The organism is Psychrobacter sp. W2-37-MNA-CIBAN-0211, assembly GCF_040309405.1.
GTDB classification, from domain to species: domain Bacteria; phylum Pseudomonadota; class Gammaproteobacteria; order Pseudomonadales; family Moraxellaceae; genus Psychrobacter; species Psychrobacter glaciei.
Genome location: NZ_JBEOOU010000001.1, coordinates 173,015 through 288,357 on the forward strand (window position 1 = coordinate 173,015; position 115,343 = coordinate 288,357).

The 115,343-nt window shown below is 44.5% G+C and carries 92 protein-coding genes, 1 tRNA gene and 1 pseudogene (2 of these 94 running past the window's edge); 63 read left to right on the forward strand and 31 right to left on the reverse strand.

What is annotated here, in order from left to right; genetic code table 11:
• The 44 genes from AAEY72_RS00790 to AAEY72_RS01005 form a co-directional block, all read left to right on the forward strand.
• Nucleotides 1–2,286: the 3' portion of a hypothetical protein gene (locus AAEY72_RS00790; RefSeq protein WP_352309070.1), read on the forward strand. The gene continues 186 nt to the left of window position 1, outside the view; 2,286 of the gene's 2,472 nt are visible here — the last part of the coding sequence; its start codon lies off the left edge, out of view; the stop codon is at nt 2,284–2,286.
• 1 nt (nt 2,287) lies between these two features.
• The gene (locus AAEY72_RS00795) at nt 2,288–3,040 is read left to right on the forward strand and encodes a hypothetical protein (RefSeq protein WP_352309071.1); all 753 of its coding nucleotides are present in this window, start codon (nt 2,288–2,290) and stop codon (nt 3,038–3,040) included.
• Nucleotides 3,037–3,333, forward strand: a complete 297-nt coding sequence (locus AAEY72_RS00800) for a hypothetical protein (protein ID WP_352309072.1) — start codon at nt 3,037–3,039, stop codon at nt 3,331–3,333. The genes AAEY72_RS00795 and AAEY72_RS00800 overlap by 4 nt, the downstream gene beginning before the upstream one ends.
• Nucleotides 3,326–4,516: a hypothetical protein gene (locus tag AAEY72_RS00805; RefSeq protein ID WP_352309073.1), complete on the forward strand. Its 1,191-nt coding sequence runs from the start codon at nt 3,326–3,328 to the stop codon at nt 4,514–4,516. Before AAEY72_RS00800 ends, AAEY72_RS00805 begins: the two co-directional genes overlap by 8 nt.
• Nucleotides 4,516–5,082, forward strand: a complete 567-nt coding sequence (locus AAEY72_RS00810; protein WP_352309074.1) for a hypothetical protein — start codon at nt 4,516–4,518, stop codon at nt 5,080–5,082. Before AAEY72_RS00805 ends, AAEY72_RS00810 begins: the two co-directional genes overlap by 1 nt.
• Before the next feature lie 157 nt (nt 5,083–5,239).
• On the forward strand, nt 5,240–7,054 hold the full coding sequence (locus tag AAEY72_RS00815; RefSeq protein WP_352309075.1) for a hypothetical protein: 1,815 nt from the start codon (nt 5,240–5,242) through the stop codon (nt 7,052–7,054).
• An 86-nt stretch (nt 7,055–7,140) separates the two neighbouring features.
• Complete coding sequence (locus AAEY72_RS00820; protein ID WP_352309076.1) at nt 7,141–7,662, forward strand: hypothetical protein; 522 nt, start codon at nt 7,141–7,143, stop codon at nt 7,660–7,662.
• Nucleotides 7,663–7,746: 84 nt separating this feature from the next.
• Nucleotides 7,747–8,109 (forward strand): hypothetical protein, encoded by a 363-nt coding sequence (locus AAEY72_RS00825; RefSeq protein WP_352309077.1) that lies wholly within the window; start codon nt 7,747–7,749, stop codon nt 8,107–8,109.
• Nucleotides 8,106–8,804 (forward strand): hypothetical protein, encoded by a 699-nt coding sequence (locus AAEY72_RS00830; protein ID WP_352309078.1) that lies wholly within the window; start codon nt 8,106–8,108, stop codon nt 8,802–8,804. The genes AAEY72_RS00825 and AAEY72_RS00830 overlap by 4 nt, the downstream gene beginning before the upstream one ends.
• A gap of 25 nt (nt 8,805–8,829) precedes the next feature.
• A complete protein-coding gene (locus AAEY72_RS00835) occupies nt 8,830–9,900 on the forward strand; it encodes a BspA family leucine-rich repeat surface protein (RefSeq protein ID WP_352309079.1) in 1,071 nt (356 codons plus the stop codon).
• Nucleotides 9,897–11,027: a hypothetical protein gene (locus AAEY72_RS00840; RefSeq protein ID WP_352309080.1), complete on the forward strand. Its 1,131-nt coding sequence runs from the start codon at nt 9,897–9,899 to the stop codon at nt 11,025–11,027. Before AAEY72_RS00835 ends, AAEY72_RS00840 begins: the two co-directional genes overlap by 4 nt.
• Nucleotides 11,028–11,091: 64 nt before the next feature.
• Entirely contained in the window at nt 11,092–14,412 is a 3,321-nt protein-coding gene (locus AAEY72_RS00845) for a BspA family leucine-rich repeat surface protein (protein WP_352309081.1), read from the forward strand.
• Nucleotides 14,413–14,550: 138 nt separating this feature from the next.
• Nucleotides 14,551–15,927: a hypothetical protein gene (locus AAEY72_RS00850; RefSeq protein ID WP_352309082.1), complete on the forward strand. Its 1,377-nt coding sequence runs from the start codon at nt 14,551–14,553 to the stop codon at nt 15,925–15,927.
• 81 nt (nt 15,928–16,008) lie between these two features.
• A complete protein-coding gene (locus AAEY72_RS00855; protein ID WP_352309083.1) occupies nt 16,009–16,920 on the forward strand; it encodes a hypothetical protein in 912 nt (303 codons plus the stop codon).
• A 25-nt stretch (nt 16,921–16,945) separates the two neighbouring features.
• Nucleotides 16,946–17,179, forward strand: coding sequence for a hypothetical protein (locus AAEY72_RS00860; RefSeq protein WP_352309084.1), 234 nt, complete (start codon nt 16,946–16,948; stop codon nt 17,177–17,179).
• 140 nt (nt 17,180–17,319) lie between these two features.
• Nucleotides 17,320–17,841 (forward strand): hypothetical protein, encoded by a 522-nt coding sequence (locus AAEY72_RS00865; RefSeq protein WP_352309085.1) that lies wholly within the window; start codon nt 17,320–17,322, stop codon nt 17,839–17,841.
• A gap of 9 nt (nt 17,842–17,850) precedes the next feature.
• On the forward strand, nt 17,851–18,234 hold the full coding sequence (locus AAEY72_RS00870) for a hypothetical protein (RefSeq protein ID WP_352309086.1): 384 nt from the start codon (nt 17,851–17,853) through the stop codon (nt 18,232–18,234).
• Complete coding sequence (locus tag AAEY72_RS00875; RefSeq protein ID WP_352309087.1) at nt 18,234–18,563, forward strand: hypothetical protein; 330 nt, start codon at nt 18,234–18,236, stop codon at nt 18,561–18,563. The genes AAEY72_RS00870 and AAEY72_RS00875 overlap by 1 nt, the downstream gene beginning before the upstream one ends.
• On the forward strand, nt 18,547–20,010 hold the full coding sequence (locus AAEY72_RS00880) for a hypothetical protein (RefSeq protein WP_352309088.1): 1,464 nt from the start codon (nt 18,547–18,549) through the stop codon (nt 20,008–20,010). Before AAEY72_RS00875 ends, AAEY72_RS00880 begins: the two co-directional genes overlap by 17 nt.
• Nucleotides 19,998–20,627 carry a hypothetical protein gene (locus AAEY72_RS00885; protein WP_352309089.1) on the forward strand — a complete coding sequence of 210 codons (630 nt, stop codon included), beginning with the start codon at nt 19,998–20,000 and terminating at the stop codon, nt 20,625–20,627. Before AAEY72_RS00880 ends, AAEY72_RS00885 begins: the two co-directional genes overlap by 13 nt.
• Before the next feature lie 106 nt (nt 20,628–20,733).
• A complete protein-coding gene (locus AAEY72_RS00890; RefSeq protein WP_352309090.1) occupies nt 20,734–20,916 on the forward strand; it encodes a type II toxin-antitoxin system HicA family toxin in 183 nt (60 codons plus the stop codon).
• Between the two features lie 55 nt (nt 20,917–20,971).
• Nucleotides 20,972–21,379: a type II toxin-antitoxin system HicB family antitoxin gene (locus AAEY72_RS00895; protein ID WP_352309091.1), complete on the forward strand. Its 408-nt coding sequence runs from the start codon at nt 20,972–20,974 to the stop codon at nt 21,377–21,379.
• A gap of 152 nt (nt 21,380–21,531) precedes the next feature.
• Nucleotides 21,532–22,155, forward strand: a complete 624-nt coding sequence (locus tag AAEY72_RS00900) for a hypothetical protein (RefSeq protein WP_352309092.1) — start codon at nt 21,532–21,534, stop codon at nt 22,153–22,155.
• A gap of 11 nt (nt 22,156–22,166) precedes the next feature.
• Nucleotides 22,167–22,658: a hypothetical protein gene (locus tag AAEY72_RS00905; RefSeq protein ID WP_352309093.1), complete on the forward strand. Its 492-nt coding sequence runs from the start codon at nt 22,167–22,169 to the stop codon at nt 22,656–22,658.
• Between the two features lie 21 nt (nt 22,659–22,679).
• Nucleotides 22,680–22,961 (forward strand): hypothetical protein, encoded by a 282-nt coding sequence (locus AAEY72_RS00910; protein WP_352309094.1) that lies wholly within the window; start codon nt 22,680–22,682, stop codon nt 22,959–22,961.
• A gap of 8 nt (nt 22,962–22,969) precedes the next feature.
• A complete protein-coding gene (locus AAEY72_RS00915) occupies nt 22,970–23,170 on the forward strand; it encodes a phage upper tail fiber protein (RefSeq protein ID WP_352309095.1) in 201 nt (66 codons plus the stop codon).
• Entirely contained in the window at nt 23,167–24,231 is a 1,065-nt protein-coding gene (locus AAEY72_RS00920; RefSeq protein ID WP_352309096.1) for a hypothetical protein, read from the forward strand. Before AAEY72_RS00915 ends, AAEY72_RS00920 begins: the two co-directional genes overlap by 4 nt.
• Before the next feature lies 1 nt (nt 24,232).
• Nucleotides 24,233–24,640, forward strand: coding sequence for a hypothetical protein (locus AAEY72_RS00925; RefSeq protein ID WP_352309097.1), 408 nt, complete (start codon nt 24,233–24,235; stop codon nt 24,638–24,640).
• Nucleotide 24,641: 1 nt separating this feature from the next.
• The gene (locus tag AAEY72_RS00930; RefSeq protein ID WP_352309098.1) at nt 24,642–25,532 is read left to right on the forward strand and encodes a hypothetical protein; all 891 of its coding nucleotides are present in this window, start codon (nt 24,642–24,644) and stop codon (nt 25,530–25,532) included.
• Entirely contained in the window at nt 25,529–26,182 is a 654-nt protein-coding gene (locus AAEY72_RS00935; RefSeq protein ID WP_352309099.1) for a hypothetical protein, read from the forward strand. The genes AAEY72_RS00930 and AAEY72_RS00935 overlap by 4 nt, the downstream gene beginning before the upstream one ends.
• 16 nt (nt 26,183–26,198) lie before the next feature.
• Nucleotides 26,199–27,797 carry a hypothetical protein gene (locus AAEY72_RS00940; protein WP_352309100.1) on the forward strand — a complete coding sequence of 533 codons (1,599 nt, stop codon included), beginning with the start codon at nt 26,199–26,201 and terminating at the stop codon, nt 27,795–27,797.
• Nucleotides 27,790–28,386, forward strand: a complete 597-nt coding sequence (locus tag AAEY72_RS00945; protein ID WP_352309101.1) for a hypothetical protein — start codon at nt 27,790–27,792, stop codon at nt 28,384–28,386. Before AAEY72_RS00940 ends, AAEY72_RS00945 begins: the two co-directional genes overlap by 8 nt.
• 81 nt (nt 28,387–28,467) lie before the next feature.
• Complete coding sequence (locus AAEY72_RS00950) at nt 28,468–29,115, forward strand: DUF2628 domain-containing protein (RefSeq protein ID WP_352309102.1); 648 nt, start codon at nt 28,468–28,470, stop codon at nt 29,113–29,115.
• Between the two features lie 141 nt (nt 29,116–29,256).
• Nucleotides 29,257–32,292, forward strand: coding sequence for a defense against restriction DarA-related protein (locus tag AAEY72_RS00955; protein WP_352309103.1), 3,036 nt, complete (start codon nt 29,257–29,259; stop codon nt 32,290–32,292).
• Nucleotides 32,292–33,170, forward strand: coding sequence for a hypothetical protein (locus AAEY72_RS00960; protein WP_352309104.1), 879 nt, complete (start codon nt 32,292–32,294; stop codon nt 33,168–33,170). Before AAEY72_RS00955 ends, AAEY72_RS00960 begins: the two co-directional genes overlap by 1 nt.
• Before the next feature lie 3 nt (nt 33,171–33,173).
• Nucleotides 33,174–33,914, forward strand: a complete 741-nt coding sequence (locus AAEY72_RS00965) for a hypothetical protein (RefSeq protein WP_352309105.1) — start codon at nt 33,174–33,176, stop codon at nt 33,912–33,914.
• A 208-nt stretch (nt 33,915–34,122) separates the two neighbouring features.
• Nucleotides 34,123–34,623 (forward strand): hypothetical protein, encoded by a 501-nt coding sequence (locus AAEY72_RS00970; protein WP_352309106.1) that lies wholly within the window; start codon nt 34,123–34,125, stop codon nt 34,621–34,623.
• Nucleotides 34,623–35,024 (forward strand): hypothetical protein, encoded by a 402-nt coding sequence (locus AAEY72_RS00975; protein WP_352309107.1) that lies wholly within the window; start codon nt 34,623–34,625, stop codon nt 35,022–35,024. Before AAEY72_RS00970 ends, AAEY72_RS00975 begins: the two co-directional genes overlap by 1 nt.
• Nucleotides 35,021–35,707: a lysozyme gene (locus AAEY72_RS00980; RefSeq protein ID WP_352309108.1), complete on the forward strand. Its 687-nt coding sequence runs from the start codon at nt 35,021–35,023 to the stop codon at nt 35,705–35,707. The genes AAEY72_RS00975 and AAEY72_RS00980 overlap by 4 nt, the downstream gene beginning before the upstream one ends.
• Before the next feature lie 29 nt (nt 35,708–35,736).
• Nucleotides 35,737–36,162, forward strand: a complete 426-nt coding sequence (locus tag AAEY72_RS00985) for a crAss001_48 related protein (RefSeq protein WP_352309109.1) — start codon at nt 35,737–35,739, stop codon at nt 36,160–36,162.
• Nucleotides 36,163–36,309: 147 nt separating this feature from the next.
• The gene (locus AAEY72_RS00990; protein WP_352309110.1) at nt 36,310–38,787 is read left to right on the forward strand and encodes an LPD1 domain-containing protein; all 2,478 of its coding nucleotides are present in this window, start codon (nt 36,310–36,312) and stop codon (nt 38,785–38,787) included.
• A 163-nt stretch (nt 38,788–38,950) separates the two neighbouring features.
• The gene (locus tag AAEY72_RS00995; RefSeq protein ID WP_352309111.1) at nt 38,951–45,976 is read left to right on the forward strand and encodes an SNF2-related protein; all 7,026 of its coding nucleotides are present in this window, start codon (nt 38,951–38,953) and stop codon (nt 45,974–45,976) included.
• A gap of 11 nt (nt 45,977–45,987) precedes the next feature.
• The gene (locus tag AAEY72_RS01000) at nt 45,988–46,413 is read left to right on the forward strand and encodes a hypothetical protein (protein WP_352309112.1); all 426 of its coding nucleotides are present in this window, start codon (nt 45,988–45,990) and stop codon (nt 46,411–46,413) included.
• Between the two features lie 237 nt (nt 46,414–46,650).
• The gene (locus tag AAEY72_RS01005; RefSeq protein ID WP_352309113.1) at nt 46,651–49,923 is read left to right on the forward strand and encodes a type ISP restriction/modification enzyme; all 3,273 of its coding nucleotides are present in this window, start codon (nt 46,651–46,653) and stop codon (nt 49,921–49,923) included.
• Between the two features lie 83 nt (nt 49,924–50,006).
• Here AAEY72_RS01005 and AAEY72_RS01010 read toward each other — a convergent pair whose 3' ends face one another.
• The 4 genes from AAEY72_RS01010 to AAEY72_RS01025 form a co-directional block, all read right to left on the reverse strand.
• Nucleotides 50,007–51,212: a tyrosine-type recombinase/integrase gene (locus AAEY72_RS01010; protein WP_352309114.1), complete on the reverse strand. Its 1,206-nt coding sequence runs from the start codon at nt 51,210–51,212 to the stop codon at nt 50,007–50,009.
• Between the two features lie 185 nt (nt 51,213–51,397).
• A tRNA-Arg gene (locus AAEY72_RS01015) sits at nt 51,398–51,473 on the reverse strand.
• Between the two features lie 84 nt (nt 51,474–51,557).
• A complete protein-coding gene (locus tag AAEY72_RS01020; RefSeq protein ID WP_352309115.1) occupies nt 51,558–52,376 on the reverse strand; it encodes a hypothetical protein in 819 nt (272 codons plus the stop codon).
• Between the two features lie 79 nt (nt 52,377–52,455).
• Complete coding sequence (locus tag AAEY72_RS01025; protein ID WP_352309116.1) at nt 52,456–53,004, reverse strand: hypothetical protein; 549 nt, start codon at nt 53,002–53,004, stop codon at nt 52,456–52,458.
• A 440-nt stretch (nt 53,005–53,444) separates the two neighbouring features.
• Here AAEY72_RS01025 and AAEY72_RS01030 point away from each other — a divergent pair, with 440 nt between their 5' ends.
• The 4 genes from AAEY72_RS01030 (at nt 53,445) to AAEY72_RS01045 (ending at nt 65,405) form a co-directional block, all read left to right on the forward strand.
• Nucleotides 53,445–57,950 (forward strand): exodeoxyribonuclease V subunit gamma, encoded by a 4,506-nt coding sequence (locus AAEY72_RS01030; RefSeq protein WP_352309117.1) that lies wholly within the window; start codon nt 53,445–53,447, stop codon nt 57,948–57,950.
• Nucleotides 57,951–58,026: 76 nt separating this feature from the next.
• Nucleotides 58,027–62,544, forward strand: coding sequence for a UvrD-helicase domain-containing protein (locus tag AAEY72_RS01035; RefSeq protein ID WP_352309118.1), 4,518 nt, complete (start codon nt 58,027–58,029; stop codon nt 62,542–62,544).
• 74 nt (nt 62,545–62,618) lie between these two features.
• On the forward strand, nt 62,619–64,829 hold the full coding sequence (gene recD, locus AAEY72_RS01040; RefSeq protein WP_352309119.1) for an exodeoxyribonuclease V subunit alpha: 2,211 nt from the start codon (nt 62,619–62,621) through the stop codon (nt 64,827–64,829).
• A 54-nt stretch (nt 64,830–64,883) separates the two neighbouring features.
• Nucleotides 64,884–65,405, forward strand: coding sequence for a MepB family protein (locus AAEY72_RS01045; protein ID WP_352309120.1), 522 nt, complete (start codon nt 64,884–64,886; stop codon nt 65,403–65,405).
• Between the two features lie 78 nt (nt 65,406–65,483).
• Here the strand turns inward: AAEY72_RS01045 and AAEY72_RS01050 are convergent, their stop codons facing one another.
• Together AAEY72_RS01050 and AAEY72_RS01055 are read right to left on the reverse strand one after the other, a co-directional pair.
• Nucleotides 65,484–66,047, reverse strand: coding sequence for a hypoxanthine-guanine phosphoribosyltransferase (locus AAEY72_RS01050; protein WP_189582132.1), 564 nt, complete (start codon nt 66,045–66,047; stop codon nt 65,484–65,486).
• A 90-nt stretch (nt 66,048–66,137) separates the two neighbouring features.
• Nucleotides 66,138–66,806, reverse strand: coding sequence for a hypothetical protein (locus tag AAEY72_RS01055; protein ID WP_189582129.1), 669 nt, complete (start codon nt 66,804–66,806; stop codon nt 66,138–66,140).
• Between the two features lie 313 nt (nt 66,807–67,119).
• On the opposite strand from AAEY72_RS01055, the gene AAEY72_RS01060 reads away from it, so the two are divergent.
• The 3 genes from AAEY72_RS01060 (at nt 67,120) to AAEY72_RS01070 (ending at nt 70,288) form a co-directional block, all read left to right on the forward strand.
• Nucleotides 67,120–68,802, forward strand: coding sequence for a carbon starvation CstA family protein (locus AAEY72_RS01060; RefSeq protein WP_210539282.1), 1,683 nt, complete (start codon nt 67,120–67,122; stop codon nt 68,800–68,802).
• 115 nt (nt 68,803–68,917) lie between these two features.
• Nucleotides 68,918–69,211, forward strand: a complete 294-nt coding sequence (locus tag AAEY72_RS01065; protein ID WP_189582123.1) for a cory-CC-star protein — start codon at nt 68,918–68,920, stop codon at nt 69,209–69,211.
• 51 nt (nt 69,212–69,262) lie between these two features.
• Nucleotides 69,263–70,288: an ArsA family ATPase gene (locus AAEY72_RS01070; RefSeq protein WP_352309121.1), complete on the forward strand. Its 1,026-nt coding sequence runs from the start codon at nt 69,263–69,265 to the stop codon at nt 70,286–70,288.
• Nucleotides 70,289–70,313: 25 nt separating this feature from the next.
• Here the strand turns inward: AAEY72_RS01070 and AAEY72_RS01075 are convergent, their stop codons facing one another.
• On the reverse strand, nt 70,314–71,975 hold the full coding sequence (locus AAEY72_RS01075; RefSeq protein WP_352309122.1) for a GTPase/DUF3482 domain-containing protein: 1,662 nt from the start codon (nt 71,973–71,975) through the stop codon (nt 70,314–70,316).
• Between the two features lie 66 nt (nt 71,976–72,041).
• Nucleotides 72,042–73,424, reverse strand: a complete 1,383-nt coding sequence (locus AAEY72_RS01080; RefSeq protein WP_352309123.1) for a DUF2868 domain-containing protein — start codon at nt 73,422–73,424, stop codon at nt 72,042–72,044.
• Between the two features lie 250 nt (nt 73,425–73,674).
• Between AAEY72_RS01080 and AAEY72_RS01085 the strand changes: the two genes are divergently transcribed.
• Complete coding sequence (locus AAEY72_RS01085) at nt 73,675–74,442, forward strand: SDR family oxidoreductase (protein WP_352309124.1); 768 nt, start codon at nt 73,675–73,677, stop codon at nt 74,440–74,442.
• Between the two features lie 137 nt (nt 74,443–74,579).
• On the opposite strand, the gene AAEY72_RS01090 is transcribed toward AAEY72_RS01085, so the two are convergent.
• From AAEY72_RS01090 to prpF, 5 genes are all read right to left on the reverse strand, one after another.
• On the reverse strand, nt 74,580–76,124 hold the full coding sequence (locus AAEY72_RS01090) for a bifunctional 2-methylcitrate dehydratase/aconitate hydratase (protein ID WP_352309125.1): 1,545 nt from the start codon (nt 76,122–76,124) through the stop codon (nt 74,580–74,582).
• Nucleotides 76,125–76,268: 144 nt separating this feature from the next.
• Nucleotides 76,269–76,895 carry a GNAT family N-acetyltransferase gene (locus AAEY72_RS01095; protein ID WP_010200440.1) on the reverse strand — a complete coding sequence of 209 codons (627 nt, stop codon included), beginning with the start codon at nt 76,893–76,895 and terminating at the stop codon, nt 76,269–76,271.
• A 72-nt stretch (nt 76,896–76,967) separates the two neighbouring features.
• Nucleotides 76,968–78,821, reverse strand: a complete 1,854-nt coding sequence (locus tag AAEY72_RS01100) for an ABC transporter ATP-binding protein (RefSeq protein WP_352309126.1) — start codon at nt 78,819–78,821, stop codon at nt 76,968–76,970.
• Nucleotides 78,822–78,850: 29 nt separating this feature from the next.
• Complete coding sequence (locus AAEY72_RS01105) at nt 78,851–79,597, reverse strand: DUF4145 domain-containing protein (protein WP_352309127.1); 747 nt, start codon at nt 79,595–79,597, stop codon at nt 78,851–78,853.
• Between the two features lie 22 nt (nt 79,598–79,619).
• Nucleotides 79,620–80,879, reverse strand: a complete 1,260-nt coding sequence (prpF, locus tag AAEY72_RS01110; protein WP_352309128.1) for a 2-methylaconitate cis-trans isomerase PrpF — start codon at nt 80,877–80,879, stop codon at nt 79,620–79,622.
• Between the two features lie 133 nt (nt 80,880–81,012).
• On the opposite strand from prpF, the gene AAEY72_RS01115 reads away from it, so the two are divergent.
• Entirely contained in the window at nt 81,013–81,234 is a 222-nt protein-coding gene (locus AAEY72_RS01115; protein ID WP_010200429.1) for a TA system antitoxin ParD family protein, read from the forward strand.
• 3 nt (nt 81,235–81,237) lie between these two features.
• Nucleotides 81,238–81,528: a type II toxin-antitoxin system RelE/ParE family toxin gene (locus AAEY72_RS01120; protein ID WP_010200428.1), complete on the forward strand. Its 291-nt coding sequence runs from the start codon at nt 81,238–81,240 to the stop codon at nt 81,526–81,528.
• 150 nt (nt 81,529–81,678) lie between these two features.
• Here AAEY72_RS01120 and AAEY72_RS01130 read toward each other — a convergent pair whose 3' ends face one another.
• The 10 genes and pseudogenes from AAEY72_RS01130 to AAEY72_RS01175 form a co-directional block, all read right to left on the reverse strand.
• Nucleotides 81,679–82,167 carry a hypothetical protein gene (locus AAEY72_RS01130; protein ID WP_352309129.1) on the reverse strand — a complete coding sequence of 163 codons (489 nt, stop codon included), beginning with the start codon at nt 82,165–82,167 and terminating at the stop codon, nt 81,679–81,681.
• 114 nt (nt 82,168–82,281) lie between these two features.
• Complete coding sequence (locus AAEY72_RS01135) at nt 82,282–82,542, reverse strand: Txe/YoeB family addiction module toxin (RefSeq protein WP_502945337.1); 261 nt, start codon at nt 82,540–82,542, stop codon at nt 82,282–82,284.
• A gap of 104 nt (nt 82,543–82,646) precedes the next feature.
• Nucleotides 82,647–82,904 (reverse strand): annotated as a pseudogene (locus AAEY72_RS01140) (type II toxin-antitoxin system Phd/YefM family antitoxin); the annotation flags it as partial.
• A gap of 90 nt (nt 82,905–82,994) precedes the next feature.
• Nucleotides 82,995–84,395, reverse strand: coding sequence for an NAD(P)/FAD-dependent oxidoreductase (locus AAEY72_RS01145; RefSeq protein WP_352309130.1), 1,401 nt, complete (start codon nt 84,393–84,395; stop codon nt 82,995–82,997).
• 257 nt (nt 84,396–84,652) lie between these two features.
• Nucleotides 84,653–87,286, reverse strand: a complete 2,634-nt coding sequence (gene acnD, locus AAEY72_RS01150; RefSeq protein ID WP_352309373.1) for a Fe/S-dependent 2-methylisocitrate dehydratase AcnD — start codon at nt 87,284–87,286, stop codon at nt 84,653–84,655.
• A 277-nt stretch (nt 87,287–87,563) separates the two neighbouring features.
• The gene (gene prpC, locus AAEY72_RS01155; protein WP_352309131.1) at nt 87,564–88,703 is read right to left on the reverse strand and encodes a bifunctional 2-methylcitrate synthase/citrate synthase; all 1,140 of its coding nucleotides are present in this window, start codon (nt 88,701–88,703) and stop codon (nt 87,564–87,566) included.
• A gap of 91 nt (nt 88,704–88,794) precedes the next feature.
• Nucleotides 88,795–89,445: a DUF2059 domain-containing protein gene (locus tag AAEY72_RS01160; protein WP_352309132.1), complete on the reverse strand. Its 651-nt coding sequence runs from the start codon at nt 89,443–89,445 to the stop codon at nt 88,795–88,797.
• A 101-nt stretch (nt 89,446–89,546) separates the two neighbouring features.
• A complete protein-coding gene (prpB, locus tag AAEY72_RS01165; RefSeq protein WP_352309133.1) occupies nt 89,547–90,440 on the reverse strand; it encodes a methylisocitrate lyase in 894 nt (297 codons plus the stop codon).
• Between the two features lie 358 nt (nt 90,441–90,798).
• Nucleotides 90,799–92,070, reverse strand: coding sequence for an NRAMP family divalent metal transporter (locus AAEY72_RS01170; protein ID WP_352309134.1), 1,272 nt, complete (start codon nt 92,068–92,070; stop codon nt 90,799–90,801).
• Nucleotides 92,071–92,528: 458 nt separating this feature from the next.
• On the reverse strand, nt 92,529–93,539 hold the full coding sequence (locus AAEY72_RS01175; protein ID WP_352309135.1) for a LysR family transcriptional regulator: 1,011 nt from the start codon (nt 93,537–93,539) through the stop codon (nt 92,529–92,531).
• A gap of 242 nt (nt 93,540–93,781) precedes the next feature.
• Here AAEY72_RS01175 and AAEY72_RS01180 point away from each other — a divergent pair, with 242 nt between their 5' ends.
• Nucleotides 93,782–94,804, forward strand: a complete 1,023-nt coding sequence (locus AAEY72_RS01180; protein ID WP_352309136.1) for a hypothetical protein — start codon at nt 93,782–93,784, stop codon at nt 94,802–94,804.
• A 333-nt stretch (nt 94,805–95,137) separates the two neighbouring features.
• Nucleotides 95,138–96,115: a DUF4062 domain-containing protein gene (locus AAEY72_RS01185; protein ID WP_352309137.1), complete on the forward strand. Its 978-nt coding sequence runs from the start codon at nt 95,138–95,140 to the stop codon at nt 96,113–96,115.
• 130 nt (nt 96,116–96,245) lie between these two features.
• Here the strand turns inward: AAEY72_RS01185 and AAEY72_RS01190 are convergent, their stop codons facing one another.
• The gene (locus AAEY72_RS01190) at nt 96,246–97,373 is read right to left on the reverse strand and encodes a zinc-binding dehydrogenase (RefSeq protein ID WP_352309138.1); all 1,128 of its coding nucleotides are present in this window, start codon (nt 97,371–97,373) and stop codon (nt 96,246–96,248) included.
• Between the two features lie 118 nt (nt 97,374–97,491).
• A complete protein-coding gene (locus AAEY72_RS01195; protein ID WP_352309139.1) occupies nt 97,492–98,169 on the reverse strand; it encodes a glutathione S-transferase family protein in 678 nt (225 codons plus the stop codon).
• Nucleotides 98,170–98,331: 162 nt separating this feature from the next.
• Between AAEY72_RS01195 and AAEY72_RS01200 the strand changes: the two genes are divergently transcribed.
• A complete protein-coding gene (locus AAEY72_RS01200) occupies nt 98,332–99,240 on the forward strand; it encodes a LysR family transcriptional regulator (protein WP_352309140.1) in 909 nt (302 codons plus the stop codon).
• 272 nt (nt 99,241–99,512) lie between these two features.
• Entirely contained in the window at nt 99,513–100,583 is a 1,071-nt protein-coding gene (locus tag AAEY72_RS01205) for a hypothetical protein (RefSeq protein WP_352309141.1), read from the forward strand.
• A gap of 295 nt (nt 100,584–100,878) precedes the next feature.
• Here the strand turns inward: AAEY72_RS01205 and cueR are convergent, their stop codons facing one another.
• The 3 genes from cueR to AAEY72_RS01220 all read right to left on the reverse strand — a co-directional run bounded on the left by cueR (nt 100,879) and on the right by AAEY72_RS01220 (nt 105,221).
• The gene (cueR, locus tag AAEY72_RS01210) at nt 100,879–101,271 is read right to left on the reverse strand and encodes a Cu(I)-responsive transcriptional regulator (RefSeq protein ID WP_352309142.1); all 393 of its coding nucleotides are present in this window, start codon (nt 101,269–101,271) and stop codon (nt 100,879–100,881) included.
• A gap of 109 nt (nt 101,272–101,380) precedes the next feature.
• A complete protein-coding gene (locus tag AAEY72_RS01215) occupies nt 101,381–103,843 on the reverse strand; it encodes a heavy metal translocating P-type ATPase (RefSeq protein WP_352309143.1) in 2,463 nt (820 codons plus the stop codon).
• A 493-nt stretch (nt 103,844–104,336) separates the two neighbouring features.
• Nucleotides 104,337–105,221: a LysR family transcriptional regulator gene (locus AAEY72_RS01220; protein ID WP_352309144.1), complete on the reverse strand. Its 885-nt coding sequence runs from the start codon at nt 105,219–105,221 to the stop codon at nt 104,337–104,339.
• 187 nt (nt 105,222–105,408) lie between these two features.
• On the opposite strand from AAEY72_RS01220, the gene AAEY72_RS01225 reads away from it, so the two are divergent.
• Complete coding sequence (locus AAEY72_RS01225) at nt 105,409–106,014, forward strand: short chain dehydrogenase (RefSeq protein WP_352309145.1); 606 nt, start codon at nt 105,409–105,411, stop codon at nt 106,012–106,014.
• A 357-nt stretch (nt 106,015–106,371) separates the two neighbouring features.
• Here the strand turns inward: AAEY72_RS01225 and AAEY72_RS01230 are convergent, their stop codons facing one another.
• From AAEY72_RS01230 to AAEY72_RS01240, 3 genes are all read right to left on the reverse strand, one after another.
• Nucleotides 106,372–106,491, reverse strand: coding sequence for a cell filamentation protein Fic (locus AAEY72_RS01230; RefSeq protein WP_352309146.1), 120 nt, complete (start codon nt 106,489–106,491; stop codon nt 106,372–106,374).
• Nucleotides 106,492–106,708: 217 nt separating this feature from the next.
• The gene (locus AAEY72_RS01235) at nt 106,709–107,980 is read right to left on the reverse strand and encodes a tyrosine-type recombinase/integrase (RefSeq protein WP_352309147.1); all 1,272 of its coding nucleotides are present in this window, start codon (nt 107,978–107,980) and stop codon (nt 106,709–106,711) included.
• A 663-nt stretch (nt 107,981–108,643) separates the two neighbouring features.
• The gene (locus tag AAEY72_RS01240; RefSeq protein ID WP_352309148.1) at nt 108,644–109,930 is read right to left on the reverse strand and encodes a siderophore-interacting protein; all 1,287 of its coding nucleotides are present in this window, start codon (nt 109,928–109,930) and stop codon (nt 108,644–108,646) included.
• A 192-nt stretch (nt 109,931–110,122) separates the two neighbouring features.
• On the opposite strand from AAEY72_RS01240, the gene AAEY72_RS01245 reads away from it, so the two are divergent.
• From AAEY72_RS01245 to AAEY72_RS01260, 4 genes are all read left to right on the forward strand, one after another.
• Nucleotides 110,123–110,887: an ABC transporter ATP-binding protein gene (locus tag AAEY72_RS01245; RefSeq protein WP_352309149.1), complete on the forward strand. Its 765-nt coding sequence runs from the start codon at nt 110,123–110,125 to the stop codon at nt 110,885–110,887.
• A gap of 125 nt (nt 110,888–111,012) precedes the next feature.
• Nucleotides 111,013–111,966, forward strand: coding sequence for an ABC transporter substrate-binding protein (locus tag AAEY72_RS01250; protein ID WP_352309150.1), 954 nt, complete (start codon nt 111,013–111,015; stop codon nt 111,964–111,966).
• Nucleotides 111,963–114,104 (forward strand): Fe(3+)-hydroxamate ABC transporter permease FhuB, encoded by a 2,142-nt coding sequence (gene fhuB, locus AAEY72_RS01255; RefSeq protein ID WP_352309151.1) that lies wholly within the window; start codon nt 111,963–111,965, stop codon nt 114,102–114,104. The genes AAEY72_RS01250 and fhuB overlap by 4 nt, the downstream gene beginning before the upstream one ends.
• Nucleotides 114,105–114,465: 361 nt before the next feature.
• Nucleotides 114,466–115,343 carry the 5' portion of a diaminobutyrate--2-oxoglutarate transaminase family protein gene (locus tag AAEY72_RS01260; RefSeq protein WP_352309152.1) on the forward strand. It continues 472 nt past the right edge of the window, so only the first 878 of its 1,350 coding nucleotides appear in the window; it begins with the start codon at nt 114,466–114,468; the stop codon falls past the right edge of the window.

The window sequence follows — 115,343 nt, forward strand, 5'->3', positions numbered from 1 at the left end:
CGATTATGGATAAAAGAGATGGCAGACCCTATTATTTTTAAAACCACCGAGGCTGGCAAGCAAGCTGCATTGCAAGCCCTCAATGATAGCACCAAGATACTGATCGATTTAACCCATGTGGCCGTAGGTAGGAGTAAATACACGCCAACAGGCAATGAGACCTCATTGAAAAATGAAGCGGTGCGTAGCGATATTGTGTCAGGGGAGGTGGTAGACAATACATTGCGTTTCTCTAGCACTATTTATGCTAGTGAGGTAACGCCAGTATATGAGATGGGAATATTAACCAGAACAGGCGTGTTGTTTGCTGTTGCTGCATCTAATACAACCCCGCTTGTTACGGTTTATCCTGACATCGCTTTTGTAGCCTCATTCGGCATCTCTATTAATGATATCAACGCAGGCAGTATTACTGTCAGCACAGATATCGATAGCAATATCGCACCGGTACTCATGCAAAACCATTTAGCCACGCCTAACCCGCATCCGCAATATGTGAGCGTTGAGCGCTTCCAATTCCTGCTAGACGTTATGTTCCCTATTGGCTATATACATTATTCTCATAGTGCCACCAACCCTAAGTCAGATTTTGATGAATTGCTGGGCACGAATACCAAGTGGCGGCGCTTAAACGGCAAAATTATTGTAGCGACTGATCCGAACGATAATTACATCAAAGACGTGGGCTTAACACTGGGGCAAAAGGGCATGACCACACTTGCCAGCAGCAATGAACGCCCACACGTCTATCCGCTGCATACCACCAACATATTTGAGCGTTACGACGCATCGACCGAGGTTGAGACCGTTTGGCAAGTGACCGCTAATAAAATAAATGTCAATGAGGGCGCTAGTGTGCGCTTTACTGTGTCGGCTAACAATTTACCGGATGGGCAAGGGCTGGCATGGACAATCAAAGAGGGCAGCTTGAACAGTGCCAGTAATGACATTAGCCAGCCGGACAATACCGAGACTGGTAGCGTGACGCTTAACAATGCGTCAGCAATCATCGATTATATGACCACAGCCGAGGACAACGATATTGAGTCACAAAAGCATGTCCGATTGACACTAGGCGCACCAGCTAACCTATCGATAAACGTGCCCATCAATGACGCTGGCAAGACCGAAACCGCTATTCATATTATCAGTAGCAGTAGCACGGGTATTGTGCTCGATGAGTATTACAAGCAACAAAGCGGCGCTTATCCGCAAGAGAATGACAAGATTCGCTTTATCGTTGATGCAGGCGTTGACATTATCGCCCCTAATACCAACACGCCAGCCATGATTGAGGGCGCAAACTGGGCGACCGGCGCAGAGATTATCGTTGAGAATAGAGGGCGTATTTTAGGGCATGGTGGTGATGGTGGTCGTTCTGCTTATCAGTACAAGTTTTGGAATGATGGGGGAGATATTATTAGTCCTAGTAGGTCTTTGATGAGAAATCCTAATGTCGGCGGTGATGGTGGTACGGCGATTAAGTCAACCACTAGATCGATACTGGTGGAAAACCACAACATTATTGCGGGCGGCGGCGGCGGTGGCGGTGGCTTAGGCGCTTACAGAACGGCAGGTAGTTATAACTTTGTTATTGGTGGTGGTGGTACAGGTGGTGGTGCGCCGCTTGGTAAGCGTTCACCAAACGAAGGCACTTATAGCATGTACTTAGAGGACACGACGGCCACAGGTAAAAAGCTATTCATACCTACCGATGATTATTTTAGGGTATTTTTTCAGAAGGTTGACGGTTCTCAGGCCAATGGTTCGGGCAGCGCCGGTGATTATACCTATGCAGCGGAATATAACGCGCCCAACCTCGAAGAAACTAGAGCTATTGACCTTGAAATATCGTCCACGTCAGACGTCAGGGCTAGCGCTGGTTTTAAGGATTATCGTATTGCAGCTATTGCTGGGTATATAGTTAATCGTGCGTTGATTTTAAAAATGTCTCAGCCTGCAACCATCGAAGCTAAAGGGAGTGGTGGTGCAAACATTGCCGCTTCTCCAACCGCTTATCCTAGTGCTAGTCAAGACCCATATCCTGAAGGCGATCAGCCTACACTTACCCGTGGTGGCGATGGCGGCTTACACGGACAAAACGGACAAAGCGGCACTTTTGATAAAATATATTCTTATAACGGCGAAGGTGAAGCCACAGAAACCACGTCAGACAATACCAGTTGGTATATCTCGCCAGCAGCGGGCGGGCTGGCAGGTTACGTTAAACAAGGTTCTGTGACCATTACCAACTTTAGCGGTGGTACAAGCAAGGGGCGCTCATAATATGTCCAATCAGCTGATATTCACCGTCACCAGTGCTGGCAGGCAAGCACTAGCCAGCAATCCTATTGCCTTATCCTATGTCGCTATCGGTACGGGCAATAATGCCATTACCGGTTATGAGAGCGCCTTACAATATGAGGTCGGACGCGCCGATATAATCTCAGGCGGTGTTGAGCCAATCAGTGAGGTGCTACGCTTTAGCGCGGTATTCGATACCAGTGGCAGCCAAGCCATTTATGAGCTAGGACTATTCACCAGTACCGGCGTACTATTTGCCCTTGCTAGAAACCGTGACCAGCCCGCCTTTAATAATAACGTGCATGCTAATGTTTACGGCTCGTTCGGAGTGTCACTTGCCGGTCTTACTGTCAGCCGCATCAGTATCGATAGTGACGACGCCCGCAGCCAACCGTTATCGATTATGGAATCGCATTTAGCCAATAGCACCAGCCATCCGCGCTATCTTGACAAGCCCCGTTTCAATCACTTGCTTAGTACGGTCATACCTATTGGTTATTTGTATCACAGCCACAGCACCAGCAACCCAAAACCCTTGTTTGATGAATTACTGGGCAAACCCACATCATGGCAGCGCCTCACCGGTCGCATTATCGTTGGCACGGATGACAACGACGCCTACGTGGACAGCCCTAGCATTGACTTAGGACAACGGGGTAACACTGTAACCGCCAATCAACAACGCCCTGACGTTTACCCGTTGCAAGCGACACATATATGGGAGCGCTTAACATGATCACTAATATTTACCTTAACGCCGTCCGTACTCACGTTGATTTATTAGTACGCCGTGGACGCATTGATAAGTTGATTGTGTGGGACGTTGGCACAGACGAAGTAAACGACCCTACCTTAATTTCACATCGTGCTTATGGCAACCGTGATGACGTCGCGGTGGTGATGCTGTGTGCTGGCACGAACCGCATTGGTGAGGCACTACCACGTAAAATAATCTATTTGCCCGTACAAGCCAGCCTAGCGGGTTTAAAGCGTGAGCATTTAACCAAGGAGTTGATGACCAATGGTTGATAAACCGACCGACTTTTTACAGTCAGAGACCCAAGATTCGACGAGCTGGCAAGACCGTCAAACCAACAACATGGACTTGAACGAGTTAAGGCAGTGGCGCAAACAGACGGGTAAGACAGTCAGCCAACAGCGCAAACATGCCAGCAGTCATAACCGCTACATTAAAGACACTTTAGAGGATATCGAGACCGGCAACCGGCTCAGTGACCAAAAACTAAAAGCATTGATCAGCGGCGCTAAGAATAAAGCGGGCATCAGTGTGAATGAGTTGCTTGAATTTACACTGGGCGATACCAAGCGCAATAACGAGCTTAAGAAAACTTTAAACGGCGCAGTCTTTGACGCCTATTTGGATAACGTCAAGAAGGCCTCGAATAAGTTTCTAGGCGGCATTACCCCAAACGAGGTTGTCAATCAATCGCGTTTTGAGGACGTTAACCGTGCCAACACTCAGATATTTTTAGCCAACGTCTTCAAGCGCCGTGGCAATATCTTATATTTTATGACCAATGCGGGCTTTAAAAGTAAAGACACTCATCATTATGTTGCCGTGCAGTTGCTTGACTATCCCAACCTGCTACTGGGACGCACCAAAGCGCCCAGTGTGGTCGATGTTAAGAAAGCGGTGAACACCGGTAAGATTAAGTTTGATTGCGACTGTGGGCGTCATCAATACTGGTATCGGTATGTCTCAACCGTGGGCAAGTACAATTTTGGACTCGATGAGAACCGTTACCCATCGACCCGTAACCCGCGTTTAGATGGGGTGGCATGCAAACACGTTTTGCGGGTCATGAAGCATTTAACCAGCGGCTTTATGATTGCCAAAGTTCAGGGCTATGCCAAAGACGATATTGCCAAAGCCAATAACAATATTAAGCCCCATCGTACCGCATCCAAACAGCTTAAACGTGAGGCTGGCAAGCAGACTGAGGCGATGAATAATTGGAAAGGCCGGTTGCATTGGAGCAAAAAGATTAAGAAAGCGGCCGCGACTGCCACCAAGCAGATTAAGGATGAGCAAAAGCGCCAACAAGCCCGCCAGCCAAACAATCCGACACAAGCGGAGAGTAGCAGTTACCAGTACGCCCAAAAGCAGGTTGGCAAGTCAGCCGTGCCCGCAAAGTTCAAAGAGATTTACCAAACTGAGATTAATAACTATCAACAACGCTGGGGCAAATAATGAGTTTAAAGATTGAGAACAAGCTGGTCGCAGATGGGCGGCGCTTAAGCAATCGCATGATTACTTTACGCAGTCAGTCAGTCATACCTACGTTTGCGTTTAGGCGCACCGTGTTAGCCGTTGATAATGAGGAGGACGAACGCAGCATGGTTGCATGGGCAGGACTTGGCACGGTGAGCAATAGCGAAGAACACGCCATCGATTATGAGCCACTAGGTCATGCGATGGCATTGATGATCGACAATCTTGCGGGCAAGGTGCATAACTCAGGTTCATTCGCCATGCCCGAAGAAATGACCTCACTTTGCTTGATTGAGCCTTATGATATTAAGCTGCAAGGTGATGAACGCGTGACCTTAAAACCTGACTGGATACCTGAGAAGGGCGACTTGTTTTGCTTTATGCTCAACAACCATAAGGAATACCATGAATGTACTGGCGTCATGGCGCAATCCATGCTGGCAAGTCAGGGTAGTAAGTACGCCTTAGCGCAGCGCTTTGACCTTGATTATCTTGATGCCTTCAATGAGGAAGACATACCGGACGTTGCCGTGCCTTACGAGTAGCACCGTACTAGCCCGCCCCAGTAAGAAAAAGCCGCCTAATAAGCGGCTTTTTTGCGTTTGGAACCTCCAAAAAGGGCGTAGCTAAAGGCGATTAAGATTAATCCTATCAGTTATCACTGTCAGTAACTTTATCTAACCGACCAACAGGATTAATCTCATGGATAAGCAACAAGCCAAAATCTTTCAAGACGCCGGACAAAAAGAAGCCGCAGCAACACGCCAGCTTTTAACCATTTTCGCTAACCCTGATAACGCCGGTCGTCATACTGCCGCGTTTGACTCTATGCAAGCGGAACATGCGGGCGGGCGTGAAGCCGCTTTTCAAGAATTGCCGTCCTCTTTGCAACGCATCCTTAGCAATGCAGATATTAAAAACCAGCCCCGCGCTGTCTTTGATGGCCTTGTCGATGGGATTACAGAGTACCAACGCCGTAACGGTGGCGATATGCCATCTGAATATACCGTCGCAGCCGCATTAACATCAGCCGCTATGCCATTTGGTGGTGCTGAGCGTTACGATAGCGCCGAACCAACGTTCGATAGTTTGAGCTTAGGTCATCATGAGGCAAACTCGATGGTTCCTGCTATCACCCAAGTCGTGATCGCTTACGGTATCTCAAACAGCTTGCCGCTTATCTCAATGTTGCCTAACCCTATGGGTAGTAACGAATTACCAATCGTTTACGGTACTGCCGTTGCTGGTATGAACATGGGCGTTATGCGCCGCAATGAAACAATGGACGGTGACAAGGCTGGCATGCCTTATCTAGAAAACCGCCATACTTTAGCAATGGACGCAGGCGTTGATGCTGGCACGTTTACTCTCACGTCACGCCTTGCTTATACGCATGAAGTCCGTGCTGACTCAACCTCTAAATTTGTCATTGATGATAGCTCACCACTCGCGCCGTTCTTAGGTGGTCGTGTGTCTGTTATGGTCAAAGGCATTGAAGTGGGTAGTGATAAGCATCGCACACATGCCTCGACTGAGGGCGTTAGTGTATTGCAGCCTACTGACTCTGCTGTCATTGGCATTGACACTTACACGCTAGCCAGCGGTACAGCCAACCTAGATACCCATGAAATCAAAATTGCTTTTGATGTGGTCAATGGTTCTGAGCCAGTCGCAGATGATGTGACGGTTGAGCTTGTTTTTGATTATGAGCGTAAAGATGACAACGGTGTGCAGATCATCCGTGAGCCATCAACCGACATGAGCTTTGAGCATCGTTCAATCTACGCGCATCCAAGCCGTTCACGTTCGGTTGCGTCTATTGACTCAATCACTCAGCTATCTAATGAGCTAGGGCTTAACTGGTATGCAGCCGCGCAAACAATCGCCATGCAACGTTACTACTTTGAGCAAACCGGTCGTTTATTGCGTAGTGCTATCAATATGTGCCTATCCAACCAAGACCCTGAACACGGTCGCGTTGCTACCTTTAACTTTACAAAAGATGGTGTCACACCCACCAATATTGCCGCTGCATTTGCCAACGTCAATATCACGCTAGGTCTCGCACGTTCACGCCTATCGACTGCTATTAACATGGCAATCAGTGGTTATGACTTGTTTGTATCAGACCGTGGCGCGGCGTTCTTCTCAGGCTTAGACGGTTCAAACTACGAGCCAACCGGCGAACCATTTGGCGACCAGTACAGCGTTTATCGCATTGGTAAAATGAAAACCAGCGGTGCAAACGTTTACTACGTGCCTAAATCTATGGGCGTTTTCAATGAAGATGCAGCCACCACAACCGCACATGCGCTAATGGTTCCACGCGCTAACACGCCAGCACAAGCGGCGTTTGTGGGTATGACCGCCGTACCGCCTATGGTACTGACGTCTAACGGTAACGCTTATGAAAAAGACGTTGCTATCTATAGCCGTCAAGCGGGCGAAACCAACCCACTACCACGCTATCGCAATCAGTTTATGCTGATTGAAATGATCAACTTGCCTTCTCTCTAATAGCTCGTTAATCGCATAGCCACTAGAACCTTGTTGTCATTCGTGGCAGCAAGGTTTTTTAAATATTTAACCCTTAAGGAATGATCATGACTGATATTAAAGAAGTACCAAACAACCTAGACGCGCTGGCAAGTACCGATGAGTATAAAAAAGTAGACGATACGTTCACGGTCAAGCAGCTTGAAAAATACTTAACGGACAATGAAATTGAATACTTAAGCGCTGACAATAAGCCTGAGTTGATTTGGCGTTATATGGACGCACAAGGCTTGCTTGATGCTGATGAGCCAGTAACCCCTACCGATGACATGCCAGCACCAGTTGAGCCACCAGTTGAGCCACCAGTTGAGCCAACATCACGCTTTCAACGCCGCTTTGATAAACGAAGCCAGCAAACCGCTCACAAGCCAGCGACCAAAGCCGTTTTAAACCGTGTAAGTGTCCATAACGTTGGTAGCTTTAACGTACTAGAGCCATCAACGACTACGCTTATGCTGGCAGGTAAAGTGACTAATATTGAGATTGTCGCTGGCAAGTCAAAAGCAAAGGTCATTGCCAATATTGAGCAATTCAATAAGACACGCGGCAAAATCCTAAAAATCATTTAATAGCTGTCACGCTCGTATATTGGGGTGGTTGAGGGCTACTTTAATCCCCCCATCATTTGAACACAGACTTGATAAGGCCTCATTATGATTGAGAGTAAAACACTGGGCGCATCGGCGGGTATTCAACGCCAAGACGTCATCGATAATTCAGAAACAACGGTACTGCCATCGCTGGCTAGCGGTGTCATCATTGGTCGCTTTAAACGAGGCAGAACCGATAAGCCGTTCACAGTCACACCCGCCAGCTATAAAGCATTATTAGGGCATGACCCATCTAACAAAAGCTACTTAGCCGTTGAGGACGCCTTTAAACGAGGCATTAGTGACGTCAGTATCTTACGCGTAGGCGGGCATGGCGTTGCCGCCAAAAAGTCCGTCAGTTACATCCATGTAGTGCCGGTCACTACTATCTTTCCTGATGAATACTTTGGAGTAATACTAGCATGACCGCTATCGCCGTTTGCTTGAAAACACAGATCAATAACCAGCTACCAGTCCTTCAAAGCTATCTAGCTTTTAACCCATCAAAACCGACAGGTATTCAATACGAGCAAGTCGCGGTCTATTCGCTCTTAGGGGAACTCTTTTCAGGTCAAACGGACTGGATGAATCATAGACAGGGCATGAGTATGATACCTAGTGGCACAGTAACCTTTGTGGGTACTATTTTTGATGGCAGCCCAGTCGGTGAAATGAACATCGTGGATAAAATAGCGCTGGCAGGTTTTAACGATTATAGCGTCAGGCATTTTATCAAAACTCTGTACGGATCTATGAATAAGCCTATTGGTTGGGATGCACGTGTGGATGCCGCTGGCCTTAGTGAACTTCAAGGCTTGATAGATGAAGGCCTTGCTAGTGAGGCCTTTATGGACGGCATGAGCATGACGTTGACCAAAACACCCGTAACCCTAACCTTTTCTCGTTGCAGCCAAGCCGAGATTGACAGCTTGTTTCAAGGCGACCACAACCCGCATGTCGATATGTTCGATAGCGTGAAAGAAATGCTGGTATCAAACGTCGCCTTAATGGATGCCAACGGTTTAAGCCAAGCGGTCTATGACGCCCCAACCGATACCATAATCTTTAAATCCGATTATACCGTTGGGATTACCTTTCCTGAACCCCCTATGATGACTTAGTAACGTTTAATAAAGGAGCGCAACCATGATTGAAAGTAAAACACTAGGTCATGCCGCCGGTATTCAATATCAAGGCGTCATCGACCAGTCAGAGAGCACGTCGCTACCGTCTTTAAACAACGGTGTCATCATGGGGCGCTTTAAACGTGGCCGCATGGATAAGCCGTTTACGGTCACGCCAGCCAGCTACAAGTCTTTACTGGGGCACGACCCCGCTAACAAGAGCTACTTAGCCGTTGAGGACGCCTTTAAACGTGGTGTGACAGGTATTAATGTCTTAAGGGTAGGTAGCACTGACGCCAACAAGCCAGCCATCAACACAGGCACGGTTATTTTTAGTGTTGAGAGCTACGATAACCCATCTAATGAGTATCAGTTATATGTTTATATTGATGAGCCAGTGGGTGACTGGTCGCTTAAAGAGTCAGGTGTGGTTATTGCTGACTCAACAGGTTTTATCGCAGAGAATGTGGAACTAGAATTTAATGAAGCCTTTGCTGATATTTATTTCAATGTCATTACACCTAATACTAAACATTTTGAGCTTGACGTTACCGCAGGCTATGTTGACTTGTCGTATTATGGGGATGATTCGGATTATGACGACAGCCCACTAGGTGAGGTTATTATTAGCCAATTCTCATCAAAAATACCCAGCTTTTCTACAGGATTAAATAATACGCTTTTAACCGTGCCCGAAACGCTACCGCCTGAATTGGTGGATATTAGTTATCTATTTTATGAAGCGTCACTGTTTAACCAAAATATTAGTATGTGGAATGTAAGCCATATCCTTAATATGAACGGTATGTTTTACGGCAACACGTTATACAACCAAGATTTATCGCCGTGGTGTGTGGCTAACCTACCGTTTGGCGCAGAGAGTTTTTCGGAAGGGGCTGTCTCATGGACACTACCTAAGCCCAACTGGGGAACCTGCCCGCGTGGTGAAGGCGGCGTGACAGACTATGCGCCAGACGCCGTGTTACCAAGCCAGCAACCAAGCGCATCGAATAGCTACATCCGCTTAACCCCAGTCACACCAATAGATGCCCTAAACGCAAACAACCCAATGATCATAGGAAGTGACGCATGAGCACTATCGCCGCTTGTTTAAAAACGAAAATCAGTAACCAGCCTATAAAAATGCAGAGTTTTGTTGATACAGACTTTACGCCCAATGAGTCAGTAAGCACTGAGCAGCTAACCGTACTGTCTCTACTATCATCTTTTTTCACAGGTCGGTCAAATTGGAGCTTTATCTCACCTGACCAGCCTGATTTTGGCGGCGGCTTAGGCGGCATGGGCGAGCCAGCAGACACCAGCGGCGTTAAAATAGGTTATATTTTTGATGACGAATACCCGCTATCACTTGCCACTTATGATGAAAGCAAGTTTAGGGAGGGGCTTAAACAGATAAGCAATATGATGATCCCTATTGAGTTTAGCGGGCTTGTTGATACCACCGACATTAGCGGCTTGCAACAGCTTATCGATGAAAAGATTAATAGCCAAAATTCAACCTATAGGGTAACGGTTCGTGTTGAGCCAATAACCCTAAGCATCCGCCGCAGCACCCAAAGCGATATAGACGCGCTACTGGTGGGCGGCATCCCGCCGCATGTTGATATGTTTGACACGTTGCTAGAAATGCTACCGCACCACTCAAAAACGTTGGATGGTAATGACTACGCGCCAGCTTGGTACGACCCACGCACTGATGAGATTTTATTTAAGTCTCATTATGGTATTTTCAAAGAGCGTATTGACTCGTTAAGCGAAGAAACCACCAGCGTTACGGTCAGTCAAGGCTTTATTAACGATACAAGCACAAACTATCTTTTTTCTTATCAGATTAACGATGATCCTATTGTTAATGCCAGTTTTGACGGTAGTAGCTTTGTGGCAACATCGCTTGCTGACTATATCGTTTGGCACATGCCTGACAAGGAGGTCTTTAAGTACGACTTTAACAGGCATCCTAGTGATAACGAGGCGCTTGTACCTTTTTGGATTGATAGCCGTAGTGATGGGAATGGTGATTATGTGTTTGCAGGCTTAGATGGCACAGAGATCATCCCTAACGTGTCACTATTTAAGCAATCGAATACGCTTAAATTCCTATTAACGCCTAGTGCAACCGATGCAACCGACATGGTGAAAATCTTGTTCGGTGGTGAGGTTGAGATTAAATCTGCTTATGCGTCCAGTGGAACCCCTTAAGAGTCAGTAAGATTATCAAGCCCATACTGTGAGGACAGTATGGGTTTTTTAATGGGATAAAATCATGATTGAAAGCAAAACGTTAGGGCATGCCGCCGGTATTCAGCGTCAAGACATTATCGACAATTCAGAGAGTACCGACCTGCCAGCCAGCCAAAACGGTGTCATCATGGGGCGCTTTAAACGTGGTCGCATGGACAAGCCGTTTGCTGTGACGGTTAATAATTACAAGGCGTTACTGGGTGACGACCCATTCAGCCCTAGCTTTACCGTAGTTGATGACGCATTCATTGCTGGTGCTGGCACGTTGATGATTATGCGTGTGGGTAGTCCATTAGCGTTTAGCCAATCAGCCACGCCGCCGCCGACAGAGCCGGAGAAAATCAATCGTCCAGCAACAATAGCCATTATCGGCACTGTCCAAGTAGGGCAAACCTTGTCGGCTGAAATAGCTGATGCGGATGGCTTGCCCAGTAATGTTAATTATCGATGGCTCTCTAATGGCGATGTTATTGGTGCATCTAAAGACTATCTGCTAACCCAAGAAAATAAGGGTGAGCAACTATCATTGCGCGTCACATTTACCGACCGCGCTGGATTTGACGAAGTTTTGACAAGCGAAACTGACGTAGTGCAACCATTCGACCATCCCGCCAGCGTCTTTATTACTGGCAATACTAAGGTGGGATCTGTATTGACAGCGGTTATTAGCGATGCAAACGGTGTGCCAAGCGATGTTAGCTATCAATGGATGGCTGACGATGTTCAAGTTGGTACAGCCAATACCCACCAGTTGACCGAAAGTGATAAATATCAACGTATATCATTGCGCGTCACGTTTACTGATAACGATGATTTTTACGAGAATGTTACCAGTGATGAGACTGACCCAGTACAACCAATTAACAGCCGCGCCAGCGTAAACATCAACGGCCTTACCAAAGTAGGCCAAACATTGACCAGCGAAATTATCGATGCAAACGGCGTACCCAGCAATGTTGCTCACCAGTGGAAAGCTGACGGCGTTCAGGTCGGCACTAATAGCAGCTACAAGCTAACCGAAAATGAGAAAAGCAAGCGCATAGCCTTACAAGTAACGTTTATTGATAACGATGGCTTTAGTGAGGACATTACTAGCGTGGCCACCAGTCCAGTAGTAGCTATTAACAGCCCCGCCAGCGTGTCTATCAATGGCCTTGCTAAAGTAGGCCAAACGCTTACTAGCACGGTTAGCGATGCAAACGGCGTACCCAGCAATATTGCTTACAAATGGATGGCTGACGGTGTTCAAATTAGCACCAATAGCGCCTATACGTTAAGAGAGAATGAGAAAGGCAAGCGCATATCCTTGCAAGTAACCTTTGCTGATAACGACAGCTTTAACGAGAGTGTTACTAGCAGCACAACACCCGCAGTACAGGCTTTGAATTATCCCGCCAGCGTGGTCATTAACGGTGATATTAAGGTAGGCCAAACGCTTAATAGTACGATACGAGATACAAATGGCGTACCCAGCAATATTACCTACAAATGGATGGCAGACGGCGTTCAGGTCGGCACTAATAGCAGCTACAAGCTAACGGAGAGCGATAAAGGCAAGCGTATGTCTTTACAGGTAGCGTTTACCGACAATGACGGCTTTAACGAGAGCGTTACTAGCAGTAATACCGCCACAGTGCAGCCGATAGATAAGTCGGCAAGCGTGATCATTAATGGCCTTGCTAAAGTAGGTCAGACACTTACGAGCACGGTTAGCGATGCAAACGGCGTACCCAGTAATGTTACCTATCGCTGGCTTGCTGATGGACTTCAACTTGGCAGTGCTACCAGTTACAAGCTAAATGAAAGCGATAAAGGCAAGTACATATATTTGCGGGTAATTTTTAACGATAATGATGGTTTCCGTGAGGATCTTACTAGCGAACCGACCGTCGCAGTACAGGCTTTGAATTACCCCGCCAGCGTGTCTATTGTTGGCCTTACCAAAGTAGGTCAGACGCTCACCGGTTCAATCAGCGATGACAACGGTGTGCCGAGCATCATTACCTACAAATGGATGGCAGACGGCGTTCAGGTTGGCGCTGATAGCAGCTACAAACTGACCGATAGTGACAACACCAAGCGCATGTCTTTACAAGTGACGTTTATTGATAACGACAATTTTTATGAGGACGCTACCAGCAGCACTACCGCCGCAGTACAAGCACTGAATAAGCCCGCCAGCGTAACTATTATCGGCGTTGCTAAAGTAGGGCAACGGCTCACCAGTACGATTGCCGATGAAAACGGCGTACCTAGTAATGTCGTTTACAAGTGGATGGCAGACGGCGTTCAGGTTAGTACCAACAGCACTTATACGTTAGTAGATAGCGATGCTGGCAAGCGCATGTCTTTACGAGTAACGTTTACTGATAACGATGGCTATGCCGAAGCTGTCACTAGCAGCACAACCGAGTTGGTTGATGCAGGCAGACCTATACAGCCGCCGCCAGTGGTACTACCCGCAAACACGCCGCTCAGGTTTAGAACGACTGATGATTATTATGAAAGAGAGCTTGCGGTAAACATTGTGTTATTGAGTCCAAGTCGAAACTGGGCGATTTACGATGAAAATACAGGTGAGTTGCTGGCTAAAGATGGCGCTGAGCCAGCCACCGGCGTTTCTTATACTGGCAATGTTGGATCTCAATATATAAGCATATATTTAGACAGAGCAGGAGCTATAAGTAAAAACAATAGTTATAGATTAGAGGGTGACGCAGGCGCTATTGAGGTCAATTACCAAAGAACAGGGCAAGCCAACATCCCTGACGGCGGCGTTTTTATCGATAGCTTTTCTTCAAGTATTGACACGTATTATTTCAATGTACGCAGTGCCAACCTCACGGTTCCTAGCGAGTTCCCTAGTCATATCACTAGCGCGGAAAGAATGTTCGCTGGCTCAGTGTTTTTTAACCAAAACATAAGCGGTTGGAATATAACCAATGTAACCGTTTTAGATAAAATGTTTTACCAGTGCAAATTCTTTAATCAGCCAATAGGGGATTGGGATACAAGTAGCGTTCGATTTATGAACAATACGTTCTCTAGCGCGTCGGCGTTTAATCAGCCGCTTAGCAACTGGGATGTGAGCAGTGTTATTGATATGACCGAAACTTTCCTATTTGCGACCTTGTTTAATCAGCCTTTAGGTATGTGGAATGTGAGCAAGGTTAAATACATGGACAGCATGTTCTTTAACGCGTGGGCATTTAACCAAGATTTATCACAATGGTGCGTTATAGATATCGTGTCGGCAGACAGTTTTACCAATGGCGATCCCGAAGAATGGACACTACCTAAGCCACCGTGGGGAACCTGCCCGCGTGGTGAGAACGTTGCCTAATTAAGCGATAAGAACCTGCCAGCGCTGGCAAGTCCGTTGCCAGTACCAGCCAATAGATAACCATTGGAACCCCCTAAAACGTTAAATCAAACCTTGCCTATACTTGTGACATACCAACACACGTATAGGCAATTTATTATGACCGCTCAAACGTTATACCTCAGTATTTTAGCCTCATCTATGACGCTAACCACAACCGCCAATCCCGCCGCTCTAGCCAGCATTGAGCTTGTAACGCAATATGCGTTTGATGCCAATGTCGTTGCTAAGGTCATGGTGGTTGACGATAAGACCCGCCCATCCCTTGATGATCCGCTCAACAACCTTGTTTTCAAGATTGCTTTTGAAGACAAAGTGAATGGCAGTTCACTGACCAATCTACAAGGTCGCCTATACACGGGCGGCGGTATTGAAGCGTTAGAGGAAAGCCATTCAGAACGGTTTTCATACATTACCGGTAAGCTGGATTTTCAAGCCTCGATGGAAACCATCTATGACTTTTTTGAAACGGTCGAAACCACGTATTCAGCCGGTCAAGCAGAGGCAATCAAAACCGCCTTGACGGACAACGGCGTTTTAAACCAACTGGGCGACTACCGTGTCAAAGAAGCCGTACTGACCGTGCCAGCCACCACCGTCACAGACTTAACCCCGCATGAGGTCAAAACTGCCTTGCTAGATATGCGCGACCGTCCACGCTATCTAGTCACTTGTGAGATTGACAGTCTGCCAAACATTGAGGCACTGGCTGAGGTCATGGCTAAGCGTAATTGCCACGTCTTAATTGACATGGGCAATATGACTGACTGGCAATCCGTCGTTGGCCTAGCCGAAGCAATCAGTATTGATGATCACCGGTTATGGTTGTTTTGGAACCCGAACCAGTCACGACCTAGCAACGCAACCACCGTATTAGCACGTAAGAAATGGCGACCATGCGTAGGCGATTACCTCGCTCAACTGCTTATTCGTAATGCCAATTCTAATGCCGCTGGTGTGCCACCAATTAACCGCCCAATCGCCGGTTATGACTTTCCCCTTGCGTTCCGTGATATGGAGAAAATGGCGGGCGTGTCATTACAAGAAGACGCACAAAACGCCCTAGCAGCAGCGGGCGTGAACGTGGTTATCAATGAGGAATTTGAGGGCGGCGCTCGTTGGATTTATGGCGATGCCTTAACCCAGTTCGATAGCGATACCAGTGCCTTACGCTTGATCAACGCCTCAGAAATCGAAACTTACACGGCAAACCTTGTGACCTCAATCGCAAAGAAGCATTTGCTTAAGGGCATGACCAGCTTTATCAAGGATGCTCAGGACGAATGCGTCCGTGCCTTAAACAAGTGCGCCTCAGCAGGGCTATTGACTGCCAGTGATGAGCTGAACGGCTTGTACTACGCGCTCAGTATTGCCCCACGCGCTGACAGTCCTTTTGAGAAAGTCGACATTAAGTTCAGCCGCCGCCCGCAAGGTTGTGCGCGTCAAGTGTTCTTAGAAACCACTATCACCAAATAACCTCAATGACTGAGCGCCGCTAAGCTGGGTAGCGTTCAGTCTTTACCCTTACGCACAACGACCCATTAAAAGGACACACCTATGATTACTCACGACCGTATGACCGCCCGCCGCCTTGAACGTCAGTATAACGAGCAACAAGCGCAATTTGATGCCATTGACCCTAAAGTCGCCGCTGATAAATTAGAGGTCAGCCGTATCAATGAGCGCATGGCTATCGCTGCGACCAGTCAGATGCGTTCGCAAGCCTTATCAGTCACTTTCATGCTTGCCAGCATGTTATCAGAGACCGATTATGACGATGACGCGATGCTGCCGAGTGAATTGCTTGATAGCTTGATGCTCGAAGCGTTCTCAGATGGCGACGATGAAGATGATGTTGATGAGATTGATGATAACGTTAAAACGGTATTCTCAGCCCACGTATCAGATGCGCTATCGACGTTAGGCGTTGACGATGACATTATCGAAGATTTGTTTGATACCGACGCTGAGGTTGCGGATGCCGCTGTGGTATCAGCCGCCGAGACTGTATTAGACAACATGCCTGACGATGGCAAAGACTTTGAAGACTTTATGACCGCATTTATTTATAGCGATGATGATGATGACGACGACGAAAGCTTTGACGGGCTGGATGATGAGAGCCAGCAATTTGATGCCGCTGGCAAGAAAAAACTAACGGTCGGTAAGAAATCAAGCCGTACTATCAATGGCAAAAAGCTACGTTATACCGCCGTTAAAGCCATGCGTAAAGGCAAGAAAGTGGTGATCAATAAACGTATCAGTGGCACAGCCAAACTGAGCGCCGGTCAAAAAGCGGGACTCAAAAAGGCACAGAAAAAAGCCCAAGCGCCACGCGTGATCAAAAAAGCCATGCGCTCGTTGAAAAAAGGCATTTCACAAAATATCTATAAGGGCAATCCAAAACGTTTAGCCGCCCTTGCTGGTGCTAACAAAGCCCGCGCCAAGCGCCCACCACGTATGAAGTAAAGCAACTAATGATATAAGGGTTACTATGATTACGATTATCCGCTTTTTAAGTAAGAACGGCATTGAGGTGAGTAGTGAGCTTGGCTTGGCTAAGTTCAATCTTATTATATTTCAGCTCATTGCTTTAACGCTAATGGTGATCAATTCTGAGTTTTTAGAACAAAGCGTGTCTTACCTTATGCTAAAAGTAGCCGTGGTATTGGCGTTAATACTGTCCATGATTGTGACCTATTATTCAGGAACCAATCGGCTAAAATAGCCAGTAGATAGCATATCTTTTTGTTAAAAGCCCGCCTCATCATGAGGCGGGCTTTTTGTTGGAACCCTGCCAGCCAGCAATAAACTAATCCGCCTACAATGGTTCTATCAGTTAATTACCCCATTGAACATAGGTGAACCATGAAACTATCAGAGCTTAAGAAAACCACGCCATTGATCAAAGACCTCATCAAGCAGCTTAAAAAATCCACCAAACAAGCCATCCCTATTGTTGATATCGAAAAAACCAAGCGTGTCGCTGGCGCAAGTGCTCGACCGGTACGCATGGTGTTTGAAAATGGGCAAACGATGGTTGTTTATATTCGCATTGCTGATGAAAACCCCGACCTATTCCGCATCGATATCAACGGCAAAAATCAGCCATTAGCGGGCGACTATGACCACAGCTACAAACCGTCTTTTGATGCGTCAGTGGCACAACTGGGCGCTATCATTAAAAATGGGCAAGCGGCTTTCGCCAAGAAGCTGGCAAAAAAGAAAGTCCGTAAAGCACCCACCGGCACAAAAACGACACCCAAAAATAAATCACAACAACGCAACGCCCTCATGACTGAGGCGACGGAGCTTGATGTGATCATTAAGAACAAAAGCACTGAGAAAAAAGGGCTTGAAGGCCAACTTGAAAAATTGAATAACCAGTAAGGACTAGACATGCAAAACAGCTATATCATTGACACCTTTTTGTCCGGTCTAGCATGGATGACTGTCATCTATCTTTATTTTGACACGCGGGCACGTATTGCCACGCTCAATAACCTTATTAGTGTTCACGCCCTCAAAGTGGCACTGCCCGCGATGCTTAAGCGCAGCACCTTTATAGCTGCCCCCTTGATGACTTTTTACTTGTTTCTACTGTGGCGCTTTTATGGGTTGATGGTTTATAGCACCTCATGGGGTGCTGGCGGGGCAGGGTTGTTGGCGGGCATGGCAATGACGGCTATCCCGCTGATGTGGCTAAACGTGATGCTTGTTTGCGTGAAAAATAGCCGTTATGCGACTCATATAAAGCCGGACGTGCCAGCAGGGAGCCAGTAATGATTGATGCTCAAAACGTTAAGTCGATGGTAGAGCACTGGCTCAAAACCCCACCGAACGGCTATTTCTCTAGCAGTTACGGTGCGGATGTTCGCAATCTGCTATTGCGTGATTTATCGACCGATAGCGCGAACGCTTTGCTTAAAAAGCTACGAGCAGACATACCGTTACTGAGCCAATTTAGCGACAGCCAGTTAAAGATTGTCACCGAAGAAAAAGGGCATGACTCATTATATGTCTACTTATTAATAGGCGCTATTCAGCTCACGCTTGGCGAGTCTAAAATTGAAACCTCAGATCAGGATTATTATGATGTCAGAGCGCAGTAAAATACTTGAAAGTATCAATAGTAATATCAACGACTATCCCGACATTGCTGAGCTTTGGCGGGTAGGCGACCCCACCGTTAGCGCCATGTTAATCTCTATCGTTGAGGCGGCTATTTACTTAAAACGTGATAACGATGTGAATAGCATTGAGCCGTTCATTAAATCAAAAAACCGTACCATTATTGCCGATGCCATCAATAAAGGCATTTTACCGGTCGCCACCCCATGCCAGCACCAGTTAACCGTTGAAAATGGTTCCCTATCAACGCTGACCCTATCGCAAGGGCGGCTCATTGAAGATGGCACAGGGCGTCAGTGGCGTTTACTGGCAGCCGTCACAGTTGGCGCAGGCGGGGTTAAAACGGTATTGACTGAGCAAAGTACCGTGAACCGCGTTGACATGACTGTACCCATCAATGAGCCGTTTTATAAGGTATCGCTATCGACCACGGACAATGCTTATTTTTCAGCCATCGCTATTACCAATACGACCACGGGCGAATCCTATCAGCATACGCCTAAATTCATGAACGCCGGACTGAACCAGCCAGCATACACGTTGCAAAGTGACAATCTTACCGATATCAATGTCATCTTTGGCGCAAATGACCGCGCTGGTAAGACTGTGCAGGCGGGCGAGACCTACCAGTTTATGATTACTCAGTCCTATGGTGAGGTTGACCCTGCCAGCTTGCGGCAAGCGGCGCTCAGTGAGATTGTGATCAACGATGAGTCTGCCTTAAACCTATACTTTAAAAAAGGCGACATGATACGTGCCGGTTCAAACCCCTTAACCATTGATCAGCTTAGATTGCTGGCAAGTTTTCCGGCCATGTATGACCGTAACGCGGTATTCATGGGCAACTTTACTTTCTTAGTCATGCAGCATTTTATGAGCCGATTTACTTATATGGCGATATGGAATGAGACCACCCATGAGCGCTACTATGGTGCAGATTTGGATAGCATCAATCACTTGAACCTTGCTGTGGTCACAAAGTCGAGTAATGCCAATGAAAACACCCAGTTAATCACCGACATATCGCAACTGGTGGCACGTGCCGATAGCTTACTCGAAGGGCGCATAAGAGTAAAAGCGGTCAGAGAGCGCCCGTACCGTATTGAGATTAAAGGCCGCTTGGCGGGTGTGCATGACTTGGACTCAGTGAAAACACAGATTAAAGAATTATTGCTGGCAGGTTATGGCAAAGGTTCATTAACCGCTATTCACCACAATGCTGATGGCTTTAATCTACAAGAGATTGCCACCCGATTAAGAGACAATATCACCGCTTTTCAAGACCGTATTAGTGACTTTACCGTGAGTGGTGAGGACGTGGCTAGCCAGCCAGTCAAGCCGCATGAGTGGGCATTTTTGAATGATGCCAGTATCACTATCAACCTAACCCGCACCGCCGACAGTGGTAACGCCATATGGACAATGTAATACTCGATGCCAGCGACTTCTTATCGCCACTTTTACACAGCCATGCTGCTAATGATTTGGAGCGGGCAATGGTGGGTGTGTTTACCGCGATTGTGCAGGACTTGCAAATTGACCAGCTTAATGACATTCATAACTATGGGACACCGTGGCAGGGAAGCCGCACGGTCGTTGAGCGCTTTACCAAACTAAACGGCTTGGCGGTATTGCGTCGTGACGATGGCGGCTTATCCGACAAGCTGATGAGCGTGATTTATGCCAACTGGGAATCTATCGCCAGTGAGCGCGGGTTAGGATTTTTGCAGTTTATCTTAGACATGCTTTATCCCACTCAAAACGAGGTCATCCGCTTGTGGCACTCAAAGAAGTTTGCCAGTAGTTACCCGCGCCATGTGAGCGAGGCACAAGGGCAAGGGCGATTTTTGACCAGCCGTGTGCGTATCAAGATTGATGCCGCTGTCAATATTTCTGAGCTGTCAGAGCTTGCGCCTACGCTATCAAGACTCGTGCCGTGGCAAGTCGTACCCGAAATTGCGGTAGACATTGACGCTGAGGACGTGGGCTTGTCTATTGCCACCGCTGGCACGTTACAGCTAGTCGGTAACTTTTCGCCGTATTGATAGGGCGTGTCCGAGTGTGTCCGAGCAGGTCTGAGCGTGTCCGATAGTTCTTGTGTTATTATAACCCTAGAGGTATAATATGCCATCATCAAAGAAAAGGGAGGTTATGACAAGTCGTGATTTAATGAGGATGTTAAAAGCTGATGGATGGTATCTAGTTGCTGTAAAAGGCAGTCACCACCAATTAAAACATGATACTAAAAAGGGGCGAGTAACCATACCCCATCCAAAGAAAGACCTAAATCAGCTCACCGTTAAAAGTATTTTAAAACAAGCTGGGTTGTCATAACCCAGCGGCTTTAAGGTACATGACTGCCATAACCAACCAACTAAGGAGTTTGGATATGTTATATCCTATTGCGATTACTAGAGCCGATAACAACACCGCACACGGTATATTTATTCCTGACGTGATCGGTTGTTTCTCAGCAGCAGATGATTATCAAGATGCGATTGCCAATGCAATAGAAGCCATCGAATTGCACCTTGAAGGCTTGGTCGAGGATGACGAGGATATCCCGTTACCGACTGATATTGATAACCATATGAGCAATCCTGAATACGAAGGGATGACGTGGGCATTGGTTGAGGTTGATGTGAACCGTTATCTAGGTAAAAGTGAGAAAATCAATGTCACGTTACCGAGCCGCTTAGTGCATATGATTGATGAGAAGGTTGCGACTAATAAAGACCGCTATAAAAATAGAAGTGCTTTTTTAGCGAAGTTGGCAGAAAGAGACCTTATTGCTTAACAAGCCTCATGCCAGCCCGCGCTTACCTACCAAACCCCGCTAATTCATTAGCGGGGTTTTTTGTTGCCCGTGGGCGATGGAACCCCCTAAATCGTGTCTCTCAAAACTTGTCAGAATAACCCTATCATTTACGATACTGACAAGGCGCTATTATGAAAACCAACACCCCAAGCCTAAAGGCTCTACGCAAACGGTATGAAACCATGAAGTCATTAGGCGCAGCGATGCTGGCGTGTAATGCGGTATTGGTTCCTGAAGGCTACGACAATTTATATCTGCTTATCCAAAACTTTCAACGCCCCATCACAAGCCATCATGATGCCGCAGACGTTGATGCCGCTGGTGGCTTGCAACTGCATGTCTCAGGCACTCGTAAGACCAACTTTGAGTCGCAATGGACGCTCATCGAGACCGAAGGTGGCGCGATTGCTGATTTTGCCGAAGACATGGTGAACATTCATAACGGTATTTTACCAATGGCACGTGTTTACGATGGCTATGTAGGCGATGGCGACCAAATCAAAGGCTTGCGCGAATACGAGCTACTAGATTGCGCGATTACCTTCACGGATGGCGGCGGTGAAATTGACGCCGCAAGTCGCTCGCAAATCCTACAAGTACAAGCCTCATGCCGTTATAACTATTTTGGTCAAGATGGCAATATCGGCTCGACTGGTAGTGACGATGTGTTTGCTAATACTTTGCTGGCAGCCATCGATAATCTAGGTGGCTTAACGCCGCAATCGAGCACCGGCAATACGAATATCTTTGGTTAATAGGTGACTTTATGAGCACGACTGATTGTGACAAAACCCGCGTCTATGGAACGACCTTAGACGTAGCAGCCGACTTGTATAGCGAGCTTTTGACAACCGGTTACTCGTTGTTAGAGTCAGACGTGATCAAGGTCTTAACCATCAATATTAAAAAGTATGCAGCATGGGCAGATGCGTTTAATGACGCGCCCGCCACCGATGACGAGTGTGTCAGGCCAAAACTGGTCATTGATGATACGACGGTCATTGGTGTGGATGACTGGGCGATTATCGAACCATTGGTACGCGCTCATTGCGACTTAGTGCAAGCCCGCCGGATGGAAGGTGCTCAAAATCTTGGTGTGCAAGGCGCGGGACTGTCATCAAGCGAGGCACGGCAAATTTATGCGGATGCTGAAACGGCAATGAAAAAAGAAGCGTTCCAATTCCAACCATTCAGCACTGAAACACCTAAGCCTAAATTTCTAGGCGATGATCCGTACTGGTTATGGGTTAGACGCTAACAATAATAGAGAGAGTAATTTATGGCAGACACGCCAGCCAGCACCACCAAAACAACCATTACCGACCAATGGTTAAACGTTTCTGATGGTGCTTGCACTTTGCAATCGGTCATTGATAGAGACAGTTATAGCAAAACGTTTTTTGACGTGGTTATTGGCGGCACTGAGCCAGCCGATGACACCGATGCGTTTATAAGAATAACGCTCAGTGTGCATGCAAACTTTCATCAAAACGTCCCAGTATGGTTGCGTCTAAACACTATCAGTGCGGGTAAAGACCAGCCGGTAATCGTAATTAAATAGGATTTGTTATGTCTCAGAATTTTGGTAGTCCTAATAGTGAGAATGGCATTGATGGCATTGATGGCATTGATGGCATTGATGGCATTGATGGTGCGTCTATCCTAAACAGTCGAACTAATAGCGGCGTTAAGTTATGGATAGGCACGTTGGCAGAGTATGACGCCGTGACCGTTAAAGACGTTGATACTATGTACATGGTGAAAGAATGATTAAGCATATTTTCTATGGTAGTCAAGAAATCGTAGCGGCTTATCTAAATAACGAGCTTATTTATAGCGCGACCCCTGCTAAATTCAACCCGCTTAGCTTGTTTGTAAATGGCGAGCTGGGTGCGTGGTATGAGGCAGTAGATGCCGCAACCTTGTTTCAAGATACCGCCCTTAGCACGCCAGCGACCAAGGCTGGTGACCCTATCGGCGCTACGCTTGATAAAAGCGGCAACGACTGGCATGCCACGCAGCCTATTAGCGCAAGGCGACCGACTTATGAGCAAGCGCCTGACAGGTTACAGCTAGACAAGGCAGATGATGAGCTTGTGATTAATATGCCTAGCAAGTTTGTAGGCACGATGGTGCTTGCTACTACGATTGGAACAGCGTCATACGGAGTCTCTATCCCTGCTGGTGACTTTAAGCTTGGCAGTAGATACTTTCCCAGTGATGATATTGTCGGCGTGTTGTTGAGGGATGGCGCGTTGACGGATAGCGAGCAAGAGAATACTGAGGGTTATTTTGTCGAAAATGGCGCGGTGGCTGATTTTAGCGCGGTTACTGACTTTGGCTCTTTTTGGTTTGTACAAGCCCATCTGACCAGTTTTCCATTGATTGATACGTCTAGCGCTACTAATTTTTATAATGCTTGGAATAGCTGCTCATCATTAACGAGCTTTCCGTTGATTGATACGTCTAGCGCTACTAATTTTTCTAGAGCTTGGAGCTACTGCTCATCATTAACGAGCTTTCCATTACTTGATATGTCTAGTGTTGAAAGTTTTTATAAAGCTTGGTTTGCATGCACATCATTAACCGACTTACCTGCACATGCTTTTGATAACGTAAAATCAGGTCGTTTTAACAGCACGTTTATGCAAACAAATCTAAACCAAGAAAGCATTGACGGTATCTTAGTATCGTTGGTCGCGTCAGGCATAGCGGATGGCGCACGTCAATTTGACCAATCAGGCGGTTCAGCACCATCAGCCACAGGTAATCAAGCCATCGATACGTTACGTGCGCGTGGCTGGGCTATCTCTGTCACAGGAGGTTATTAGAATGACTGAATACAATCATAGAATGAGCTTATGCGTACCACAATCAATGATAGCCAATGCCAATCAGTTGGCATTGATTGCGGGCGAAAATGCGGCTGACGTTTACACGTTTGGCACGGCTGACTGGCAGGATGCAGACGGTAACTTGTACACGGTATGTAGCACGGTTATTAAGGACAAAGTATTAGCGCTTTTTGATCAAGAACTAGACGGCGAAAAGCTATATGACCATGCCCTTGATGCAGACGTGGCGTCGGCGCAAAAAGCCCTTAATAGCTCAGTGATATATGAGGCTGGCATGGTAGCCAGTATCGATAAAATTATCATTGGTGTTGATATTGAGCCGTTGTTGTTTTTTCAAGCCATCGGCCTATCGGTTGTTATCGATACTGATTTAGAGCAAATATAGTATGAATATTCAGCTTGAAGATGGTAGTCAAATTGGTGGCGGTAATCTAATCAGCGCAATCTATCGAACCGATCTTGTACCCGTACCCGTCACGCTTGAAATGGTGGTGAAAGCCGATGACCGATTGCGCGAGCTATTGATCATCGGCAAGCCACTACTAACCCCTAAAGGCGTACCACTGGTCATCGTTAAGTCGCAGGTCGTCAATGAACAATCTATTAAGGCGGGCAAGCGTATCGCCGCCATTCATATTATTGCAGTCATGGCTGGCTGTGAGCCGCTGCTAGGCGTGACCACTAAGGCCGTCTATTTAGAAAATACCAGTTTTAATGAGGTGTACCGCGCACTGGGCGCTAAGGTGCGGATTAAGCGTGACATTAAGTTGGCATCATTCATTTGCCTCAAAGGGCAACTGCCCACCAAACCCATCGCCCTTGCCTTACAAAAAGAGGCGGCGGTGATGGTCAATACCGAGCAAGGCTTGTCGGTTATTCGTCTGAACGACTTGATGGCGGGTGAGCCGCTGATGTTCGATAAAAGCGCCGTTCAGTGGGTAGACAACCCCAATGCCATCCGGCACGGCAATATCAATTACTTATCCATCGATGACAACGGTTCAGACATTGTAGGCACAGTCAGATCTGAACGCTCCATTCAATATTACCCGCGAGCTGACAACCGTGAATTACAAAACTTACGACGCATTTTAATCACCAAAGCCAAAATAACCCGCCAGCTTGATGAGCGCTTGGATGCGGGCAAGTTGATTGACGTTGACGGCAAGCGCCTAGTCGTATTAACCGGCGCTCACAATTACGAGTCCGGTGCTTTAGGCGGTCGCTCAGTAATGGCAACAAAAGCATGGCTGGCACAAATTGAGGACGCCAAATGAGTTTTATATCCCCTTACATGCACCCCGCCAAGTTGATTAGCTACGATAACGCCAATCGAACGGCAAGAGTGTCGATTGCTGGCATGACGGATGGGGTAGCAGACGGTATTACTGCCATGCTTGCCTATCCCATCGGTGACGACGATTTAGACACTGAGCGCGAGCTGAACGCCAATGCTGACGTATGGGTATTCTTTGAGCAAGGCGATATCTCAATGCCCGTGATTGCTTTTTACCGCCGTCATGGTCAAGGACGCGCCACTATCGATGTAAGACGTATCAGACAAGAGAATATCGAGCTACTGGCACGTGCCAGCATAACGCTGTCTGCTAAAGACTTTGTGGATATTAAAGCCAAAAAGGTAAACATTGACGCTGAAACCGTGACCATCAATGCCACGGCTTTAAACGTCAATGCTGAGAGCAACTTTAAAGGCGACATTAATCACGTTGGCAATTACTTTATGACCGGCAATCAACTCATCAATGGTGGTCAAACCATTAACGGCAATAGTGTGTCGTATGGCAACCAAACCATCAACGGTAGCATAAACGCCACGAATGACATTAAGGCTGGCAACATATCGGTCAAATACCATCTACATGGCGGCGTTGATACCGGTGGCGGTACAACGAGCAGCCCAAAATAACTAATTAGGCGGTACTATGAAACTTTTAGACAGAATGGCGGGAATGCTGATCAACAATCGTGATAGCGGCGGGTTTAGTACCAATGCCACCATTAACGATGTTCACAGCCAGTATGAGACCTTAAACCAATTCGAGCTTGGCACGTATGCCAGCCGTGAGAAATTACCACGCACCCGCCAGCAAATTTATACCATGTGGGAATTGATGCAAAAAGACCCGCAAATCTCAGAGGCGCTTAACTTGCATGTGACCGCCGCACTGGGTGGGCATGAGTCTACCGGTGACATGATCTTTATGACCCCGCATGACCGCATACGGGGCAAAGGCAAACGCGCCGCCGAACTACGCAAAAAGGTAGAACGTGAGGCGCGTCATATTACCCCGATTATCAACAAACAGGCGTTTGCAATGGCACGTCAGGCTATCGGTTTTGGTGACAGTTTTGCCCGCATCTATTTAGACAAACGGCACGGCGTTGTGGGCTTAATGAATAACCGCCATACAGCAAGCCCGCTAATCATGCCGTTTGAACAGGCGGGCGAGACCGTGGGCTATCATGCGTTAGAAGAAGAAGACTTTGAGCGCTCAATCGCCAAGCTAACCCCGATGCAACTATTGCGGGTTAAGATGCCGCGTAGTGACATTGTGCCGCAAATGTCATTGCAGGTATGGCAAGAAGAAAAAACACTGATTTATGACAAACGCAGCGACAACCCTATCTTGCCCGCAGAGGTCGGCGGCTCGTTTCTATATCCCATCGAGGAAGCATGGCAGGATGTGACCATTAGCCGCGCCGGACTCAATAACCAAACCATTGCAGATAGTGTAAAGCAGGCATTTTTAACCATCAACATGGAAGGGATGCCGCCCGCTCAACAAAAGAAGTACCGCAAAAGTATCGTTGATATGCTCACCGGTTATCGTGACCAAGTAGAAGATGCGTTTAAAGGCGGCGAAGCACTACACGGAACCAAGTATCACGTCATGCCGCAATGGGGTGACAAGCAAATTCTAAACTCAGTCGGTGAAATGTCACAGCGTAACGCCCCATTGAGTGAAAACAATTTAATGATCAACTTGCGCCGTGTCGCTGGCGGGTTAGGTATTGACCTTGCCTTGGTTGGCTGGGCTGATATGCTGGCGGGTGGTTTAGGCGATGGCGCAGCGTTTCATACGTCAGCGCAAATCATGCGCCGGTCGTTGCTCATTCGTCAGGCAAACACCGATGCCTATAATCACCTTATGTCGATACATTGGGGCATTAAATATGGTGAGTATTTTGAGGAAAAAGACTATCCGTGGCAGTTTGATTTTTACAGCGACCAAAATGCGGCCGCAGCACAGGCACTCAATAATAAACAGGCACGTGCCAACACTTTAACCGTTCAGACACAGGCAATCATAGGCATCAAAGAGCTTGGCTTGGATAGACACACCGCCCAGTTAATGCTTGAAGATGAGCTGGGTTATGACGCTACCACCGCTGAGAGAATAGCCATCGCCATCACCGCACCCGCACAGGACGCAGAGGGTATGCCAATGGGCGGGCAACCACAATCAGCGCCAAATGATGATGACGAATTACCCGCTGGCTTAGGATTTGACGATGAATAAATACGCACAGCCGTTATTGAGAGCCACTAACGCGCCGGTAGTGACTGATAGCCCATCACAGGCGCTTAAGCTATTGTATGGGGAGGTTCGCGCACACAAGGCGCTATTGCAGTGTATGTATAGCGTGACCATTGAGGATGTTTTTAACATTGGTGCAGGCATACCGTGGTTTAACAACAAGTCGCTTGGCTATCTTGTGACGGATAGTGATTTATCGCTTGGCAGCTCAGAGTCAGAGAGCTTTTATGCGGGCGCGTTGCAGTCCAACTATCTAACGCAAAAAACCGCCGACGACATGGAATTGACGTTCATTGAGACCGCCAACGGGGATATTTTTAAATCATTCAGGGCGTGTTATGAGCTGGCATTTAATGATGATGGCACAGTGAACGAGCCTAAAAATTATGCCTTTAAATTAAGCATAGGGCTGATTGATCATGAAAACCCCAGTAAGCCGCCAGTCGTTAAACGGTCATGGCTTGTGGCGGCAAAAAGTGGGCGGGCTGATATTAGCGCCGCTGGTCGCAGCGAGATTGTCAAACACGGTATCACTATCCAAAAATTGCGCCCGTTGATGTTCGAGTATTAAGCCGGTATGAGCGCGTAAACGTGTTACTGTGATAAACGGTCACACGATGTTAATACTCATAACGCGCTATTAAGGAATAAAATGTTTTGTAGGCAATGCGGGCAAAAAGATTTAAACGGCGGTAACTTTTGTGCCAACTGTGGCGATGGCTTAAGCCTATCCACAGCGACCGGCGCTATTCAAGCACAAGCCATGCCAGCCCCTAGCCAAGCACAAACCGATAGTGCCGATCAAGCGCTGGCAAGTTTTGTTGGTGATAAATATCATGATTATTATCATGCCAAGTGGCTAAACGGCAAGCCTGAGAGCGACGGTTATAGAAAAGGGCTTGGTGTGTATAGCTTTAATATGGCAGGGTTTTTTCTAAGTGTCTTTTGGCTGTGCTACCGCAAAATGTATGGGGTGGCGTTCATGCTGGTCATTGCGCTACCGGCGCTTGATATCATCATGATGTATATGAAAGGTTTTGAAGGCTATAGCGCGTCTGATGGGCTGCTTTATAGTTTGCTATGGCTATTTGTTACCGGCTTTTTGGGCAATCATATTTACTATAAACATGCCAGCAAGAAAGTTAAAAAGATAAGCGGCTCAGGCGAGGATGCCAGCCTATTAAGAGAACGCTTGGCAAAAGCGGGCGGGACGTCTTTATCCGGCGCTATCGTTTTTGGCACACTGGCGATATTAACCATTCTTATGATGTACCTATTGTTTGCCCCTAGCTGGTACTAACCGTTTAATCCAAGCATATTGAAAAAGCCCGCTTACTGAGTGGGCTTTTTTGTGTCCGATGGTTATGGAACCCCCTAAATTGTGTGCCTTAAAACTTGTCAGAATAGCGTTATCTTATTCACTATTCATAGGCGCGTTGACATGGCTTACACCAGTTTAAATAAAGCACACACCCATCACAGTATCGAAAAAGGCGATGGCTCAAATTATAGCGCATACAGCCGCTATGAGACTGGCGTTATCACTGGCGGCTATCGTGACTTGCCAGCGGTCATTGCGGATGAGTCCGGTTTTGATGGCTTAGGTTTTGACAGCAGCGTTGGCAGTGAAGACGACCAGTGGCATATGGTCAATATCTTTAAACAAGGCGGGCGTTATATAGACAGCTTGGCTATTGGCGGCGCTTATGACGATGACCAAGCCATGCAAGTGGCCACCAGTCAGCTTGATTGTCTAGGTGGCGATTATTGCAACTTTGTGACCGAAAGCCAAAACGTGCAGTTTGATAACTTGCCCGCGCAAGCCGTTGATACATGGTCAATCGATGCCGTTAATAAATTGATGGACAATCCCTCACAAGATCAACATTACTTGCCAACCGTGACCGCGCAAGAATTGAAGACTGAGGCAACCCGCGTTACGTTTGACGACGTGCAGTGGGATAGCATGAATAAGCTGAGCAGTCATGGCGGCAAAGATAGCTTGCTCAGTCTTGATATGACCCGTGCCGATACCCGTCATGAATTGATCACGCCGTTTGTATTGACAGACACCTTGATTGAAATGGACGCGCAAGAGATTAGCTTTGATGCCTTGATGGACACAGCCAGTCGTTTGTCTCTATTAAAAGACCGTTTATACACTGCGATGTGGAAAGCTGGGGCAAGTGGCGATTTGACCGTTACCAACGTGACTCAGACCAAGGAATTTAAGCGCCAAGGCGTTATCAATACCGCCTTTATCTTTGACTTATCAGATGGTCAAACCTTGTCTATTTGGTTCCATAACCCTGATAGTACGCCCTCCAAGTTGCTGCCTAGCGACATTATGATCAGTTGGAAGTGGATGTTGAACAAGCGCGATGTGACCGCCGCCTTATCCCCTAAAAATGGCGATAACGTGCAGCTTACCACCCTTGCTAGCCGTATCTTACGTGTCGCTGGCAAGAACTCAAAACGTTTTCAAAGCGCCCAAGTGCGTAACGCTAAAGTCAGTGCTGAGCTTGATGAGGCACAAAAGGACGTTGACGATAAAAACGCCACGATTGAGCAGCTTGATACCGACATTGAGGGCTTACACGCCGCGATTGATGCCCGTATGAAAGCCGCTGATACCAAAGCTGCCACGCCATCACCGGATGAGGTTAATAACAATGCTGACTTGCCCGCGCCGAAAGAAGACACTGGCACACCCGAAAAAGTAAGCACCCCAAACGGTGATTTTGCAGTGGGCGACTCCGTGGTATGGCGTAACGGTGGCAGTGAGATTAAAGGCACTTTCAACGCTTACATGGAAGGCACAGGCACTATTTCTTTCTTTGATGAGGGCGGCGATAGAACCAACGCTAAAGACACTGAGGTCTTTGCCAATGCCAGTGCGACCGGTACGGATGACAAAGCCGCCGATACCACAGCCGACGCGCCAGCCGTTCCCGCTAAGAAAGAGAAAAAAGCTAAAACTTACCCACCCGTTGAGTATCAAGGCAAAGGCGTCTTTATCGCTTATAAGAACAGTAAGAAAAAAGATACATGGTCTGCCAGCCAGCTTGACGACGGCTCATGGCACGTCTTTGCTGACAACGCTCAAACCCGTGCGTACAACTCATCCAAGCCAAAGTCGTTTAAAGACGTGGCGGCAATGATTGCCCAGTACCCAGCTTTTGCGGGTATTGAGGCGCTTATTGCTCAGAATATCAGAACCGATACCGATACCACGGAATACAACACCGACTATACCAATGACTTTGACAATTACACCACCACGATGGTTAAGGGTGAAAATGCGGGCACGACCTACACCTATGCTGAGATCATTAAAGCCCCTGAGCTACTAAAGACTTTTTACAATAGCGTTGCACCGTTTCAAAGCAGCCGTATTGACAGTGTCAAAGAGTTATTGACTGATAACGACTGGGAATTGCGTTCAGAGTTTGAAGGCGATGATTATTTAGATGGCGTGATTAAAGAGGGCGTTGAGGTCATACCTACGCTTAATAGCAATACGTCACCTGAGCAAGATATCAATGATCGACTGGTCGTATGGACGATGGAAAGTACCAATTTTAAATTCCTTGATGACCTATCGCTGTCAGACAGTGAAGTGGTCGCCATGATTGAGAAAGCCTACGCCAGCGCTGATGCTGATGACGATAATGATGATGCCGATGAGTATGACGCCATCGATAGCAGCGAATACCCCAGTATTTTCTTAGAACGTAACGCCGATAACTTGCAGGTACTAGGTATCGATGATGACGCCATTCAAGTAAACGACCGTGGACAATACGCTATTGAGAAAGGCATGTTCAAAGACATGACATTGGTATTTGCCGATACCGTGTGCAAGTTGGTACAAGCCGCTGACGATAACGACTCACAAATTGCCGTTGCCGACTATAACGCCACCGCTTATCAAGGCTCAATGTTTGACGCCTTAACCAACAAGTCTAAGCCCGCTTATGGCATTACCGCGCAGATCACAAAAGATGGTCTTAATCTACGTGCCCGTGTCAATGAAGATGGCGAGTGTGACATTTTGCTAGGCACAAGTGGCGCGACCGTTCATTCCAATGTGAAGCCGGTATTCACTGACAACACCGTGGCTTATAAAGACGCCATTCAAGAGTCATTTTTTAAACAAGGCGAGATTGACATGGAAGCAGAAAACAAGGCAAAAGCAGCAGAGCCAGTAGCAGAACCCGCTTTACCCGTTGAGCCAGCCACCGATGACACGCCAGCCACCAGCCTTGCCGACCGCATTGCCGTAGTAATGGATAACGTCACGTCAAGAGACTTTGACCCCACTAGCATTGATACCGATGCGTTACTAGGGATGGTTGATGAGGCTGAGGGCGATGCGGCACTAACCGCCGAGATTGATACCTTAACCCAAATCTATCAACGCAAGCTCGTTGCTATCAGCATGAAAGCCCTTGCTGGCCTTGCTGGTGACGAATAATGAGCATGACCCCGCCCGCTACCAATAAAAGTAAGCCGGTCAATGGTCAGGTATTGGGCGGCCTATGGTCAGAGAAGGGCTTAAATAAAAACCTTGTTGTGAAGATCCGCACCGTTATTGAAGGCAATAACGAGGGCGGGCAGGGCAACCAAACCTATGACGTTGATACCAGCAAACCAAGCGTTGAGTCTATCTTTGAAGACGGCGAATTTACCATTGAGTCGCAGTACAGCACCCCCTTTGAGTCATCAAACCCCGAAGGGCGTATGCCTAACCTAATGGGCATGATTCAGTCAGGGCAAATATCAGCCGCTTACTTTAGTTTGTTTGCAGCGGTCAATGACTCCACGGGCTTGGCTACGGCTGGTGCTGAGGCTGGCGCGGCTGTGGCAAATGCCACCGGCATGAGTGACAGTGTGAGAGGCGTACTCAGTGACGCCGAAAGCAAGTTACAAGGCTTATCCGGTCGCTCAAACTTTACCAAGCTCAATAGTCGTCAGATTTTTACCTCATCCAACTCAGTACGGATTACTGGCAGCCTTATTTTTCAAGCATGGGAAGATGCCAAAGCCGAGGTTGAAGACCCATTGCAGCAGTTACAGCGTTGGGCGTCTGCCACTGAGCTATCGTCACAATCATTGATTGTTGGCGGCTTAAAAGATGGCTTTTCAGAGTCCATGTTTCCCTCGATTATTCCACCGCTGGTACAAGTTGAGTATGGCGGTAAGACCTATTCACCGATGGTCATTGAAAGCGTATCAGCCCCTATAACCGCCCCCATGAATAAAAACGGCGACCGTATAGCCGTAAAGGTGCAAGTCACCTTGCTATCGTTGACCGCATGGGATGCACAAAACATTATTAACATGAGGCGTTAACCCATGAATACCGCATTAAGTATTGAGCTGTTACAGAAAAAGCATATCAGCTTGCCGGATTTAGAAATCGGACAAGCCATCGATATCGCACAAATACCCACCGCCATGAATGAGCGCCGCTTAAGCGCCTTCATTACGCACATATCCAATGACCCGCTATTGGCTGGCAGGTTGACCGCACAAGAGCGCTACTACATTTTAATCAGTCATCAAGCCGTGGCACAAAACCGCTATAGCGCCGTGAGTGATATTGATGAGTACGTCACTGAAACCATCCAGCATGACGTGCCAGCGGAACATCAAGTGGGCGATGTTTCTATCAATCACTTGCTTGGCGCTCATGTGTGCGTACTTGAAGGCATTTGTCAGAACGTCTATGACTGGCTGGCGGGACAGGTCGCTTGCCAGCTTAGCGGCGATCTAAATTCTATTGTTGGTGGCTATGATGAGGCGTTGAACTGGGATGATTTACGCGCTGACATGACAGAGGCCGAGCTTAACGCCACTATTCAAGCCCGCGTTGCCACTCTCAACAAACTGAGCGTTGATAATTTTAATGAGATTATTCTCACCTACAATCTAGGCGTCAGTCACCTACAACATTTTGTGGTATTAGGCTGTGAAAACAACGGTTTAACGATTATCAAGCAAGGAGGTGATGGCATTGATGAGCCAGCACGATTTCTCGCCCTTAGTGGTTTACGCGGGACAGCCGAGCGACTTGCAGAATGCCTTGCTGGATGATGCTTTTATCATGATGGAACATGGAAGAATGAGCCTGCCGGATGCCCTTAAAATAGGTCTATCATTTTTGAAAATGTATCAAGTGTCACCCAGTTTCGATCATGCTTCTAAGCGATTAGAAAGTGACCGTATATATAAAATTAGTGTTATTGAAAATTTAAACTTCATAGCCAAAGCCAGTCATGCCAAGTGATAAGAGGACGCACCGATGAACAACCACATTGTAGCGGCAAAGATAACCACAGCAAACATTGTGGGTGGCGGTGCAAACCTTATTGCAGTGACTACGAGCGCCGCCGGTTTAAATGAACAACTCAGTCACACCTTGCCATTTTTGTACCTCGACCTACCGCTTTGGTTCTTTTTCTTTTTGACATTCGTTTTATCGGTCATCGGTTCTTTTGGTTCGTTGTTCGTCGATAGGATGAAAGACACCGGCTTAACCGCGTCTCAAAAAATCAGCAATATGACGGTTGGGATAGTGACCGGACTGGTGGGCGCTTTTATCATCTTGCCTAGCATTACCGGCGGCGAACCCGAAATGTCCGTCATGCTGCTAACCGGTTTAGCCATGTCATTTTTAGGAACCATACTCGTTAGAAATATTGGTGATCTAGCTCGCAGTGATGAGCTTACGAAAGCCGTTAAATCCGTTTTACTTAGCCGCGCCAAGTCGTTTCTAGCCTTGTTCTTTGGCGGGAGTAACTAATGATAGTCATCAACTTATTGGACTGGCAGTTTATCAATGCGCTTAGTCCGTTCATTGGCTTGCTGGCGTGTAGCTACGTGCTGTTCAGCCATAAAACCTCAACACACCGAAAGGCCATATCCAGCGCGGTATCAATCGCCGCCCTTATGTGGCTCATGCTGATATGGGCTGACTGGGGCAGCGTGGTCTTTCAAGCCTCGTATCAAACCATGATTTCAAGGCTCATGCTATTGGTAGCGTCATCCCTCATTATGTATGAATTAAGATTTTACACCCGTACCAACCGATTATTAAGCGTTAGCAATATGGAGCTTAGCGCCGAAAATTGCCGCCTAAACGCTCAGGTCGAGCTACTACAAATTCAATTAGTCAATCAACACAAAAGGGACAACCTGCCATGAGCAAAACGTTAACCGAACAAATCGTATTTATGAGTGACCTAGAATTTTTTAACTGGTTACGCAGCAAGCAAGACGACAAATTGTTATCACAAAACATCGTTGACGGCGCAAACAAGCTGCTATCAGAAATGAGCCAAAGCGAGGTTAAAGAGGCATTAACCTTGCTGAATGAATGGACAGACGTGCCAGCGCAAACACTGGCTATGCACGTATCGGTTAAAGGCTCAAACGTGATCAAACAGTTTGAAGGCTTTCGCAGCCACCCTTATCAAGACCAAGCTGATGTGTGGACAATCGGTTACGGCAATACTTTTTATGAGAACGGTCGGCGGGTACGTGGTACGGATAAACCAATCAGTAAGGTTAAAGCGTCCAAGCTTAAACGCACCATTACTAATCAGAAATTTGCACCCGCTGTTAATCTGATTTTTGCAAAAGAGATTAAGGCCAATAAAATCACACAAAATATGTTTGATGCGCTGGTCTCAGTCAGTTACAACATTGGCGCGGCGGGCTTGAAGGGATCCAGCATGACTAGCCATATTAAAGCGGGCAACCCATTGGCTGCCGCTGATGCTTTCATGGCGTGGAATAAGGTAAGAAATCCCGTCACTGGACGCCTTGAATTTAATCAAGGTTTATCTAACCGCCGCGCTAAAGAACGTGCCTTATTCTTGTCTTAAAGAAAAAACAACCATAATTGGAAAAAACTATGAAACAGTACACCGGAACAAAAGTAGTCAATGCAACCCCAATGACGCGAGAAGCATATAATCATTTACGTGGTTGGCAAGTGCCAAGTGATGAAAATCCATTAGATGAGGGTTATTTAGTTGAATACATGGACGGTGGGCAATCTAATACAGATAGTTATGACGGCTATGTATCTTGGTCGCCTAAAGATGTGTTTGAAAAATCATACTTGCCGTCGAGTCATCCATTAGATCGTATGGCTATTGAAAATATGCAATTAATTGAGCGATTAAAACCGCTTGATGAATTGCTAGCAAAACCACAGCCTAAGTTTATTAGTGATAAGCAATGGACTTTACTCCATGACCAGCGAAAACACATGACCGCTTATTTCAATACGCTTGATGAGCGTATTGAAGGTTTAGCTGCTGAGCTAGGAGCTTAATTGTCGTTAAGCGCTTTTTTAACCTGATACGATTAATTATTGTGTCAGGTTTTTTTATGCCTAATGCTAATGGAACGCCGCGCCGTGGTGGTGGCAATCGTTGTCATAATATGGGAATGATCATTACCACTACCTTGGATAATCGCTATGACCACTAAAAGCAAGATTGCCGAACTGACCGCCTTACAACAGGCACTCACTGAATTACAAGCCGCGACCAATCCCATCAAACGGGTGGTCGCTGGCAAGGCGCTGATGGACGCATTAGAAAGTATGGGGCTTTATAGCCAAAATGATAACGAGGCCACCTTAGCCGGTGCTGAGACAACAGAGGGTGCAGACAATGAGGACGATGAATACAGCGACAATCCGAACGATGATAATTATCGCTATGCTGATACTGGCTATATTGCTGGCAGTCAAAAAGAGAAAGCCAGCCAGCGTATCAAAAGCCTAGCCAAAGATGGCTTCACGGTTAAGGTCACTGACATTGAATGGGATGAGATTGAGTCCGATAGCTTATTGGCTGAGGACATGATTAAAAAAGCCAATATCATCGGTGATGTTGATTATCAGTCAATGAAGGATGGCGGCGGGGATGCCGGTACAGCCTTTTTAATTCAAAAGGTACTGGCGTCAGTTGCGCCAACCCCGCATTGGGATATCACCTACTTTATCAAAAATAGCAACGTGGGAAAACGCTTTGTCAGAGGCAACCGGTACAGTAGTTTTGTCAGAATTGATGACGCCTTACTTGATCATTCTATTGAGGATCAAAAACGCCTTGCCCGCCGTGCGTATGTCATTGGCATTAATTCCTTAAAAGCCCGCATTATCGACATTAACACCCCGCTGGCTTTAGTCGATGAGCTGAGAGCGATTGCCGATGAAATGGGTGGCTTTACCGTGTCGGCTGGCGCGTCCGAGGATTACCTTGCTAATATCAAAGATATCGAAGATTTAAAGTCGTATGTTGAAAGCAAGTCAAAAGACTATGAAAATGCGTATAAGGATGCGGCGGTGGCGGCTGAGCAAGGCTTTGATATGCCTGAACCTAACCCCAGTTTCGGCACACCCGTGGTCAAGTGGGAAAATGGCAAGTTTACTGTCTATCACGGCAGAGGCAGTATGAATGTCATCGAAAACTCACGCTATGAGTGGTTAAAAGACAATTATGCGGGAACCACGTTCAGCAGTAGCACCCGTGGCATTGCTCACGTTGTCGAAAAAGACGATGAGGAAAGCTATAGAAAACTGGCAGCCGTTGGACGCAATGAATGGCTTAAGGCTAGTATTGAGTCGCTGATGAAAGTCACGCCAAGCCTATCGTGGCTATCATTGGGCGAACGCTTTTGGGCGGTCATTGAGCTTACCTCAACCTCGTTTGTTAAGCATGCCAATAAAGCCAATCGCAAAGAATATGACGACTGGGATTTAACCGTCAAGCCCGCCGCAGACGACGACGGGGAAAGTGCCACACCCACCAAAAAGAAGACCACTTTTGAGCTGGTCGTGGCTGATAAAATTGAGCGCATCGGCGGCGATCCGATTACCGTCAAATCAACGCAAGATTTAAAAGAGCAGTTTGGCTTTCGTGAAATTCAATTAGGCAACTGGGTATTGAAGGACAAGGCCAGCGCCAAGTTTCATGTCGAGAACGCCGCCGCTGCTATGATGGACTTGTCCGATGTGGTCGGTATCGATATGAATGCTTTAGCGTTTGATGGTCGCCTTGCCTTGTCACTGGCAGCCCGTGGACGCAGTAAAGCGATGGCACACTATGAGCCATCCGAGCGCATTATCAATATCACCAAAATGAAGGGCGGCGGCTCACTAGGTCATGAATGGTTCCATGCCATCGATAATATTTTAGGGGAAGTTTTAAACATTGATGGCGCAACCGGCGCTAATGTCATGCTCACCGTTGACCCCTCTATCTTAGGGGACAGCCCATTAGGTAGCGCGTTTAGCAGCTTGCAAGATGCTATGATGCTGGGCGTGACCCGTTCGCCTGAGACCTTTAAAATTAAGGATAAGGACATTCGGCTGGCGGTATTGAATATCAGTGAGACCAGCCGCTTAACGACCGCTAAAAAGATTTATGACGCGGGCAGTGCTGATAAAGCAGTCATTGCCGTTGATGAGACCTTTGCGTCTAAATATCGATCCAAGCGCAGTAAAAATCACCGTGACTGGCGCAAGGTTGCCGTGGCTTACTACCATCAAGACAAAGCCGATGAGTCCGTGGTTTTGAGTACCGGTGAGTTGGTGTCTGAATTTTACGCCAATTCTAAAAAGCTGGACGAAGGACGTAGCAAGCCTTACTGGTCAAGCACCCATGAAATGGCGGCACGTTCGTTCCAAGCCTTCTTAGAAGACAGCCTAAAAGACAAAGAGCGCCGCAATGATTACCTCAGTTTTGGGGCAGACAATGACCTATACGGTGGCAACCACCAAGCCTATCCTGAAGGCGTCGAGCGCAAAGTGATTAACATTGCTTTTAAGAAACTGTTTGAGGTCATCAAATCTGAAAAAGTCTTTGAGAACGCCGCAAAAAACAAGCCCATGATGGACGCCATTTTTGGTGTTGAACGACTGTTTATCGATGCAGATGATTACGAGTGATAAATGATGGCGTTTGACGACGCTGGCATGCCCGCCCACTTAAAACCCCGTCATTATTGATGGGGTTTTTTGTTGCCGAGCACTGATGGAAGGCCGCCGAGCACTGGTCATAATCATTGTCATAATTAGTGAACGTTATTTACCACTACTTTGGATAATTACTATGAGCATTGCCGCAACCCTAAAAAAACTCAACGAGCTTAAGCAGGCGTTGAGCGAGCTACAAACCGCCAGTGATGCCAAGTCACGGATTAGCACCGCGCAAAATCTATCGGCGGTATTGATGCGCCTAAACTTACTGGGCAAACCTGCCACCAATGACGACGCGCCAACCGGCACACAAAGCGAATGGAGTGTCGCTATGATGGCAGCGCTTGAAGGCGCAGACGTGAACACCGTCATTTATAAGAGACTGATGAGCCAAGCGCAAAAGGCAACAGATCCCGCCACCACAAGAGAGAAAAACAAGCTATTGCGTTCGGCAAGCAATGCCCCGCTTAAGCCCACTGACGATGAGATTATCGAGCAGCGCAAAAAACTGTTTAAGTTAGTGGCGCAAATGTATAAGCAATTCCCTGACAGTGATTATGAACAGGCAAGCGACTACTTCAAATTATTGCGTAATGCCAAAGACGTCACTAACAGCAACTATGACCAGCTAAAAGTCTTCATGTTACCGGCTGAATTTAGAAGCGCTTTTGAGGCGTTAAAGCCGCAAGCTGTGACCCCCGCGCCCGTTGCCACCGACGTGCCAGCCCCGCAAGCGCCCGTTGCCACCGATAAGTCAGCCGCCGGTGCTATTTTTGATCGGTCGTCTATCAGTGTTGCCAAGACCGCAACCGGTCGTCAAAAAGCCAACAATGCCGCCGTTAAATTACTGACAGAGGTGAACGAGAAGGGCTTAACCCGCGATGACCTCACCACTGAGCAAATTGAGACCTTAGCCGCTTATACCGGTTCAGGCGGTGGCATGACCGCTGATGACGGTCGCAAGGGTTCCGCTTATGAGTATTACACGCCCGTTGTGCTGGCAAGCTCATTATGGGACTTAGCCGCTGAATATGGCTTTAGTGGCGGCAAGGTACTAGACCCGTCAGCCGGTACTGGTATTTTTGCCAGTACCAGCCCCGCCAGTGCCGTTGTTGATAGCGTGGAGCTTGACGGTATCTCAGGCGGTATTGCCAAAGTATTGAATGATGGGGATCGCAGTAAAACCATCGTGTCACCGTTTGAGGCACAAGCTGGACTCATTGAAGACGACAGCCTAGATATGGTCATTACTAACGTGCCGTTTGGTGACAATAACACCCGTGGTGCGAATAAAAATATCGATGACTGCTATAAAAAAGAGTCGCTTGAAAACTACTTTATCTTGCGCTCGTTACAGAAAATTAAGCACGGTGGCCTAGCCATTTTTATCACCCCAACGTCGGTTGTGAGTGGACTTGAAGCCGCGAAACTTAAGCTACGCAATAAAACCAGCTTGGTGGCTGAATTTATGGGCGCGTATCGTCTGCCGACCGTGGTATTTGACCAAACCGGTGCAGACGTTGTGACTGATGTGGTCGTTTATCGAAAACATAGCCGTGAGGCCACCGATCAAATCACTGAATTGTACCAAGCGGGCGACACCGATGCCTTGATTGAGCATGGCGTACTGTGGGATGACTACCTAAGCGGGCTTTATTTTAAAACAGCGGGCAAAAAGTTTGTACTGGGTGACACCATCGAGCAAAAAAACCGCTGGGGCAAAATGGCAGAAACCGTTGTTAGCACCAAAAAGACACCCGAAATTGCCAAAATGATGAGCAAGTTTGGTGACAGCCGTATCAAGTGGGACGCACTGGGCGCGGTCGAGGCCGAAATGGTCAGTTATCAAGAAGGTGACACCTTGTTTCAAGAGGGACAACAGCTAAAACTTACTGAGGGGCGCTGGCTGGCAGTAGAAAGTGAAGTTACCGACACCGACCGCGAAATTCAAGAGCTTTTGGTGGGCATGGGTAGCGCTATCGACATGATCAAAGCGGGCACAACCATCGAGCAGATGAAAAGCGTTTTGAGATATAGCCGCGATACCAGTCAAGCCGATATCATCCCGCCAGCCGCCCGCCGGTTGTTGAGCCGTAGTACCGATAAAGTTGCACCGGCAAAGCAAGCCGCCGCATGGCATTGTGTGTTAGCCGCCGAAGCCATCGAAGCCATGATTGCCAAGCATGACTATGGCTATGACTTTTACACCAATCAGCCTGAGCTAACCGCTCACATGAAGGTAGCCTTTTTAGATGGTAAAAATACCAAGCTGAGCCTAGACCCCAAGCAAGATCATAAGATGGTCGCCTTGTACTACAACAACGGGACTTATAATGACGCATGGCGCGGCGCTATCGATACTGAGGTTGTCGATAATGGCACAGCCGACACCTATCAAAGCGTGATTGCCCGTATTCAGTATGAAAACAAAGGATTGCGCTTAAGCCGTGAGCAGTTGGCACAGGTTGACCCTAACGCCGACCCAATGACCAGCGATGACTGGTTTATTGGACATGACGGAACCAGCATTATTGCCGCCGATGACTTCTTAATTGGCAGCCTAGCCGACCGCTTGGCCGACATTGACAAAGACATTGCACAGGCAACCGATGAGCAGATTATTGCTAAGTTGCACAAGCAAAAGGCCATTGCCCGCGATAGTGTGACCCGCATTAATTTACAAAAGCTAGAGATTGACTTGCGCTCACCACTGGTCAGCGCCGAGGACAAAGTACGCTTTTTAATTCAGTCAGTGCATAAAGACGCTTATGTGTCCTACGATGAGCAAGGCAAGGGCACACCTGACATTAACGTCACCAAGTCGGAGAGCCAAAAAGGGGATAAGGACAAACTGTATAACCGTATCGGTGACTGGATGGCAAAAGGAACCGTCACCATTGGTAATATCACCTTAACCCGCATGAGTGAGCGTGAGGCATTGGACTGGCTGGCTGAGCAAATTAATATTGCTAACATCAAGTTTGACGCATGGGTTAAATCCAATACGCAGTTGATGGCACGGTTAGAAACCAAAACCAACGACGATAAAAACCTATACTTTACTCAGAACGCCGATGAGACCCCGATTGACATTGCAGGCTTAAATCCCAGCCTTAATTTACATGGCTATCAAAATGCGTTTGTCCGTCGTCAAGGCCGCTTTTTTGGTGGCATTAACGGTATGGGCGTTGGACTGGGCAAAACCTTTTCAGCACTAGCCAGCACCCAGCACGTTCAAAACATTGGAGCCAAGAAAAAAACCATCTTTACCGTGCCCAATAGTGTTCTATCGAATTGGCGCAAAGAAGCTGAATTTGCCCTTGAAAGTACCGATGATTGTATCTTTATCGGCTTGCGTGAAAATGGCGATAAATTCAAAGTATCGTCTAATAAATATGACGAAGATCTGATTGAGGCCGTCAGTGGTAAGTATCGTAAAATCTTTATGACCTATGAGGCATTTAAACGCATTCGCATGAAAGATAAAACGGTCGAGGATTATGCAGGTTATATCAAAAACAATGACGCCGCTTATGCTGGCGAGACCTTGCACAAAGCCGATGAGAAGGCCAAAGGCATGGTATCGGACTTAATCAATCGCCTTAAGATGAAAAGTAATGCCCCCTTTTTAGAGGACATGGGCGTCGATAGTATCGTCATCGATGAGGCACACAGCTTTAAAAACTCTATTGGTGCGCCTAAGACCGACAATGACATTAAGTATTTGTCGCAGCCTGACCAATCAGGGCGAGGTGAGGACGCACAAGCGAAATTATGGTACATACGCAACCTAACCGGTAACAAAGACGGCGTACAGCTACTCACAGCCACACCCGTGACCAATAGCCCGCTTGAAATATATTCAATGCTATCGCTGGCAAGTGGACGTGACACCGTGAACAATATGTGTGGTGGTATCAGCGGCGCGGATGACTTCATTAAAGTCATGTGCCAAATTGAAGAAGAAACCATCCCAACGATTGACGGTGGCAGCCGCTCACAAAATATCTTTACCGGTATTCGTAACGCTTATGTTTTGCGTAACGTCATCAAGTCTAACTCAACCATTAAAAATGCCGATGACGTGGGTTTATCAGTGGTCATTCCTGACCGTGACGAGGTATCGACCAGCGTTGATTTAGGTGATAAGACAAACGCCGAGCTTAAGAACTTTCAGTCAGCCTATCAAGTGGCTAAAGCGATGGAGAAAGACAACCTTGATTTTGCCCTTAAAAATCCAAGCCATCCGGACAGCCCTTATAATCCAAACAGTCCTATTAGTCGCATCATGGCTAAATATGGGGAAACCACCGATCTTGTCGCCCATCCGTTTAACCTCATTCGTAAGATGGACGTGATGATTGCTGATAGTGAGTTTAGCGATTTATCGACCTTCTACGACTTTGACAAAGCACAAGCGGCAACGGCTCAAAAGGTCATTGACCAATTCAACAAAAAAGAATATGTCGACAATCGCAAGCGCCCAAGTCCTTACACTGACGACGATATGGTACAAGAGATCCGCAAGCAAGAAGACGGCGTGAGCGTATTGAAAGGCTATAAAGTGACCAGTCAAGCCAAAATCGTTTTGCATGATGGACGCCAGCGTATTGTTGTTGACACCTTGAAAAACAAGATACAAACGTCTTTTGAGGACATGGCAGCCAAAGAAAAATTGAGCCTTGATGTGACCATACCGCCCAAACTTGCCGCCATGCTTGACAATTTTAAGAGTGAGAAATCAAGCCCACGCGGTATCAATCCTGACAACACCAACAGTAAAACCGTTAAGCAAATTATCTTTTGTGATCATCTGTTTTTGCATAACAAAATCAAGCGTATTCTAGTCAAAAAAGGCGGTATTAAGGCGGGCAAGATTGCCATTATTACAGGTCAAGTGAACAACGAGCCTGACCAAATGCTAGACATTCAAGATGGTTTTAATGCCACTGAGGGCGATAACAAGTATCAAGTGATCATTGCTAACAAAAAAGCGGAGGTCGGTATCAACTTGCAACGCGGTACGCAAGCCATCCACCACCTAACGACTGGTTGGACGCCTGACAGCTTAGAACAGCGCAACGGTCGCGGGGCACGTCAAGGCAATAAGACTGAGAAAGTATCTATCTATCATTATGATGCGGATGGCACGTTTGATGAATTTAAACGCACCATGATTGATAAAAAGGATGAGTGGATTACCAATGTATTATCGACTGAGGGCAAAAACACCATTGAGGTATCGGGCAGCATATCCCGTGCTGAGCAGGACGCCTTGATTGCCACGATGGGTGATGCCAAAGCCATCGCTGAGTATCAAGCCAGCAAAGACGCCAAAGACGTTGAAGCCCGCCGTCAAGTAGCCGTTAAAAAGCAAAAGATTAACCTTGAAACCATCCAAGAGCAATCGGACATTGTCCTTAAGCTAAAGCCTAAAGATATTGTTGACCAAGCCATTATTGAGCTGATCAATCTGATTAGAGACAGTAAGCAGCTATATACCAAAGCCACCAACACTAAGACCAAGGAAGCCACCCGCTTAAAACATGAGGAACGATACAACGCCGTTAAGGATGAGGCGATTAAAAAGATTGGGGCAATCATTGCGGGCACAACGCTCGAAAGTACCGGTATCAATCCTAAAGTCGCTAAGTCAGCCGAGGCGATACACGATAGCGTCTTTTTAGACAGCACCGAGTACAAGCCCTCAGACATGGATTATTGGGTGGGTAAGTTTGAACGCGAGGAAATGGACGCCAGTTACGGCACGGTTAAAGTGGTTATCAATGAGGCGGGCAAGTATCAAGCCGCTTATGATGAGATTTTTTCAACCGGCGTTAACTTGATCAATCAGTCTATTAAAGCGGCAAATTATATTGCTGAGGAAAGCGGTATTGACTCAATCACGATCCCTGACAATGCCGGTTCTTTAATCGGTCAAGGACTGGCAGCGGTCGTTGATGGTATTTATGTTGAGGCGGGCGCGTTCATCATAAAAGATAACGCCGCCAGTGCCGCCCTACAAAACTTGTATATCGTCGATGACAAGCTAGAAGGTCACTATATCGAGGAATATAAACGATATGATGAGCCTGAAACCAAATATGTGGACAGAAGCAGCCCTTTGCGTCGTATCAGCTTGACCGGCAGCCGTGTCGTATTGAAAACCGACAGTCGTTATTTAGAGTATGTCAAACAAGCGGCGCGGCTTGAAGATAACGCCCACGCACAAGACAAACTAGAGATTGCCGTTTATAGTTTTTATTGCCCGCAAGTGGCTGAATATAGACAAGCAGACACAAAGCCATTTTGGGGTATTGCGACTGGTTTGCAAAGTACCAATGCAGGGCTTGGCAATGCCACTATCGGTATCATGTTGCCGCTAAGTATTTTGAGTACCGGCACACCCTTTGCTAAAAAGATGATTGCTGAGTATGCAAAAATAGGCATTGATATTGATGTTGAGCAAAAGACGTTTACCGTTAATGACTCAAACATTCGTGTTGAGCCGAACGCGTACAGTGGCATGAAAGCCAATCAGTTATTTACCCAGCATGTCGGTGACTTGGTTAAGCAGCATAAAGTCAAACTGGTGGCAGGTGATGAGGAATTATTAACGAGTGGCGCTATTATTTACACCTTGACCAAGCCCGTTGATGGCTCGTTCGTTGATATTGTTGAGTCGGTCGCTAAAGCCAATGACGATAAGCTGGATGGCGATAGCATCAGAGTGCTTATATCAGAATTGTATGATAAGCATCTATTCGATGATACTTACATGACAGACAAGCCTAGTGATAAAAACAAAGAGTATGTCACCGCTAGAGTGTATTCTAATAACGGTGATGGCAGCCGCAATTCATACAACTTAATAGAAATGATGCGTACCATTGGAGAGCAAAATATCAAGGCGAAAAAACGTGCTAAGATGCTTGAAGGCTTGAAGGATAGCGATGTTGTTAAGGTTGGCGGTCATTCAGCTTACCGTGAACGAGTCGTCATACAGAATTACGCAATCGGCTACGGCGTACCAGTATCAAATGACGAGAATTTTGTTTTCAATCGTGATGATAATACATGGTCTATCAGCTATGGCGCATATAAGAAAATGATAGAAGAACAGCCCCTATTAGCCACCAAATTAACCGTTAGCACGTAAGGCAGACCTTAATGAACTATTTATTTGATCCTGAATTTTTGACCACCAAAACGTTAGCCACTCAGAAGTCGTTAGCGAAAAATCAGCCTGACGTAGACTTTACTGAGTTTGCGGCCAGCGTCATTTATAAGCGCTTAAAAAGCAACATACAACGTTACCGCGTTTATGGCGTCTACTGGTGGGCAGTTAAGGACGTGCTGGCACGTTTAGACTATGACATGGGTGATGAGAAAGATGAGGAACTTGCCAGCGTCTACCGTGGTTCTAACGACGCTGAGACATTGGTTGCCGCTGATACTTTTTACTTAGATATGAGTAACAAGGTCACTATTGATAACGTTCGATGGACGCCGGACAATCGCAAGCCTGAATATGTTTTGTATGACGCGGACATGGAAGAACGAAACAGCATTACTGATAGCTCGTTTGTCGATTAGCAGCAATGCCATTTCTTAACGCGGGCGGGGTATGTCATAATTAACTTGTGTCACTGGTTATGGCATGGTTTACACTCCGTATTATGATAATCTCACTCAACAAAAAGCCCGCTCAAAGTAGCGGGCTTTTTATGGGCAGTTGTTTAATTATATGTAACGAAAATAATATATAATCCTTATGTTCAGAGGATGGTAAGATTATTTTGATAGTAAAAAATCAACAGTTAAGGAAGGTTTATGTCACAACATAACGGCACTAGCGTAACTAATAATCATGCGTACATTAGTGAATATGTGAATAAAATAGCATCAAGAGTGAAGTTGGGTAACACTTCAGAACATACTTTCCGTACAGATCTAGAGGTTTTAATAAATAATCTAGCGCCTGAAATGCTTGTAACCAATGAGCCGAGCCAAGTAACAGATTGTGGTAACCCTGACTTCTTGATTAGTAAAAACAATATTCCTATTGGATTTATTGAAGCTAAAGACGTTGGTAAAGACCTTAGCTCTAAACAGTACAAAGAGCAGTTCGATCGCTATAAAGCAGCCCTTGATAATTTGATAATCACCGATTATACGGTATTTGAATTTTATGAATATGGTGAGCTTAAAAAAACCGTTCGTTTGGCTTATATCTCAGATAACGATACAAATTATGAGACTTCTTTAGTAGGCAATGAATGCTGTGAAGAAAACTATGAAACCTTTATTGAGGCACTAGAAAACTTCTGTGGCTACGAAGGGCAAACTATCAAGTCTGCCCAGCGCCTTGCAGTGATGATGGCTGGTAAAGCGAGACTACTAGAGAATACTCTTTACCATGCCTTGACCAGTGATGAGAGGTCAGATGAAAATTCAGACCTACGTGAACAGTTTGAGACCTTTAAGGCTGTACTTATCCATGACTTAACCCCAGTAGACTTTGCTGATATTTATGCACAAACATTAGCTTACGGGATGTTTGCGGCACGTCTGCATGACGACACGCTAGACACCTTTAGTCGTCAAGAGGCCGCTGAGCTTATCCCTAAAACTAATCCATTCTTAAGAAAACTTTTCTCTCACGTAGCTGGTGTTGATATTGACGAACGTATAAAAAACACGGTAGATAACTTAGCGGAAGTTTTTAGAGCCACCGACGTAGCGGCTATCCTTCAAAACTTCGGTAAAACGACACAAACACAAGATCCGATCATTCACTTCTACGAGACTTTTCTAGCGGAATATAACCCAAAACTTCGCAAGCAAAGAGGCGTATGGTACACGCCTGAGCCAGTCGTTAAGTTTATTGTCCGTGCCGTGGATGATATCTTAAAGTCTGAGTTCGATTTAGCAGAGGGTATCGCTGATACCAGCAAGATTGAGATAGAAAAACAAACGCAAACATTAGATAGTCGTACCAAGTCAGGCTATAAGACCGTAAAAGAGCTAGTTCATAAAGTACAAATACTCGATCCTGCTACGGGCACAGGTACATTTTTAGCAGCCATTATCCAGCATATTTTTCACAGCCAGTTTGAGAATATGGGCGGTATGTGGAGTAGCTATGTTGAGCAAGACTTATTGCCACGCTTACATGGTTTTGAGCTATTGATGGCAAGTTATGCAATGGCGCATCTAAAATTAGATATGTTGCTTGCTGATACAGGGTATGAACCTATTAAGCCTAAGAGATTACAGGTTTATCTCACAAACTCATTAGAAGAGCATAATGCTGATACGGGCACGCTTTTTGCTGGTTGGCTATCGGCTGAGGCAAATGAGGCTAATGCTATCAAGCGCGATGCACCAGTAATGGTAGTGATTGGTAATCCGCCGTATGCAGTGAGTAGTACCAACAAAGGTGAGTGGATTCAAGATTTAATAGTGGATTATAAAAAAGATCTGAATGAACGTAAAATTAATTTAGATGACGATTACATCAAGTTCATCCGCTACGGTCAGCATTATATAGAGAAGAACGGCGAGGGTATCTTAGCTTTCATTACTAATAATAGTTTTGTCGATGGTATTACACATCGGCAAATGCGTAAGAGCTTAACGGAAACTTTTGATAAAATTCATATCATCGATTTACATGGCAACAGTAATCGAAAAGAAACTACACCTAATGGTGGTAAAGACGAAAATGTATTTGATATCCGCCAAGGGGTTTCTATCAATATATTCATTAAGAATGCGAAAAAAGCCGATTGCAAAGTATATGTAACAGACATATATGGTTTGAGAGAAGAAAAATATAATTATCTAGAGGAAAATTCTATAAACTCTATAGATTGGACGCTACTAGAGGTTGATGATGAATACTGTTTCTTCAGTGACAAGAGTTTAAATAATGATAAATATATGAACGAGATAAGTCTTAGTGACTTATTTAAGACTTTCGGTACAGGAATTGAGACTAAGTGCGATGACATCACGGTTGCATATACCTTCGAAGAAATGAGTAATGTAGTTCACGATTTTAAAGAGTTAAGTGCTGACGCATTACTATCTAAGTACAAACGTAAAAATTCAAAAGGTTGGTGTTATGAAGATGCTAAACAGGATGTTTTAAGTTTTGAAGGAGATAATATTGTAAGGAGTATTTCCTATCGTCCTTTCGATAAAAGATATACTGTTTATACAGGCAACTCAAGTGGCATAATGGGGCGACCACGTTTTGAAGTTATGAAAAACCTCTTTGATAATAATCTTTCATTGACTTCTACTAGAAGTCGAAGGAATGACGCCTCTTGCTACCTTATCTCAGATACTATTGTAGATAAAAGTGTAACTTCATCTTTAGATAATAATTATATATTCCCTCTTTATCTATATACAGACCCCGAAGATTATAGCCAGAACAAACTGTTAGACTCAGATGGGCAAGACAAGATCGCTCGGACACCTAACCTTGATCCTGAAATTGTGGCAGATATTGCTAAAGCAGTTGGATTAACTTTTACCAATGAAAAATCTGATGAGGCTGGCACGTTTGCACCGATAGATATTCTCGACTATATCTATGCCGTCTTGCACAGCCCGACATACCGTGAGACTTATAAAGAGTTCCTTAAAATTGACTTCCCACGCGTTCCATACCCCAGCGATGCCGATACTTTTTGGCAGTTGGTCGCGCTCGGTGGAGAATTACGCCAAATTCACTTATTAGAGTCACCGAAAATTACCGCACAGATTAAAGTATTAAGTATGGGTTATCCCGTGGCAGGAGATAATGCGGTTACGCGTAAAATGACCAAGACTAGCATTGGTTTTGAGTCTGATGAGACAAATAGTAGCATTGGCAAAGTCTGGATTAATGACACTCAATACTTTACCAATGTACCGCTCATCGCGTGGGAGTTTTATATCGGTGGTTACCAGCCAGCACAAAAATGGCTAAAAGACCGCCGTGATCGCACGTTAGACCATAATGATATCAAGCACTACATGAATATCATTGCAGCTCTCAGTTTGACTAATGAGATCATGCAGCAGATTGATTTGATAGATGTAATCAATTAAATAGGATGCATCAAGTAAGAAAGGACGGCTAAAAGCCGTCCTTTTCGTATGAGGATGTTTACCAAAATTTCAAATAGGTTATATCAACCGCGCTTTAGCTTATCAAGATAGTCAGCCCATCCCTGCATCATTTCACGTCGCTCATCTAGTAAGGTCACACGGTTATATGCCCGCCCGTGCATATCGCGCACCCGATGGCCTAATTGCATTTCTACTAATTGCTCAGGGTATTTTAGTTGCTCAACCAACATGGTACGCGCCGATGCTCGAAAGCCGTGTACCGTTTGTTTCGTTCCCTCATACCCTAAACGTTTAAGCGCTTGGTTCATTGTGTTCTCGCTCATAGGCTGCACCGTTGTATGAATAGCGGGAAACATATAGTCAGAACGGGCATGATCCGCAAGCTCACGGAATAGCTCGACAGCTTGCGTAGGCAGTGGTACAATTAGTTTCAATTCGGTTGAACGCTTTGTTTTGCGGGGCGTGAACGACCAAGTAGCAGCGGATAAATCTAGCTCATTCCAAAGGCCATAACGTAGCTCACCCGACCGAACAAACAGCAAAGGCAATAGCTTAAGCGCCGTTCTAACCTCAAAACTTCCTTGATAATCTTCCATGTCACTTAGCATGATACCGAACTCTTTTGGGTCAGTTATCGCTGGGTAATGTGTCGTGACCGGTGTTTTTATTGCACCAATTAAATCTTGCGTTACATCGCGCTCACACCGACCAGTCTGCACCGCATATCTAAATACTTGTCCTGCCATTGTCCGCACTTTTACGGCGGTCTCTAAATAGCCTTGCGCCTCAGCCGCACGGCAAACTTCTAATACGTCCGTTGGCTTAATAGCTGTGATGGGTTTATCACCAATAAACTTATTCAGGCGTCTAAGCTGTTTGTGATTGTTTCTGATGGTAGAGTCTGATACATGGGACTTGCGGCTCATGTACTCATCTGCGATTGCCCTAAAGGTATTGTGAGATAGCAGTACCTTTTCGCGCTCATCTTCTTTGCGTTTCTCGAAGGGATCAATACCATCTGCTAGATTTTCTTTTAAGCTGAGCCGATGCGCCCTTGCTTGTGCCAATGTCATAGTAGGGTATTGACCTAGTGTGATAGTTGCCCGTGTTCTAGTCACTGGTCGCCTATAGTCAATTCTCCATGACCGATTTCCCGTTTTGCTAACGTGAAGATAAAGCCCTCCGCCATCCGAAAGCTTATATGCCTTGTCCGTTGGCTTGGCCTGCTTAACTTGTGCATCCGTAAGGGGGTTAATGATTATGGCCATTTTGACGGTATCCTATTTGACGGTATTGTTCGATACCGTCAATAATACCGCCATAATAACGGGATAGATACCGTTATTATTAAGGACTATTAAGGGCTATTAATGACTATCCATAAAAAAAACCCTTGCAGCGTAAGGCTTGCAAGGGTTTATTAAGGTTTATTCAGGACTATTAATATATTAACTGGTGCGCCCACCAAGACTCGAACTCGGATCGATCGCTTAGGAGGCAACTGCTCTATCCTGTTGAGCTATAGGCGCATTATGGAGTGTATTGTAGAAAAAAGAAGACATAAAAGCAATCAATGAAAACTATTATAGTCAATAATTTTAGATTATAGGCGACTATTTACCATTAGTCAGCGCATCAGCCACTTCTACAGCACTACCATTAGCTGACGCTTGGGGGTTTGACGTGGGTTTAAACAAGTCGTTCACAGTGTTGTTATAGCCATCAATATTATAATAATCGTATTTTCTCAATATATCTTGTCCAGTACTTGAAAGCAAAAAGTTGCGAAAGCTGATGGCAGCAGGGTTGTTTGTTAAAATGACACCATCAACTTTTCGTGTGTCTTTTAACGCATAGCTAAAAGAATTCAGGCGACGTGCTTCAGTATTATCCGTTACGGTTTTAGCAACATCTGTTTCATTCGCAATTTTATTTGCTTTCACGCTATCAGAGTTATCTTGAGCGGTACTACCAGTCTTAGCTTTGCGCTGGTTGTGCTTGCCTTGCTCGACGTCGATCTGGGTTTGTAAGGGTGACAGTCGCTTGGCTGACAAGCCATCATCAGCAATAATTATATCGGTATTGTTGATAACAGACGTGCCATTAGTATCGCCCTCTGGCAAAGTCAAAAGCGCGCTCGAAGCTACATAGCTTGCCAACACCTGCACATGCGGATAGCGGGTTTTAAAGCGAGCGATAACATGGTCTAGTGGGGTTTGCAAACTGTCCTCTACTTGCAAATACAAAGTGCTATCGGTGGTAGTTTTAGCATCGTCTTCAGTTGTCTCAGTCATTGGCTCATTCTCGCTTGCCATAATGGGCAGTGGGTCTATGTTTTTACGATTGCTACTCCACAGCCAAGTAAAGACAGCGATAAGTATAATCAGCAGCAGCAAAAGCAGGCCAGCCAATAGCAGCTTGTAGTCTTTCATATATTATTGTTCTTGTTTTAGTGGATTTAATTAAATCTTCAAATGGCATATAGTGAGTGATTTTCTGCTAAATATAAAGCTATTTATACAAGACTTCTTCTACCAAGTCTGCCAGCATATCAGCAAACACATCCTTTGCTTGCAAGTTATCATCTTGTTTGCGTGCTTTTTTAGTATCGCTATTTTGCACACGGCTCTGCTGTCCAGCGCTCTTGTTGTCGCCTGAGGGTGATTTGCTGTTTAGCGGTGCAGTAGAGTCATTTTCGCCATCGTTGATAGCGCCTGTCTCAGTATGCGCTGCTAATGGTGATTCACCTGTTAACAGTCTGTCTTTTAACCATTTAAACCCATGTGCCTCCCACCATGCTTCAAAACGTGGCAACGTGCTACCACGTACCGCCACAGGTAGATCTAGCGTTCTCAATTTCTGCGCAAGTAGAGGATCGCTGATAGCTTGATGAATACTCAGGTAAAGTGAGCTACTATCGTCCTTATAGGGTCGTCTGTTCTGCCATGATCTGTCATCGATTTTCATACGTGGCAATTGCCACAACTCACCGCGATAATACACGACGTATAAGCGTTGTTTTGGATGGACAAAAATGGCATCAATGGGACGCAATGGCATAATATTAAGTAATCTCGTCAATAGAAAGTGTTATTTATATACAGGTTGTAAAGGTCAATTTAAAAACCGCAATGAAATTATTTCATAATAAATATGAATGATAGTATAAAACGACACTAAATGTCGCAAGCTTATTATAATGTCGGCATCTACACTAGTAAACGATAACCATCAATGGCACACTGATAGCGAATTCGGCATGTCAACGTCATCAATAGATATGTAGAATTTGCTACTATGGTTGTTTTTGTTTATGGCCCTCATGCTAGCAGAAATGCATAATAGTAACGACCATCAAACATGGATTGATGAGTATTGATTTTTGTTTTGTCTGGACGTTTTATAGCGTTTTTGAAATTGGATACAGACATCCCATCTATAAGTTAAGCCTTTTTTATCAATCCTAGTATCTCACCCTTATTCCAATCAGATTATTGTCTATGTTCACTATTATTCAGTCGCACCGTACCGAAAACCTTGTAGATCAATTGCTTGTACAATATCAGTCCAAGGATCAGCCTGTTTTTGAGCCTTTTATTGTCATTGTACCGTCAATGGTATTGGGTGATTGGTTGGATAAGACTATTGCCAGTCGCGCTGGCATTAGTACCTTGGTGCGTACTAAGTTCTGGGGACAGTATCAATGGACGCTGATGCAAGATGTATTGACTCGCCATAATGCGTACTTACTGGTGCAAAACCCTGAAGCGACAACTCTAAATGTACCCGAAGTGGCGGTATTGTCACCAACGGTAATGCAATGGCGATTGTTTGGATATTTAACTTACTACCAAGAGGCGATTGTTGCAGATGAAAAGCATCCGGTTCATCCGTTGCTAGCGTCTTTGATTGATGAACCGCAGGCAGATGCTCAGCAGGACAATGTGCGACAGGATAAGGCGCAACAAGATGCCCGTATTTGGCAGCTGGCAAGCGATTTGGCAAGAGTGTTTAACCGCTACTTAACCCATCGTGAGGATTGGTTGGCGCTATGGTCGCACAACGAGCCGCTGAATGTAGATGAGTTGATAGCAGATAAAGATGCACTGTCACTGCGCTTTGATAAATATGCGCGCGGCACGCCTGAGTGGTTGGTCGAGCATTATGTTGAGTTAGAGGTTGGCCAGCGTTTTTTATGGGCGCATTTATTTGCTGATGTTCATCTACATCGTGTGGCACTGGAGCGCGCTTTCTGGTCGGCCTTAAAGAATAACAAGGCGAATGAGCGTGACCAGTTGCCAACTATACTGCGTATCTTTACTATCCAGCAACTGCCACAGACCGAGCTAGACTTCCTACAGCGCCTGTCGCAATACATGAATATCACGCTATTGCATTACAATCCATCAAAGCTGTTTTGGGCGGATATCGTCGATAAATCATGGTTACAGCGTCAGCAGATCATTAATCCTGAGAGTGTCTTTTTGCGTGATTACGGTCATAGTTTGCTATCGCGTTTGGGCAAGCAATCGCGCGATGCGTTTGCGATGCTTGCCAATTTATCAGGTAATGAGCAGTACGACGATGCATTGGTTGAATGGCAAGATAATTTTGATGATACGCTGAGCATTGGTTTTAATCATGGGGTTGCTACTGAGTATATTGATAATGCTAGTAGCGCTCAGAATAGTCCAAGCTTGTTAAAGCGTTTGCAAAACGATGTGCTGATGCTTGATGAGCAATCGACCCAGCAAGCAACGGCCGCTACAGTCTCGCAAGCGGTAAGTAAGCAAATAGAGCCAAGCTTTGATGAAGCTAAGCCAGCAACGGCTTGGTATGACGATGAAGTATTAGAGAATAAGCGCTTTGAGATAGACCGTTTTTGGGCAATCTCTTCGCAAGATAATAGCCTAAGCATTCATTCGTGTCATAGTTTGCAGCGCCAGCTTGAAGTGTTGCGTATCATGATTGGCCGTTGGTTGAACGAACCTATCAAACTAGGCGAAAAGAAACGCCATATCTCTGACATTGTTGTGCTACTACCCGATGTTGAACGTCATCATGCATTGATTGGCTCTATCTTCGTCAATGGTAAAGGTCAAGACGGTTTGACTTTGCCTGCTAAAGTGACTGGTGTTGTTGATGCAGATATTCGTCAGTTATGGGAAGCCATTATCGGTTTTTATAAACTATTAGGTAGTCATAGTGCCCGCTTTGAAGCGGCTGAAGTCTTAGACTGGCTCATGTTGCCTCCTTTATTTGAAAGCTTTGGGCTGACTCATGAGCAGATGAGTCGTGGTTGTGACTTGTTGGTAGAGGCAGGATTTATCCGTGGTTTTGATGAGCTGCATCTTAAGCAAACTTTGGACAGTAATGACTATGACTATCGCTTTAGCTTTGCGCAAGCGTTAGACAGATTGACCTTAGGTTTGGTCATGCCAGAGGCTGAGTTGAGCGACTGCTTGTATCCTTTAGATGAGGATGAATGGCCAAGCACTGCATTGCCAGAAATGACCTTGCCGCTACCACAAGTGAGTCTAAATGATGCGCTGATTGTTGAAGCGCTTTGCCGCATTTATACCGGCTTGGTCGCACGTCGTGATGACCATACACAAAAAATGAAAGCGGAAGACTGGCTCGATCAGATTGAGACACAAGTTATCCATCGTTACTTTGGTGATGTGGATCAAACGCGTACCATGCGCGCCATTTACAACGCGATGAATGGTTTTAAATCAAGTCTACGAGCCAATCGTCACTATAGACAGTACGCTAGTGGTGATATCGACAACAGAGAAGTGGAACAGAGGCTGGCAGGTGTGGAGCAATTGCCGCTCAAGTTGAGCTTTATGTTAGACAGTATCGAAGCGGAGCTAGAGAGTCAGCAGGTCAGTGCAGAGCCGACGGGGGTGATTACCTTTGGTCGGTTTGGTGCATTAAGAAATGTGCCGTTTGAGCTGGTGGTTATGCTCAATATGGATCTCTCTGAGTTTCCTGGGCGTGATCGTGACAACCGCTATGATTTGATGAAAGCGACCAATGCACGCCGCGGTGACAGAGTTAGTGAAGATGATGACAATGGCGCATTTTTAGATGCGCTATTGTGCGCGCGCAGTGCATGCTGGATGTTCTACAATGGTCAAAGCTTGACGGACACTCATGAGCATCTGCCAGCCAATCCAGTGAGTGAGCTATTGCAATTCCTACAAGGCGAGGTGCAATGGCAGGTGAACTCGCTTGAAACGTTGCCTGAGAATATTGATCCCACTACCGAGAGTCTTAAGCGCTATTTGCCTAAATTGATTAAGCAGTGGTTAGTGACTGAGCATTCTGCACTGCCTTTTCATGAGAGTCTGTTTGAAACGGCAATCGAAGGCAATGATATTTTTGAGCAAGCGTCTCCTGATATTGATGGCAATGCTAATGCCAACGTTAATGCCAACATTACTATCAATGCTCAGGATTCCAGCCCTGTCGATATGATTGATGAGTTGGATACTCTATTAAATACAGCCATGCGCAAAACCAAACTGGCTCAGAAAAAACAGTTTCCGCCTGCGCCGCTTTGGCAAGCGGTGTTTGACACATTAAAAGGGCGAGTATCTAGTGAGCATAAAGAGTTGGTCGGCCTACCCACAAAGTCACAGTATCAGTCAATCGCTCAGGTGCTTGGCCAAGGCTTGGGTCAGCTAGGTCAAGTAGACAATCAAACCTTGTCTGCATTGGCTGAATTGTTGGCGCTAGATACAGCTGTTACTGCCAGCGATGTCAGTAGCATGACCGAGGCGCTCATCCAAAATTTATCTGATAGCATATTTAATATCGGAGAGATTGATATTGAAGGGGTGTTGGCTTACCAAGTACGCCATCCTGCCAAAGCATTTTTACGGTCTCAAAAGGTACATGTGGTACAAGGTGAAGAAGCATTGTCGCAGCAAGAGCCGCTATTCTTAGACAGTTTAACTACCTATCAAATCAAAGATCATTTGATTAAACAGTTGGTTACTGATGAGGCTAAGAAGAATGATAGTGATGCAGCGGCTGAAAGTACCACTCCAATCCTGATGTATCAAAAAATTATGCCCGCTGGTGTCGCTCGCCAAACTACATTACCCAATCAACAAAAAAAACTGCAACAACAATGCTTGGAGTTCAAAGAGCAATTAATGGCTAATGGCTTTGATGAGAGCAGTATTCTCAACGAGAGTGGAGCAGATGTCGCTACAGTATTACAGCTATTGACGCCAACCGCCGAACATCCTGTTCAGATAGAACTAAAAAATATACTGAGTAGTACTGACAACGAGTCAAGTAATCAGACGAATATAGAGGGTATAGAAACACTGTTTAAGCTGTTGCCGAAAGTCATTAAGATAAAGGGCTCAGTACCAATATCAGCACCCATATCAGTTATTCAGGCAGGCGTGCCTTATGCTCAGCAATCGCCTAAGCAATGGTTAAATATACTGCCCAATTCTGCTAGCCCTAGGCATTTGCTCAAGTTTTGGTTATCACATTTGTATTGGCAAGTGGCCAGACGTACCACTGCCGAGCAAGTGGCATTAAATGATGGCGTAAGTATTTGGCGCTTCAATAAGGCCAGCTCACAAGTTGGTAACTATAAAGATGTAATCGCATTTAAACTAAGCCCAATTGTGTATGAAGACGCTGTGATTGAGCTGATAAAATGGGCGTTTTTTGGCAAGTTAACGGGTCAAGTGCCTATTACATTACTGCCAGAATATGCACTTAATTACCTTGATAAGTATCTAAAGCCTGAAAAAGGTGACGATAATAGCTACTGGCCAAAACGTGCCGACTTCTCGGACTGGTTAAGACCTAACTACAATTCAGATACGGTATATGATACTTGTTCGCAGCATGCAATTTGGCAATATGTACTGCGTGACCAAGATGCGTTTAAGGCTTTGTCAGCAGCTCTGACTACATTAGCGCAGCCACTGTATGAGCCGATGTTTAATGCGTTAACTAACTTAGATGGTTAGCTCATTATCTAAAGCAGCCCCTAATTAATTTTTGCTATCTTGTTTTAATAAATAATAATTAAAAGTATGCGCCCATATGACAGACTTTACCGACCCAACCAATACTACTGACTCATTTACACAATCAGATTTATTTGATGAATATTCAGATGAGCTGACTTTATCTGCTGTGCCTGAACGTAAAAATGATGTTATACCGGCAGTCGATGTTGATCTGACGGGTAAACACCTGATTGAAGCCTCAGCGGGCACGGGTAAAACTTGGACGTTGACCGGTATTGTACTGCGCCTACTGATCGAAGCGCGACGTGCGCCAGAGCAAATCATTGCCACGACTTTTACTCGAGCTGCCGCTGCCGAAATGCGTCAGCGTATCCACGATCGTTTGGTAGATTTTTATCAGCTATTACAATGGGTCAATAGCCTAAGTGCTGATACTAGCAATAAAGAGAGTCTCTATCCCAACATACTACAGGTTATGCCTGAGAGTAATAAAGATACAAAAGCAGGCAGTAATGCAGACGTAGACGCAAACGTTGAGACAGGTATTGACGATTTAAATCAAGACCTTGCTGCTTATAAGCAAGCGGCGGCAGAGAAACATAAACAAGCAAAGAAAGACCGTGAAGATTGGTTGGTTAATCAGGCCAAATATGTGCGTTTAGATGGCATCATGCAAGATCCTATTAACTTGCATCTCGTCGGTTATTTGCTCGATCACGTGTACAGTTACCCCATGGCGGAAGCTATCAGGCGTACGGCACTGGTACTCACCACATTGGATAAGCTGTTCGTAGGCACGCTTGATAGCTTGGCGCAAAAATGGTTGACGGAGTACAGTAGCGAAACTGGTCACCAGCAGGGTATGGGGATTATTGAAGACAGCAGTATTGAACAGGTGACTGACAGTATTATCCATGATGAGCTGCGTCAGTTTCAGAGCCGCTTATACTATGAGCAGCCTAAACTTTACGCGCTAATGGATCAGCAAGGTAAGCTGACTGCAGTTGGCGATCATAAGAAATATGTGACTCGATCGCTTAATTTTATCTCTGCGCCGATTGATGAGATAAGGCATGAGAAAAGCTTTGATTTTGATGCATACGAAAAGCTAATCAATGAGTTTTCTCAGTTAGATTTAGCCGATATCCAGCCTTATTTAAATCCTGATTATAGAAAGTCTCAAGGCTTCAATGGACGTTCTAACTTATTTAAACAGTTTGATGTCATTATCGAGGTGCATCAAAAGATATCGCAGTATCAGCTAGCATTTAATAGCTATTTAAATGAGAGCGAGAATAAGATTTTGACATCATTGCAAGATGCCAGATATCCAGATGAAAATGGCAAAATTAAGAACTTTAATAAGAATAAAGAAAAAGAGCATCAGACGCTTTTTGAGCTAGAAACCATTAGTAAGTTAATGGTTCTCTTAGATATGCTAGACAGTTTAAATCAGCATATATTGTTGGTATTGGCCAATCTTAACCGCCATATTGTGCTAGCTGTGCGTAATAGGCTGCCAGTCATTTTAGAAGAGCGTGGCGAGACGACTTTTAGTTTGCAAATGGTACGCTTAAACCAAGCATTAACTGGTCGCCAAGGAGACAAGCTGGCGCGTTATATTCGTCATCACTATCCTGTGGCGTTGATTGATGAGTCGCAAGATATCAATGGCGAGCAAGCCACTATGATTGAAAGCATCTACTTGCCAAAGAATAAGCGCAAACAGTCGGACAGTGATAAACAGGCAACTACTAAGAAAGCCAATCATGAGTTTCTGTTATTGGTTGGTGATCCCAAACAGGCTATTTATGGGTTTCGTGGTGGCGATGTGGCCAACTACAACTATATGAAAGCCCAGTTTGATAAAAGCGCTCTTTGGACGCTTGATATCAATCGCCGTTCAAATGCCGGTGTGATTAACGCATTGAACTGCTGGTTTGGTATGGCTGATGCCACAACTGCTGAGAATAAGCTGTCGCAATTGGGTACTGGTATTCACTACCAACATATCAAAGCGGCAAAACCGGAATATGAGCTGTCTTGGTTTAATGCGTCAAATAGTCTGGATGATGTGCTGGTGACAGAGGTGCTTTCTGCTCAGCCAGTGAGCTTATTGCACCTGCCTTATGACAAGGACAAAGAGTTTGATTACGATGAACATGAGATAACAGCTCGCCATATAGCCACTTTGCTTAATAGTGGTCAGACACTTAAAGGTAAGCCGATTCAGCCGAGTGATATTGGGGTGCTAGCACGTGCCAAAAAAGATCTGAAACGCGTTGAAGACGAGCTGGTAAAACTTAATGTGCCGACCTTGACCACCAGTGATGTCAGTATCTTTGAGACTATTATGGCAGAAGATGTGGCAGCATTGCTAAATGCCATGCTCTACCCGTATCGTCATGACATGATTAATCGGGTATTGACCAGTCATCTATATGGGCTGAGTATCAAAAACATCAAAGCCATGATGAGGGATCATGAGTCAGGCGTTACTGAGGGCAGCAGTACAACAAGCTTCCATTCACAAAACTCTAATTCGAAAGACCTCCCAGCCAATGAAGCTACTGATAATAAAAAGAGCTATCAAGACTTTATTACCTATCTAAAAGAAGGTGCACAGCGTTGGCAGCACTTTGGCATATTATCGGCGCTACATTATTTATTAGATAAAAGTTCCGTGCAGCCGCAAGGCGTATGGCAGGCCTTAGCTGCTCATCCAGAAGGTGACCGTCATATCATGGACTTGCGTCATGTGATGGATATCTTGGCGCAGTACGGCCTCGGTATGGGTGAGCATGAGCTACTGGCGTGGTTCAGGCAGCATATAGATGCAGCGCCTAATAGTGATTGGGCTAAGCAATATCCGCTACCGACAGAATCTGGCGTGCAACTGATGACCATTCATAAGTCAAAAGGGCTTGAGTTCCCTATTGTCTATGTATTGGGAATGGGTGATGCCAGTAGGAAATCTGGGAATAAGGAAGACTATGGGCTGTATCTATACAACGCGCAACAAGCGCCCTCAGCGTTATTACAGCAGTCGACAGATAATCAATCGGGTAATCAGCGCCGCTTCTCACCATTGCAAGGCTCTGCCACGGATGAGGGTTACTATACCGATATCGAGACACAGGAGGGTTTTGATGAGATAAGACGGCTTGGCTATGTGGCATTTACTCGAGCCAGTGAGCAGCTTTATGTTGTGTTACGAGATCCGAGTAACAAGACAGGGTTCGAGCTAAAGCCGATGTTTTATTGGTTTGACTCCGAGGAGGCCAAGTTTGAATTACCTGATAGACTCAAAGGTACCATAGGCATGCTCAGAGGGCATAAGGTTAATGAGTTTTATGACAATAATTACGTAAGCAATGATGCTGACTCAGCAGGTATAAATGACAGTGTTCAGCTGTCTACTACCACGTCAAATGCTCATAAGCCTACAACAGAGGCTATTGAGTACGCGCCATTTTCTGAGGTGATGAAAACCAATTATTTTTATGGTTGGGCTAAGACCAGCTTTACCGCTTTGGCACGTCAGCTAGATGAATCTACACAAGCAAGGGCGATAGTGGATGAGCGTATTGATGATGCGATAGACATTGATATGACAGAGTCTACAGTTTCGGATATCTCTTTACTTAATAACGATGAATTTAGAGAACAAAACAGTGAACTCAGTCTCAAGTCAGAGGATGATATTCGTTTTACCTTTGTAAAAGGTGCCAATGCCGGTACGTTTTTACATGAGATATTTGAACAGATTGATTTCACCAATAAAGCCCAGTGGTCTCAGGTTATTGATAGAGCGATTAGTAGCTATCAATTGCCGCTGATATATAGTAGTGCTGAACAGCAAAGCCGCAGATCACAAGGCAAGAAACAAAGAAATAGTGATGGGTTTGATCTTGAGTCAATAGATACAACAAAGCATGAGGCATTAATCAATTGGATCGAAGAAGTGCTACATGCGCCATTATTATCTTCCAACCAACCTTTGATATCTCTTAATAAAGGTAAGCGATTTGCTGAGTTAGAGTTCAATATGGGGCTTTCAGAAAGGTTTAAAGCACAGGATATCAGTAAGCTTTTTCAACAGTACTTACCTGATGAGACAGATAAACACGTCACTCTAGTGCCACAAAACAAAGCACATCTATATCGTTATTTGCGTGGTGAGATTGACTTGGTGTATGAGCATGCTGGCAAGTATTATGTGGTCGATTATAAGAGTAACTTTTTAGGAAATAGCCTAAGCGATTATAATGAAAATACGCTAAAGAAAGCAATGTCCAAAGCAGGGTATTGGTTACAAGCAGCGATTTATCAAGTGGCATTACATCGATTCCTTGCCATGAGAGTCAGTGATTATACGGGTAACGAAGATAAGTACTTAGGCGCTGTAGAGTACGTGTTTTTACGCGGCGTATATGATCCAAATGCTAAAATCGCTGACACTACATCTCAAGATAATAATAAGCCTAGCAGTAACAATTTAGAGAATCATAACTGCTATGGATTGGTCACTTGGGATATTTCTATCGACTTTATTAAAGGTTTAGACGCACTATTTGGCCTGCCGGATTAATAAACTTTATATAACACTTAAATGGGCAAACATTGTTATAACATTTAATCAGATTAAAAAGAGACAAGCACACGATGAGTAATAATAACAATAAGAGCAAGTCAGCCATTAGCTTACAAGAGAGCTGGGCAAGTAATCTCAGTGATTATATTTTGCTACGCCGCCAGCAAACGCATGTAGCATATAACGTGACAGACATAAAGGTAGAGGCTGAGAGTAAGCATATCGGTAAGACAGAGGATAAAGGCTTATTTACGGCTCTATTCATTATGTTGGCCACTCATTTGGAGGAGGGTCATACCGTATTGACCATTGAGGCAGCTAAGCATGACACACCGCTACAAGGTCAAATCAATGGTGAGTTGGTCGCACTATATGCATGGCAGCAAAACTTACTAGAGATGATGGCAACGCCGATACTCGCATTGATGGATGCTCAAATAGACACGCCATCAGAAGACGACTCTTCAATTGAGCTGCCATTATTTGGCTCATTAGATACTTTGTTTAGTAAACGAGCTCAGCTATGGGCGCAGTTAGCACTTAGCAGCCATGAAAAAGAAATGATGGTCAAACGGTTTGATACGATAGTTATGCTATATCAGCGCCTAAAAAATACGGACTTAACGACTTTCCTTCAGTCAATTCATGAGCATACGTTATTTGCTAATGTTGATGCGAATACTGATAGTAATAATAAGAAAAATAGCCTAAGTAAAAATAAACCTATCATATACCAAATGAAAAAAATCGAAACAGATAATGAGACAAAAATATCGCTCACCTTTTGGTTACACCGTGCTTGGCAAGCGGAATTTAATTTAGCAAAAAATATCAATAATATCTTAAGTCAGCAAGTAAGCCCTTTACAGATAGCAATACCTGAAAACCTTCATGAACACCAAGTGAAAGCGATCAATGTCGCTAATAATAATGCGTTTAGTATTATTACCGGTGGCCCAGGTACAGGTAAAACATATACCGTGGCTCAATTGGTCATTGCGCTGCAGCAAGCGACAGAGAGTGGGGGAGATGGGGCTGAGCATATTCGGTTCAGTACGGACAGTGCCAGTTTGGCATTGGCCGCACCGACTGGTAAAGCCGCCCAGCGAATGCAAGAGTCTCTGCAGGCGGCTCTAGACGCGGCGAATGTTAAGCTACAGTTGCAAGAAGCCAAAACCATTCATCGTCTGCTAGGTATCGGCCGAACAGGTAGACCTCGTTACAATGCTGATAACCCACTGGGTGAAGATATTATCATCGTTGATGAAGCATCTATGCTCGGGGTCGAGTTGGCCAATTATCTTGTGAGTGCGATAAAACCGGGTGCAAGGTTGATACTATTAGGCGATGCGAACCAGTTAGCAGCGGTAGATGCGGGGGCTGTACTGGCTGATCTTTGCCGTATTCCACTACTGCAATCTATTCACGCAGAGCTAACCGAAAGCCGCCGATTTAGCGCCGAGTCAGGAATAGGGAAGCTTGCCTCGCAAATTAATAAAGTAGAGGTAGATACGCAGGCCATTTGGAAGTTGTTAAGACAAGATGAAGCGTTGAGCTTTCAGTATGTGAATACGTTGCAAGCGGAGTCTATATCAGATAATCAAATAAAAAATAGCCTAGGCAATAAAAAATTATCATTAAAAATCGCCCATGATTACAATCCGTACGTAAATAAAATTCGAAATTTACTGGAAAATCCGGTAGAAAAATCCATGCCAGAATCAGTAAAAGCCACAATTACCTCACTAATGGAAACCTTTAATCAGTTCAGAATTTTAACTGCGGGCCACAATGGTGAATGGGGCGATCATTATATTAATAACTATCTCACCCAGTGGCATCTTGCTGAGCTAAAACTACCATTGGGTCAAAACACATGGTTCCATGGTCGACCTGTTATGGTTTTACAAAACAACTATGAGCTTGGGCTATTTAATGGTGATATTGGTTTTTGCTTGCAGACCAGCGATGATAGAAGCCGACTAAAAGTGTTTTTTGAGAATAAAACACAGGGAATTGCGGTCAATTTACTGAATGAAGAAGTCATCGCCACCGCATATGCCATGACTATTCATAAGTCGCAGGGGTCTGAGTTTGATCATGTAGCGATTACTTTTGATAATAGTCATGCAAGATTATTGAGTAAAGAGCTTATCTATACAGCAGTGACTCGTGCTAAGAAACAAGTGACCATTTATAGTACCAAGCAAGCTTTCGAACGCGCTATCAAAACACCAACTGAGCGCCATACGGGCTTGGCATTACAGTTTTCTAAGCTTTAATAGATAAGTATTACAGGACATGAAAGTACAAGATATATAAAAGGAGGGTTAAAGTTGCATACCTTTGATAGTGTGCTAGATCATGTTAATACAATCATTTATGAACCTCACCAATTCATTGTATCCTCAATTAAACAAGAGGTACAAAACTCTGAATACGCAGCAGGATTATTTACCTTATCCTCTCGGTCGGCTATTAAAACAGCTAGAGGTAGAGTGGCTAAGCAAACAACTACCAAAATAGGGCAGTTCGTTACTTTTTGGGAAAAGGACACCACAGGCATTAATCAACCTTTCCAATATGATCAATCACCAGACTTGTTAGTAATCACGACATTTAAAGACAATCATACATTTGGTCAGTTTGTTTTTCCAAAAAATGTCTTACTTAGACATAATATTCTTCAATCTCATTTTACAAAAGGTAAGATGGGTATGAGGGTGTATCCTAGCTGGGATAAGCCAACCAGTAATACTGCTGTAAAGACTCAGAATTGGCAGCTCGATTATTTCTTCACGGTTACTGATACAGGCATGCTACCTACAGAAAAAATACGAGCATTGTATGAGTTATAAAATCTAAGCAATAAAAAAGCATCCAATTTGGATGCTTTTTTAGAACTCAAATATTTTTAAGCATTTAAAGTATAAGACTTAAATTTTGCCTTCTTTGATTGCATAGATACCAGGCAGATGGCGCAAGTAGCCATGAAAATCCATACCACAACCATAGACGTAACGGTCAGCAACATCAATACCCACAAAATCAACGTCAAACCCTTCAACTTTACGATCGTGTTGCTTATTGAGTAGGACGCAAGACTCGATAGACAATGGCTTTTCTTTACCCAGTTCTTCAACGATGGCTTTTAGAGTGATGCCTTCGTCAAAAATATCATCAATCAATAAAACGTGTTCGCCCTCGATGTTAACATCAGGCTTAAATTTCCAATCAAGCTCACTGGTACCTTCGTTATCACGATAGCGTGAGGCATGAATATAATGCATGCGATGATAGAAAGTAAGGTGAGTAAGCAGTTGACCGGCTGGGATAAGACCACCGTTCATAACGACCATAACGATTGGGTTTAAACCCACATAATGTAGGTTGAGCTGCGCTGCAAGGCGCTCATAAGCAGCGGCTACTTCGATACTGCTGATAAGGCACTCTGAGTTGCGTAGGGTTTTTTCAATTTCTTGATTACTAATTTGGGTCATGAGTTGCGCCTTGGATAAAAGTGCCGCCTATTTTAGCAAATTTTAGCAAATTTGCCCAACACTACCTTTTTAATAAGAATATAAATTTTATTATGATGGCTTTTTTACAATGAATGGACGGTAATAATTGGCCAAACGATTCAGTGATGTATCAGGTAGGTCCGGCAATAACTTGTTCAGCGCCATGCTCATTCCTTTATCAATGGCGGCTTTGGCAACTGGCACAGACTTACGTTTGATCATGCCGAGCTTCAACGTTTCAGCAAAGCGACTGACAAAGTGGGTAAGCGTCTCTTCATTGACAGTTTCGAGTGCTGTTTTGAACTTCGCTCTATCCACATGCTCAGGTGTAATAGCGGCAAAACCTTCATCGATGGTCTTTGCATCTGAATCTGACAATTTGAAACCTATACGCTTGACACCTTCATTGTCGATAAATGTGGCACGATCCCTTAGAAAATGAAAGCTAGGAAGCACTTCTTCATTGTTTTCTTTACCCAATAAAATATTGAGTAGAGTATCGGTCGCACGCTCAATCGTTACAACAATTTTTCGCATAGAGGCTTGACGCTCGGGATTAGGAATAATATCTACCAAGCCAACCAATAAGTTATCTGTAAGGTCGCGAGCCGTCTGATGCGTAAGCGCATCGCGATACGGGTAATAATCCACTTGCTCATTTGAAGCAATGACTTGTTCGGCCTCAATGATTAATGCTTTTAATTTATCTGAAGGTACGAATCCAAAATAATGTTCCATGATACTTCCTTTATTTGTTGTTTTTTATGTCTTACTAGCATTACATTTATCGTCAAATCGGTTATTATTTAAACAAAGTCTTTAATCTTAGGCTCATCACACGAGATGCGAATTAGTGACATGACCTAGTTATAAAATACATGACTTTTGCATGACTTTATTGATTGGCAATAGTTTTACAAATTGCTAGGATTTAGCTAAACGATAGGTGAGCTGAGTCAATCATCGCATACTAATTTAGCATATTTTTCATATTTTAATTCAAAAAGCTTGAACTTATAAGGCTACTGATACTTGTCTAGGGAGAGATAAGATGAATAGTGCTATTGTACTGGTATTCGCTGTGGCTGCTATGCTCTGCGGTTACGTGTTTTACTCAAAATTTATCGCCACCAAAATTTTAGCATTGGACAACAGTCGTCCAACGCCTGCACATACAATGAAAGATGGGGTAGATTATGTGCCTACCAATAAGTATGTATTGTGGGGGCATCATTTTACGTCAGTAGCAGGGGCTGCACCGATTATTGGTCCTGCTATTGCGGTTATTTGGGGCTGGGTGCCTGCCATCATTTGGGTAGTATTGGGCACTATTTTTATGGCTGGTGTGCATGATATGTCGGCCATTTGGGCGAGTATGCGCAATAGAGGTCAGTCGATTGGCTCTATCGCTGGTAATGTTATGGGCACACGTGTCCGTAGCTTGATGATGGTCGTTATTTTCTTATTGTTACTAATGGTGAATGCTGTATTTGGTGTTGCTATTGCTAATATGATGATCAAAACCCCATCTGCTGTGTTACCAGTCTGGGGTGCCTTAGTGGTTGCCTTTATCATTGGACAGTGTATTTATCGCTACAAGATGAATTTGGTCTGGGTATCAATTATCGGAGTAAGTGCTCTATATGGGCTGATCTATCTTGGCCCTATGTTCCCTATTGTGTTACCTGAAACCGTCATGGGTTTACCTGATAACGCTGTCTGGATTCTTATTTTGTTTGGTTATGCGGCGGTCGCCTCATTATTACCTGTCTGGATGCTGTTGCAACCACGCGATTATATCAATGGCCTGCAGCTATTTGTCGGTTTGATTCTGCTGTATGCTGCTATTTTTATTGCTACGCCAAATATTGTCGCGCCCGCTATTAACACCGCGTTGCCAATTGGCACGCCGTCACTCATGCCATTGTTATTTGTGACAATTGCTTGTGGTGCGATATCAGGGTTCCATGGTTTGGTCGCGACAGGTACGACATCCAAGCAGATTGATAAAGAAGAAGACGTTCGTTTCGTTGGTTATTTCGGTGCGTTGGGTGAAGGTATGCTCGCACTCGGTGCAATTTTGGCGGCAACGGCAGGTTTTGCTACTCTTGGTGATTGGCAAGCAGTTTACCAAAAATTTGGCGATGGCTCTATTGGTGCTTTTATCGATGGCGGTGCGACCATCTTGAATGCGGGCGTCGGCATCGATATGGTGCTATCACAGACGATGCTGACGGTAATGGCTGCACTATTCGCAGGTACTACAATGGATACTGGCGTACGTTTGCAACGTTATATCTTCCAAGAAGTTGGTGAGATTTACAAGTTGCCTGTACTGAATAAAAGTGTCGTCGCAACACTATTGGCTGTCGGAAGCTGCTTGCTATTGGCATTTGGTGCCGGTGGTATCGATGGTGCTGGTGGTATGATTATCTGGCCACTATTTGGTACGACTAACCAGTTAATGGCGGCACTAACACTCATGATTGTCACTGTTATTTTGTTACGTAAAGGCAAACCAGTCTGGTATACCTTAGCACCATTATCATTTTTACTAGTTATGACCGTATTTGCACTGCTGATTCAGCTCAAAACCTTCTTTACTGATGGTAATTGGCTACTTATCATTATGGATATCATTATATTGGTGGCCACGATTTTAGTGACATTTGAGAGTCTATCGGTATTGCGTAAAGAATGGTCGCTACACAGAGGTAAAAGCGGCGACGCTTAAACGCTAAATCATACTGAATGTCTATCTAACAAACAACGCTAGCAGCAATTGCTGGCGTTTTTTGTATCGGATAGGCATGATGGATTATAAGTATTAAATAAAATAAGAGGTCATTATGGACGACGAAAACACACCAAATGAGCTAGAAAACACCCAACCATGGTGGCAACGGTTTGTGGCTGGATTGAATGAGTTTTACCATGCGCCTTATCGACAGACGATGGCGCGCGCTGCTCGTGATGAAGAAGATTTTTTTATGTTGCTTATGTTTGCTGAGAGCTTGGGAATTGATAACCCAGCCAGCTTTTATACACTAGAGCTACAGCCATTGTTTTTAGAAAATTTCCACGAATGGCACACGCGTATGGGGATGGATAGATGTCCATTTGACCATGTTGGTTGCTGCTAAGAATTTGTTGATTATAAAAAATAAGTATTGATTGAATAACGAGATAAAAATATGGCATTACACCCTTTACATGGATTGGTAGAGCAGCTGGCGACGCAGCCGATTATATTTATCGGTGGGAAGGGCGGCGTGGGGAAAACCACCACTGCTGCTGCACTAGCCAGCTACTATGCAAGCCAGCAGCAAAAGACACTGATTGTTTCGACCGATCCAGCACATAGCTTGGGCGATGTGCTCAATATGCGTCTAAAGAACGAAAAAACTACGATATCGCCTTATCTAGATGCTATTGAGTTAAACCCTGACGTGATCATCGATGCCCACTTTGCTCAAGTTGAATGTACGATTAAATCCTATGCCAATCCAGATATGATGCCAAAAATTCGTGAGCATCTACGACTATCTAAGTCGGCACCCGGCGCCCAAGAAGCAGCGATGCTTGAATCCATGTGCCACCATTTAGTCGAGGCGGCACATGCTGGTTATGATCATATAATATTTGATACCGCGCCGACAGGTCATACCTTACGATTGCTGGTACTACCAGAGATGATGGGTGCATGGACGGATGGTCTACTGGCACAGCAACGGCGACAGGCGAAACTGCGCTCGGTAGCAACACATTTGGACAGTCACAATCAAAAGGGCGATCAAACAGACAGCCTCAAAAACGATGTTGCCAATCCGTTTGCCGCAAAGAAATCTGATCGCTGGGAGCAAGCAGTATCGGTGCTGGAGAAACGTAAAGAGTTGTTTAGTCAGGCGGGAGCACTACTACATGACCGTACCCAAACGGCGATCGTATTGGTTATGACTGCCGATGTTTTACCATTGGCTGAGACCAGACGTGCTATCGAACAGTTAGAAGACAGCAAACTCATGCCAGCAGCGATAGTCATCAATCAGCTCATCGCACCCGCACAGTCTGATGAGTTTTGGCGCCACCGTGCTGAGCGCCAGCAGCAGCTGATGCAAGATATTGACAAGATTTTTGCTAATTATCCGCTATATCCAATTTATCTGCAGCAAACTGACGTACGCGGCACTGAAGCATTGAGTGCGTTGTTAAATGCATAGAGTACATAGATAGTTCGCTAGCAATTTATGACTCACGCTTATACGACTGTAACTTCCCTGAAAGCGACCATGCCATGTCGAGCCGCAAACTTTGGGCAAGCTCTGCTTTACCACTACTGAGCGATGACCATTGTGGTTTGCCCCGTGCTTTTTTAAGCTCGCTTGGTAGCTTATTCGTTGGCCATGGTGTCACGTTATTGTCTTCTCCAGACAGATCGTTACTATCTTTATCACCTTTGTATAATAGCTGCGTGGCATCAGTCGCAGCGTGACCACGATGGCGTAGGGCAGTGAGTAAATCTATCGCACGAGTGGCGAGCAAGGTAAGAGTCGCAGGGTCAATGTATAAGCGTTTTACCCCAGTAATCCGGTCGGCGATACTACTGGTATTTGATAATAGCCCACCTGCGATACCGCCTATTGCTGCACCCAAGCCCAACGTCGTACCAAGTGCTGCCGCATCAATGCCCAATCCGAGCAGTGCACCAGCTGCCGCGCCCGATGTCGTACGAATGCCATAGCTTTTAAGCAGTTCAGGGTCAAAAGGATCTTGCTGATACGCTTGTAATTCAAGCGGCGTTGCTGCCACTGCATTGTCATAAAATTTATATAAATTAAGCAGGTTATGCTGCATCGCGCGCTCACTTTGCCTAACGGCTTCTTGCATTTGCTGCAATACTGGCATCGGGTCGTCATCATCGCTAATCTCACGCACGAAAGCGGCAACGTTCAATAAAAAATCCGCAATGATGATATTAGCCTCATCATATAGCTGTGCCCAGTCTTCTGTGCGTCTCTGCATGAGCTGTTCAAGCATTTCTGAATGGGTGAGCATGGTCGCAAGGTTTTGCCACAAATGCATTTCATCTTCGAACTCAAAAGCAACCGAATCAAAACGTGTAGAGATATGCAGATTGCGTCTTGCCAGCATGGTCTGCCACTCATCAATATTGGCATTTTGGCTATCAGTAAAATTGAACACCGGCATAACAGGTATCGCTGCCCACGATAAAATGGTCAATTCGTCCTTGTATTTACCCAATACTGGTTCACGCGCATCGACGACATAAACCGCCATATCACTTGCCAGCAATTGGCGGATAACTTTGGCTTCTTGGCTATAGTCCTCATTGCTACTTAACGCATCACCACCTTGAGCGATATCTGCTGCCAAAAATTGCTGTAGACGTTCAATACCATCGCGACGACTGGCGGTATTGTCCTCCAACCAATCCATCAATCCCGATGCGTCCTCTAAACCTGGGGTGTCATATAACGCCACCAATACTTCACCAGTCTGACTATCGATCAATTGGGCGCGTTCGACATGGCGTGTCGTCGCGGCTTCGTTTTTGACTTCACCAAAATACACGTCACGTAATAAGGTACGCAAAATAGAGGTCTTACCCGTATTGGTATGACCGACCACTGCCAATTTTAATGCCTCACCGCTGGCTATCGTGGTTTTCTTACTCTCGCGATTTGTTGAATCTTCTACTTCATAATTAGAATTAGAACTGGTATCAATGGAAGTGGCGACGTTGGCTGTATGGCTAGCACTGGTTTTATTAATATTAATAGGCTGGGTAGGTGCTGTCGTTGAATTTTCTATGTTGATAGGCTCATCTTTTAAGGCCTTGTCGGCGAAGAGACCGACAGGCTCATTCTTCGTTTTATTATTATCCATCATCTGATCCCATATTATATTTATTAGAGTCTGGTGAAAATTTGAAAAAGTTATTATCGTTTTTTATTAAGCAGTATAAGTACTTACCAAGCCAATCTTTCGTGCTGATAGAGCTGTTTGCCATTGTTGATATCGCACATTTTGTTGCTGCGAAACTTTTTGTTGTAAGGCGTCAGTAGTGCCAGGCGCATCATTAAGTAGCTGCACAATCAGCCCGTCTTTAGCATGCGCCGCAATTTGATCGAGCTTGCGTAGCGTGCCACGATCAGGGAGGGCTTTGCTATGAATACCGAGCAAGACTTGTACTGGATGGGTCTTTAGATACACTGTTAATCGATCCATATCATCACGGTCATCAACGATGCCGAAATTCTCTATCTCACTATTATCATCAGTATTGGCATCCAGACCTTTTTGCCACCAGTTATCTTGCTCTGAAGGATATTCCAGTAGCGCAACCAGCTTCTTGCCAGCGCTGACAGTTGCCTTTGGAGCGATAGGCGCCGCTACCTCAGTAAAATCGTCGGCATCAACCACATGACGCTGCCAAAAATTTAGGATTTTTTGATAATAAGGCAGCTTGATATCCAAACGCATTTTTTTACGACGGAACATAAAAGCACAAAACGCCCACGCTATCGCCCGTGGCACGATACCATACATCAGCAAACTACCAATTAACAAGCTTGCCCATTGCCGCGCGACAGACAATGGCATGGCATCAGTCACCAGTCGACTCTGCACGATAGCAGCATTGTCAGGTACACCAAATCCGACCATACTGGGTAGCCAGCCAAGCACTTGAGTGAGGGTGATCAGTGCCTGATCGGATAGCAGCGTCGACTCCCAACTAAAGCTATATTGGCGCACAATCAATAAGAATATAATCGCAAAGAGCATGCCGGTTAAGGTGGCAAGCCATAACTGATGACTAAAACGACCCAAATACCAGCGCATACCACTATGCTGTAATTGACGCTCGTACAAGTCAACCGCCGCTTGGGTGACATCGTCCTTACCACGGATAAGATAACTAGGGCTAACAAAACTCGCAAACCAGCTGGGCGACTGACGACCTTGGTTAAGCAAGGCCATGACTAACCAACCAGCCAGCATAAGGGTATGAAACCCAAGCAAACAGACCAAGACATAAAAGAAATTGACGACATTGGCTTGTAGTAAGGTAAATAATCCTAAAAACCCCGAGATGCACCACACCACACTCATGACCACCATGATGCCCTTGATGCGCCCATCAATCTTGCCCAATACTCGTGCCAGCGCGCCATTACTATCGATACGTGAGGCACGGCGATGCAGTTTTTGGACGGATTTTCCATCCTCATTTTGCAGTTTTTCCGTGATTAATAGCGGGTCAGTGGCAAAGACATGTTGCTGCGTCTCAAGCGTGCGTACCAGCTCAGTCAATTGATCTTGGGGTGAGAGCATAAGGTGATAATATCCGTATAAAAGCGTTCATTTAGAAGACAATTTTTGATTATTGTAGCGTATATATAATGACGATTACTGCTGTTATTTTGCAGCCTCACAAACCAATGCTAACTAAATGAGCCATTATTAAGCATTTTTGTCATGGTAAAGGTGATAAAAATCAGCCAGAATGAATGATAGCAACGATGACAACAACGATACAGGTGATCAATACACTGTTAAAGAAGAACCAAAAAAAGGAATCGTTATGAGTACCAAAACCTATTTAATCATCGGCGGTACAGGTGGCATTGGCAAAGCCATGGTAGAGCAATTGGTAGAGAGCACGGCCAACAATAATGATGCAGACAAGGACAACCTGCGCGTCTTTGCCACTTATCACAAAAGTGTTCCTGATTTTGCAGCGGACAATCTCTATTGGGTGCCCATGGACATCTGTGACGAACAAAGTATCAAACAAGCGGCGGATGTCATTAGCCAGCATACTAGCCATATTGATTGGCTTATCAATTGTGCAGGGCTTTTGCATACCGCGACGCAGCAACCCGAAAAATCACTACGGCAAATTGAGACAGATTTTTTCTTAATAAATATGCAGGTCAATGCTTTAGCCGGTCTGCTTATTGCTAAGCACTTTAAACCTTTATTGGCCAAATCTGAGCGTAGTAATGACAATCCTGCCGTTTTTGCCACTATTTCTGCACGAGTCGGTAGTATCAGTGACAATCAGTTGGGCGGTTGGTATAGCTATAGGATGAGCAAGGCGGCACTCAATATGGGTATGAAAAGTTTAAGTATCGAATGGTCACGGTCGCTAAAGGATGTGTGTGTGGTCGTCATGCAGCCCGGAACAGTCAACACGCAACTGTCAGCGCCTTTTCAAGGTAATGTGGCTGACGGTCAGTTATTCTCGCCGGCCTATAGTGCAGAATGCTTATTAGAAGTGCTAAGCCGCATGACGGCTGCGCAATCTGGCAGCTTTGTTGATTGGGCAGGGGAATCTATACCTTGGTAGCGCCAAACGATTGAACATTGAAATTGATTCAATTCAATAGAATAAAATAGGGCGTGTCGTTATCATGATAACGACACGCCCTATTTTATTGATAATACAAGGATAAATTAAGCGTAAATCTCTAGGTGTACAAATGCTTAGTTCACCATAAACAAGTCCATAAACTCATGCACGGGTGTCTGCTCCAAGCGTTTTTTATCGCTGCATAACGCAAAAATAGCCTCGCAGCGACTGTCGATAAAACGTGTCGCCAGGCTGGCTCGAAACTTGGCTTCTAATACAGGCAAACCTTCTTCACGGCGGCGTTTGTGACCGATAGGATATTCTACAGCGACCTTATCGGTACTGGTGCCATCTTTGAAAAATACTTGAATGGCATTGGCAATCGAACGTTTGCTTGGGTCATGATAGTCTTTTGAATACCGCGGATCTTCCTCTACCACCATCTTGCTGCGCAACTCATCGATCAATATATGATGCTGCTCATGGTAATCATCTTCATAGTTCTCTGCCATTAGGTCTCCTGTGAGCAACGGCACAGCCACCATATATTGCAAGCAATGATCCCTGTCAGCAGGATTGGCAAGCTCGCCTTGTTTTGAGATGATGCGAATCGCTGAATCATGGGTCGTCAAAACGATTTTTTCGATGTCATCAATTTTATCTTCGATACGTGGGTACAAAATAACGGCCGCCTCGCATGCCGTCTGCGCGTGAAACTCAGCGGGGAAGCTTATCTTAAATAAGATGTTTTCCATGACATAGCTGCCAAAGTCACGCTGGAAGGTAAAGCGACGCTCGTTTTCGGGCTTGGTGGCTAAGTCCTTATTGGTGTGGCTAAACAACACATCATAGAATCCCCACTGCGGTGCGGTTAGTGCCCCAGGAATACCCATCTCACCGCGTTTGGTGATATCTACCAAGCGTACCGCACGGCTGGTCGCGTCACCTGCTGCCCAAGACTTGCGGCTCCCTGCATTGGGCGCATGACGATAGGTGCGTAGTGCTTGTCCATCGACGAGGGCTTGTGAGATAGCCGCCATGATGCGCTCACGGGGTAGGTTATAGAGCTTGGCGACGACCGCAGTTGAGGCCAATTTGACTAAGAATACATGGTCAAGACCAACGCGGTTAAAGGAATTGTCTAGCGCCAATACACCTTGGATTTCATGCGCCATAATCATCGATTCGAGCACGTCTCTCATGGTGAGCGGTGCGCGACCTTGGCTGACGTTTTGCTGACTAATATAATCTGCGACTGCCAAAATACCACCGAGATTGTCTGATGGATGTCCCCATTCAGCCGCCAGCCATGTATCGTTATAGTCTAGCCAGCGTACGATGCAGCCTATGTCAAAGGCGGCTTTGATAGGGTCGAGGCGATGATTCGTGCCGGGCACACGAGCGCCATTTGGGGTAATTTGATCAGGGCAGTCGGGCCCCAAGTGCTTGGTGCATTCAGGGAAACGTAGCGCCAGTAAACCGCAGCCCAGTGTATCCATCAAACAGTAACGAGCGGTACTCCAAGCGTCATCACTGTTTTCGGAGTCTTTATCGATAGAGTAAGTTAAAACATAGTCGGCGATTTTTTGGATTTCATCGTCATATTCTGGACGGACGTTGCTTTCTACTGTCGCACTACTTATATCCGAATTGGTTGTATCTGAGTTGCTATTTGACATGGTCGTCTCCTTTTCCTTGAGTGTGCTACTTCTTTAACCAATTATCTTGGTTATCCTTTTAAAGCAGTCATCATTTAAAAGTAGCATACTCAATATGGAACAACCAAATTGAATTATGTTAAGAATTAAGACGTTAGCAGCCGTTTAAATCATTAAATACAGCAGACCTAAAATAAACAAAGCAGCCATAATAAACAGCAAAAATCCCAAAATTTTGGTCGTCGTTGTCGCGGTATCCGTGCTCTCTTTTTTGACTTTGTTTTTCTTAGCAACGTATAGCACCATTTTCACATGCTCGATATTGTCCTCAAGGTAATGCTCGCCTTCAGGCACAAAACCCAAAGACTCATAAAAGCTGAGTAAGTAAGCCTGTGCAGAGAGTATAATCGGGCGCTTCTTACCATACTTTTTGCGGCAGTGCGCAATGGCTTGATTCATCATCTGCCGTGCTAGACCGTCCCCTCTATGCTCTGATAATACCAGCACTCTACCGATGGCAGGCATAGACGTATGATTGGTCTTAACCGCAGGGTCGGCGACTGATAGATTTGACTTCAGCTTATTGAATTCAGGTGGAATGATGCGGCAATAGCCAATTAGCGTTTCATTTTTATGCGCAACTAAGTGCAGACAATCAAAGTCCACCTCATCCATATCTTGATACGCACAGTTTTGTTCGACAACGAAGACCTGCGAGCGCGCTTTTAAAATATGATAAAGATCAACTGCGGTCAGCTCGTCAAAGGTTTTTATAGAAAATTCACAAGTCATAGTGGGCTAGCTTCTGGCAATAGGCGGTAAAATAATGGGCATTATAACGATTTAGGCAGGTATTAACCATTCCTAACCGTTTAGGGTCTGGCTGATCTTGTCTAAGTTTAGGCTATCAGACATGGCGCTAAAGATTTCAAAGTATTTGCCACGCTGGGCATAAAGTGCCTCATGCGTACCGGTCTCAACCACGCGACCATCTTCTATCACGACCAAGTCATCAGCATCGATGATTTGGGCAATATTGTGTGAGACCATAATCACGGTTCGATCTTTTTTGATGAGATCTAGGCTTTTCTTCACTTGTTGGCTGGCAATCGCATCGAGGCTGGCGGTTGGCTCATCCAAAAACACAATAGGTGGGTCTTTTAAAAACATCCTTGCCAAGGCGATACGCTGCTGTTGACCGCCTGATAGGGATTTTGCGGTGCTCTCATAACCTTTAGATAAATTAATGATTTGCTCATGGATGGAGGCTTTTTTTGCTGCAATGATAATATCTTCATCAGTCGCATTCATATCACCATAACGGATATTTTCGCTAATCGTACCGGAAAAAATATGATTGCTTTGTAGTACCAGACCGATATTTTGACGCAATTCATGCGTATCGCAGTCGGCTAAATTATGCCCGTCTAAGCATATCATGCCAGCATCCGGCGCGTAAAACTTTACCAATAAGCTAATAATCGTACTCTTGCCAGCACCGGAGAGGCCCACCAGTGCAGTGATACGATTTGGCTTAATAGTAAAGCTGACATCTTTTAGTGCTTGTGTACCATTAGGATAGGTAAAATCGACGTTTTTTAGCTCAATGTGACCTTTTAAATCTTGACTACTTCTGCCAGTGATATTTTCAACTTGCTCGTTATCTTCTAATATCTCAAAAAAACCTTCGGCATAGGTCAGGGCGTTATTAATCTGATCATAGATGCGATGCAATTGACGGATAGGGGCCGCGACGTTTTGGAACAGCATGACATGAAACAAAATCATGCCAATCGTCATCTCGCCTTTTAACACAAAATAAGCCGTGAGAAGAATGATAACCACCACACCAATCTGCTCGATAAAGGTCTTTATCGCATCATAAATAAAACCGATACTGCGAATACGCAGCTGATTGTCGGTCATCTCTTTTTGAATGGTTAAATGCTTCTCAGCCTCAATAGATTCACGGACAAAGGATTTCACCACGCTGATAGAGTTAATCAGCGAGATAACCAACCCACTCTTAGCTTCTCTATAGCCACGCATCTGACGACGGAAGCCTTGCAGACGCCGCGCTTGTTTTTGGCTGATGAAGAAATATATCGGAATGATAATAAGACCGACCAGACCAATCCAAAAATTGGTCGAAAACATGATAATGAGTGAGACGATCGCACTGGCAAACAGCGGCAGCATATCGATAAAGAAGTTTTGCACTAAACTGGTTAAGCTACTGACCCCATAATCAATACGCGTTTGCAATTTGCCGCTGTCGTTTTCACTACTGGTATAAAAAGCCATGCGATAAGTGAGAATGCGCTCAATGATTTTTTGGGACAAGTCGCGAGACAAGTTAATACGAATCTTTTCGCCAAAAAAGCGCTGACCAAAAGAGATAAATATCGACAGTATCTCTTTGGTCAAGAGCACCGCACTAATAATCCCTAGCATCCGTAGACCAGCCTGCCATGGATCAGCAAGCGTGGCAATTTCGGTCAAGGTATCAACGGTATAACGCAATACAAAGGCGTTGACCTGAGCGGTAAACGAACCAAGCACTGTTAATATTAAAGTGGCGATAATTAAGGTTTTATAAGGCGCAGCAAAGACGGCAAGCTTTTTGAGGATATCCCACAGCAATGCCCGCCGTTCAGTTTTCTTGATCGGAGGTTTTTTATTTAACTGTACGCGGCGTGGTTGGGGAGACGTTGGCATATGCTTTTGTGTAAAGCTCACTCTTACAGTTAAAGAAAAACTCTCTTTTTTGGACCCTTTAAATCGTTTATCTCTTTCGCCAATTTATCTAGATTATCAGGGGCAGAGTAGTATACCTTCGAGAGCACATACTCAACCATTTCATAAGCATCCATCGTGTCATCCAAACTTAACTCGTTGTCTGAATGACTTCCGGCATTGCCCAACCACTTTAGTGCAAAAAACTTAGTTTTTAAACTCTCATGCTTTTCTGGTAACTTTTCAATCCTTCTATGCAAATTCCTCATCTCCTCGACTCCTTGATCTGTAAGAATACCTTCAATAGCGATTCTTACTAAATTAGCTGCCGCAGAAGGAGAGGTAAAAAACAATTCAAATGACTGATTTAGTAGTTTTTCGATATCAGCAGGTGTATCTTCTGGGATAGCGATTAACTTGAGATTTGGATGGAAAAATAATGGTCGATAATCGCTATACCAATATTGTAATTGACTACCAAACTCATCGACGTCTATATCAAAATCCACGTTTCCGCGTCCTGTACATACAACTTTACTAGCACATTTATGGTTATTACATTCAAAAATGCAGTGAAAAATATAATCAATCCAGTCTGGATCAAGCTCATGTTTATTCTGCATTTCTTTTGCATCAAGTTCTGCAAATTCTTCAAAGCTATTTTCTTTAATTCGTAAAAGTCCAATATTACACTTAGGGCAATTATAATCAGGTGGGTCATCTACGGTAAATGGCCGCTTATATAGATCTCTATTCATGCCTTGATACCTTAATTTTTAGTTAAAAAGCATCCGCTGGCACAAAAACTTCACCAACCATGATACGCCTTGCTGAGCGACTCATCGATACCTTTTTGGCTTGCCAGCGTCCATCAACCAGTTCAGTTTTGCCACCGACAAGTAACGTACCTGATGGATGACCAAAACGCACTTCATTAAGCTGCTTTTCAGATTGACCGTCACCAGCTGCTTGATTGACGAGCGTACCTTGTGTGGTTGCGGCGGCGGCGATAGCAACTGCTGCTGTACCCATCATGGCATGATGCAATTGCCCCATACTCATGGCACGTACGACTAAGTCAATCTCATCTGCATCGACCGATTTACCACTAGAGGCCGTATAACTTTGTGCTGCGCCCACCCAAGCGATTTTAGGAATGTGTTGGCTGGTCTGCGCCTCGCTCACATCTTTAAACAATCCCATTGCCACGCCGCCTGTGGCACGGATTTTCTCCAGCTTGGCAAGTAGCTCACCGTCACTGTTGATATCACCTTGCAATTCAGTACCGGTAAAGCCCAAATCTTTCGCTTTCATAAAGATGGTTGGGATACCAGCGCTAATGAAGGTGGCTTTGACACTATCAGCGTTTAGACCGCAGCCGGTAACATCGAAGTCATCGACCAAGTTGCCAGTAGGGAACATATCGCTGGTGGCATCTACAGGGTCGATAAATTCAATTTTGACTTCAGCAGCTGGGAAGGTCACGCCATCTAATTCAAAGTCGCCCGTTTCTTGAACTTGCACTTTGTCATTTGCGTCTTTATAGACGGGAACATGGGCAATAATCGTTTTACCGATATTTTCTTGCCAAATGCGTACTTCACAAATACCGCTTTCAGCACCTTCATCGATGCTGTTATTGATTTTGTCAGTATCGACCAGACCCATATTAATGGCACAGGCACCAACCGCTGCGGTTAAGTTGCCACAGTTTCCCGCCCAATCAATCATTGGCTTGGCGATATTGACTTGTCCAAACAGATAGTTCACGTCGTGATCTGATTTGTCAGAGGCCGATAAAATGACCGTTTTTGACGTGCTGGAGCTACCATTACCTAAGCCATCGATTTGCTTGCCATAAGGGTCAGGGCTGCCGATAACCCGCAATAGGAAACTATCGCGCGACTCGCCAGCAACTTGGCAACGCTCAGGTAAATCGGATAATTTAAAGAAAGTACCTTTTGACGTGCCACCGCGCATGTAGGTAGCCGGAACTGAGATTTGTGGGGCGAATTTTGATTTAGAGTTGGTTTGGGTCATTCTTGGACATCCTTTTCTGACTTAAAGTAATTAAATTCGTTCATATTGATTATCTGTGGTAAAATACCACAGTATTGTAAATTACTGAGTTTAATAGAAATTTACTTCATTTTAGTATATTGAGGAGACTATTATGGCCACAGCCAGTATCCGTCTTGACCGATTATTAGTTGATAAAGCACATGCCATTGCAAAAGCACAACATCGTACTCCACCAAAGCAAATTGAACATTGGGCAACCATTGGGCAAATCATGGAAGACAATCCTGATTTATCTTATGAATTTGTTCGTCAGCTTTTGATTGCACAAGCAGAAGTTGATGCTGGTATGGTTCAACCTTATGAATTTGGATAAATAATGACTCAGCCTTTAAGCGTTATCCAATCGCACAGTTTCAAAAAAGCGGTTAAAAAATTGCATAAAAATCAAAAGGCTGATTTAGATAATGCTGTACGTTCCATCATTGAAAATTCTGATTTAGGTGTGCAGAAGGTAGGTGACTTAGCCTCTGTACGTGTCTACAAGTTTAAAATGCTAAAGCAGTTAACCTTATTGGCTTATCAAATTGATGATGGGCAGCTTGTCCTTACCTTATTAATGATTGGTACACATGAGAATTTTTATCGTGATGTTAAATTACTGCTTTGAGATTTTTCTTAACAGCTCAATACTGCGCAATGGACTTAGCTAAATGAGCCGCATTAGTAGGTGATTTGATCAGATAGACAGTCTCTATCAAGCCATTATAATAATCAAGTAACATGATAACCGCATCATCTGCCAGAGTATCATTGTTTATTATCTCATTGAATTGGTTATCCCACCCACAGAGGTGACAGAGACAATCTCCAAACCCGTTAGGGTTCTTTTAATTTTGAGTGTGTCATGTGTTTTACTACTGATTGCGCCTATCGCGCCCATACTGACGTTATTGATTTCGTCATAACTGGCACGGGATTTTTGCCAAGGAAAGCTTGAGATAACGTCCACGTTTTCAAAATGAACCGAGGTACTTGCCTGCATAACGATAAAAGCCGCCTGAGATTGCTTCAAATAGCCGCACAGCTCATTTTTACCACCCTCAACTTCCCATGTACCGTCAGTCGTTTTGTGATTGATCGTCACCTCTACCTCATCGCTGTAGTTGTCACAAGCAGCGACAGGATCATTCATAGCAAGCGTCTGATGCTCCATCAAAAACGTCTCTACATGACTGGGGGTCAGTAAATAATAACTTTGAGCCAAATATAGTGCTCCTGCGGCAATCAATAGTTTAAACCAACCCATAACCCTCTCAATTTTTTTCAGTGATAAATACGACCGTTATTATGCATAAATTATTGATGAATGTTGAGTAAATTTTTAGCTAGATAGTCGTTTAAATCAGTTTTAAAGTGACTCTCAATAATGATAGCGACAAGAGATAATCGTCAGATAATTATCATCGACGGCATATACCAAGCGATTGGCATCATCGATGCGTCTTGACAAAAACCCTGATAGGTTTTCTTTTAGTGGCTCAGGTTTGCCGATGCCTTTAAATGGACTGCACTTGCACTCGGTAATAAGTTTGTTAATACGCTTGAGTGTCTTTTTGTCTTGTGTTTGCCAGTACAGGTAATCTTTCCAAGCGGCATCTGTCCACGCTAGTTGCTCACTCATTATCAGACCTTTTACGTTTATTAAAGCCTTTGAGTTCAAGCATTCTCAATGTTGCTATCCGTATGCTCACTATCATCGCTGCTACCATCACCTTTACCACTGCCTTCTGCCGCATCAATTAGCTCACGCGTAACAGTCTTGCCAGCTTTATATTGGGCAATAGATTCCGCTAAGTGCGCCGCATTGGCAGGAGATTTTAGTAGATAGACGGTTTCCATCAGGCTATTGTAATAATCAAGCGACATCACAACTGCATCATCAGCATCGCGGCGGGTCACGATAGTGGCGTTGGCATCATCATTTACCGTATCTAGGACGGACTTTAAGTGCTTTCTGGCTTCTGAAAAACTAACGACTCTCATGGTTTACTCCTCTCACGACATACTCTATAACTTGTACAATATATCGTACATATTACGCTATTAAGTACAACCATTCAATATCATTATGACTTACGGCTCTTTTGCCGCTGTACTATCTTTGGTTAGGGTGAATTTGTCTTCGTGAGGCTGAATGCCCATCCGAAACGACTGATTGCCAGTCAAAAAAGCAGTCATCCAATTCCAAGTTGTTGCCAAACGATTTTTGGCAGTGCTGAGCGACAAGATATGAATAACCACCCATGCAAGCCACGCTATGATGCCTTTTAAGTGCATGCCTTTTATATCGGCGACTGCTGTTAAGCGTCCAATCATCGCCATATCACCACTATGTTTATATTGAAATGGTTCAACTGTTTTGTCACTTAAGTATTTTCCAAGGTACGTACCCTGACTACTCGCAACCTGTCCCAATTGAGGATGACCATTCGGATAGTTGTCATCATGAGTCGCCAGTGCAATATCACCAAGTGCATAGATATCTTTGTGGTGTTGTAAGGCCAGATGACTATTGACAACTAGTCGATTTCCTCGACCATAATCATCTGGATTGAGACCGCTTATAGGTTCGCAAGTGACACCCGCCGTCCAAATCAGATTGTGTGTGTGAAGGGTTTTACCACTTTTTAGTGTGACTATATGACCATCGTAACGCGCTACAGGATCACTAAAAACAAGGTCAACTTTGAATTTTTCCATCTGTAATTGAGTATAACGTTGTGCCTCAGCACTCATCGGTGCGAGCAAAACGGGATCAGCCGTGACCAGCGTGATACCACCGACATTTTCTAGTAGCTCAGGATATTCTTTATGTAGCGTATATAAGCGAATCTCGGACATCACACCTGCCAGCTCAACACCACTAGGGCCACCACCTGCAATTACAATAGAGAGATAAGGCTCACGCTCTGCTACTGGCAAAGAGGCAGCGTAATTAAATTGCGCCAGCATATGATTGCGAATACTCAAGGCATCCTTGATCGTCTTCATAGGCAGTGCATGAGCTTCAATATCCTTACTACCAAAATAATTGGTCTCAGCACCAGTGGCGATAATCAGGCGATCGTAAGACACATTGCCTGTATCAAGGGTCACGACTTTATCTTCGGTGTTGATACGAAGAAGATTGCCTTGACGGTAGCGCACATTGTCATAATTTTCGATGAATCGTCGTAGCGGATAACTAATGTCTGATGACGCTAAAAATCCAGCAGAGACTTGATATATCAGCGGTGGGAAAAAGTGATAGTCATTACGGTCAACTAAGGTGATATGATCAGCGCTATATTTGGCCAATTGCTCAAGACAGCGAATACCGGCAAAGCCTGCACCAATCAATACGATGTGACGGCGATTATCTGTTTTTGCAGTTAATTTTAGAGGTAGCTTTGGAGGTAATGATGCTTGATGACTGCTCAATGGCGGGTTGCTTTTATTCAGCTTGATTTCATTGTCTACGATAGGAGTGCTCATTATATTTCCTTTTTGTCTTTACAGTAATTTGTGAAATAACAAAAACTGATAAGAGGTCAATAAAATAATGCAATTATCAGGATAATACTTTGTGAACCAAACCAGTATATTATAAATCAATGGGGTTTGAAACCTATAGCAAGAGAACAAAGGCTGAATTTTGTTCATTAATTTAGCGAAAATTAAAAAAAAGAGCCACTCTTAAATTAGCTCTTTTTGTCTCTACGTTTTAAAAAACTTGAAGCAAAGGCAAGGATTTACACAATATCTAGCGTACCCTCGATAAACTCTTTAGCAAAACGTTGTAGCATACCGCCAGCATTGTACATTTTGACTTCATCAGCCGTATCTAAACGGCAGATAATAGGTGTCTCAGTAGTGCTGCCATCAGTACGATGGATCACCAACGTCATTAACCCGCCAGCAGAGACTTCGCCCGTGACATCAAAACTTTCTGAACCATCAATGTTTAACGTATGACGAGTCGTACCTTCTTCGAACTGTAAAGGTAGAGCGCCCATGCCAACTAAGTTTTGACGATGAATACGTTCAAAGTCCTCAGCGACAACGGCTTCCACACCAGCGAGACGCACACCTTTGGCAGCCCAGTCACGGCTTGAGCCTTGACCATAGCCATCACCTGCGATGATGATAAGCGGCTGCTCACGGTTCATATAGGTTTCAATCGCTTCCCACATGCGCATGACTTGGCCTTCTGGCTCTACGCGCGCCAGTGAGCCTTGAATGACTTCACCACTGTCGTCGAGTACCATCTCGTTCAATAGCTTAGGATTGGCAAAGGTGGCACGCTGGGCGGTTAAGTGATCGCCGCGATGGGTGGCATATGAGTTGTAGTCCTCGGCAGGCAAGCCCATGGTATCAAGATATTCACCAGCAGCTGAATCACCCAAAATAGCATTCGATGGTGACATATGGTCGGTCGTGATATTGTCGCCCAATACTGCTAATGGACGCATACCTTTTAATTTGTTCATCGCTGCCATTTTGCCTTCCCAATACGGTGGACGGCGGATATAAGTGGTCATCTCGCGCCAGTTGTATAATGGGCTTAATGCCTTACCCGTGTCTTTTTTGGCCTCATCAAACATCGGAATATAGACGGCATTGAACTGTTCAGGCTTCACGGCTTCTGCCACGATAGCATCCACTTCGTCATCGTCGAACCAGATGTCTTTTAGGTAAACCTCATTGCCGTTTTGGTCTTGGCCTAATGAGTCTTTTTCAATATCAAAGCGAATATTGCCCGCGATAGCATAAGCGATAACCAGTGGTGGTGATGCTAAGAAGGCTTGCTTGGCATAAGGATGGATACGACCATCAAAGTTACGGTTGCCCGATAATACCGCAGTGGTAAACAGATCGTTATCGATGATTTCTTTTTCGATATCAGGATCAAGCGCGCCACTCATACCATTACAGGTGGTACAAGCAAAGCCAACTACGTCAAAGCCTATTTGCTGCATCTCAGACATGAGACCAGCTTCTTCTAAGTACATCTTTACGGTTTTAGAGCCGGGCGCTAACGATGATTTTACCCAAGGCTTACGTAATAAGCCTTTTGCATTGGCGTTACGGGCGACAAGGCCTGCGGCAACCATATTGCGAGGGTTAGAGGTGTTGGTACAACTGGTGATAGCAGCAATGATAACCGCGCCATCTGGCATCAGACCGTCTTTTGGTTCAGGTAGTTTTTCGTCAGCGCCATGAGCAATACCTTTGGCAACCAAATCCGTGGTCGATACCCGTGCATGTGGACGCGAAGGGCCAGCCAGATTACGTACGACTGCTGACAAGTCAAACTCAAGCACGCGCGCGTATTCGGCGTTTTCCATGCCATCAGCCCATAGGCCGGTTTGCTTGGCATACTGCTCGACTAATTTTATTTGCGCTTCACTACGACCCGTTAGACGCAGATAATCAATGGTTTGCTCATCGATATAAAACATCGCTGCGGTCGCGCCATATTCAGGGGTCATATTAGAGATAGAGGCGCGATCACCAACGGTTAGCTGGCGTGCGCCATCACCGAAAAACTCAATATAAGTAGAGACCACGCCTTCGTTGCGTAGGAACTCAGCCATGGCGAGGACCAAGTCGGTACCAGTAACGCCTTTTTGCAGCTTGCCAGTTAATTTTACGCCAACAAAATCAGGCAGGCGCATATATGATGGATTACCCAGCATGACGCTCTCGGCTTCTAGACCGCCAACACCGATTGAGATCACACCTAAAGCATCAACCATAGGCGTATGGCTATCCGTACCAACAAGCGTGTCAGCAAAGGCCACTTCACGACCGTCTTTGCCTTTTACGACTTGTACCACTGGCGACATTTTCTCTAAGTTAATTTGATGCATGATGCCGTTACCAGGTGGTACGACGTTGACGTTATCAAAGGCATACTCACACCAGTTGATAAAGTGAAAACGGTCATCGTTACGGCGCTCTTCAATGGCACGGTTTTTCTCAAACGCGTCTTCTTCAAAGCCAGCATGCTCAACAGCCAATGAATGGTCAACGATGAGCTGGGTCGGTACGATAGGATTAACTTTCGATGGATCGCCACCTTGTTCAGCGATGGCATCACGTAAGCCTGCCAAGTCAACAAAAGCGGTCTGACCCAAGATATCATGACAAACGACGCGAGCCGGATACCAAGGAAAATCAAGGTCTTGCTTACCCTGAATATGCTGGGTCAATGCGGCGGTTAAGTCTTCAGGTGGGCAACGACGAACCAAGTTTTCACACAGTACTTTGGATGAGTACGGTAGTTTGTCATATGCGCCAGCTTGAATACTCTCGATAGCCTCACGGGTATCAAAGTAATACAAGTCGGTATCAGGTAATTGCTTTTTGAATTTATCGTTCATGGGTTGTACGAGAGGGTTGTCCATAAGTCACCTTTGGCGGTTGGCTGGTTAATTTAGGTTAAAATTTTTTTAGCAAAATCATTGCTATGCCGTTGTTATCGCTAATGTTGTTATTAGTAGTGCTGGCAGGCTTTGCTAAAAAAACGGTATAAATTTGCAAGGGAAATAAAGGTAAGAATAAGAAAATGTAGGGTGCGACCTGTGTACCTGAAAGTCATTATTAATACGATGGAACACACCCTACCAAGCTAAAACTTACTCAACATTAAGTGCTAAATTAACGCGCACTCATATCTGGTACAGAACGCAACTCTTCACCAGTATATTCGGCACTTGGGCGAATGATACGGTTATTCGCACGCTGCTCAAACACATGAGATGCCCAGCCCGTCAAGCGTGAACAAACAAAGATAGGTGTGAACAATTTGGTTGGAATACCCATGAAATGATAGGCAGACGCATGGAAAAAGTCAGCATTACAGAACAGCTTCTTCTCGCGCCACATGACTTCCTCACAGCGTACTGATACGGGGTACAGCACTTCATCACCAACGTCAGCAGCCAGTTTTTCCGCCCAACCTTTAATCACGACATTACGTGGATCTGACTCACTATAGATGGCATGACCAAAGCCCATAATCTTATCTTTACGCGCCAGCATTGCCATCATCTCAGACTCTGCTTGATCAGGAGAGGTAAATCCTTCAATCATATCCATCGCCGCTTCATTGGCGCCGCCATGTAAATGACCGCGTAATGAGCCAATCGCGCCAGTGATACAAGAATGAATGTCAGATAGGGTAGAGGCACAGACGCGAGCGGTAAAGGTTGAGGCGTTAAACTCGTGCTCTGCATAAAGAATCAGTGAGACGTTCATTACCTTAGTATGCAGCTCGTTTGGTTTTTCACCTTTAAGCAGATGTAAGAAATGACCGCCAATCGTATCATCGTCGGTTTCAGTTTCGATGCGCACATTGTCGTGGGTAAAGCGATACCAATAGTTGATAATCGATGGGAAAACAGCAAGCATACGATCGGCTTGGTCGTTTTCTTCGTCGAAACTCATTTCAGTCTCAAGGTTACCCAGCATAGAGCAGCCAGTACGCAAGACATCCATCGGATGCGCGTCAGCTGGGATACGCTCAAGCACGTCTTTTAGCGGCTGTGATAGACCACGTAGACCTTTTAACTTGGTTTGATACGCATCAAGCTCACTCTGCGTAGGTAGGTTGCCATAAAGCAATAGATAGGCGACTTCTTCAAAGATGCATTTGTCTGCCAATTCTGACACATCGTAACCGCGATAGGTCAAGCCTGAGCCTGATTTGCCAACGGTAGATAAAGCGGTCTTGCCAGCGACTTGACCGCGTAGTCCTGCGCCTGACAATACTTTTGTTGATGGGTTCTGTGCTGCCATGATTAAGTTCCTTTTGTGGGTAGCTTTTTTGAATTGAAAAGGGAGTATTTCTTACCGTTAATTTATGACTTACTATATCGCTGACTGACAGCTACATAGGCTGTTCAGGCTGTAGACCATCTAAATCGACATTGCAACGCTCAAACTCAGCTTCAATAGGCACATTCAATACTTCCATCGCGCTGCCTGCGCCTTCTGCATTGTTAATTTTCATGTACTTGACGCCAAGCGGTGATTCCATAAAGGTTTGGATTTCAGTCATTTCTTCTGGGGTAGGGTCAGCCATTGGCGTTGCAACTTCTTCACCATTCATGACGCGCAGTTGCTCATTGCCAAAAGCAATCAACTTTTCCCCTACATCTGAGGTATAAAAGTTATCCAACTCTTTTAACTCAGCATCAGTGAACTGACTTTTATAGAAGCTATCGACTTCGGCTTTGCCCAAGTCTTTGTCACGCGATTCAATGCAGCTTACTTGCTCTGCACTGAGCGCACCGCTAGTGATAATCGGGGCGAACAACAGACTGTTAACGGTATCTAACGTAATTGTCGTCATCACAAGATCGTCTTGACTGGCTGGCTGTGCAGCAGACGTATCGGCAACAGCAACGTCACTTGCATTACTGGTCGTGTCATCAGCGGTTTCTGGTGTTTTATCACAGCCTGTTGTGAATAACAAAGCGGCAAGCGTGCTGCTAAGTATTGAAGCTTTTACAACAGAATTAGAATTAAAAAATGACATAAATAACCTAAAATTAAATAAAGACGAATTTCATAGAGATAAAAACACCCAAAGGTGATTTATCTCTACGGCGTTGTCAGTTGCTAACTATTAATGACTAACTATTTATTATCAGCGAACAAGTTATCTAGTGTTTGCTCAAATTCATGATAATTCAAGAAATCATACAGCTCCATGCGGGTTTGCATGGTATCCACAACTTTGTCTTGGGTGCCATCATTCAATAGATGCTGATAAACGTTTAATGCCGCTTTGTTCATCGCGCGAAAAGCTGATAGCGGATACAGCACCATATCAACACCAACGGCATATAATTGCTCTGTGGTATATAAATCCGTCTGACCAAACTCTGTCATGTTCGCTAGTACTGGGATATCAAGTACATCAGTAAATTTACGATACATCTCGATATCGGTTAAGGCTTCTGCAAAGATCATGTCAGCGCCCGCCTCTTGAAAGGCAACGGCGCGCTCAACGGCTGCATCAAGTCCTTCAACAGATAAGGCATCAGTACGAGCCATGATGACAAAGTCCTTATCCGTTCTGGCATCAAGAGCGGCTTTTAAGCGGTCAACCATTTCTGAGATGCTAACGATTTCTTTATTTGGGCGATGACCGCAGCGCTTTTGAGCGACTTGATCTTCGATATGTACCGCTGCCACGCCTGCTTTTTCCATTTTTCTGATGGTTTGGGCGATATTGAATGCGCCACCAAAGCCAGTATCAATATCGACAAGCAGCGGCGTGTCAACCGCATCCGTAATACGGCGAGCATCTTCTAAGACATTATCAAGGCTAGTCATACCCAAATCAGGTAAGCCGAATGAGGCATTGGCCACGCCAGCCCCAGAGAGATATAAAGCCTGATGACCGACCTGCGTCGCCATCATCGCTGTATAGGCGTTGATTGCACCAGCGATTTGTAATGGTTGATTGTTATCATTTTTTAGTTTCATTGCACTGCGGAAGCGCGCGCCAGCCGATGGTGAGGTCATGTCGTAGTCCTTACGTGGAGGGATAGTGTTATCGTTGTTGTTGATTATACCCAATTAATCACCCCTGCAAAGGCTATGAATTGAATTATTATTTATTTATTTTAATAAGAAAATGTAGTATTTTTAATAATATTCATAAATCGAATAGCATTATGTATTTTATAACGATCTGCTTAGCTAACTATTCATTTTTCTCAAGCAATCAAAATTCTTATCACTATTTTTTTACATTTAGTTACAATTATTGGAAGCATTATTGCTTTGTCTACTTATCAGTAGCCATTAAAAAAGCCCTAACAACTCAGCTATTAGGGCTTTTATGACATACGACTAGATGCGTTAGGTTATCAGTGTTTATTTAACCAAACAGACCCGCCAAATTAGCTAGGAATAGTAGCGCAAAGCCGCCTAAGAAGATTAAGCCTGCAACTGATAGCGCATTCATGCCTGCCGATAGTTTTTGATGACTACGAACCAACGAGTAGTTTAACCAGCCAAAGATAGGCGCGGAGACAAAAGCGGATATCATGGCAAATTTGAGCATAGAGCCTAATTGTCCAGTAAAGAAAGTGATAATAACCAAGCCACCACCGATGGCATAGGTCGTCCAAAAAGCAATTTGTTTTTTGGTGATTTCACTTTCGCCTTTAATCAAACGCCAGCACTCTGCATTGGCGCGACCGTAGCCATCCGCACAGGTAATCGTGGTGCCAAACATACACATAAAGGCGACGAAGGCGACCAGTAATCTCGACCATTCACCAATGGTGGCGGTATACATGTTAATTAGCTGATTGATATATGCACCGCCGACCAGCTCAATCTCTTGACCCGAGCCATATTGCACAAAAACACCAAGCGATAAAAAGAACAACGCCAAAATAGCAGAAATTGAATAACCAACATTAAAGTCCAGTAACCCTTGACGCTTGGTTGTATGGTCGGCTTTGACTTTAGCAGACGTCCACATAGAGGTAATGGCGGCAAATTCGAGCGGCGCTGGCATCCAGCCCATTAGCGCGACGATGAAACCCAAGGTCGCCAAATTCCAAGGAGAGGCAGCAACAAAGTCAACGGTCATCACTGTCGGCTTGCCAGCAGCAATAATCACGGCAGCAACGGTCGCCGTCGTCAGCGCAATCATAATCCACTTGGTCAGGCCATCGAGCAGCTTATAATGTCCTGCTATCAAAAAGAACCAAGAAACGGCAACGATGATTAACGACAACGCCATCGTTGATAACCCGAGGGAGGCGGGGAGCATAAAGCCCAATATCACTGCGGCGATCAAAGAGACTGCGCCAGTACTGATGACGGCTGATAAGATGGATAAGATAAAGTAAATCCACAGATAGGCTTTTGAGCGTTTGGCATAGCCAGCGATTAAACTCTCGCCCGTGTCATAGACATAATCTGTCGCGAAACGAAAGAACGGATACTTGAAGACATTGGCCAAAATAATCATGATTGCCAGCTGCCAGCCATAGATAGCACCCGCCTGCGTTGATGAAATTAAATGCGAGCCGCCAATGGCAGCCGTTGCCATTAGAATGCCAGGACCAAAGATGCGCCAACTAAAGCCTTCCTGGGCAGTAGCGCTATCATGGTTGTTCATACGTTGTGTGGTCATAAATACCTCGAAATGGTTAAAACGGCAAATTATCACTTTCCTGTGTCAGCTTGCCAATGATCATTAGAGAATCGGTATATCACTTGCTTAAATATAAAACGATTCATCTTGTATCGACTTTAGCACACCAATGCTACTCAGGAGAACGATTATTCTAGGGCATGCCCTCAATTCAATCGATAGGGCTCTAAATGGGCTAAAAATGGTTAAATCTTGCCAAACATCGTCAAATAGCTAGGTAATATCTCGATATTATCTGCACTATTTTCCTTATTTGACTACAATTTACCCCATTTTTATCACCATTTTTAAAATGAGGACACACCCTAGTCATTATTACTATTTGTTTGCATTGCCATTCTTTTTATTTAGCATAATCAATCCATAATATCAAGCATTAGGATTGATTATTTTTTGGCGGTTCTTTATAACACAATATTCATTCGATAGCTGATAATTTAAGGCTCTGACACAAATTTTTGCTGCCGGTAAGTGATGCCGCGCTGCTCATAGACATGATAAATGGCGACGAGCAAATCAGGTATTTTTGGATGCACAAAATCTTTGAGGGTGTGCAGAAAAATAGGCGAGGTGACGTTTTCATGAACCAAACGTTGATAGCTGATTTGTTCCGTGCGTACCGTTTGTAGGCTGGCAGGCACTAGGGTAATACCTTCGCCCGCAGCCACCAAACCAAGTGCGACTTGCAAGTCGCTCACTGTGGTAGTCATAAATGGCGAAATGCCATATTGTGCAAACAGATGTAGCAAAGGTTCGGTGATGGGCTCATTCAGCGGTGGCTGCTCACTATTGGCGTTTACCGTGCTACTTCCCGTATCAGCTGTTAATGTGCTTGCTGTCGTCGTCAAGACTGGCAGATGCGTTTGATGATATAGAATCAAGCGGTTGTTTGCCAAATCAATCAAACGCTGCTCACGTACATGAGCCAACGGATGGGCTTTAGGAAGCGCCACCACATAACGCTCATGACGCAATAGTATCTGTTGAATCCATGCATCCTGATGAGCAAAACGACCGAAACCAATATCAATTTCACCACTCTTTAGAGCATCCATTTGCTGATAAGAGCTGATGTCTTTTAAATTGACCTCGATATCAGGATTGGATTGTTTGAGCGTTGCAATTATTTCAGGCAGTAGTCCATACAGCACTGACGGTACAAAACCGATGTTTAAGACGCTGCTTGGCGCTGATAAGCGTTGCGTCATACTGGTAACGGTATCGATCTCTGTCAGTATGGTACTGATTTTATCGTAAAAAAACGCACCCGCTTCAGTCAAATGGAGCGGTCTATGGTAGCGATCAATGAGTACCACGCCCATATCGGTCTCAAGCTGTTTGAGTAGGCGACTCAGACTTGGCTGTGACAATCCAGTTTTAGTCGCTGCTGCGCTAAAGCTACGCAAATCTGCAACAGTAATAAACGCATTGAGCTGTTTTAAATCCATATTATTGCGCCTGTTATGGTGTAGGGTGTCTCTATAGAGATCGGTTTTCCATACGTATTCACCTTACTGTTTGAGAGGCTACGTATAAATATTAGTGATATCGAATAAATTATGCTTGAAGATAGTGAGGTGAGCAACTATATTGAGGGTTGGTAACATTGTTACACTTGCGCAAGAAAAATTACAATTTCATTTTAGCAGTCATTTAACGCCAGTAGAATAAACTGGCTTGGTGTTATTCTATGAACGATGAAAAAAAAGACATCGGTACTGATTTTGACGAGGAGTTGACCAAACTTGTTAATAAAAAATCGCGTAAGCTTGTCAAAAATAATATCTATGAACGCTTTATCAGTCGTGTTGACGGTACAGAAGATGACAATCAAAATGAAGGCAAGTCTGACCAATTAACGCCATGGGAAAATATACGACAATCTCCTAATTATGAGTCTTTAAGCTCAGAAGAATTGCAGTTTTTTGCCACCTCAGAGGATAATGAGGGGATAGACATTGATGTATCAGATACGACAACTACAGATGTCAGCTTTGACTTTATTAATGAAGAAAAAATCTTTGGTAATGATGAGCCACTAGCAGATACGCCTCAACCATCAAATAAAGACTATCTGGATGGCTATGATTTAGATGAAAATTCAGACCTTGAACTAGACAGCCATCATGTTGAGCATACCAGTGACGATACTGATACTGATGTTTTTCACCCAGCTCATAATGATGACCAAGTGGTTGGAAGTAAAGTTGCTGAAAATACAGTCGTTGAAAACACGGCAGAACCTGTTAACAACGAAGCAGTAAAACCGCAGGGTAAGCTCGCCAGTAATAAAAAGCCTCTCATCATTGGCATTGCTATAGGGACATTATTGGCTGCTATTATTGTGTTAACCATTAATGCCAGTGGCATCTTATCTCCTTCGACAGAAGGTACAGTGTCTGACGCCTCTAAAGAGGTGGCGAGCGATATTGAGACCAATGCCAGTAGCGATACTCAACCTAAGACTCAGGCTAAGGCAGCTAAGGCAGCTAAGGCGACAACCCTCTCGAATAATCCACCAGTGACTGAAGCTGAACCATCAGCAGTGACCAATCCCAATCAAAATGATGCACCATCAAGTGTCGCAGCGGATAAAGAGACAGAGCAGATAGTAGAAGCAACTACCGATGGCTTGGACAACGAAGCCGCGATTACTTACGAGGATTTTAGAGAAGAGTCACAAAATACGTTATATCGCGAAACCAATGATTAGTTAGGCTGGCAAGTCTTAACAAGGGCAATACGCGCTTTTGGCCGTTATAGCGGGCGATTTTTTAATCTGTTGCATGTAAAATCTTTCTATTATCTACAAGGTTATTTTTTGTCTAAGTAATAAAGGGATAATCTATCGCAAGCTATTGATGTAGTAGGGCACTGATTTCAGCATTTTCTATTTAATCTATTTTCGGTAAGAATCAAATTATAATAAATTGTTTATAAGTGGTCGATTTAATGGAATTATTGAGTAATATAAGATAACCCAGTCTGAAGTATCAAAAACAGTCAAAATTAAAAATATAACTTTACAAGCATCTAGGGGATTAGATTGAAAAAAAAGCTGCAAGTTTTCGTTTCTTCGACATATGAAGATTTAAGATCTGATAGGCAAGCAGCTGTAAGTGCCATATTGAAGGCAGGGCACATTCCTGCTGGTATGGAACTCTTTACTTCTGGAGATCAGTCACAGATGGATACCATTCGGCGCTGGATTGATGAGTCGGATGTATACATGTTGATTCTAGGTGGGCGTTATGGAAGCGTTGAATCGTCAACTCAAGTTAGTTATACAGAATTGGAGTATGATTATGCTTTAGAGCAAGGTAAACCTCTATTTGCTGTAGTTATTGACGAAGACGCATTAGAAGAAAGAGTAAAAGCATCTGGGACACCCTTAATAGAAAGAGACAATCCCAAGCAGTTGAAAGGCTTTCGTGAAAAAGCGCTCTCAAATATATCCTCATTTTTCTCAGATGAAAAAGATATCCGACTTTGTGTATACGAAAGTCTTTCAGATTTTGCCACTAACCGTGACTTAAAAGGTTGGGTAAGTTCAGATGAAGTAACAAACTCACAATCTTTGCTTGATGAAATATCAGCCCTTCGCTTAGAAAATGAACAGTTAAAGTCTGATTTATCAAATGCTGAGAAAAAGATATCTAAACCACAATATGAAATCTCAGATGATAATTACGATGAATTAATTTCGATACTAGAAGCAACTGAAGTTAAAATTCCAGCAAATTTAACAAGTGATGATCAAGATACAACTATAAGTTTGTTAAATATATTCAAACAAACTAGCAAATCATTTATTGTAGGTGTTAGCAATAGTAGAAACTCTTCTGATTTAGATACGTTTTTATACTATAACGTTTGCCCGAAATTACAAATACATGGTCTAGTCATTAATGAGAAAGTTGCAAGTGTTCAATGGCGTCGTTTTGCTATTACTCAAAATGGTATTCAACTACTAGCCTATCTTGATAAAGCAGAATTTTTAGCAAAAAAATCTATATCTGTATGACTTGTAGTATATTCCTCGATTACAATACTGATATTTTTTTAAATAACTTAGCTTACTATCAAACACAAAAAAAGCAGACATCATAATCGATATCTGCTTTTTTGTTTCTAAATTACTTTTTAAACAACAATTAAGCTTGAGGCGTGATTAAGTACTTCTCACCGGTCGCTTGTTTACCGTAAGCAGCGATTGATTGTAGTTTTAATGCCTCTGCTAATGACACTTCATGCGTATAGCTGCTGGCAAATGTCGTGGTGATTTCTTCTGCAACACGTTTGCGCATCGACATGACTGTTTTAGTGCCCAGTTTGCCTAGCGCATTGAACAATAAGAATCCATTAACACCCCAAGCAAAACCAAAGTTACGGTTCAATGTAATAGGGCCGCGGTTTAGGGCGCCATAAATATAAGCTTGTTTAAAAGTGTCAGACCCATAAACGCTGTATTCTTCTACATCACGAGTGATAGCAGTTTCCATACAGTTAAGAATATCGCTGCTTAACTGACCGCCACCGATAGGGTCAAACGAGATAGTGGCACCTGTTTCGATAATCGCTGCCGTTAAATCAGCAATGAAATTATCACTGCTTGAGTTGACCACATATTTTGCGCCCATATCACGCAATAGCGTTTCTTGCTCATCTCTACGTACAATATTGATCAAATCAATGCCATCAGCCATACAAATACGGTTTAACATTTGACCAAGGCTAGAGGCTGCCGCTGCATGAATGATGGCTTTATGCCCTTCAGCACGCATGGTTTCAACCATCGCTAACGCAGTAAGCGGGTTCACAAAAGAAGACGCGCCTTCTTTAGCCGTGGTGCCTTCTTTTAGTTCTAGGCAGCTCTGTACATTGACACAGTGGTATTGACGATAAGTCCCACCGCCAATCACAGCTACTGTCTTACCCATCAATGCTTGTGCGGCATCTGATGAGCCCGCTGCGACCACAGTCCCTGCGCCTTCATTGCCCACAGGCGTGGCTTTACCCACACGTGTTTTTAGCGATGGCATAAACTGGGCGGGGACATCAGCCGTGATGACTGGGTTTTCGTCGGTGCCTGATTGTACAGCTGTTGCCATATTGGCGGCGCTGAACATAACCCCCAAATCAGATGGGTTCAATGGTGCCGCTTCAATGCGCACAACGACTTCATCAGCACCAGGCTGCGGCATATCAATCTCTTGTAATGCCAATGTCAATTTGTTGTCTTCGCTGATGGTTGAAGTCAGCTGGATGTTTTTATCAGTCATAGGGTTTGCTCCTGCAAATCGTTATAGTTATTGAACCAATGACGGTATTGTATTGGCACTATTTTTTGGTTATTGACTACAAAGGTTGTTCTGTAGTTAAGTACTTTTTAATATCAAACTAGCCAGCGTTTGCGGCTTTAATTTGAGCTGTCACATGCTGCATAAACTCTGGCATGTTTGCTAGGCGACCTTCTTCTACTTGTTTGGCAGTATCAGACTCTTTCACAGCAGCATTCCACTCTTTCATACCTGGGATTTCTGCCACCACATCCCAGTTAAGTTGGGTAGAGGCAAATGCGCTGACAATAGTATTCACATAATAAACATAGATGTCAGCCATCGTGAATTCGTCACCTGCAATCCAAGGCGAGAATTGACACAAGCGATTCAAGGCAATAATACCGCGGCTCAATACTTGGCGTACTTCATCCTTGACAGGTTCAGGGGCATCAGTGCCTGAAAAAACATAAGGGATTAGCCTGCGGCTTGGCAGCTCAAAATAAAGCTCTGATATCTTCATAATTTGACGCACAGTTGCGCGTTCTGCCACATTTTTGGGATATAACGGCTTTTCTGGGTAAGTTTCTTCTAAAAAATCACAAATAACGCTCGATTCTGACAAGTTAAAGCCGTCAGGAGTTGTGATGGCAGGTACTTTGCCAACTGGGCTGACTTTCATCAACTCGTCACTACTACCGTAGACAAGGTTTTCTTGGAATGATAGTTCTTTGAATAAAAGGGTGTGTTTCACGATATTGTAATAGTTGCTCGCAGCAAAACCATGCAAAGTAATCATAAGTCCATTTTCCATTATTGATATAAAAGTTGTAATTTTTAAGTTAAACACATTATTACTGGTTTTAATATGGTTATATATAAGGGAAAACGTGAATCACTATTGTTATTAAGACAATAATAGAGCGAAAATACTCAAATATTTATTGAATGGAGAAATAGGTTGGATCAACTACGTGCAATACGGTATTTTAGTAAAGTCGTCGAAATGGGTAGCTTTACCAAAGCGGCAAGTGCATTTAATGTGCCGCCATCCTCATTGTCGAGACGTGTTTCTGATTTAGAAAAGAGTTTGGGCGCGACATTACTAAAGCGTTCGACCCGCATCGTTAAGCTGACCGAAGTTGGGCAAGTCTATTACAACGACGTGCAGCAGATATTGAACCAATTAGAACAAAGTAAAGAGACGGTTCGCAGCTACCAAACGACGCCAATGGGGCGTTTGCGCATCAGCTCGATGGTGGGTTTTGGTGAAAAGATACTGCTACCTTTATTAGATGAATTTAGTCTGTTATACCCAGAGATTGTATTGGATGTCAGTTTAAGTGATGAGCTGTCAACGCTTGGGCGTGATGATGTCGATATTGCGATTCGCGGTGGCTACGCGCCAAATGAGCGAGTGCTTGCAATCAGGCTGATGGACAATGGCTTTATTCCAGTTGCGTCCCCTAGTTATCTGGAAAAATACGGTATACCTAGCCATGTGATGGAATTAAAAGATCATAAAGGCCTTTATTTTAAGGCACCAACAGGGCCAACGCCTTGGCTATGTCATGTGGATGATCAGTGGCATGATGTCTCAGGGCCTGCGGTAGCGATTTCAAATAACGGGCCGTGGCTGGCAAAAAAAGCTTGTGACGGTGACGGTGTTTTAATGTCAACTCGATGGGCGTTAGCGTCATATCTTGAGTCAGGACAACTGATAGAACTAAACTTTGAGCATACATTAACGATTACCCAACATGCTGATATGGCGGTGTATTTGTTGTACCAAAAACAGCGCTACTTAGTACCAAAAGTAAAAGCTGCTGTCGATTTTTTGGTTGAGAGGATAAAGATAGCGGTCAGTTAATTTAGCGTATTTAAGAGGTAGTTGCTAAACCAGATATATCTTTACAAAGATACATCCATCTTGATTCAATATCAAGGCCTCTAGTAAGTAGCTTTATCCTTTTAGTTTTCCCTATATCAAGATAGAGATCAGGAGATTATTTACGCTTAGTACATTTATAGTGGTTATTGTTTTCCGATGATATTATAAATTGAGTGCTGTTTTAGAGTATTATAAAAAACTGAAATAGCACAGAATGAGATATTAGTCATGCTTAAACTCAGGAGGTTAAATTGATCTTTCAAGAAAATGAAGAAAATACATTAGAGGAAAAAACTAGAGACAAGCGTCTTTATAGTATTGGAGATATGACAAAAGCAGGATCAAAAATTTCTGGCATATATGATAGTTCCATAAATTATATTTTATATTGGAATGCAAATGGTGGGCTTTGTTGGGAAATAGATAAACTAAGTGACAATGCAAACAATGTGCTTCTAGAGGCTAAACGAATAAGAACATTAGCTGGGAGCGTATTAACCCAGAATAGAATTTCAGTTATCAATGATATGCTAGCAGACATAATTTCTGAATCTTTAAGGACTAATGATCTCAAATCTACCGAAGATCTATTCAAGGAAGTTGAAAGTCATATCGAGAAATATAAAGATGAAATACTATCTGTTGTTTCTAGAGGGCCGCGCTTTAAAATTTACAGGGTAAAAGGAGATCTAATACAATGGCATCACTCTAAGCTTCATGAATCTTTAAGAAAGCCAGCTGAAGATTTCAATGCATTACAGTCTTTAGCTACATCTGTTTTACCTAAATCCCAACGTAAAGCAGTTTCAAGGTTGCTAAGCGCTTCATTATCTAACGCTTTTAGACAAGAAATAATACAAGATAATGTTGATCTATTTGAGAAACCGAGAGTGTTTATATACTCACAAATAGAAAGCTACCTTAAAGTAAAAATTTTCTATGTAAGTCTATTGACAACCATTATTATGCTTATTTCACTTTTAGGTGGTTATTTATATTTTGACAGTGGTCTAATGTATTTCTCTGCTGCCAGCGCTGGAATTTTAGGGACTATGATTTCATCCTTGCAGAGAAATAATGAAATTTCTATCGATCCTTATATTAGTCCTCGGGGACTGTATAGTGAAGGAATATCTAGAATATTTATTGGTACTGTATTTGGTTTATTCATAGTTTTTTGTGCTAATTCTGATTTGGCTTTGGCTCCATTCAAAGAAAATATATATGCTTTGGTTTGCTTTGCCTTTATAGCAGGATTTAGCGAAAGGTTTGTACCTGATTTAATGTCAGCGGTTGCAAGTAATGTTAAGAGTCACGAATAGAAAGCTAATCTAAGGAACAAAGAGTAGCTAGTTTTTCTTATTGTTCGCTTAAGCTTATCTAAGCACATTAGTATTACCCATATGCTTGACATATTGTTCCATACATCAAGCGTTCAATATGTCAAAATAGAATGATAAGCTTTAAAGCACAATTTTTTTCACTTCAGTTTGTGCTGCTATGTGAATAATCCCAATTGATAACTAGTGATATATAAATGCACTTACAAACTGAGGTTTGTCGTATCTTAAATCAGAGACATTACAAGGACACATTGATATAACTAACTCATTTTCTTTATTGACCCTGTCCTAGATCCTCTAAAATAGCGCACTCTGCATTATCATCGCCTGCGCAATGATCAAAAGAGTTCTGTAGCGAGTTGACCATCTCTTGCAGTTGTGCAATTTTTTGATTCAGCGTTTCGATATGCTCTTGTGTCAGTTGCTTAACATCCGCACTCTGACGGTTGGCATTTTTGCGCAGATACAGTAACTCTTTCATTTGCTTGGATGAGAATCCTAAGTCACGAGAATGTCTCAAAAAGCATAAGTCATCGATATCGTCTTTAGAATACAAGCGATAACCTGAATTCGAGCGATTGACTGTTTCTAGCAAGCCAATCTGCTCATAGTAGCGAATCATTTTGGTAGAGATACCTGATTGCTTTGATGCTTGACCAATATTCATATTTATCCTCCTAATCTAAAAAGGGTTTAAATAACCTGTGTATTTAAACCCTATAGGGATAACCTTTACGATTCTATATTCACTCTGTAGCGGTTTAGTAGTTCGCTGACTATGCTTTAAAATACTTGAGGCGTAGTGCATTACCCAATACGAAAACAGAGGACAGCGCCATTGCCGCTGCTGCAAAAATGGGTGAGATCAGGATACCAAAGGCGGGATACAAGACACCAGCGGCAATCGGGATTAAAGCAACATTATAAATAAATGCCCAAGCCAGATTTTGTCTGATATTACTGATGGTGGCTTTACTCAAGGCAATCGCGGTAGGCACGCCTTGCAGACTACCTGACATTAGCACCACTTCAGCCGCCTCAATCGCCACGTCTGTGCCTGTACCAATGGCCAATCCAACATCTGATTGAGCCAATGCAGGGGCATCATTAATACCGTCACCAACAAATGCCACTCGACCATATTGTTCTTGTAACTGGCGTACCGCATCCACTTTTCCTTCGGGTAATACTTCTGCCACTACCTGATCGATATTTAATTTTTCGGCAATCGCTTGGGCTGTATGGCGATTATCGCCTGTAATCATAGCCACTTTTAAGCCCAACTGATGTAGTGCAGCGATGGCGGCATGAGTCGTCTCTTTAATAGGATCTGCAACGGCGATGATAGCGGCCAACTGCTGGTCAATAGATACATAGAGTGGGGTTTTGCCTTCTTGACCCAAACGTAGCGCGTCTTGTTCAAAAGGCGCAACATCAAGCCCCAATTGTTGCATGTAACGATCCGCGCCAATGTGAATCACTTGGCCTGCCACGTTTGCTTGAATACCCAAACCTGTCATCGCCTCAAAGTCAGTGATAGGAAGCAGTTGAATATTCTGTTGTTCTGCGGCTTGAACAATGGCTAAGGCGATTGGATGTTCAGATTTTGCTTCAACCGATGCCACCACACGTAAGACTTGTTCTTTCTCAAACCCTTGTTGGATTTGGAAATCCGTTAAGGTAGGTTTGCCTTCAGTCAATGTGCCTGTTTTATCAACGGCAACCACGCTCACGTCTTGAAGCATTTGTAGCGCTTCACCTTTACGGAATAGCACACCCAATTCTGCACCACGACCCGTACCGACCATAATAGAGGTGGGAGTAGCCAATCCCATTGCACAAGGGCAGGCTACAATGAGTACGGCAACCGCATTGATTAAACCAAAGGTTAAGGCAGGGTCAGGGCCAAAAATTAACCAAACTATAAAGGTCAATGCTGATAAAAACATCACCGCTGGTACAAACCACAGGGTGACTTTATCCACCAATGCTTGAATCGGTAATTTAGAGCCTTGGGCTTGTTCTACCATACGAATGATTTGTGCTAATACAGAATCTTCACCAATGGCCGTTGCCCGAACATTCACGGTGCCGTTTTGATTGATAGTACCGCCGACCACTTGATCGCCTGCTTGTTTTTTCACAGGGACAGGTTCACCCGTAATCATAGATTCATCAATATAACTGTGACCGTCGACGACTTCGCCATCGATAGGCACACGCTCGCCTGGACGGATTTCAACTATCATTTGTGCAGTGACGTCTTCTACAGGGACTTCAATGACTTTGCCATCTTGCTGTACACGGGCGGTCTTTGCCTGCATGCCTACTAAATGCTGAATGGCTTGAGAAGTACGACCTTTAGCTTTTGCTTCAAAATAACGACCTAATAAAATCAAGCTCACAATCATGGCAGCGGCTTCATAATAGACGTGCACCGTGCCTTCAGGTAGCGCTTGCGGGATAAAGGTAGCTATGAGAGAAAAGCCATATGCTGCGACGGTACCAATCGCCACTAGCGAATTCATATCTGGCGCAAAACGCAATAAGGCTGGCACGCCTTTCTGATAAAAGCGTCGGCCTGGAAAGAGTAGTACCAATGTGGTCAAAACAAACTGTATCAACCAACTTTGCTGAGTGCCGAGGTTATTCACCACCCACATATGAAAGGCTGGAATCATATGCGAGCCCATTGCGAGAATGAATACGGGCAGTGACAACAGCGCAGAAAGCCCCAAATCTCGTTTAAGCTGATTTTGCTCCGAGGCTTTCTTATCTTGTCGATTACTTTGGTCTTGTTCTACCAGTTTGGCCTCGTAACCCGCTTTTTTAACGGCCTCAATCAATTCACTCGTTTTTATTTGCGCATCGCCTTTAATCCAAGCGCGTTCAGTCGCAAGGTTTACAGTAGCTTGTTGCACGCCAGCGACTTTGGCCAAGGATTTTTCTACTCGTCCAACGCAAGAGGCACAGCTCATGCCTTCTATTGATAGCTCGATAGGCTTGGTTTCAGTCACCTTATAGCCTGCACGCTCTACCGCTTTATTTAACTGGGCGACATCTACAGGCTGAGATGAGTAAACAGTCGCCTGTTCAGTGGCAAGGTTTACCTCGGCATTTTCAACGTGTTCAATATTTTTTAATTGTTTTTCGATACGCCCGACGCAAGATGCGCAACTCATGCCTTCAATGCTCAGCACTTCATGATAAGTAAGGGCTTTAGTATTTTTTGTTTTCATAACAACCTCTGTCGTTTTTAATTCTGTTTTTAATCTATAGTGACAGCATATAAGTTGACACCATGGTAAGGTCAAGCGTATTTCTATAATACTTTCAAAACATTACTCCTGAACCGTGTTGTGATGACGAAGTAAGGGTGCGGAAGGTTTAAATGAGAGGAGTTGTAGATAACAAAGGAGGGTAAGAAGGGTATTGCCGATAACTTATCTCATGGAAACAAGGGCGGCACCCTACCTAGTGAAGACTTAAGTATTTGGCTGTAGGATAATGGTATCAACACTTTAACTTCCTGAAATAGTTCGCAGTGTACTTCATGGTGTACTTACTATATATATTCTACTCGTGATTAGTGCGCCATACAGGCTTCGAACTGCTAGTATTTTATGTGAAGCTAATAACGATAAAATCGACAGTATGAAGCGTTATCATGAAGCTATATGACTAATACATCCTTATTTAGTTACACTGTATTTTCAACACAGCTCATATTTATCATTCATCTTTCAATAGTGATATCACCCATCGCTGCAATGCATCCTCATGATAACGTGGGTGCCAAGCGGCAATCACATCGAACGTATCCGGTGTGTGCTCAAGTTTAATCTCAATTAAATTTAATCCCTTGATAGCACGAGAAGGCAAAAAAGCAATGGAATCCGTTGTTTCAAGATACAGTGGTACGACCGAAAAACAGGGCGCAGACACCACCACGTTTCTTTTTAAACCAAACGATTTAAACCAATCATCAACAGAGCCTTTAAAGTTAGGGCGTGATGGTGAGGCAATGATACTAGGATATTGTGCCACGTCGGCCAAGGTAGGTGTGCCTTTCAAAATAGTGGCGTTTGGTGATGCGACACAAACATGATGCTCTTCAAATAAGGTCAAAATAGGATAACTGTCTGGAATATAATCAGGAAAGGCAATCGCCAAATTAACGTGACCACTCTCCATCAATTCGTTGAGTTTATCAATTTCAAAGTCCCTAACTATCACCTTTAAGTTAGGGGCTTGTGTCCTTATCAGGGCAATCAATGTTGGCAAGACTATTTGCTGTGCATAATCAGTAGCCGCAACAACAAAGGTGCCTTCAACGGTATTGGGGTCAAATGTGATTGGTGACACCAAAGTACTAAAATCATGCAGTAGCTTGTCAACACTCACGGATAGAGTCTGTGCGAAGGGGGTGGCAATAAACCCATTGGTTTTGCGAAGAAACAATCGATCATCAAAAACGTCGCGTAGCTTTTTTAATTGCTCACTGACCGCTTGTTGCGTAAGTCCTAGCTGCGCTGCGGCTTTAGAAGCACTTTGCTCACGTATGAGCGCTTGAAACACACGCAGTTGTTTGATGTCTAATCTGTCTAATTTACTCAATGTAGTTCTCCATTGTCAGAACGTTCGCCTCATAGTATTTAACCAGTCGTCAACTGCTTGTCAATCTGCTGCTAACAATCAACACTATAAACCAATAATACTTGTATCACTAACAGGAATTATTTGTTTTTAATTGTTGATCGAGTGGCTTATTATCAACACATCAAAACAAACCTCGGAGAAAAAAATGAAAACTGTTATTTTGATTGGTGCATTGGGTAAAATGGGTCAAGCAGCGTTAAGTGGGCTTGGCAATCATAAGGTAATTACGGCAGGTCGTTCTGGCGACGTGAATCACATTGTAGATATTACTAATGAGCAATCTATTAGAACGCTTTATGAAGCTGTTGGTCATTTTGATGCGGTAGTGAATACTGTTGGGCTTTGCGAATATGCAAGCTTTGCAGAGATGACAGAAGCTCAGTGGATGACCACTGTGATGAGTAAGATGATGGGGCAAATTAATTTAGTGCGTATTGGCCAAGAGTATATTGCCGATGCAGGCTCATTTACTTTGATTAGTGGTATTTTGAATAAAAAGCCGATTCCTTACGCCATTGCAGATGCTACAACGAGCGGTGCTATTGATACTTTTGTGCAATGTGTTTCGCTAGAGATGCCAAGAAATACCCGTATTAATGTGGTAAACCCAACAGTCTTGGTCGAAGCTTGGGATGTATATGGTGAGATGATGCCAGGTTTTGAGCCAGTACCAAGTGCATTAGTAGGTAAAGCGTTCGAGCGTTCAGTAGATGGTTTTATTACTGGTGAAGTGATTGTTGTTGACGCTTAACTATCATCAACTAAACACTGCGGTTTTATCAGGCAATTGTTTTACCCAAAAGTCAGCTTATAGTAAGCTGACTTTTTTACTTTCGTTCAGACTGAGGACACGCCCTAGCCATCTGACTTAATACTAGAGCTAACTACCAGTACTTCAGCTTTGCTAAAGTAGTATGATTTTTTAGGGTATACCCCAAGGGAACTAGCTGTTTTACACTCTAAACCTATTAATAGACCACTGAAAATAGACTGGATTTGCGGAACCACTAATAATAGACCGCGAGCCTTGATACTCTATATCCTCCCTAATTGGACGTTTCTCAAATTGTGAAGCGTCCTTAGAAAATTGTTTATTAATATTCTGAATTCACAGCATGACTTCATAACTCGTACTACGTCCTGAGGCATCAGGTTTTTCTAACATGCCTTTTTCTACCAAGTCATTAATATTTCTTAATGCCGTATCAGCCGAGCACTTAGTTATCATTGCCCATTTTTTTTGGTCAGTTTGCCATAAAAATTCATTAGTAAGGTATTGAGGAGGATGCGGTGATTAACAATGCTATTCGATTCATATTATGCGGAGATTAGCGCGGTTATTCAATGCTTTTTAAGTGTGCATATAGGTCGTACAGGTACGTTCTGTCATGTTTTGCTAAAGTTTATACTTGATTTATGATGATGTTATGACTGATGTATAATTTCTATTCAGAATGATTCCGCAGCCCATCTATATAATTGGCCCAATCCTGCATCATTTGCACTCTGGTATCGATCTCATCAAGCCGGTTATAAGCACCGCCATGCGTGTCTTTGATTCTATGGCCCAGCTGCAACTCTGTCACGATGTCCGAATAGCGCAGTTCGGGTTGCTCCATCAGCAAAGTTTTGGCTGATGCCCGAAACCCATGAGCGCATTGCACATCCTTATATCCAAGCCGATGAAATATCTGTACTAGGGTTGCTTTACTAATATATGAATTGCTTGAGGCGCGCATCGATGCAAATACGTACTCTTTATGACCTGTGATGGACTGTATGTTTCTTAAACGTGCAATTACTTGTGTCGCTAATGGTACGACTAAGTGCGACACCATGTCCTCACGACCTTCGCCCTTGGTAGGGGAGAACGCCCATAGCTTATTGTCCCAGTCTATATCCTGCCAGCGCATAGATCGCAAATCGATACTACGCACAAACACATAAGGCAGCAGATTCATTGCCTCTATCGTAATGGCGCTTGCGCCTTTAAATGAGTCCATGTCTCGTAACAATATTGCAAACTTATCAGGCTTAGTGATGGCTGGCAAATGATTGCCTGAATTAGCTGGGGCAAGCTCACCACGCGTGTCCATCGCCACATTTTTGTCACATAATCCTCGCGCTACTGCGAACGAAAATACTTTTTCAGTATAAAGTCGGGTACTTGCGCCCACAAAGGTTGCTTGGTTTTCATTGTTTTGGATGGCCTCGCATACACCCAAAATAATCTCGCTGGTGATATCATTCATTTTTAAGTCACCAATTTCACGACACATATATCCTAGACACAAATCCCAAAATTTGAGGGTCGACTCACTAAACGAGGGCTTTTTAGCCTTACTATGATGACGACTCCCTATCTTGTGGTCTCTCCAAGCCTGTGCAACCTCAGCAAACGTGGCGTTTTTTAGATGAGCATACTTATTAACTTGTTCTTGTTGCTGTATGGCCTTGGGGTCAGAGCCTTTTGAGACTAGAGTGAGTATGGACTCGGCTTTATGCTTAACCTCATACAAGCTAATATCATCAACCTTACCAAGCATCATCCTAGGTCTTTTGCCCTCGATATGTGGATGCGAATAACGAAGGTAGTATTCTTTTTTGCCATTTGGGTAGATACGAACACTTAGACCAGAAGTGCCTGAAATACTGATTGAATAATCTTTATCTCGGCATTCAAGTTTATTAATATCGTTTATAGTATTGACAGCCATTATGTATATCCGTAAATGTTGCAGGTGGAATGTGTCCAAAATATTTAGAGATAGCCTGAGAGTATACTTTCTAAAATAGTGATGACTACTGAAAGTCATACTTTGTATAAACTAAAAAAATCATTGGACACTGGTATGGACACTAATTATCACCAGATATCTTAATAAAATTATTTATTATAGTAACTTAAGTCTTAATTATCCCCAAGGTTCACTTGGGGATAAATCTAGTATAGTGGAGATAGAGTGACTAAGCTATATCTCAATTGGCGTGCGGGCGATTAGTGAGTGGTGAGCACCATAAATATGGAGAAGCCTATCAAGATTTGCATTCGATAAAAGAGGATTTGAGCGCCTTTAGGCAAAAACGCATGCTCCTGTACTTGCACAGAATCACTTAATCAGGGTCATAGTACTGTTCTGTGCAAATTTGGACGGCATCAAATTCAATGCGTTAGATTTAAATAGCTTAATGGGAACAAGAGATATTCAAAAGACCACTAACTGCTTCTCTAATAAGTGACTCTCTAATAAATGATTTTCTAATCTGAAACACTTTTTGATGATGCAAAGCACAGAGTATTAGCGCAAAGTTATTATGACTCCTTCTATCAAAATAAAGCGCTCCGGTATTGTCAGAGACATAACGTCATTTATGCAAACCTAGTCATGACGCCAATATACTTTTACCACAACACCGGTACGACTGAGTTCCAGTCGCTCTCTCAACAATGAGCGCAATGCTTTGGCAGTATTTGCTTCTAGTGCGCCCCAAACTTTATCAATCTGTAAAGGGTTGTCAGTTAAATAATCACCTAGTGTACTGTCAATCAGCGTGGCTAAATCTGATCCTGAGTTTGCTTGATTGGTTACTATAGGCAATACGGTAAAGTGGTCATTACCGTGGGTTTCGGTATCGCAATCAATTTTATTATCAATGTTACTGTTGTCATTACCAATGCTATCAAGGCTACTGCGCATTTTCACTGTATCAAAATAAATTTGATCATCTGCATCTTGCGTCACACAAATGATTAATGGTGGCTTAGGGTTATTCCATAGCTCCAGCAGTCGTGCTGCCGTTGGCATCGAGGTCTCGTCGACAATCAGTACCGCTTGACCGTCTCGTAAGTGCTCTACCTTTTCTGGAAACTCACGTTTTGTGACAACGGTCTCGCCTGCTTGTAGTTCTGCTGCCCAGTTGCCGCCCGGCGTATCCCCATGCAAAAAAACATCGACCCACGCTCGTATCTCATCATCAGCTTGCCATGCTTTTCTTAAAGTGTAATAGCAGTGAGGACGAGTAGGGCGCAGGTTGTCTTTTCCACCATCATTAACTGCATTGTCACCAACATCGTCAGACATCAATGCATTCGTCATTGCATTGTGCTCTAAGTCAAACAAGTACGCGTAACCTGCTTCGTTGGTAGGTACTGACGTCGAGCTTGTTGTGCCTTTAGCATCACTTAATATTGGCATGCTCAATTCAAGGCGTAGCATATTTTTGCTGATTCTATAACTGTTTTGCACATCAAATACTTGCTTGGTCAGTTTGATTGTTTTTTTGCCCAGTTTTTTATCTGCTCTTTGTTTTAGCAAGATATATTGAGCTTGCAAGTCATCAAGCTGGGAGATAGGGGCAGCAAAAGCGATAAAGAAGATCTGGTCATGAAGCGAGCTATCTTGAGCATCAGTTGGTTGATTCTCTGAGCCTTTTGGACAAGTCTGTATAGCAATACCTTCAACATAAATATTAGTTATTTGCGCATCGACCAGATCCAATTCGGCGGTAGATAATGAAGTAAACACACTCAAGAATCCAAGTAGTTCGTCGAGGTGCTCTTCATTAATATGAGCGACGACACTGGCTATTTCAGGGGCATTTAAGGAGGTGTAGTGGCTGTGTTGGTTGTCAGCGTTTTCTGTAGCAGCTAAAAGAAGGTTGGTCATATAAATACTCGCAATCAACAAAGCGTTGACAATAAAGTGAATGAGTTTTAGTTAATGATAATTGTTTTTGTTATCATTTACGAGTAAAATCCATTCTTATTATAGTTTGATCTTCAAAAATTGGTCTATAACCAATGATCGATACACCATGATTTTTATGACATATTACTTTTATCAACAGTGAGTGCTTATATGCTACGTGCAAACCAACTGACCATCAGTCGCCAAGGAAATACTCTGTTAGACAATGTGACTTGTGAGATTGATAGCAAGCAGCTGGTGGCTTTGGTTGGGCATAATGGCTCTGGCAAGTCGACCTTGATCAAGGCGTTGGCAGGCGAGATGGCAAGTAGTAGCGGCACTGTCACATTAGATGAACGCAGTATTAGTGAGTATGGCAGTAAAGAGCTAGCACGGCAGATGGCATATTTACCGCAGCAATTGCCAGAGGCGGCTGGATTTACTGTGCGTGAGCTGGTCATGCTAGGACGCTATCCACATCAGAGATGGCTACAAAAGCCTACCCAAACGGATAAAGAAAAAGTCGCGCAAGCATTGAAGGTGACCCAAACTGAAGCGTTTGCTGATCGAATCACGGCCACGCTATCAGGCGGTGAGCGCGCTCGTGCTTGGCTCGCCATGTGCCTGGCACAGGATACCCGTTATCTATTACTTGATGAGCCACTTGCTGCCCTTGATATGCATTATCAAATCGAGGTTATTCAGCTTATCCGTCGTTTGGTAGACGAGCAAGGCTTGAGCGTGGTGATTATTATCCATGATATTAATTTGGCCGCACAGTATGCAGATCGGATCATCGCGCTGAAAAATGGCCAAGTGTGTCACAACGGTGATATCGCCAGTACCATGCAACCTACCGTGCTACGCGATATCTTTAATGTCGATATGCAGCTGCTCAGTCATCCCCTCACTGGACAGCCTGTCGCAGTCGCTTAACGTCTGGTCTCTGCTCCTCCTTTTTAACTCGCCTACAAAGATATGCTTCTATGCCTCCCCTTTTTTATACAGAACAATCATCGAAATTTTTAATTTCAATAACTACGTCAGTATTGGTTACACCAGTGACAACACTGAAATGGTTCGCGCTCTCATTGTGCTTAGTATTGACAGCTTGCAATAACCCAACATCTACGAAAAACAGTACTGACCAGCTCGATGAGGTGCAATCTACCCTTACGTCAGAATCAGAAAATAGTCGTGGCGATAGGATGAACATCGTCTCTCCTGACTGGGGTAATGCAGCGACTTTGACAGCGATGGGGCATGCACCCATTGCGACAGGTGATGTAAGGGTTTGGGATAGGTGGGTTGGCAGCCCTAAGCTACCAACTTCGATAACAGATTTAGGCATCCGCTATCAGCCCAATGCTGAGCTCATCGCCCAACTGCCGGTTGATATGGTCATAGACAATTATTTTTATGAGCATGCGCGTAATTTATACGGCGATGTCCCTGCTGAGTCTGTGATGTTTGCCGCCAAAGGGGAGACGGCAACGTGGGCGGACTATACCGAACCGACGCGGGAGCTGGGCGCGCTGATCGATAACCCAAAGATGGCTGAGGACTATATTGTACAAAGTCAAAAAGACATACAGCTAGCCAGTCAGCAATTGCAGCAGCGTTATCCAAAAGTAAAAAAATTCGCAGTGGTACAGTTTGCAGATGCCAATAATATGCGTATGTATGTGGCAAATAGCTTGTTTCAGCCTGCGTTAGAGCAAATGGGTAAAGAGCTTGTGGTATTGGGCAAAGGCAATAATTGGGGGTTTGTGCCGATACGGATGGGAGATTTGGCGCAATTAGATGATGAGACTTGTCTGTTAATTATCGATCCACTCAGTCCCATCACTAGCGCTGAGATTGATGACAGCTTGATTTGGCAGCGTTTAGGTTATGGCAATACCCGCTGTGTGGGGGAGCTACCTCCAGTATGGATTTATGGTGGGATGTCGTCATTGGTCAGCCTAGCAAATAACTTGTCAGACGTTTCATTAAAAGGCGGGGAAGTACTATGAGCGCCAATGTAGATACTCACAACAACAGTCACATCAATAATCATATTAATAACAACATCGACAGTGCTCATACGATGACATCAGCTTCTCAAACGGCAACGGTTTCTAAACCATCATCGCCGCCACCAAATCAACCCAACCCCCAGACTTCTTTGTTTACCAGTACCTCTTGGCGACTGTGGGCAACGCTCATCGGATTAGCGGCTCTATCATTATGGAGTAGTTGGGTACTGTTAGATCAGCAGTGGACGCGCCCGCTCAGTGACTTGTTTATACCAAGCATGCAATTGGATATTGCCAGTATGGCGATACAGCTGCATATCGTGGCAACCAGCATAGTGGCGTTATTAGCTGGCGGGTTATTGGGCGTGGTCAGCATTCTATTACAGCAATTGGTAAAAAACCCACTAGCATCTGATACGACGTTAGGTGTGGGCGTTGGTGCTCAGTTGGCCATGCTCATCGTCACGCTGTTTTTGCCAAGCTTAGCCATTTATGGTGGCATTTACGTGGCCTTTGTGGGTGCTATCATCAGTATGGGTCTGGTGTTTGCCTTATCAGCACCCAGCCGGTTTAATCCATTAATTTTGATATTGTCCGGTTTGGTCGTCAACATTTTGCTGGCCGCAGTAGCCAATGTCCTGGTGCTGTTTTTCGCTGAGCGTAGTAATGGCATGCTGTCATGGGCGGCTGGGTTTTTGGCGCAAAACAGCTGGCATACCAGTATCGCGCTAGTCATCACTGCCATTTTGATGGCGATAGTATGTCTGCCCTTATTAAAGCCATTGACGCTGATGAGTCTAGATGACACGCAGGCAAAACGTCTGGGTGTTCCTATCAATGGCATTCGCGCACTTGTTGTATTGGTGGTCGCCGTTGTGACGGCTTTAGTGATTAGCGAAGTTGGCTTGATTGGTTTCATCGGTCTTGGTGCGGCAAGTTTGGTCAATGCACTGGGCATCTCTGCTATTGGTAAGCGTTTAGTCGCTGCCTTTGGGCTTGGCGCGCTGCTGTTATTATTGACCAGTAATGTCGCGTTACTGCTTGAGCCGATACTTGATATGCAAATACCAGCTGGTGCCATGACAGGTATCTTGGGTGCACCCTTGATTATTTGGCTGATTTTGCGTCAGCGCCGCGAGCGGATAGAGACAGTGACGCCGATGCTGGCAGGTAAGCATACCTCTATCGCATTTTGGCGCTGGGGCGCTGGTGTGCTCGCTATCATCATGCTGGCTTGTCTGTTTGTACAAGACATCAATGGTTGGGGGCTCAGTACGGATTGGGCGCTCACGCAGCAGTACCGCTTGCCTCGCAGTTTAAGCGCTGCGGCCACAGGCTTGATGTTGGCAGTCGCAGGTGTGCTATTGCAAACATTGACCCGCAATCCCATGGCCAGTCCTGAGGTGTTGGGTGTCAGCTCGGGTGCCGCACTTGGGGTTATTTTAGGGTTCTTACTATTACCAAGTTTAGGGCTATCCGCTGGCGCAGGGACGTTGCTGGTTTCAGGACTCTCAGGTGCGATGGCTGTACTGCTATTGATTATTTGGCTAGCACGTAGGGTCAGCTCAGGTTATTTATTATTGGTCGGTATCGGTATTGCCGCCATGATGGATGGGGTGATGCATATGGTCAAGCTCTCAGGAGACCCGCGACTGGAGGCGATGCTTAGCTGGTTGTCAGGGACAACTTATAGCGCCCAGCCCAGTACGGTATGGTATCTCATTGGCATTGCCGCTATTTTGTTTGTGCTCAGTCTACTGCTGATCAAGCCTTTGCGCGTCCTTGGACTAGGTACAGGTGTGGCGCGTAATCTAGGTGTGGCAGTCACGCCCGTTACCTTGTCACTACTGGCATTAGTCGCAGCGCTTAGTACGGCCAGTACGCTTGCGGTTGGTCCCTTGAGCTTTATTGGTTTGATGGTGCCACATTTGGCTACCTCACTGGGTGCGGTCAAGCTTGAACGGCAATTGCCATTAGCTGCACTTCTAGGGGCAGGCGTGATGGTGATAGCGGATTGGATTGGCCGTTATGTTATTTTCCCTTATGAGCTGCCTGCTGGTACGATTGCGGCCATTATCGGTGGTGGTTACTTCTTATGGCTCATTCGTAAGGTGCCAGCCACAGCGAGTAGATAGCCGCTGTCTTTAAATAGCTATCAGTAAATAGTTCAAGCGAGCACAGATAATTCTAGAGTTGTCTGTGCTTGGTTGCTAGTTGTGCATGCTTAGTGGTCAACGGGCTGTAATAGTTTTCTTCGTTTTTAATTTGTCATTCTTAACTTTTCACTCAAATCATTATTTTTATCATTCTTAGCTATAGAAAATCTGAAAACTGGGTTGACAGTCAATCATTGGTAGTAGATACTACGCCTCATTAATAATAATGATTATCATTTACATTACCATTCAATATGAATAATCAGTATGTTAAAAGTAAGCGGCAAGGTTTACTTTTGAATGTTTATCCAAGACGACTGACAATAACAAGGCTGAAGCTATGGACACGATCCTTTTAGACAAACCACTTGATAACGAATGCTACTTACACCGTCAAGAAAAATTTGAATCGAAGGTTCGCAGTTATCCACGTAAGCTACCCTTTGCGATTCAATCTGCTAAAGGTGCATGGATTACCGATGTGGAAGGTAACAAGTATATCGACTGCCTATCAGGTGCTGGCACGCTGGCACTTGGGCACAATCATCCCGTAGTCATAGAAAGCATCAAAGCGCTATTAGACAGTAACCTACCGATGCATACATTGGATATCACCACACCGTTAAAAGACAAGTTCAGCGAGTTCATGTTCAAGCTACTCGCTACCAATAGCGATGAGTATTGCTTACAGTTTTGCGGACCAACGGGTGCTGATGCGGTAGAAGCGGCGATTAAACTGGCAAAACAAGTCACGGGTCGTTCGGGTGTGGTTAGCTTTAGCGGTGGCTATCATGGCATGACGCATGGCGCGCTGGCGGTGACAGGAAACTTGGCACCCAAACAAGGTATAGAAGGCCTGATGAGCTCGGTGCAGTTCTTGCCTTATCCTAATATGTATCGCTGCGCGTTTGGCTTGCCTTTTGAGCAAAGCATCCATGCCCACATGAGCTACTTTGAAAACTTCTTAAAAGATGTAGAGAGCGGTGTGGTGAAACCAGCAGCGGTCATTTTAGAGGTCATACAAGGGGAAGGCGGTGTCAACCCTGCGCCAATAGAGTGGTTGAAGCATGTGCGCCGAGTGACAAAAGAGCTGGGTATCATGCTGATTATCGATGAAGTACAAACCGGGTTTTGCCGTACAGGACGTTGGTTCGCCTATCAATACGCTGATATTGATCCCGACATGATTGTGATGTCAAAAGCAATCGGTGGTGGGCT

Excerpts from the sequence above, each read along its gene's own strand:
- AAEY72_RS00795 (WP_352309071.1), top strand. The coding sequence starts at position 2,288 with ATGTCCAATCAGCTGATATTCACCGTCACCAGTGCTGGCAGGCAAGCA.
- AAEY72_RS00800 (WP_352309072.1), top strand. The coding sequence starts at position 3,037 with ATGATCACTAATATTTACCTTAACGCCGTCCGTACTCACGTTGATTTA.
- AAEY72_RS00805 (WP_352309073.1), top strand. The coding sequence starts at position 3,326 with ATGGTTGATAAACCGACCGACTTTTTACAGTCAGAGACCCAAGATTCG.
- AAEY72_RS00810 (WP_352309074.1), top strand. The coding sequence starts at position 4,516 with ATGAGTTTAAAGATTGAGAACAAGCTGGTCGCAGATGGGCGGCGCTTA.
- AAEY72_RS00815 (WP_352309075.1), top strand. The coding sequence starts at position 5,240 with ATGGATAAGCAACAAGCCAAAATCTTTCAAGACGCCGGACAAAAAGAA.
- AAEY72_RS00820 (WP_352309076.1), top strand. The coding sequence starts at position 7,141 with ATGACTGATATTAAAGAAGTACCAAACAACCTAGACGCGCTGGCAAGT.
- AAEY72_RS00825 (WP_352309077.1), top strand. The coding sequence starts at position 7,747 with ATGATTGAGAGTAAAACACTGGGCGCATCGGCGGGTATTCAACGCCAA.
- AAEY72_RS00830 (WP_352309078.1), top strand. The coding sequence starts at position 8,106 with ATGACCGCTATCGCCGTTTGCTTGAAAACACAGATCAATAACCAGCTA.
- AAEY72_RS00835 (WP_352309079.1), top strand. The coding sequence starts at position 8,830 with ATGATTGAAAGTAAAACACTAGGTCATGCCGCCGGTATTCAATATCAA.
- AAEY72_RS00840 (WP_352309080.1), top strand. The coding sequence starts at position 9,897 with ATGAGCACTATCGCCGCTTGTTTAAAAACGAAAATCAGTAACCAGCCT.
- AAEY72_RS00845 (WP_352309081.1), top strand. The coding sequence starts at position 11,092 with ATGATTGAAAGCAAAACGTTAGGGCATGCCGCCGGTATTCAGCGTCAA.
- AAEY72_RS00850 (WP_352309082.1), top strand. The coding sequence starts at position 14,551 with ATGACCGCTCAAACGTTATACCTCAGTATTTTAGCCTCATCTATGACG.
- AAEY72_RS00855 (WP_352309083.1), top strand. The coding sequence starts at position 16,009 with ATGATTACTCACGACCGTATGACCGCCCGCCGCCTTGAACGTCAGTAT.
- AAEY72_RS00860 (WP_352309084.1), top strand. The coding sequence starts at position 16,946 with ATGATTACGATTATCCGCTTTTTAAGTAAGAACGGCATTGAGGTGAGT.
- AAEY72_RS00865 (WP_352309085.1), top strand. The coding sequence starts at position 17,320 with ATGAAACTATCAGAGCTTAAGAAAACCACGCCATTGATCAAAGACCTC.
- AAEY72_RS00870 (WP_352309086.1), top strand. The coding sequence starts at position 17,851 with ATGCAAAACAGCTATATCATTGACACCTTTTTGTCCGGTCTAGCATGG.
- AAEY72_RS00875 (WP_352309087.1), top strand. The coding sequence starts at position 18,234 with ATGATTGATGCTCAAAACGTTAAGTCGATGGTAGAGCACTGGCTCAAA.
- AAEY72_RS00880 (WP_352309088.1), top strand. The coding sequence starts at position 18,547 with ATGTCAGAGCGCAGTAAAATACTTGAAAGTATCAATAGTAATATCAAC.
- AAEY72_RS00885 (WP_352309089.1), top strand. The coding sequence starts at position 19,998 with ATGGACAATGTAATACTCGATGCCAGCGACTTCTTATCGCCACTTTTA.
- AAEY72_RS00890 (WP_352309090.1), top strand. The coding sequence starts at position 20,734 with ATGACAAGTCGTGATTTAATGAGGATGTTAAAAGCTGATGGATGGTAT.
- AAEY72_RS00895 (WP_352309091.1), top strand. The coding sequence starts at position 20,972 with ATGTTATATCCTATTGCGATTACTAGAGCCGATAACAACACCGCACAC.
- AAEY72_RS00900 (WP_352309092.1), top strand. The coding sequence starts at position 21,532 with ATGAAAACCAACACCCCAAGCCTAAAGGCTCTACGCAAACGGTATGAA.
- AAEY72_RS00905 (WP_352309093.1), top strand. The coding sequence starts at position 22,167 with ATGAGCACGACTGATTGTGACAAAACCCGCGTCTATGGAACGACCTTA.
- AAEY72_RS00910 (WP_352309094.1), top strand. The coding sequence starts at position 22,680 with ATGGCAGACACGCCAGCCAGCACCACCAAAACAACCATTACCGACCAA.
- AAEY72_RS00915 (WP_352309095.1), top strand. The coding sequence starts at position 22,970 with ATGTCTCAGAATTTTGGTAGTCCTAATAGTGAGAATGGCATTGATGGC.
- AAEY72_RS00920 (WP_352309096.1), top strand. The coding sequence starts at position 23,167 with ATGATTAAGCATATTTTCTATGGTAGTCAAGAAATCGTAGCGGCTTAT.
- AAEY72_RS00925 (WP_352309097.1), top strand. The coding sequence starts at position 24,233 with ATGACTGAATACAATCATAGAATGAGCTTATGCGTACCACAATCAATG.
- AAEY72_RS00930 (WP_352309098.1), top strand. The coding sequence starts at position 24,642 with ATGAATATTCAGCTTGAAGATGGTAGTCAAATTGGTGGCGGTAATCTA.
- AAEY72_RS00935 (WP_352309099.1), top strand. The coding sequence starts at position 25,529 with ATGAGTTTTATATCCCCTTACATGCACCCCGCCAAGTTGATTAGCTAC.
- AAEY72_RS00940 (WP_352309100.1), top strand. The coding sequence starts at position 26,199 with ATGAAACTTTTAGACAGAATGGCGGGAATGCTGATCAACAATCGTGAT.
- AAEY72_RS00945 (WP_352309101.1), top strand. The coding sequence starts at position 27,790 with ATGAATAAATACGCACAGCCGTTATTGAGAGCCACTAACGCGCCGGTA.
- AAEY72_RS00950 (WP_352309102.1), top strand. The coding sequence starts at position 28,468 with ATGTTTTGTAGGCAATGCGGGCAAAAAGATTTAAACGGCGGTAACTTT.
- AAEY72_RS00955 (WP_352309103.1), top strand. The coding sequence starts at position 29,257 with ATGGCTTACACCAGTTTAAATAAAGCACACACCCATCACAGTATCGAA.
- AAEY72_RS00960 (WP_352309104.1), top strand. The coding sequence starts at position 32,292 with ATGAGCATGACCCCGCCCGCTACCAATAAAAGTAAGCCGGTCAATGGT.
- AAEY72_RS00965 (WP_352309105.1), top strand. The coding sequence starts at position 33,174 with ATGAATACCGCATTAAGTATTGAGCTGTTACAGAAAAAGCATATCAGC.
- AAEY72_RS00970 (WP_352309106.1), top strand. The coding sequence starts at position 34,123 with ATGAACAACCACATTGTAGCGGCAAAGATAACCACAGCAAACATTGTG.
- AAEY72_RS00975 (WP_352309107.1), top strand. The coding sequence starts at position 34,623 with ATGATAGTCATCAACTTATTGGACTGGCAGTTTATCAATGCGCTTAGT.
- AAEY72_RS00980 (WP_352309108.1), top strand. The coding sequence starts at position 35,021 with ATGAGCAAAACGTTAACCGAACAAATCGTATTTATGAGTGACCTAGAA.
- AAEY72_RS00985 (WP_352309109.1), top strand. The coding sequence starts at position 35,737 with ATGAAACAGTACACCGGAACAAAAGTAGTCAATGCAACCCCAATGACG.
- AAEY72_RS00990 (WP_352309110.1), top strand. The coding sequence starts at position 36,310 with ATGACCACTAAAAGCAAGATTGCCGAACTGACCGCCTTACAACAGGCA.
- AAEY72_RS00995 (WP_352309111.1), top strand. The coding sequence starts at position 38,951 with ATGAGCATTGCCGCAACCCTAAAAAAACTCAACGAGCTTAAGCAGGCG.
- AAEY72_RS01000 (WP_352309112.1), top strand. The coding sequence starts at position 45,988 with ATGAACTATTTATTTGATCCTGAATTTTTGACCACCAAAACGTTAGCC.
- AAEY72_RS01005 (WP_352309113.1), top strand. The coding sequence starts at position 46,651 with ATGTCACAACATAACGGCACTAGCGTAACTAATAATCATGCGTACATT.
- AAEY72_RS01010 (WP_352309114.1), bottom strand. The coding sequence starts at position 51,212 with ATGGCCATAATCATTAACCCCCTTACGGATGCACAAGTTAAGCAGGCC.
- AAEY72_RS01020 (WP_352309115.1), bottom strand. The coding sequence starts at position 52,376 with ATGAAAGACTACAAGCTGCTATTGGCTGGCCTGCTTTTGCTGCTGCTG.
- AAEY72_RS01025 (WP_352309116.1), bottom strand. The coding sequence starts at position 53,004 with ATGCCATTGCGTCCCATTGATGCCATTTTTGTCCATCCAAAACAACGC.
- AAEY72_RS01030 (WP_352309117.1), top strand. The coding sequence starts at position 53,445 with ATGTTCACTATTATTCAGTCGCACCGTACCGAAAACCTTGTAGATCAA.
- AAEY72_RS01035 (WP_352309118.1), top strand. The coding sequence starts at position 58,027 with ATGACAGACTTTACCGACCCAACCAATACTACTGACTCATTTACACAA.
- recD (WP_352309119.1), top strand. The coding sequence starts at position 62,619 with ATGAGTAATAATAACAATAAGAGCAAGTCAGCCATTAGCTTACAAGAG.
- AAEY72_RS01050 (WP_189582132.1), bottom strand. The coding sequence starts at position 66,047 with ATGACCCAAATTAGTAATCAAGAAATTGAAAAAACCCTACGCAACTCA.
- AAEY72_RS01055 (WP_189582129.1), bottom strand. The coding sequence starts at position 66,806 with ATGGAACATTATTTTGGATTCGTACCTTCAGATAAATTAAAAGCATTA.
- AAEY72_RS01060 (WP_210539282.1), top strand. The coding sequence starts at position 67,120 with ATGAATAGTGCTATTGTACTGGTATTCGCTGTGGCTGCTATGCTCTGC.
- AAEY72_RS01065 (WP_189582123.1), top strand. The coding sequence starts at position 68,918 with ATGGACGACGAAAACACACCAAATGAGCTAGAAAACACCCAACCATGG.
- AAEY72_RS01070 (WP_352309121.1), top strand. The coding sequence starts at position 69,263 with ATGGCATTACACCCTTTACATGGATTGGTAGAGCAGCTGGCGACGCAG.
- AAEY72_RS01075 (WP_352309122.1), bottom strand. The coding sequence starts at position 71,975 with ATGGATAATAATAAAACGAAGAATGAGCCTGTCGGTCTCTTCGCCGAC.
- AAEY72_RS01080 (WP_352309123.1), bottom strand. The coding sequence starts at position 73,424 with ATGCTCTCACCCCAAGATCAATTGACTGAGCTGGTACGCACGCTTGAG.
- AAEY72_RS01085 (WP_352309124.1), top strand. The coding sequence starts at position 73,675 with ATGAGTACCAAAACCTATTTAATCATCGGCGGTACAGGTGGCATTGGC.
- AAEY72_RS01090 (WP_352309125.1), bottom strand. The coding sequence starts at position 76,124 with ATGTCAAATAGCAACTCAGATACAACCAATTCGGATATAAGTAGTGCG.
- AAEY72_RS01095 (WP_010200440.1), bottom strand. The coding sequence starts at position 76,895 with ATGACTTGTGAATTTTCTATAAAAACCTTTGACGAGCTGACCGCAGTT.
- AAEY72_RS01100 (WP_352309126.1), bottom strand. The coding sequence starts at position 78,821 with ATGCCAACGTCTCCCCAACCACGCCGCGTACAGTTAAATAAAAAACCT.
- AAEY72_RS01105 (WP_352309127.1), bottom strand. The coding sequence starts at position 79,597 with ATGAATAGAGATCTATATAAGCGGCCATTTACCGTAGATGACCCACCT.
- prpF (WP_352309128.1), bottom strand. The coding sequence starts at position 80,879 with ATGACCCAAACCAACTCTAAATCAAAATTCGCCCCACAAATCTCAGTT.
- AAEY72_RS01115 (WP_010200429.1), top strand. The coding sequence starts at position 81,013 with ATGGCCACAGCCAGTATCCGTCTTGACCGATTATTAGTTGATAAAGCA.
- AAEY72_RS01120 (WP_010200428.1), top strand. The coding sequence starts at position 81,238 with ATGACTCAGCCTTTAAGCGTTATCCAATCGCACAGTTTCAAAAAAGCG.
- AAEY72_RS01130 (WP_352309129.1), bottom strand. The coding sequence starts at position 82,167 with ATGGGTTGGTTTAAACTATTGATTGCCGCAGGAGCACTATATTTGGCT.
- AAEY72_RS01135 (WP_502945337.1), bottom strand. The coding sequence starts at position 82,542 with ATGAGTGAGCAACTAGCGTGGACAGATGCCGCTTGGAAAGATTACCTG.
- AAEY72_RS01145 (WP_352309130.1), bottom strand. The coding sequence starts at position 84,395 with ATGAGCACTCCTATCGTAGACAATGAAATCAAGCTGAATAAAAGCAAC.
- acnD (WP_352309373.1), bottom strand. The coding sequence starts at position 87,286 with ATGAACGATAAATTCAAAAAGCAATTACCTGATACCGACTTGTATTAC.
- prpC (WP_352309131.1), bottom strand. The coding sequence starts at position 88,703 with ATGGCAGCACAGAACCCATCAACAAAAGTATTGTCAGGCGCAGGACTA.
- AAEY72_RS01160 (WP_352309132.1), bottom strand. The coding sequence starts at position 89,445 with ATGTCATTTTTTAATTCTAATTCTGTTGTAAAAGCTTCAATACTTAGC.
- prpB (WP_352309133.1), bottom strand. The coding sequence starts at position 90,440 with ATGACCTCACCATCGGCTGGCGCGCGCTTCCGCAGTGCAATGAAACTA.
- AAEY72_RS01170 (WP_352309134.1), bottom strand. The coding sequence starts at position 92,070 with ATGACCACACAACGTATGAACAACCATGATAGCGCTACTGCCCAGGAA.
- AAEY72_RS01175 (WP_352309135.1), bottom strand. The coding sequence starts at position 93,539 with ATGGATTTAAAACAGCTCAATGCGTTTATTACTGTTGCAGATTTGCGT.
- AAEY72_RS01180 (WP_352309136.1), top strand. The coding sequence starts at position 93,782 with ATGAACGATGAAAAAAAAGACATCGGTACTGATTTTGACGAGGAGTTG.
- AAEY72_RS01190 (WP_352309138.1), bottom strand. The coding sequence starts at position 97,373 with ATGACTGATAAAAACATCCAGCTGACTTCAACCATCAGCGAAGACAAC.
- AAEY72_RS01195 (WP_352309139.1), bottom strand. The coding sequence starts at position 98,169 with ATGATTACTTTGCATGGTTTTGCTGCGAGCAACTATTACAATATCGTG.
- cueR (WP_352309142.1), bottom strand. The coding sequence starts at position 101,271 with ATGAATATTGGTCAAGCATCAAAGCAATCAGGTATCTCTACCAAAATG.
- AAEY72_RS01215 (WP_352309143.1), bottom strand. The coding sequence starts at position 103,843 with ATGAAAACAAAAAATACTAAAGCCCTTACTTATCATGAAGTGCTGAGC.
- AAEY72_RS01225 (WP_352309145.1), top strand. The coding sequence starts at position 105,409 with ATGAAAACTGTTATTTTGATTGGTGCATTGGGTAAAATGGGTCAAGCA.
- AAEY72_RS01230 (WP_352309146.1), bottom strand. The coding sequence starts at position 106,491 with ATGATAACTAAGTGCTCGGCTGATACGGCATTAAGAAATATTAATGAC.
- AAEY72_RS01235 (WP_352309147.1), bottom strand. The coding sequence starts at position 107,980 with ATGGCTGTCAATACTATAAACGATATTAATAAACTTGAATGCCGAGAT.
- AAEY72_RS01240 (WP_352309148.1), bottom strand. The coding sequence starts at position 109,930 with ATGACCAACCTTCTTTTAGCTGCTACAGAAAACGCTGACAACCAACAC.
- AAEY72_RS01245 (WP_352309149.1), top strand. The coding sequence starts at position 110,123 with ATGCTACGTGCAAACCAACTGACCATCAGTCGCCAAGGAAATACTCTG.
- fhuB (WP_352309151.1), top strand. The coding sequence starts at position 111,963 with ATGAGCGCCAATGTAGATACTCACAACAACAGTCACATCAATAATCAT.